The sequence below is a fragment of the Flammeovirga sp. SubArs3 genome (genome assembly GCF_947387565.1).
Lineage (GTDB): Bacteria > Bacteroidota > Bacteroidia > Cytophagales > Flammeovirgaceae > Flammeovirga > Flammeovirga agarivorans.
Map to the genome: position 1 here is coordinate 576,717 of NZ_CANDOA010000001.1, position 115,343 is coordinate 692,059.

Sequence of the window (115,343 nt, forward strand, 5' to 3'; positions counted from 1 at the left end):
AGAAGCCTATTGGTGGTTTAGATATCCATAGTAAATTGCACCAATGTGAGTTTACTACACATACTATCGAAATTACTCCTGATATCTTAAACTTCTATATTTTATCGGACGGTATCCAAGATCAGTTTGGAGGACCGAATGATAAGAAATTCTCAAGAAAAAGATTACAAGAACTACTTAATAAGAGTGCCACGCTTAAAATGTTCCAGCAAAAGGATGTTTTAGACAGAACAATCAATACATGGAAAAAAGACTATCCTCAGATAGACGACATGCTATTGATTGGTTTTAGGCCATAAACTTAATTTTTTAACCGATTATTACATAATGACCAAATTCGCTGACTTTCATATTCACCTTTCCTTAAAACATTTGATCAATAAGGGAGAGGAGGGGAGAAAAGACATATGGGATAGTATACGCTATAATCCCAGTAAACATAAACCTAAACGAGCATCTTCAGATAAATACGATCAATCAGATCTATCACTTCTAGTAGATGAAAATGTGAAAATGGCAGTAATTGCCCTTCACCCCGTAGAAGTGATTGTTAGAAAATCGTGGGTCAACCGATTGATTGGTAAGTTTATCTTTGGTTTTGAATTGGATCGATTAAAGAAATGGGCACAGGATAGTGTGAAGTCATTTTCCATTTTAAATCGAGAATTGGAAGTAGTATTTTCACTTCCAGATCAGGACGATTACCGTAAAAATTTCCCAAGTCATTTAGCAAAAGGGAACCGAAGAGCTATTTTCCCAACCAATGCTGATGAACTAAATGATGAGGAAACTACAAAACTATTCCTTAGTGTAGAAGGGGCACATGCGTTAAGTAACTTACCGTTTGAGGCACAAGGTGAGGAATTAGAAAAGGAGGTCTTAAAGAATCTTCATCATTTACAGTACGAGAGAAATATTCCTATTTTCTCACTTACCTTATGTCATTTTGCGAACAACTACTTATTTAAGCAGAGTTGGGCATTACCATTACCAAAAGTAGTGGACTTCCTGAAGATACCTGGAAAAGATCTATTGGAAAGCCAAGAAGAACCGATCAATAAACACGGTCTAAAAGTGATAGATCAGTGCTTAGATCCAAGTAAAGGAAAGAGGATCTTAATTGATACAAAACATCTTCATATAGATGCGAGGTATGTCTACTATCAATTACTATTAGATAAAGGACCTAACCCTTTGGATACCTCTGAAAATCCTTCAGAATATTACGCTCCAATCATCGCTTCTCATTCTGGAGTAAGTGGAATGAGAAACAAGGAAGAAGCGTTACAAGTGGGCAGGGCAAAAAGAGAAGGACACAAAAATAAATACCAGCGTTTCAATCCTTGGGAAATCAATATTTGTGATGAAGAATTACCAATCATCATGAAGTCAAAAGGTATGATTGGGATTTCTCTTGACCAACGTATCTTAGGAACAGAAAATAATGATTATGTAAAAGCGGTATGTAATCATCTAAAGGACAAATATGGTAAAGTAACTTGGAGAAAGATGGGTAAAGCAAAGAGAACAGAAATGATCCATGCAGCCCTATTCTTAGATAACTTACTTTACATTGTACATAAAATGGGGAGTGAAAAAGCTTGGGACTGTATTTGTATTGGCTCCGACTTTGATGGTGTTATTGACCCAATCGATTGTTGCCCTACGGTTTCCTATTTTTCATCCTTTGAAAAGTTATTGGTTGATGACTTTGATAAGCTGAGATACAAAGCGGAGGAAGAAATTTATATCCCAAATGGTAAGTCTTTACAGGCATTATTTAGAGGGGTATTTTATGATAACCTTGAAAAATTTATAAAAGACAACTTCTGTTGTTTACCTAGCAGTGTTCCATTAGAGTCCATTAGCTAAATACCATCAAGCCTGAGTTAGAAACTATAGCTAGCTCAGGCTTTTTTGTTATCAAACATTGTTCATCAAAATACTATTCTTTTGCTTACCATGATCACAGTAAAAGGAAGGATTTTACTGAAATTATTTTTATTGTCATTTATGTGTGCATTTTAATCAAAACCGCTTATAACAAGCTAAAACAGCCTATATTTCATTGTTTTTTAGGTGTGCATCCCTCTGATTTTTAGTCCTGAAATTTACGTTAGATTTACATTTATTAATCCAAAAATCAAGACGAGCCGCATTTCATTCTAGTATAATTGTCTTGTTATTCAACGACAAAACAAACCAATTTTTACTACTGAAATGAGGAACTTATACTTAATCATTTTACTACTATACATATCTGCAGCAGCCTTTGCTCAGGAGAAAAAACAAAGACCGAATATCATCTATATTATGTCAGATGATCATGCACTACAAGCAATAAGTGCTTATGGTCATGAGATCTCTCAATTGGCACCAACACCAAATATAGATCGTATCGCTACCGAGGGAGTTCAGTTTAATCAGAGCTTTGTAACCAACTCTTTATGTGGCCCCTCAAGAGCTACTATGTTAACTGGAAAGTACAGCCATAAGAATGGTTTTAGACATAATGCCGACACCTTTGATGGGTCACAAAATACATGGATCAAAGAATTAGGTAATGCCGGTTATACAACTGCGGTTATTGGTAAATGGCACTTAAAAAGTAAGCCAGAAGGTTTTGATCATTGGAACATCTTAAATGATCAAGGAGAGTACTACAATCCTGATTTTATCACTGAAGGAGACACTACTTTAGTAGAAGGATATACAACAGATCTAATTACAGATTATTCTATCGAATGGTTAGAAGAGCAAAAGCAAAAAGACGAACCGTTTGCACTTTTAATTCATCACAAAGCACCACATAGAAACTGGATGCCTCCATTAAGATATGCCAATGAGTTTGACAATGTGGAGTTCCCTGTTCCTGATAATTACTTTGATGATTATGAAGGTAGAGTAGCCGCTGCTGCTCAAGAAATGAATGTATATAGAGATATGCAAGAAGGGCATGATCTGAAAATGTCAGTAGCAGAAGGAAGCGATGAATGGAGAAAAGATATCTGGCCACACTTGTTTGCTCGCCTTACTCCTGAACAGAAAGAAGCTTGGCATACTGCCTACAGAGAGAAAAATGACAAGATGAATTATGCTAATTTCGATGAAAAAGAAATGGCATTATGGAAGTTCCAAAGATATTTACAAGACTACTGTGGTACTGTAAAAGCAGTAGATGACAATGTAGGTAGAGTATTGGATTACTTGGATGAAAACGGATTAGCTGAAAATACTATTATCGTTTATACTTCAGATCAAGGATTCTATTTAGGTGAGCATGGATGGTTTGATAAGCGATTTATGTACGAAGAATCGTTCAAAACACCATTGGTTATGCGTTATCCAAAGGAAATCAAGTCAGGTCAAACTACAGAAGCATTTGTACAAAACATTGATTATGGCCCTACATTCTTAGATTTTGCAGGTGTTGAAGTACCTGAGGAGATGCAAGGTGAATCTTTAAAACCAATAGTGAAAGAAGGCAATATTCCTGCTGATTGGAGATCTTCTGTATACTACCACTACTATGAATACCCAGGTTTCCATAAAGTAAAAAGACAATACGGTGTAAGAACAAAAGATTATAAGTTAATTCATTTCTATTTCGATAATGATAACTATGAGTTCTATGATCTAAACAATGATCCTCAAGAAATGAAAAATGAGATCGATAATCCTGCTTACGCTAGTCAAATTGAAGAATTGAAGACAGAGTTAGCTCGTTTGATGAAAGAAGCAGACGAACCTGACTTTGAAGAATGGAAAGATACAGATTATCGAAAAGAAGCGCGTATGAAAAAGCGTAAGGAAATGATGAGACAAAAGAGACTTCAAGAAAAGAACAACACGAAATAAACAGATGATCTCAATATTTATATGAAAACTAAGCCTATTTTATCAGCATTGACGTGTGCACTACTTTTTCTATTAATGGGTTATACTTATAGTATAACCCGATTAGAACAAGAAGAAGAGCGCTTTCAAAAAGACATAGAAATTTTTGAAAAAACACACAGAGCCTCATTCGACTATTTTTGGGATCTAGGTCACCCAGTTTCTGGGCTTACTCCTAGAAGATCTCTTAAGAACAAGAAGTACGAAATTGGTATTGGTGCTTCGGGTTTTGGTATCCAAGCTATTATTGTGGGTGCCCATAGAGGTTGGGTAACAAGAGAAGAGGTGCTAGATCGTTTATTGAAAATGACAGATTTCCTTGAAAATAAGGCGGTTCGTTTTCATGGTGTATTTCCTCACTTAATCCATGGTAAGACGGGGCAACTGATTCATTTTGGTGGTCAAGATGGAGCAGACATCCAAGAAACATCTAATTTAATGATGGGTTTATTGATGGCCAGAGCTTACTTTGATCAAGATACGCCAAAAGAAGTTCAGCTAAGAGAAGAAATCACAAAGCTTTGGGATGCGGTAGATTATACTGTTCACGAGTACCAAAATGCTTTATGGTGGAATCACTCGTACGAACAAAAAGAGAATAACGGACTTAAACTTTTAATGAAAGGTTACACTGAGTCGATGACAAGTTATGTCTTGGCATTAGGTCATCCATCAAAAGGAATTAAAAAGAGTTCGTATAGAGGTTATGTGGAAGGTAGAAACTTTGTAAATGGTAATAACTATTATGGTTATACACTTGATGTTGGTAAGCCAAAAGGTGGTCCATTGTACTTGGCACAAACACCATTTTTAGCCTTGGATCCAAGAACCATGGAGGACAAATATACTTACTATTGGACGAGGAGCATCAACCACTCTCTAATTAATTGGACGTATTGTATGAAGCATGCACCTAAAGAATTCCAATACTCGAAAAGTGATTGGGGATTAACAGCTTCACAGACACCAAGAGAAGATGGAGGTTATAATAATATGGCAGGGCCGGGACCAAAAGATAAAGGTGTCATTGCTCCATCAGCGGCATTAGGAGTATTCCCGTATGTGCCTTATCAGTCGATGATGGCATTAAGAAATTTCTATGAAAACCATAAAGAAGGCTTATGGGGAGAGTATGGTTTCAAGGATGCTTATAGTATCAAAAGAGATTGGTATTCTGACCGTTACCTTGGTCTTGATCAAGGACGTACCGTTATTATGATGGAGAACTACAGAAGTGGTTTATTCTGGGAGTTATCTAAAAAAGTACCTGAACTACAGGTGGCTATGGATAATATGGGAATCACTTCACCAAAGCATAAAAATGGTTTCCCATTAGCAGTAATTGAAAAAACATCCAAATCAGTACAGTTGTACAGACACCCTGATCTGGAAGCCTATCATATAGATTTTTATACCGAAAAAGACGCAGAAATCTCATTTGCATTGAAGTCGAATAAAGGAGAAGGAAAAAGAGAACTAAAACCAAAACAATCCTACAAAGCAGGACTTCACCAATTAATATTTGAGAAGAATGAAATCCTTTCAGGAACGAAAGGAACCTTGATTATGAAATCGGGGAAAAAAGAAATTGAACTACCAATCCAGTTATTCTAAAATCAATTAAACAGTAGTTATGAAGAAATTAGTATTAATTCTTACAGCATTAGTTGTGAGCAGCTCTCTTATTGCTCAAACTGTAGAAGAGAAGGTGGAAAGCCTACTTCAAAAAATGACCCTTGAGGAGAAAATTGGTCAGATGACACAGTTTACTTCTTCAGGGGATGTAACAGGTCCTACTTTAAGAGGAAATGTAGAAAAAGAAGTAAAAGCAGGTAATGTTGGTTCGTTGTTTAATGCTTTTAAAGCGGATTATACGCGTAAGCTTCAAAAAATGGCTGTAGAGGAAACTCGTTTAGGTATTCCATTATTATTTGGATATGACGTAATCCATGGCCATAGAACAATTTTCCCTATTCCATTAGGAGAAGCAAGCTCATTTGATTTGGATGCTATGGAAGAAGCGGCAAGAATCGCAGCGATTGAAGCTTCAGCGGAAGGGATTCACTGGACTTTTGCTCCAATGGTAGACGTAAGTAGAGATCCTCGTTGGGGTAGAGTAATGGAAGGTGCTGGTGAAGACACTTATTACAACAACCTAGTTGCTAAAGCAAGAGTAAGAGGTTTCCAAGGAGATGATTTATCTAAAGAAAATACGATCCTTGCTTGTGCGAAACACTTCTTGGCGTATGGTGCTCCGATTGCAGGTAGAGACTACAATACAGTAGATATGTCGTTACAAACACTTCATGAAGTGTACTTGCCTCCTTTTAAGGCTACAGTAGATGCAGGTGTTGAAACATTTATGACATCATTTAATGAGATTAACGGTACACCATCGACAGCCAATCCTTACTTATTTAAAGATATCTTGAGAGACCAATGGGGTTTTGAAGGCATGGTAGTTACAGATTATACAGCCATCAATGAATTGGTACCTCATGGTACAGCGAAAGATCTTGCACAAGCAGGTGTACAAGCTCTTAAAGCAGGTATCGATATGGATATGGAAGGTGCTGTTTTCTTGGAAACATTAAAAGAATCGGTAGAAAAAGGTGATGTTACTGAGGAAGAGATCAACGTTGCTGTAAGAAGAATCCTGACATTAAAGCATAAGTTAGGCTTGTTTGAAGATCCATATAGATACTCTGATACAGAAAGAGAAGAGCGTTTGGTATTGTGTGATGAGCACAAGGAAAAAGCGAGAGATTTTGCTCGTAAGTCTATCGTATTATTAAAAAATGAAAATCAAGTTTTACCATTAAAGCTTGAGAATAAGCCAAAAATTGCTGCTATCGGTCCTCTTGTGAAAAGTAAAAAAGATGTGTTAGGTGCTTGGAAAGCAAAAGGTTCTCCTAAAGATGCAAAATCATTATTTGAAGGCTTAAAAGGAGCGACTAGAGGAAAAGCAGAATTATTATATGCACAAGGATGTAAGCTGGATGGTGATGATACCAGCGGTTTTGCGGAAGCTATTGAGGTAGCGAACCAATCGGATGTAATCATTTTGGCTATTGGAGAAGCAAGAACGATTTCAGGAGAAGCAAAAAGTAGATCTGATATCACTATTCCTGGCGTACAAACAGAATTGTTAGCAGAATTAAAGAAAACAGGTAAACCTGTTGTAGTAGTATTGATGAATGGTAGACCTTTGGCACTTGAAAAAGAAGATGAGTTAGCAGATGCGTTATTGGAAACTTGGCATTTGGGTACAATGGCAGGTCCAGCAATTGCTGATGTTATCTTTGGTAAATACAATCCGGCAGGAAAGCTCCCTATGACTTTCCCAAGGAATGTTGGTCAGGTGCCAATCTACTACAATGCGAAGAATACAGGTCGTCCATTTGATCCAGAGAATCCATCAGGATACAAGTCCAATTATTTAGATGTTCCTAATAGCCCATTGTATGCTTTCGGGTATGGTTTAAGCTATACAACATTTGAATATGGAGAGATCACATTATCATCAAATACTACAGACGGAGCACCAATTACAGCTTCTATAGAAGTAACGAATACAGGTGATTATGATGGTGAAGAAGTGGTACAGATGTATATCCAAGACATTATTGGTAAATCAACAAGACCACTGAAAGAATTAAAAGGTTTCGAAAAAATCTTCTTGAAAAAAGGAGAAACAAAAACGGTAACCTTCACTATCGAGAAAGAAGCTTTAACCTATTTCAGATGGGATATGTCGGAAGGTGTTGAAGCTGGCGAATTCAATGTATTTATTGGAACAAGTTCTGACCAAGTAAAAGCTGCTTCATTTACTTTAACTAAAGACTATGAAGTAGGTAAAAAAAACTATAACCCGATTCAATCTAAATAATTGCTATTGGGAAAAGATAACCGGTGGCTACTTCACCGGTTATCAATTCTCTTTCAAATTCATATGAACTAAAACCTTGTTAATGAAATGATCAAACATCTTACTTTATTATTATTATCAATACTGCTTCTTGGTGCCTGTCAAAAGGAGGAAAACTCCTTCTACGTAGGTGTACCAAAAGACTTAAGGTACGTTGGTATCGGTGAGTATTATTGTGGAGAAGCATTTACTACAGATCAGCCTTCAGTTTTTACTGGCGGTGAAGAAGTGATTTTTACCCTATTGGATGTAAAATCTGATGATTACGAGGGAGAGGATTTGATGGAGAATTTTAGAATCCAGAGCAGAACGGGAATTATTACAATCAGAGATTTTAATGACTTGTCAGTAGGAAGATATACCATTGATGTAGAAGTAAAAAACAGCATGGGAGCGACTTCTTTTACAGATATCTTAGACTTTACGGCAGATCAAATTGCTCCTCAAGATATTATTTACATGCCTAATATCTATTCATTTTATGGCGATGATACAGAAATTGAAACCAATAGACCTCATGTTAAAGGAGGAGGCCCGTATTCTTTTAGATTAACAGAGCATACCGATATTTTCTCTATTGATGAAGAATTGGGCAGGGTTAAATTAACCAACAATTTTCCTATTGAAGACGATCAGATTGAAGTTTTTGAGATAGGTATTGAAGTCGCAAATACATTAGGCGAATTAGTAAAAGATGCTGCTGTAACGATCGAAATTATTGGCAAAAATGTAGGTCAATTATTTTATAATGCTATTTCCTTTTTAGGAACTCCTACATCTTATGGTTTACAGAATGCAGTGCATCATACAACATATGGCGTAGTAGAAAAAGAAATTGATGGTGAGGCTTATATTACTGAATTAAATGATGAAGACAACGGCCCAGCATATACTGGAGGTTTGTGGAGAAGAGCTTGGGCCGGTGTTGCCTTCAATTTCGAAAATGAGGATGGGTTTGTAAATGAAAAGATCGTTAAAGGTTACTGGTCTTGGAACCAAGAATCAAGAGGTGACCTTATCTCTGATGTGATTGATTTATCGTATGCAGACGAAGAAGGATACTTAGATATCACAGGTTTTTGGAGATATACTGGCGGTGCACAAAACTTAAACCAACATCTAGGGGTGATGATCTGTAAGCAAAGTGAATACAATGAAGATGCTCCGGAAACATCCAACTGGACTGTATTGGCTAACGATATTTCTGAAGATTTGATGCCTTTCCCAAGTGGAACCACAACAATTAATGAACGACTACTTAGAGAGGAAGGAAATGTACAAGTTTCCATTCCATCCAACTTCCTAAAGGAAGAAGTAAGGGTTGCATTAAGGGCCGATTTCTTTAACCCCGAATTAGGAGGGCTTGCAAGAAGATTTTACATCTATCAAATGCAAGTAAGAGGAAAATAAGTATCGTGACTAACTCTCAATTGAAATGAATAAAATAAACAAATTGATAACACTGATCCTTGGAGGCTTATTAATGTTATCCATGGATGCGTACGCTCAAAAAGAATTTATCAAAGTAAAAGGTATAGTCATTGGTGAAGACGATGAGACTATCCCAGGTGTGAGTATCCGTATAAAAGGTACAAATAATGGTACTGCCACAGACTTTGATGGTAACTACTCCTTAAGAGTAAAACAGAACGCTGTTCTGATGGTGTCTTATGTTGGTTATACGCAACAAGAAATACCTGTAAATGGTCGATCGATTATTGATATTCAGCTGATTCCAGAAGTAGAGGAATTAGACGAGTTGGTAGTTGTAGGTTATGGTAAGCAAGATGCCAAAGAAGTATCGGGTTCCATTCAATCGATGGTAATGGATGATGAGGTTAACTCTATGCCTGCAGCTTCTTTTGATCAAATGTTACAGGGTAGAATGGCAGGTGTTCAGGTATCTGCCGGCGAAGGTGGACCTGGCGAAGCCATGAACTTTGAAATTCGTGGTGCCAATACAATTACGGGTTCTTCTGCTCCTTTATACGTAGTAGATGGATTCCCCTTAGAAGATCCTTCACTATTTACTTTAGATCCTGCCGATATCGAAAGAATTGATGTTTTAAAAGATGCATCGGCAACGGCAATTTATGGTTCTAGAGGTTCCAATGGTGTAATCTTAGTCACAACAAAACAAGGTTTGGCTGGAAAGCCTGTGATTACCTTCAATACAAAAGTTGGTGTTTCTCAAATTCCTCACAACCGAAGAATGGAAACACTAAATGCCCACGAATATGTGCAATTACAGCATGATTTAGGAGGTGGTGATCCATGGGGTGATGTAGGTAATTACACAGATGCCGATATGACCAATTGGCAAGATGAAATCTTTAAGGTAGCGCCTTTCCAAAATTATAATGTATCCATGAGAGGTGGTTCTGACCAAACTAAATATTTTGGTTCAATGGGTTATGTCAACCAAGCAGGTACATTAATGAATACAGGTTTTGAGCGTATCAATGGTCGTTTTAAACTGGATCAGAACCTTGGAAAGAGAGTGAATATGAGTATGAACATCAATTACTCTCATACAGAACACAAAGGACAGAAAACATCAACAGCGAGTGTATCTGCGATCAAATCGGCCATCATGTTTAGACCTATGACACCAAAAAATGGCGATTTAGATGATGATGATGAATTAAGTGCAGGTTTCTATCCTCCGACACAAACATTAGAGAATACAGACCGTTCTGAGATATCAGATGTGATGCAAGCCAATGTTAACTTCGATGTAGACCTTGCAAAAGGATTGAAGTTCCGTACACAGCTGGGATACCAAATAAACTACTCTCAAACGAAAACGTTTTTTAGAGAAGGTACCAATCAGGCAGACCGAGGAAGTGATGGTATCAACGGTCATATTTCTCAGTTAAGAGCACAGAACTTTATCAATGAGAATACACTATCGTACGATTGGTCAAAGAACGGTCATAAGATCGATGCCTTAGCGGGTATTACTTTCCAAAGTACGAACCGTTATAGATTTCAAGCGGCTGCAATTCAGTTCCCGTTAGATGATTTAGGATGGAATAATATCGGCTTAGGTAATGTAGCGAAGATGCCAACTTCAGCAGCTACAGGACAAAATCTAATGTCTGGTTTGAGTAGAGTTAACTATGCTTATAAGGGTAAATATATTCTTACAGCATCTCTTAGAGCAGACGGTTCCTCTCGTTTTAAACAAGGAAATAGGTTTGGTATCTTCCCTTCAGTTTCTGCAGCTTGGAGAGCAGGAGACGAAGACTTTATTCAGAATTTAAATGTGTTCTCGGACCTGAAATTTAAGACAGGTATTGGTACAACGGGTAACAATAGAGTAGGAGATTTTGATTTTATTCCTACGATGGCTGTGGGACCAGGATATTATTTAGGAGGGCAGTATCAATCTGCTTTTTATCAAGATAAATTAGCGAATACTAATCTAAAATGGGAGACAACTCAGCAATTTAATATTGGTGCAGAAATGGGCTTCCTAAATAACAGGTTATTGGTAGATGTTGAATACTACTACAATTTAACAGACAACCTTCTTTTTGATGCCAAAGTAGCTCCTTCAACAGGTTATACTCAGGTAAAACAGAATATTGGAGCGGTTGCCAACAGAGGTTTAGAATTTAGTGTGAATACGGTAAATGTTCAGACGAAAAACTTCAAATGGACATCCAATTTCAATATCTCCTTCAATGATAACGAGATCAAAAATCTATCTTATGGAGAAGATTTCAGATTATATGACCCGAATGTTGGAGGAATGTTCGCTGGAGAATTATACTATGGTTTATTCGTAGGTATGCCAATGACGCAGATGTATGGTTACCGTTACGATGGAGTATATCAAAAAGATGATTTTGTAAGAAACTCAAATGGTGAACTGGTCTTAAGAGAAGGCGTTCCGGGATTCAATTCTCAGACAGGACAAGTAAGACCGGGTATGCCAAAATATAGGGATGTAAACGGTGATGGTGTTATTGATGAAAATGATAAGGAAATCATTGGTAATCCTAACCCAAGGCACTTTGGTGGTTTTACCAACAACTTTACCTATAAAAACTGGGATTTAAGTATTCTACTGACTTGGTCGGTAGGACAAGAAGTATTTAATGGTAATATGGCTGATTTTGGTGTTGTCGGTAACCAAAGAGGTAGAAACTACCTGAAAGATGTGGGTAATAGATGGGCACTGAATAACCCCGTTGATGGTGGTGTTTGGGGAGCTCCTGGCCCAGGACAGGATTATACCTATCAGCAAGTATATGGTGGTCATCAGATGAGTGATTACTTTATCGAAGATGCTTCTTTCCTAAGAATTAAGAATGTTACGGTAGGATATACTTTTGAGCCATCAAAATTAAAAAAGCTAAGAATTGAACGCATGAGGGTATATGGATCAGTAGATAACCTTTGGGTATTTACTAATTACTCTGGCTATGATCCAGAAGTATCTGTAAGAAACCAAGCCATGTACAAAGGCATTGATTATTCTTCTTACCCTGCTTCTCAATCATTTATTGTAGGTTTCCAAGTTTCTTTCTAATCACAACAGCTATGAAAAAGAATTTATTAATACTTATTGCCCTAGTTATTTCTATTTCTTCATGTACATTTTTGGATTTAGATCCTAAAGATGAAATAGGAAGGGATGATTACTATCAAAATGATAAACAGGCATATCTCGCTTTATCAGGAGTATATGCTTCATTAAGAGATATATATGATCAAGATTTCTCGATCTGGTTTAATGTGGGAACCGATGAGATGTTGTACCGAAGATCTTTGTTTAATCATGAATTAACGAAGATGTCTTACAATGATTCTGATGTGGATTTGAACCGTATCTGGACAAGAACCTATAGAGGGATCAATAGAATTAATGATCTGATTGACAACCTAAGTGAAAGAGATACTATCGATTACTTATCAAAAGCAGATCATGAACTGATGATTGGAGAAGGACTTACTTTAAGAGCTTTGTTCTACTTCAACTTAGTTAGGGTTTGGGAACATGTGCCCTTAAGATTGGATCACTTTACTGATATCGATGGTAATCTGGATATGCTGAATTTACCAAATACTCCAGCACCTAAAGTATACAATCAGATTATTGCAGACCTTGACAAAGCAATCACTTTACTTAATGACCGTCCGAAAGAATATGGTAGAGTAAGTAAACAGATTGCACATGGTTTAGCCGCAAGGGTGTACCTGACAATGGCAGGAGCAAGAATTCAAGGAGGCGATTTGGGTAGAGATTACTGTTTACAAAAAGTCATCGAACATACCAATGCAGTAACAGAATTTGGTTATCACTCTCTATTGCCAGAATACAAAGATGTTTTCCTAAACCAGATTCAAGGAATAAGAAGAGATGTAGAGGTCATGTGGGAAGTAGATTTTACCGTTACTGAAGGTAGAGATTTGGGAGGTAGAATTGGAAACTTTAATGGTGTCCAAATACAGTTAACCACAGGTACTATGCCTTTTAGTATTGGACATGCTTACATCACCCCTTCCATGCATAAAAGCACCTACAGTGCAGACGATACCCGTTTTGAGTGGAATTGTGCCAACTTTAGTTTCAATTACAGAGACGACAATTTTGTGGCTGTAAATATTGGAAATGAGTTAAGATGGTTCCCTGGAAAATGGAGACGTTTAGACAGAGGAAGAGACCATAATGGTGAATTAGACGGAACAGTAGAGACCCTAGAAAATGGGGTGATTATCAAGGATAGAACATCGATCAATTTCCCAATTTTACGATTTAGTGATATTCTTTTGATGCGCGCTGAGGCTAGTTATTTATTGTATGGTGAAAGCGGTCAGGCAAAGACAGACATCGAAATGGTAAGACAAAGAGCCAATGCGGGTTCGTTAAGCCAGGGATTGAGTGATGCCAACAACGATTTTATGAAGTTGATTCAAGATGAACGTAAGAGGGAATTATGTTTTGAAGGACACAGACGTTTCGATTTAGTGCGTTGGGGAATTCTAGAAAAGACTATGAAAGAAGTAAGTCAGAATGTGAGATCAAATAAAGACTTCCGTCCTGATAATGAAGAGCACTTGGCATTCCCAGGTGAAAGATGTGAAGAAAAGCATGTGGTTTTCCCTATTCCTACGGAAGAATTACAATTGAATTACAACATCAAACAACATCCTCTTTGGTAATCTAAAACTCTAAAATCATGAAAAAATTAATATATATATTCTTTACGTTTTTACTGGTAGGTTGCTTGACCAATAACGAGGTGGACTTTAATGTACCGGATGTGCCTCCAGAAAACTTATTGTACCATAGAAATGATCTTACGGTGGCACATAATAGAGCAGTGCAAGGCGATGCTCCAGAGGTGATCTCAAAAGGAACGACCACTTTCGATATTGCTGAGGTTGTATTAATAGAGGATAGTATTCGTACAGATGTACCTGAAGAATACAATCCGTTTACGATTGATATTGAAACGGGACAACTCTCTTTGGAACCAACGGATGGAACCACTTTGGGTAGGTATCATGTAAGTGTAATGGCTTCTAATGAGGCAGGCACTTCTAATTTTGATGATGCTTTCAGAGTTATGTTAGTAGATAAACGCCCTGAGTTATCATTGGAAACAAAAAAGGATTCGATCATTCTATATATGGATGAAGAAGGTACCCCGTTATCTTCTCAAGTAGAAAGTGTAAGTGTGGTTGCCGAAGGTGTATTCTTATCGGATGTTCAGATTGAAGCATCGCCAGAATTACCTGCTTCTACAACGATTTCATTAGATGCCAATGGCCGTTTTCATGTCAGAGGAACTTTAGAGAATGAAGATTATATCATTTCTATAAGTGCTGAAAATGAGTATGGTGTATCGGAGAATAACCCTTCTTTTACCCTCTATACGAAAATGCTAAAAATTGAGGAAAGAGAATTATTTACCATGCACATTGATCAAGGTTTAAAACCAGACAACGAAGATGAATTTGTTTTTGCTGAAATAGATTTCATGAAGATTGATGGTCCTGCATTACCGAATGGACAGACTTGGTGGAATATCGCAGTAGATAGAAATAACCACCCTAATGTAGACCGTAGAGAGAACTTTATTACAAGAAACTATGCCAGAAATTATGATAACGTTTCTACTGCAAAGCATGTGATGGTTACTCCAGAAATGTCTTCGGAAAACATGGAAGTGATGACGATCGATATCGGTGCGGTGTTCAATAATATCACAGGAGTTGGAGGCGAACAACGTATTGAAGCCAGAGTAGTCAAAGCAGAAGATTATCAGGAGGCTTTAGACGCTGGAAGCATCAATGAAGCGTATGAGCATTGGACTTTGGCATTTAATTCAGCCGATTACCAAGTAGACGAAAAGAAATTATTTATTCACCAATCAATAGAGATCAACAATCCTTTTGAAGGAGAAGATTTCCGTGTTGTAGTAGTCTACGTACATGGTCTTACTTCCGCAGTGAATAGAGGATATATGGGTATTGACGAATTAGGAATTAGAGGTAGATTTTTAGTAATTAATTAATAAAAGTTAGAAGGTTGATAGGACCCAGCTTTTGTTGGGTTCTATTTTTATAAATACTCCCTAATATTAAAATCTAAATAATTTGAAATACCGTATAAAATATAATTACTACAGTACAACTGAAACTTCAACTACTGATATGATAAGATCGGTACAAAATGTTATCTTAACTCTACTATTTTTATTATCACTACAGCCTTTATCTTATGCACAGAATTTAAACTCAAATGATTTAGTTATTCATTTAGATGATGCCTCAAATGAGCAGTTACTTAACCTTGAAAAAATTCCTTTTTACAAGGACAATTCAAGAGTAATGACGTATGCAGATATCGTTGGAGATTCATTAGAGTTCAAGAGTGCTAAAAAGTATTCTAAGGAAAACTTTGATACGAAAGCGACGTATTGGATGAAGTTTTATATCGATATCCAAAAATTCAATAATAAATCATGGACATTTGAACTATATGATCAAGCCATTGATGATGTTGTTGTATTTTTTGTAGAAACCGACGGTGAAGTAAAAAAAGAGGTCATGGGTGATATGTATAATTTCGACCAGAGACCCTTTGCACACAAAAACTTTATCATCCCCCTAAATAATAATATTGATTACAGCCAGCCAATTTATATTAAGGTGCAATCGAACCACAAGGTAGATTTACATATCAATTTTAGAAGTACTGAGCGTTTAGTATATCATGCTACTTTAGAGTATTTATGGTTTGGTATCTATTACGGAGCGATTTTAATCATGGCCATTTATAATTTCATGCTGTGGTTAAGTATCAGAGAATCAAAATATTTAGTATATATTCTGCATATTTTTACAGTGGGTTTATTTAATGCTTCTGCAGACGGAACAGGCTTTCAGTTTGTGTGGTATGATAACCCGATCATCAATAGTTACGCTGTTAATCTATTAAGTATTTTCTGTGCATTGTCTGTGACTTTCTTAATTAAAGAAGTCTTGATCAAGGAAGCCAAGAATGCAAAATATGTACGTTATATCAATTACCTTTTAATAGGGCAAACACTGATTTTGGCCGTAGATTTATTGATTATTAATAGTCAGGCCAATAGTATTATTCTCTTGCTATGTATCCTTATTTTATTGTACTATACCGTTAATGTTTATAGAGAGAAGCTAATCTCTATCTACTTTGTATTCGGTTTATTGATGTTGTTGGCAGGTACGATTTTATCTATCCTAAAGGCACATGGCATGATACCGTTTAATATGCTTACACAGTATAGTTTAAGAGGGTCACTTTTAATGGAAATGCTTTTGTTCTCTTATGCCTTATATGATTCATTACGAGTGTTAAAAGAGAACGAGAAGCGATCGCAATTACAGCTTATTGAGCATCAAAAGAAAACAGAAATGATGCAAAAGCAAGTGATCGAGGAGCAAGAGAAGACCATGCGTCTAAAAAACAAGGTGAATGAAGAGCTTGAAACTAAGGTACAGGAAAGGACAGCCTCTTTAATGGAAAGTGAAAGAAAATTGAAGGAGCTGAACCAGAAGTTACAAGAGAAAACAGATCACCTTAATTTGATTAATCAGACCTTGGACGTCAATAATTATAAGCTGAAGAAAAGTATCATTAAGGAGAGAGAAAATAGGTTTGTGCATAAGATCATAAGCTTAGAAGAATTTAAAGAACTCTTTCCAGACCATTTATCTTGTAAACGCTATTTGGACAAGCAAAAGTGGGAACAAGGGTACGAATGTAAGCAGTGTAAAAACACAAATTATTCTAAAGGCAACCAGTCATTTTCTAGACGTTGTTCTAAGTGTGGTTATGTAGAGTCTGTGACGAGTAATACCGTATTTCATAGCGTAAAATTTGACCTTACAAAGGCATTTTATCTTTCATATATCACAAGGTATCATGAAAAGGATTTCACAAATGTTGAGTTAGGAACGCAATTGGAAATGTCGAGAAATACTGTAGCCAAGTTTAAAACGAAAATCCTTAGTGCCAAGGAGAAGAAGTTATTATTACCGACATTCTCGCCAGAAATTTTCAACAAAAATTAATCGATCAATATTCACTAACATCATTCATATTCTTAATTAAGAATATACTATCAACTAAAACCAAATGAAATATTACAAAGCATGGGCCATAGGTGTGCTACTATTTTGTAGTACCCAAGTATGGGCTCAATCACCTAATTTTATTGTCATTGTAGCCGATGATCTTGGTTATTCTGATGTAGGATACCATCAGTACAGAACAGATATTCCTACACCAAACATTGATGCACTTGCCACTAAAGGAGTACATTTTACAGAAGGATATGTTACTGCTCCGGTTTGTGCTCCTTCTAGATCAGGGTTACTGACGGGGACTTACCAACAACGTTTTGGTTTTAAAGATAACCCAGGACCTTTCCGTCCTTCTCCAGAGATTGTTCCGGGGATCAGTCATGATTACCCTACGTTAGCCCAAGAGTTAAAAGAAGCGGGGTACAAAACAGCTGCGATAGGAAAATGGCATCTTGGAGGACAGGAAGACAATGCGTACATCCCTTATAATAAAGGCTTTGATTACTATTATGGTTTCTTAGGAGGTGCATCATCGTATTATTTTGAAGATCATGCGACACAGTTTTTCTTAGAAAATGATACCCCTATACAGACGCCCAATAAGTATTTAACGACACTATTTGGGGACAAGGCAGTTGAATATATTCAGCAACAAGACCAAGAACAACCGTTTTTTATGTATTGGGCACCTAATGCTGTTCACTCTCCACTAGAAGCTCCTAAGGAAGTTTTAGCACAGTTTTCTCATATCGAAGATCCCATGCGTAAGAAGCTTGTAGCCATGCAATATGTAATGGATCAGAATATTGGTAGGATTGTACAGGCTTTGAAAGAGCAAAGCTTACTAGAGAATACGATGATCGTTTTTATTAGCGATAATGGAGGGAAACCGAATGACAACGCTTCCTACAACTTACCACTCAATGGACAAAAAGGAACTTTATATGAAGGAGGAATAAGAGTTCCCTACTTTATGTATTACCCAAGTAAGATTGCTGCCAATCAGAAATATGAAAAGATGGTTACAAGCTTAGATATTATGCCAACGATCTTATCTCTAGCTGGAAAAACTCCTACGAATGCATTAGATGGGGTGGACTTATTACCCTACTTAAATGAAGTTGATAATAAGGCTCCACATCAAGATTTATATTGGAAAAATGCCAATAAATGGGGAGTAAGAGACTTGGAATGGAAGTTATTTTATGATCAGAAGAACGATAAAGTCAGGTTATACCATATTGCAAATGACCCTTACGAAGAGCATGATGTATATGATCAATACCCTAATGAAGTAGAAAGATTAACCCAAATGTATACTGCTTGGGATAGTAAGAATGCGACCTATTCTTGGGGATGGAATCCTGCTGCCATCGGGAAGTATAAAGTAGATAATCAGTTTACGTTTGAAGAATTGATATCAGAGAAATTTTCGAGTGTAGATTTTGAAGATGTAATGGTGGTTCCTAATACCAAAAAGGAAGGTTTAAATACTTCAAACCAAGTGATGCACCTTAAAATGGGAGAGAAGAAAGGTACGTTAAAAGTATTCGCAAGATATTCTCCAATGATGAAAAAAGGACACCGATTTGGGCATTTAAAAGTGAGAAGCAAACAACCGTTTACGGTGACAATGAAGCTAAATGGAGATACAAAAGCGATTACATCACAAAAGGCTCACAAAGAGTACAACGGAAATGATGAATGGCAAGATCTAGTCTTTGATTTTTCAGAATGGAAAGGCAAAAAATCAAAAGGCATCACACTTGAATTTTCTGGAGTGGAGCACAACGAAGACATTTTTGTCGATGACATCTGGTGGAATAATCAAGGAAAAGAAATAATTGATAATGTGAGTACTAAAGTAGAAAATGTTGCACTTTATCCAAGTATCTATAATGAAGATAAACAAGTAGTTGTTTGGAAAAATATCCCCAATGTGGAACAATACATTATCAAATACAAAGGAGAAGTGATAGGAACAACAGACAAGAATTATCATTTGCTACCGAAAGAATACGAGAAAAAAGAACTGAACATAAAAGGAGCTAAAATCAACTAAACCATGAAAAGAAGGTACAGAATTTTAATAGGCATTTTGTTATGCATTGCTGCAAGAGTTGCTCAAGGGCAAACACCTAATATTTTACTTATCACCGCAGACGATATGGACTACTATTCATTGGGAGTGAATGGTAGTAAAGTAGAAGATATTACACCTAACTTAGATAAGTTGGCAGGTGAGGGAATACGTTTTACAAATGCCCATGTTACTGTAGCGGTTTGCCAACCTTCTAGAGGAGTGATTGGTACAGGGCGTTACCCTAACAATAGTGGTATTTTAGGTTTTTACAGTGCCTATAATTCAGTGCCTACTTTAGCCGAAGAATTAAAAAAGGGAAAAGGATATGAAGTGGGAGTACTTGGTAAAGTAAAACACTCTACACCTAAAGACGATTACATCTGGGATTACGATCAAGATGCAAAAGATCTAGGAAGTGGGAGGAGCCCAAGGTTATATAAAGAGCATTTTCAGAAGTTTGTGCAACAAGCAAAAGGTAAAGATGCGCCTTTCTTTATGATGGCGAACACCCATGATCCACACCGTCCTTTTTTCAAGGATACTCCCAATTATGAAAGAGGAGGGAAGCAAAGGCCTTCAAGAATTTATACTCCAGATGAGGTAGAGGTACCGGGCTTTTTAGAAGATTTGCCAGGTGTTAGAAAAGAATTGGCAGGGTATTACTCTTCAGTAAGAAGATGTGATGATGTTATTGGCGGACTTTTAAACGTTTTAGACGAAGAAGGATTGGCTGAGAACACTATCGTTGTGTACTTATCTGACAATGGAATGGCTTTCCCTTTTGCAAAGTCTAATGTCTATGTACAGTCGACCAGAACTCCTTTTATCATTAAATGGCCTAAAGGAATTAAAGCTGGTCAAGTAGATGAGGAGCATTTAATTTCAATGGTTGATTTAATGCCTACGTTACTAGAAGCTACAAAAATTAAGTTGCCTAAAAAGCTGGATGGTAGAAGTTTTTTGCCAATATTAAAAGGTAAAAAGCAGCAAGAAAGGGAGTTTGTATATACTCACTATAATGAAAACTCAGGGAGCAAAGCCTTTACTATGAGAGCGGTGCAATCTAAAGATATCTTATATATTTTCAACCCTTGGGCAGTTGGTGGCCGTCAATACAAAACGTCTTCAATTAATGGTTCATCGTTTGAGGCGATGACTGAAGCGGCACACAACGATAAAGAACTAAGGGAAAGACTAGATTTCTGTTTATTCAGAACAGTCACTGAGATGTATGATTTAAGCAAGGACCCACATGCCTTAAATAATATCATTGATGACAACGAATATGCTACTACACAAGAGGTCATGGAACAAGAAATGATTAGAAGTATGCAAGTCACTAAAGACCCTATGTTACAGTTGTTCTTACAAAGGGATAATGAGCAATATCTGATAAAGGAAACGAATAAAATTCAGAAAGACGCGAATATCCGTAAGAAGGAAAGAAGGGTACAAAAAGCTAAATAAAGACATTACTTTCGTAATAGTGATTCGGTGTATAAATAAGGATTAGGTGAAAGCTTAATCCTTTATTTTTTTAGTCTTTCCTATAAAAAGGATATTCCAATTAAAACATGTTGATCGTTTTCAGGCTATTGTAATATTATAATTGAGTGAAATTTTAAAAATATTGTCTTTTTTATATAAATTAAATCGTATTACAATAACTGGTGAAGAAAGAAAATTAATAATGGGACATTTTAGTGGATATCCATTGACTAGATGGAAAGGAAAAAGGTTGATGATTTTGGAGGAAGATTTTTCTTATACAGATGATGATGGAAAAATTTGGTTAGCACCTTCAAATACCGAACTAAAAACAGAACTCAATGGGGCTACAATTCCAAGAACACTTTGGTCTTTAATAGGGTCTCCGTATGTAGGTTTATACAGAAGAGCATCCGTTGTTCATGACTTTTTTGTAGGTGAAGGAAACAATCCAGATGTTTCTTTTTTGGATAGAAGGAAGGCTGATAAAATGTTTTTTGAAGCTTGTAAAACTGACGGTTGTAGTTGGAGGTTTGCCGCCATCCTTTATTTAGGAGTGAGTGTTGGGTCATGGGCATCAAAATTCAGCTTTATGAACAACATTGACTATGAAGATGATACATTAAGTGTAGAAGAAGAGAAATATATAGTTAATAAATTTTTCAGTCTTAGAGATAAAGCAGACTTAATCATTAATGATAACGAAAATTTTGAAGATCTGGAAAGGTTGGTGGATACTGAAATAAATAGAGATTAATCTTAGGAAAAAAGAAACTCCATAAATATTATGGAGTTTCTTTAGGGATTAGATGTAAATGATTTTAGTTGATCAAAACTTTTTCTATTAAGTCATTTTTATTTGAAGAGATTCTTATGAAATATAAACCTGTATCTAGATGTGCTACATTAATATTAATTTGTGGTGTGTTTAAATCACTTTTTTCATAAATGATTCTCCCATAGATATCTATCAAAGCCAATGTGTCGATCTCCATATTTCTTCTCAATTTGATATTCAAATTTTGATTAGCTGGATTGGGATAGACATCTATTAAGGATGAATCAAATTTCGTTTCATCTGTATTACTGATCACACTGTTATTTGTAGAACATGAAACGGTATTCAACGAAGCATTGTAAGTTAGATTAGTGTAATCTACACCTTCTACACACACTTCAAATGATTGGTCTGATGTTGTAGATGAAGTGGTAAGTGTAACCTTCCCATCTTCTCCCGTAACACCAGAAAAGTCTTCATTAAAACTACCTCCGAAGGTTCCTTCTACGGTAGCACCATTCACTGGTTGGTTTAGATTATCATAAATTGTAATGGTTGCTTGCCCATATACTTCATTATTTTCACTTTCTGTAGTTGTCGTTTCTATAGCGTAAACAAACACTTCTTCCGCAACTGATTCAGTATAAGATAGGGTGATGTCATCGACCCAGATCACTCCTGATCCTGATGATGTGTTGCCAAAGTTGACAAAAATTTCCATCCCAGAGATCATGGTACGATCTACTAATGTACCCGGATCTGGATAGCCTGATTTCCACTTTCCATTAAAGTCCCAAGTATAGGTATACCATTCTCCATCTTTTGTTACTTCCGGTTCAAATGGGATTTCATTTGTAGCATAACCATGAAAGTCAACTAAGTCTATTCTGAAGTTAGCGTTAGGATTGTCGTTTTCTAGTTTTACTTTAACAGAGAGTTTAGCATGGTTAGAAAGGTCTAATATAGCATCAAAGTCTTTTGTAATTCTTGGATAATACTCAGGTCTATTGACAGTATAATCAATACGTAAAGCTTCCTCTTCTAGGCTTAAAGTAAAGTTATTGTCTCCTGTAGGAGGGTTGTACTCTTCAAGTTGATCTGTAGAAAAGTCATCTATAATATAATCAACTTCTGTTTCAAGGTTGTTCCTTACTAGCACTTCTATCACATCACTTGTCGTTCCACAAGACGTTTCCATATCTACGCTTACTTCACCCGATTCATCACTTACTTGCACTTCTATTGTATTAGTGCCATCTCCAGATAAGATTGTATATCCTTCAGGTACATGCCAGTTGTAGCTGTCTTTACCCTCTGAAGCAGTAAATGTTACCGTTGCATTTTTTTCTAATAGACTTTCACCAATAAAATGGTCTTTCACCTCATATACCCTTACATAGTCCACCAACATTTTCACACCTTCTTCACGGTCAAAAATGGTAACGTCTACACCTAGGTCATTATCTACTTTAACAGCACCACCCCAGTCGCCACCAACAGCAACATTTAAAAGAACGGCAAATGGTTGAGTAAAAGGCCAAGCTTCCCATCCTGTACCATCGTTATATGTTGTGAAGAATAAAGCATCATCAACATAAAACTCCATTCTATTGGGTGTCCATTCTACTACATAATTATGAAATTCAGTAGTCACAGTAGGTACAGTAATCTTATTTGTTTTTTGTGTGCCTTGTCCCCAATTGTATTTATAAGTATGCGTAGTGGCATGTACTACCCCTTCTTCATACCCCACATGTTCCATGATGTCAATTTCACCAGTATTTGGCCAACCGCCACCACCATAGTTGGAGTTTTGCCAGTTTTCAGGCATCATCCATATAGCAGGCCATGTGCCTCTACCAGAAGGTAATTTTGCTCTTACTTCTATTCTACCATGTAGTGTTCGATGACCAGGAGTATTGGAGAATAATCGGGCAGATGCATATTCATTTTCTGTTTCCGATTCTGTCGCTTCAATAATTAATAGACCATCCTCAACTCTAGAGTTTTTTCTATCATTTACATAAGCCTGTAGCTCGTTGTTATTGGCACCAACACCCATTATTTCATGTACCCATATGGAAGGGTCGGGTGCACCTGTATAATCAAATTCATCACTCCATAACAGTTCTCTACAAGATAGATTCTGAGCATTTGCATTCTTTGTAAAAAGTAAGAGTGAAGATAATATTAGTAGTGTTTTAATCACTAAAGAGTAATAGATTTTCATAATTGAAACATAGATTAAAAAGTTCATTTCATATGGGAATCAATCCCGATGTTTCAAAGGTAGAGGGTGAAAAATCTTTCACATAAAAACACTACCGCGCAATACTACACAACCCTTTTTTACCCACTACTCAAAACTACTCAAAATTCATAATCAACTATTATTCAATGATTTAAAAATCAATAATTGAAGAGGAAATCGTTGAGGTTTTCATTTTTATCAATGCTTAGTTTTTTTCTTAATCTGTATCTATACGCTTCAATACTTCTAATTGTACTGTTCTGAATCGTTGCTATTTCCTTAGTAGATAGACCCGTTTTAATAAAGGCACATAATCTTAACTCAGTAGCGTTCAATTCAGGGTATTCATTCTTCAATTTTTTGAAAAAGTTATTATTAATTTCATCAAAATGGACTTCAAATTGTTGCCAATTGGTGATTTCCGAATTGGATAGCTTTAGCTTATTAATAAGAGATTGAATTTCTTTTTGAGCCATAGGGTTCACATCAGAACGTAGATCAGCCAAGGTATCATAGATCTGTTCTATTGTATCTTTCTTGTTGGCTAATTGTGCAGAAAAGGCACTTAACTTTGTTGATTTTTCTGCAAGTTCTGTAGTGTTTTTATGCAGTTTGGCTTCTAAGATTTCATTTTTGAGTGCGATGATCTCCTTGTCTTTTTTTAGCTTTTCTCTTCGGTTTTTACTTTCTATAGACCTTTTGGTATATAACCTTATGAAGTACATAAATAGAAGGAAACAAATGAAGTAAAGTAAATAGGCCCAATGTGTTTGGTACCATGGCGGTAAGACTCTAAAATTAAAGAATACGACAGGAGTTTGTTTATCATAGATGTTTTTTGCTTTTAAACGGAACGTATATTCTCCTGCAGGCAAGTTGGTGTAGTCTTTAAAATTGATATCCGTAAAGCGACTCCATTCTTTGTCAAAACCTTCCAGTTTATAACTATAACTAACCATATCCTGATCAGAATAAATAGGAACAGAATAATTGATTTTTATTGAATTGTCATTGTAAGGAAGTGCAAAATTTTGATGAGCCGAACCCGACCTAAATAAAGTAGAATCAGGATTTCCTATTAAAGTAACCTTATCAAAAATAGGATATACATCTGGCGTAAGGTTAGGATTTACTTTCTTCTCCTTTACAAAAAGATTAAATCCATTTTTACTACCTAATAGCACACTATCTTTCGAAAGCGGATACATTAGTTCAAAACCAGAAATTGTAGTATGATATAGTTTTCTAAACATATCCGTTTCTCTGGTGTATGAACCATCTATTTTCTTTTGAAGTACTCCCACTTCTAAATTGTTTAGTACATACCAGAAGTTTCCAAACTGATCTTCAGTTATCTTATTAATTTCAGTGGTATGACTTAATAAATTTTCTAACTGCGTATATAGACGAAAAGAGTCTGCCTGATAATCATACGTATAGATTCCTTTATGTTCTGATGTGAAAATAATATCCTCATTGATTCTCGAAACATTGATACCTAAGTCGGAAGGAAAACCATTTTCTGAGTTGTAAAATGCTACTTTTTCAGCCTCTTTTAAATCGTCACTTAATTTTATTTTAAATACTCCTTTATTGCCATGAGAGATCCATAGTATACCATTTTCATCTTCTTCAATTAATCTCGATGAATCTGAAAACCCCTTTATTTTATGTGAAAAACGAGGAATACCATCTTCAATATTGTATACCAACAATCCAGAGTAAGTACCTTGAATCGCATATCCTTTCCAATGGTTTAATGGTTTCATCAACCAACCTCCCTGAATATCATTTATCATTTTCAGTTGGTTGTTTTGGTACACAAATGTTCCCTTATTATGTCCCACAATTAGGTGATCATTGATAACATCCATGTTCCAAACATTTCCTTCGGAGTTGGCAATCAATTGAAAATCAACAGGGTGATGTGTACTAAATCGGTTATATTTTACACTGTAAAGACCTTGAGATGTACCTAAAAAGAGTTTATTTTTATATTTTTTCGCTGTGTAACCAATTCCAAATACGTTGTAGTTATCACTAATAGGTGTTACCTGGTGATAAAGATTCAAGTAAGAAACACCGTTATCAGTACCTAACCATAAATTTTCTTTGTTATCGATAAAGGCAGTCATCACTTTACTTTTAATGCTCCCTAAACCATTTTTGATTTCTCTTTTTATTTTTCCCTTTTTATCCATGACAATAACAGTATTATCAGCCGTTGTGATGATATATAAATCGTTGAATAAAACGACCTTAACTGTCCTAAATCTATTCATTGAACGGGTGAGGGGAACGTCCACAACCTTACCCTTCTTGAGTAGAAAACATTGAAAATGATTGTCTATTATTAGCAGTTGGTGCTCACCATAGGGTAGTATCGAATTGATCTTATTTGGGGTGAATTTTCGAAGATGTGCAACACTTTCAAACTGCTCGTTTTTTAAAATATGTAGTCCTCCAGAAACGTCTACACTATAGAGCGTATCATTCACAATGGAAACATGTTGAAAGGCCTTTTGAGGTGATATTATTGTGAACTTTTCTTCTTGATAGATAAGGAGATGCTCTGTAGATATAAAGGCAATGCCTTGTGGTAGCTCATAAATTTTAAGGATCACACCTAATGATCTCTTGATGGTCTCTGGCAATTTAGATTTTATAGACTGATATATTAAGTTTCCATCTTTGTCATTTTCTAAGTACCCTAACTCATCTATTGCACCAACCCATACTCTTTGTTGAGCATCACAATACACAGATTGGACAATCGTATTGTTAGGCATTTTGATCAATTGAAGTTGTCCTCCATTATATTCTACAACCCCAAAGCTATTACCAAAATACATGATATCATTAGCATTTTGAGTAATACTATAGGTTTGATTTGCCAGTTGCCATTCTTCTAATTTCTCTTGGGAAGGTCTCCCAGGTGTTGTAGAAAAACACATCGATGGCAATACTATTACGCTTAAAAGAAGAAAAAATAATTGAAATAGTAGTTTATTCATTTCACTGATAAATAGTAAAAAAAAATTCGTTAGTGACGTTAATATATCAATTAATAGTCCAAATGAAAGTGGATGTTTAGTTTTTTATAATGTTATAAGTGAACCCAATGGATAGTCATTAATGTAAAGTTGTGAGGGAGTTAATTTAGGTAGAAACCCCTCTACTGTTTTAACATTAAAAATAGTAGAGAGGTATTGATGTAATTATCTACTTTCATTATTTATAAATGCTATCACATGATCTAATACTTTTTGTGATAACCTTTCTTGTGCTTCTATAGTCCAACCTGCAACTACTTCAGTTGATAGTATATTTTCAGATTTGTCATACTCTTCTTTGTGTTTGCCGATTCCATCCCCATCAAAAATTGCGTAATTAGTAGGGTTTGAGATCCAATGATCAAACGCTGATTTGTCGAATGTAAATCCAAGAGATGTATTTATCAGAATCTTACCATTCCCCAATTTTGTAAATTCTTCTTCGCTTAATATAGTCGTGTTTTTAGGTAAATGTAATGAGATAATTTCTGAGGAAGTTATCAGCTCATCCAATGTTAAGTAGTTTACCCCATTCTCTTCAACTTGAGGTCTTCTACTTCTGTTATAATAGCTGACATTTGCACCAAATGCTTGTAATCGATCTGCCAACATTTGTCCTGTTGTTCCCATACCAATAATCCCAACTTTCCTTCCTGTTAGTTCAACAGGGTTCTCCTTCCATTGTGGTTTTCCGATTCCTTTTAGTAGTCTTATTAACTCGGAGAGAATATATTCTATAAGTCCTTCATCACCATAATCTCTTACTCCTTTAACCGTTATTCCATTTTTATCAGCATAATCAATATCTACATTGGCAGATTTTTTATCGTATAAACTACAACACATTCCTACATATTTAAGTGCTTTTGCGTTGCTCATTACCTTGGCGGTTAATTGAGTATTCCAAGAAACAAAAACACAGTCGGCATCTTCTATTCTTTTTGCGGCGGCTTCTTCTGAGGAAGGTATGTCATCATATACCTTTATCGGATTTTCTGAATACTTTCCTAACTTTTCTATTGCCCATTCTTGAAGGCCTGTTTTATCTATTATTGTTATTTGCTTAAACATTTTCATTTATGTTTTTTGATTTGTAATAATTAATGAACGCTACCCCAATAAAAATAAGAAGTAATGCGAGGACTTTTTGGATTGAAACCGTTTCCCTTAAAAACCACCACCCGAGGAGGATGGCAATCGCCGGGTTGATATAAGTGTATGTTCCAACGATTGAAGGGGGTAATACTTTTAAAAGCCATACATATGAAAAATATGCGATTAATGAACCGACTACTATAAGGTAAATCAACCCATATAAGGCTTCTAAGCCCGACTGAGTTGTATGAGGTACAAACTTTTCATCGAGCAAGAAACTAATGACCATCGAGAGCAAGCCAACACATAACATCTGAATGGCTACGATTAAAATAATATTACTTTGAAATGAGCCTTGTTGTGATTTGAGAGAACCAAACGCAAAACATATCACACCGAAAAAAGCGACACTATAGGCGACTAGAGATTTGGGATCGATAGAGTGAATAAATTCATCATCTCCAAAGAGTAGTATGACACCTAAAAAGCCAACTAGTAATCCCATCATTAGTTTTTTATTAGATCTATAATATGACCATCTCTTTTTATCCATTGCTACTAACCATATTGGTAAAGATGCCCAAACAATGGAAGTAAGGCCTGTGCTAAGGTATTGTTCTACCCAAACCACTGATCCTGATCCAAGGAAAAGTAAAAAGAGACCTATAAAACATATCTGCAGTAGTTCTTTTATTTTTGGTAGCGTTTGTCCTTGCAATAAAGACCAAAAAAGAAAGACCAATCCTGCTATAATAAATCGGATGCCACTTAATAAAAAAGGCGGAAAATACTCTAAGGCAACAGCAATTGCCATATATGTAGAACCCCATCCAATATAGAGTGCTGTAAGTGCAAAAACTGTTTTAAAATTTGACCTCTGTAAGTTCATCACATTTAACTTTAAATAATATCACAAAGATATTTGGAGCAAAATGATGAAGAGAGGACAATCAATAGTCGTTTTGGGACAGGTTATTTTTAATTTCTGTAGGTAAGACTTCGTGATGTTTTTCAAGCATCACACGTAATTGTTTTGATGTTTTGTAACCGCATAAATTGGCAATATGTTCTACTTTATAATCAGCATATCGAAGTAAGTTTTTTGCTTTTTCAAGTCTCAATTTTGTGCGGTATTCAGCGATAGTAATACCTGTTTGTTTTTTAAAGGTACGGGTTAAATTTCGAGGACTAACAAACACTAATTCTGCTAAATCTTCGATGGTAGAAGTCTTTTCTAAGTTTTGAATAATCCAATCCTGTACTGCATGGATTTTTTCATCTTTATGGTTTCTATTCTGTACGTATACACTTACTTGTTCTTCAGTGGCTAGTCGTCTTTTGTATACTACTAATTCTTTTGCGACTTCTGTGGCTATCTGCTTCCCTTGTCTTTCTTCGATTAAGTATAAAGCCAAATCAATACCTGTTATTACACCTGCACTAGTATAAATATTGTCAGACTTTGTAAATAATGTATTCTCTGCAATTTTCACATGAGGGAAATCAATTTTCATTCTATCGATCAGGTCCCAATGTATTGTACATTCTTTATTATTTAAGAGACCCGACTCCGCTAAAAGAAAAGCGCCAGTACAAACGCTACAAATTGTTGCTTTGTTAGCATTGGCTTGAAGTAACCAATCGAAAAAGTAAGGATCTTCCTTAATATCAGCTATTTTACGCGTACTGGAACCAAAAATAAAAACGATATCATTTTTTGTTGGAGTAACAGTGCTAAAGTTGATCAACGCTGAAAGCTGAATTCCAGAAGAACTTTTTATCGTTGTATAATTACTAACAAATTGTAGTTGATAGTTAAAACCTAAATTGATAACCTCTTCGAATACTTGTACAACTCCGGTGACATCAAGAATGGTGACTTCTTTGGGTATATAAAAATAGACTATTGATATTTCTTGTTTCATTGCGTGATGTTATCGCTTTTCGTCTTGTGATGATCAGACAATACTTAAAATTGAATAGAACGTTGTTTCTTTTACTATCGTATACTATTATTATTGACAGTATTCAACGGTGTGATCTTCAATCTCTAAAAGAGAACTTATGATCACTTACTTTCAATGATCATTTTTTTGTTCGTATTAAAATCTTTCGTGATTTCCATACGATCATATTCATCTCCAAAAACGGTATATGCTACGTACTTTAATGTATTCCCTTCAATAGTAATCACTTGAAATAATTGAGACTGTTCACCGGATTGGTCTAGTTGATAACCATTGGCTTGAAATGATTTTACCTTCTTCGTATCAAGTTTATTTTGCTCTGATCCACTCACTGAAGTGACATATACAGTCCCTAGTTCTTTATCCTGATTCTTTGGAGCATGACCTCTTGTATAAGTTTGTGTATGACTATTTAATACAAGGTCGACATTATACTTTTGAAGGATAGGTTGCCATTGCTTTTGACCTAGTTGGAAATGTTCCCCTTTAGTGGGAGAAAAAATAGAATGATGGAAAGTAACTATATTCCACTTTGCTTGACTGCTTCTTAATTTTTCTTCTAAAAATTTTGTCTGTTCTTCAATTTGTTGGTTGGAGTTCAGGACAATAATTCGAACCTCTTGGTAATCGAAAGAATAAACGGTTTCATGTAATCTTTTACTTATTCCTGTTTCTCTTGGTAGGGTAAATTGTGGTTTCCAAAGCATCGACAATTGCTTCGGTGAGTTTTTATATAATGACTCAAACTCCTGACTACCTACAACGGGAACTGTAGTCCATCTACTATGAATAAACCCCGCAGCTTTAAACCATTTTGCCCATGCATTATCATTATGTGCATTATTAACGAAGTTTCCTGCATGTATAGCAAAAGAGGCATAAGGAGCTGTTTGGTAGGCCGTTCTGATTACCCTCGACCAATTTTCAAGTACATTGCTTTGTGCATCACCAAAATAGACAAACTGTATGGGTGAATATTCCTTTTTTGCGGTCTTAAATTGGATCCATTCTGACCAATTTTCATTTCCATCTCCAACTCTATATACGTAGTGTTGGTCGGGTTCAAGATCTTCAAAAGTGACACTATGGTAATGAACTATCAATGGTGTATTGCTGGTATGTAATCCCAAATCAAACTGTCTGCTTTTTGCTTCGATCTGTTTCGCCTTTTTTGAAAACGTCAAGTCCATAGTCGCTAATGCAATTTGAGCATAGCCTTTTTCGATCTGTTCGTTGGTGCGCCATGTCACTGCTCTATTTGTGGCAGGGTTTCCATTAAAAGTTAAGACTATTCTGTCTGGATCTTTGCTTGGTAGTTCCCAATGGTGTAGCTCTCTATGCTTATAATGATTGTGTTTATGTTGTCCAAAAACATTCACTACTAAGAACAGAGAAAAGATAAGTGTGCAAAGTTTCATTTTGTTATTTAGTGAAGCAGTTATTTAAAGAAATGGATTAAATACAGTACTTTTTATTTAAAATATACCCAAAGATAATAGGTTTAGATCAGATTTAGAGATCGCAATCACCTATTATCTTCAGTTCAGATTATTCACTTTTTTTGTTGAAGAATTTATTGCCTCCATTGGAGAAAACGGGAAAATTAGGAGGGATTACCATAATATTATTATACCTGCTGTAATAAAATTCCTTGTAAGGATCATCTAGCTGACTCATTAGATGAGAAGCGAGTTCAGGCATCGAGAAAAAGATAAATTCTCCGATACCAAGTATTAACCAATCTTCTATACTTTCCTCATGAATTGGGTTACGAAGTGAAACAGATTTAGACATTTCATCCAAATCACTATATCTAGCGATATTCCACTCATAAAAGGAGAGTAACTCATCTGACCCATAAGGTAGGTAAGGAGCAATTAGCTCTTCCCAATGTTTTAATTTCTTTTCTTGTTTTATGACCTCTTTTAAAAAGAAGGCGACTGTAGCCGTTGGATTTTCAATGACTAAAGCAGGGTGTTCACCACTACCTCCACCTAGTACAAGTTGAGTTTCGTCGCAGGTAAAATCTCCTTCAATTTCTTCTAAAGGATGATAAACAGGTAGATACCCAAGATATCCAACTAACTCATGTTTGAAAGAATCGATATGACTCATTTTTGTGATTTTTAGGTGATGATTATATACAATTTTACGTAGTGGTATTCGTTGAATTTTACACTACTTCTACCAAAGGTCTTAAAATGGATTTTAATTGACCTTTATTTCATTAATAATTTTATCCAGAGCAGTTTTCGCTTCTTTCATTACCGGTAAGAAAGGCCAAATGTGTGGCATATTTTCACCATCAAAGACTTTGAGGTTGACATGGCTCTTCTCCATTTTTAATTGAGCTAATTTTCCATCAGGATACATGATATCGTTTTGGGCTAGAATTAATAAGGTCTTTGGAAACCCTTCGAAACTTCCATACAATGGGGAGATCATCGGGTCTTTTAAATCAATATTTCCAGCACACATTTTTTTAGCACTTAACACACCCGTTTTTGAAAGCATCGGATCTTTTTGCTCATAATGTTCAATATCAGGGTTGAACATGCTGGCATCCATGACAGGAGAAACAAGAATTAATTTATTGGGTAATGCAACTTTCTTTATAAGCAATCGCTGAGTGAGAGCCGTGACTAAAGTACCACCTACGGAGTCTCCAATAATAGTGATTCGATCGGCTTGGTGTTTCTCTAAAGCGGATGAATAGATCGCATCAATGTTTTCTGATATTTTATCGATTTGATTTTCTGGAGCCTTTGGATAATCACACATCCAGATTTTATAGTTCGTTCTTTTTGCAATTTCTATGATGGTATCCCAATGGTGTTGAGCAGGACCAGAAATAAAGGCTCCCCCATGGATAAATATCAAAAGGTTTTCGGCGTTTTTGTCTACTCCTATTTCCGAGATATTGGAATCTGAAATTTTAAACGTTTGTAATAGGTATTTTTTGATGAAACGATCCGAAGGATGGTGAACATCTTCCTTTCGAATTTTTGAAACATCAATCGGATCTTGACTAAAGTTTTTTTTAATCCCTTTAAGTCTGATCACTAAAAGGGTTAAGTAATAGGTAATGCTTTGTTTCATTGTATTTAGTGGGGTGATTATTGATTAGTTGTCTCTAACTTATTTAAGAAAGTAATTAAGTGATGGTATGTCTGTTTTTGCTGATCATTTAAAGAAATTGTCGGAGAGCTATCCATCAGAAGTTGACCAAGATAACCAAATTGAGAATGATTACCACCTTCTATTAAAATCAACTTAGAGTTCTCCGGTAGCTTTGGCTTATTTGCTTCTACTTCTTCAACACTTGCTAATCCATCCTGACTTGCATATAATTTTATGCATGGAATATTTAGATGTGATAAACTAATGTCCCTGGGGTGGGAAGTTCCCATCAGAAATAAACCTTTAAAAGTAGATGGGTTTTCATAGACTAGCTGTGCCGCCATTTTTCCACCTTGTGAATGTCCTCCAATAACATAATTCCCTTTTTTGACATCAATGATCTGAAGTGTTTTTTGATAATCATATTGAGGGAGCCTCCAATTCATTTTTATCAAATGACAGCTAAAGCCTGCTTCGGCAATTTTTCTGCAAAGTGGAGCATATGCTTTAGGATCGGTTAAACCACCTTGAAAGAAGATAACTTGCAGTGCTTTGGTTGAAGTGTTTGTTCTGAAAGATATTTCATCGTCAGTTTCTGTAATAGTCACTTCTTCAGAGTTGGAAAATGTATCTTGAGGTAGGTCTCGTGATTGAAAGGTACTCCAATTCCAAATAAATAATAGTGCAACGATACTGAACCAAACAGCCCTAAAAATCTTTCGTTTTTTCCATTTTTTACCCATATTATTAGTTCTGTTTATTGTATTTATTGAGAGAGAAATAGTAGTAATGGAAATTTTCAACAGTGTTGTAATCAACTTCCGTTAGCTTTAGCTAAAGTAGATAAAAAACATCACTTTATAAATAGAAAAAAGGCCACACTTAAGAATAAGTATGGCCTTTCTTTGCACCTTTATGAAGGGTATTTCTTTATTGATTTTTCACCACCCTAAATCCAAAATGGTCATTTCCTGCATAAAGAAAAGCAGCGTGATTATGTATAATTCTTAATGAAAGAGGATTGAAGTTAAACGAACTACCCAGAATACATTTTAGATAATCAACTTATATTTATGTATTAGTGATGGTATCATCACTTCAGTCAACATTGCTACTATTTATAGTTCCCATTGGCCCACTTGATGACTGGGTCTAACCAATCGTTTAATGCTTTGAAGAGGAAACCATGACTTAAACCCGTAGTTAATTCAATTTCTTTAAAATGATGAACAGTACAGTTTGAGGTTTTTACTCTTGCAATAGCAGACTCACCATAAGGATCAGTTTTTTCATATATCGTTAGTATGTTCCCACAATAGTTGATATCAGGCAATGTTTCTAAATCTTCATGGGTGAAACATGCGACAAAAACAAAATTTAGTTGTGGGTTTTGTGCGTAGGTAGAGACATACTGTGCAATATATCCGCCTTTTGAAGTACCAACAATGGTAATATTTTTTGCCGGTATTCCTTCTCCGATAAGCTTATCAATCTGTGCAACTACCTTTCGAGCATAATCGTACGGGTTTGTATTATTAGGTCGCTTCTCACTGATGACTGTAAAACCACTTTCTTTAAACTTAGCGATGATCTCTTTGTACTCTGGTTTTCCATATTCCGGGTGTTCCTCATGTAAGCCATGGTCTTCAAGAAAACGTTGATGTAAGAAAAATAGAACGCGTTGATTTGGCATATCATTACACCAAGCTAAAGTAAAGTTTAAACAGAGTACTAGGCTTAGAATAAATTTCATAGAGTGGGATTTATTTCGTTATTAATCCTAACGTAGAAGTATACCTACGTTAGGATTTTTGACTTGAAGGTGCTGTGAGGAGTGTTTTATTCAGTGATTAAGTTTTGTCTATCAACAAGGAAGTCAAATGATAATTCAAATAGCCCTTTTCCATTAACGGTTGCATTCCAAGCACCATGCCCAAACCCTTCTAATGTGTAGAGTTGATTGTAAATCCCTAAAGAATCATATATGCCTTGTAATTCAAGGGCTTCTTCATAAGGTGTAACAGGATCGGGTTGGTCTCCATGTGCCATAAATAACTCAGGGTCATTAGCGTCGTAACGGTTCAGTTGGTAAACCCCTTCAAATACATCCAGTTTAATATTTGACCCCCAAAAGTATATCATACTCTTTATATCATAGGTTTGATCTAAATTTGTTGAGGAGAGTGTAGGGTCATCATCAAGACTTATTTCGTTTCTAAAATCTTCCGGATTTGAGATGCCTAATGCAATCGTAGTAATTGCTCCCGCAGAAGCACCTCCAACAGTTATCAGATCTTTATCGATGTTATAGTTGTTTGCATTGGCGATGAGCCAACGAAGAGCTGCTTTTGAATCCCTTTGAGCGGTATACATGGCAATAGACTGTTGTACTTGTTCTTGTGTTTCAGCCCCTTCAAAAGTGTTCTCGATCCATTCCTGAGGAGCTATTCCTTTGTAGTACGTAAATAAGTCATCTTGAGAAAGACCTTGTAGACTACCTAGTTCCTCTGTTGTTCTATAATCTATAGAGGCAAAAACCCATCCTCTAGAAGCATAGTACTCAGCCATTTCAACAATCTCAGGTTTCGTTTTTGTTCCTCCTTTAAATCCTCCTCCATGTATAAACATAAAAACAGGTCGGTCAGTGTAATTGTTATCTGGAAAATAGATGTCCAACTTTAAAGGGACCGTAACAAGAGAGGAGTTTGAAGGGTTACGTCCAAGGCCCTCTGCGTAGGTAATATCTTCTTGCGTGACTACTGAAAATGTTGATGCTGATCTAATTGTCCCTTCTCCATTATTTTGAACTTCGGGAGTATTGTCATTGCAACCCACTAAGAATAGAACGGCCAATGAAGTTAAATAAGTAATTAGTTTATTCATGTTATATTTTTGTGTTGTAAGGTGTTTGTCTAGAATATCTATTGTCACATTTTTTTAATGTAGTATTATTTTTTTCAATACTGCAAATATTCCAGCTAAATTATTTTTAAGGTGAGTGATAAGAATATTGAAGATAAGCTGTAGTTGATACATGCTTTATTTTAAACAATAGATGAGCTACGGCTCAGCATCAGCATCCACCTCAACGACTAGTTTTACTTCAAAATGGATCGTGTTATTGGTGATCTCCAATTGGTATTTGTTGAAGTAGCTCGCTTCTAGTCTTTCTTTTACGTTTTGTATCCCTAGCCCACTGTAGGCAGGGTCTGAGTTATGAGAGGGGTTGGGTTTGACGCCATTTTTACAGTGAAACCAAATGCTATTTTCTTGCTGTCTGATATCAATAGAAGCGGATTGAGACCCATCAAAATAACCATGTTTAAAGAGGTTTTCTACAAAGGGCATCAATAGCATAGGCTCAATTTGAGCTGTTGGATTTTCTATTGTCACATGGAATGTAGCAGTCAGGTCACTATCTTTTATCTCTTGGGAATAGAGGTAATTTTTAATGTAATCCATTTCCTTAACTAGAGGCACTCTGGAGTGCTTACAGTCGTAAGTAACATAACGCATCATATTGGCGAGGGTAGTAATATATTGTTCAGATTTATCTGGTGATAACCGAATAACCGCATTTAAATTGTTTAAGGCATTCAGAAAAAAATGCGGGTTCATCTGTGAACGTAAAAACTTATTTTCTGCCAACAAACGCTCTTTTTCTATTTGTACTCTTCGTGTTTCATTTCTTGTGAAATCTAAAATTAGTCGAAGGATTGTACTGCCAAAAACAAAGAATATCGTAGGAATAAGTACTCGCAAAAAGCGGTGTTTCCCTAAGCTTCTAATGGGTAAATTCTTTTGTCCTAATGAATAGAAATGTATTGTTTTGCTTATCCACAATAAAAAAAATGGAGTGAGGGTAATGATCAGTAAAACAACAAACAGGTAAGTCAGGTATCTTTTTTTAGTAAAGAGTTGTGGGATGAAGAACAGTGTATTCAAATAACTTATACCTGCAAAAGTAACCACCATGACCACTGCTTGAAGGGTAGCGTCTAATTTCGCATTGTTATTTTCCTGAAATAACTTAACAACTAATAGGTAATAGAGTATCCAAAATATAATCTGGACAGCAACACTCCCTTTTTTATTTACTATAAAGTTCATGACTCAATGTTCTTATGGCCAAATGTTTGGAGGCTACAATATTACCGATCTTTACTTTAAAGGATTACCTGTTAACCCAAAAGCAATTTGGTTTTTAAGGTAGTACCCACCAATAATTCGAGAGGGAGTAAGGTCTAGAGGATGTTTAAAAGATATACTTTCCGTTTTTGTCGCTATAGACGCTTCCCCAAAAGTGAGTGTCACTTTGTTAGGGAATTGCTCCGCCAATTGTATTATACTCGTTGCATTGCCTCCCGTTTTACCAATCTCAATTACCTTTCCATTTCTGATCTGTATCGATCTTAGTAAAGATAAGTCGATCATTTCTTGTTTGTCATCATTCGTCACCGAAAAATTCTGCGTATTGACTGTCATATCCATCGTTCCTCCTAAAATATTTTCAGCACTTCCGGTGTAATTTGGAGAGGTGTTGGCAAAACTAATATCGCCTAAAGATTTAGGAAGCCCTAGTCCTAAAATGCCCGCCCACATCGAATGTTCGTCCGTTACAGGCATATAAATACAGTGGAAAAACTCTTGGCCTTGGTATTCTACAAGGATCGAAATCGCATTTTCTTTATAAGGGATAGCTCCATGGTCTAGCTTGTAAAAATCGTTGAAGAAAGAGAAAACCACCATTCTGCTAGGCATATTAAATTCCTCTGGAATAAAACTTTGATAGAGTGCTACGTCATCTGTTTCGTAATACATAAATATTCCATCGTTTTCTAAATAACGGTAGGGGATATGTTCAAATAACGTATCAATGGTAATTGTCTTACTATTTATATCTGAAGAGTGTGCGTTGGAAGCTTCCAATGTTACGGTATAAGTTCCATTATTGGTAAAAGTGATGGAAGGGTGTTCTTCCGTATTTTGTGATAGAATAGAATCGGAAGTCCATTGGTATTCTGTAGCATGTTGTGATAGATTATTTAAACGGACGACCGCAGTATTATCCATGATCTCTATGGTATAGTCAAAATCAGCAACGGCAATATTCTCCAGGGCCTCCTCTTTACTGCATGAGAAAAGTAGGACGGTGAATAGAAGTAGGATGTGGTTTTTCATGATCGTTTATTTCTTACCTAGACGAAAAGGAATTTTATTCAACATATAGTAGCCCCCAAGTATTTTGCTGGGTGTGAGGTTCAGAGGATAATTGCCCTCTACACTAGAGGTATCAACATTAATCTCGCTTTTTCCACTAATGATAGTGACTTTATTGGGGTACTTTTGAGCCAATCCGAAAATATCGCCATTTCTCCCTCCCCCCATTTCAATTACTTCTCCATTGAGTATGTTCATTTTTGGAATCACTGACAATTGATTGATTAGTGCCACTTCGTCTTTACTGACCGAATACTTTTTGGTAGCGATCCTTAATGTCATGGTACATTGGTTTTCGTCTGTGACAGTCCCTTTATAGTCGTTTTTCTCCTTGACAAATTCGATAGCACCCATCGTTTTAGGAAGACCCAAACGGTGTATGCCTGCTAACATAGATTCTCTGCTGGTTACAGGCATATAGATACAATGCCATACTTCTTTGCCTTTGTATTGGCCTAACAAAAATACCGAAGCTTCTTTGTAGGGCTGAGTTGCTGTATCCATCTTATAGAAGTCACAAATAAAAGTATAGACGAGCAAGCGTTCTGGCATATCAAACACTGTAGGTAATAGCTGACGATACAATTCTTTTTCTTGAGTTTCGTAGTAGATAAACACCCCTTCACTTTCTAAATATGTATAGCGACTAGTGGTTTGATTCGTCCCTTTTAATTCCTCCAAATCTAGAAATCCATCTTTATTGGTATCCAGATAAGTAAAATTATTGGCGAGGCGCTGGGCATGTTTCGCTTCTTCTTGACTTATTTTATTGTCATGATTATGATCCAGAAACTGCATCACTCGCTGAGGATCATACGTTGTACTCTTGTTTTGTGCAGTACAATAGTTTGATAAACTGATCCAACTGATAAATACTAGAAGTGTAGTTAATGTTCTCATTACCGGTGTTTTTACTTATTGTTTTGATCAAAACTACGGTCTATTTTACTACCTTAAAAGTATTACTACGAACTTTCAGTGAATGGAAAGTGATACTCATTGAATGGACAAAATAGTGAGCTCACTGTCTAAAAATTTATCTCTTTTAGCCGTTCTAAAACTTTGGAGCGGTAGGTTTTCCCAATAGGAATTTGTGATTGGTCATGGAGGAAAAGTGTATAATTCTTTCGCTCTTTGATTTCTGATAAAGCGACGATATGGCTCCGATGGACTTGAATAAACAGTGAAGGTAGTTCTTCAGCGATTTTCTTTAAGCTTCCCAACACAAGGTAACTTTTGTCTTTTGTGATGTACTTAATGTATTCTCCCTCCGCCTGTAAATGCAACAGCTCGTTAAAGTAAATTTTTACGGTGGAAGCTCCTGTTTTTATTTTGATTGCATCATTAGGAATGATTTCCAGTAGTTCAAAGGCTTTTGCTTTATCTTCGGTATCGAGTTGTTTCTTCAATTTTTGGATCATCTGCCCGAAGCGATCTTCAGTGATAGGTTTTAGTAGATAGTCTGCCACATCGAAATGGTAACTCTCTACAGCATATTCCGCATAAGCAGTCGTAAAAACAATTTTCGGCTGAACACTGTGCTTCTTTAAAAACTCAATTCCCGTCTCTTCCGGCATCTGTATATCCAAGAAAATAACATCCACCACATCCTCAGATGCTAATACCTCTTTTGCCAATAAAGTATTTTTGTATTTTCCGACCACCTCAAATTCAGGAAATGACTTTAAATAATCAGCAATTAACTCTCTGGCAAACTGCTCATCATCAATAATTAGACATTTGTATGTTGGGGTGGTTTTCATTTATGTGGATGTGGTTGTGTTGATTTTTATTAACAGTTTGGCTTTGAAGCGTACTTTTTTTGTTGTGCCTATGGCAAAAAACATTACGTACTAGTCATTATTGGCTACTCAGTACTTGTTACACTTTGTTAATAAAATCGCTATTCAACATTTCATTTATTAATTCTGTTTTCCAAAAAAAATCATTAAAAAATAATTTTGTTTTAACTAAATCTCTTTGTAGCTCATCCAATGCATAATTACCTCCAAATTGCTCTTTTAGTGCTTTACTTTGTAGAAAGTATTGCACTGATTTTTTGATTATTCTTTGATTGATTTTTAAGTTTCTAAAATGCTCTGCAATGACACTTGTACTAAAAGAATCTTTGATAGAATACTCCACCACAGGTATGATTCCTGTATACGAAATATTACATTTCAAATAACTTTCCATTGGTAATTTATCGAAAATAGAGTGGATGTAATTTACTCCATTAATGCCAGCAATTTTATCTCCTTTAATTTGATTGCATTTTCCGCAGATTGGAATTAGATTCTTGTGTAAAATTGAAAATTCAGGAAAAAATTTCTGAGGTAGAAAATGATCAATTTGATCAATCTCTCCGACACCACAATACAAACAAGTTTCTGAATGATTTGGATTAAGATTATCTAAGACTTGCTGAGTTATTTCTTTTGCTGTTACTGTTTTTGAACTATACAGTGACTGCAACGCAATTATGTCATCAGAACTAAATGATATATTTGCACAACGTTTTAGTTCTTTAATCTCAATATACTTATTATACCTTGAAACAATTAAAGATTGAAGTTTTTTAAGAGTTTCTTTTTTAACTCCATTATTCTTCTCTATGATAATATTATTTATATCATCAATTTCATTGCGTTCAGAACACTTGAGGTTAATCATTTTCAAAATTTGTTAGATTATACTTAACACCTGCAGTTTCAAATTGTAGAAGTCTATTATATTCATCACCGAGTGCATCTTTTGATTCAACTAGTGATTTTATCTTTTCAATATAAAAGAGGTTATTCTCTGTAAAGCCAAAGATTTCTTCAGTTAATTTTGAAAAATGTTGACCAAATGATTCAATTTTCAAATTCCTAACACTTCTTACTCCATTTACAGAATTAATTTTGAATACATTTTTTTGAGGTATGTTTTGAATAAAGATTGGGGAATGTGTTGATATTATCGAGAATGAATCGAACACATTTAGTATGTAATCCAAAGCTTTAAATAATGTATTTTGTCCATTAGGATGCAGGTGATTCTCTGGTTCATCAAATAACAATAATGAATTTGTATTTATAGAATCTATTATTTGAGTAAACGATAAAGTCATTATTTTTTGTCCTGAGCTTAATTTTCTGAAACTATCTATAATTGGTTCCTCTACTGGAAAATAATTATCTAATTGATTTAAATACAGTATACTCATACAATGTCCCCAAAGCTCTTCCCTTTCTTTTTCAAGAATGCTTGCATAACTTTTCTTAAAAAGGTTATTAATTTCTCTTTGATTTAAAAGCTCTTCCTTTCCTCTAATACCACAGTAAGTATAGCTAAATGTCCTTTCATTTTTATCAGGGCGATAAAAGTCATCAAATGTACTGTAAGAAACTGCTATTACTTTACTAAAAGGAGGTCTAGGAGACAGTTTTGTTGAACGTTTTTTTATCCCGCTCAATGACAAAGCTAAATTTGCAAGTAACGTAGTTTTTCCAACTCCATTTCTTCCAATTATACCAATTGTTCGGAACATACCTTGAAGCTCTCTTGAAAACTTAAATGAAAATGTTCCAAAAGGCGTACTACTTCTTTTACTCTCACTGTAAGAAAATGAAAAACTACTTAAATCAGAACTATTTGTTATCTGTTTTATCCCTTCGATATATGCACGCTCTGCATCACTAAATCTTCGTAAGGAAGATGTTAAACCATTGTGAGTTTTAAACAGAGAACGAAAAACTGTATTGTAGTTTATATCATTTAAAACTTCAAAAATTTCCTTACCATTATTTAGTTTATTTATTCTTTCATAATCTTCAAGCTCTTGCCACAAAGAACAGTAATTATCATTCAATTCAGTAAACTCTTCTGGTAATTTCGTCGATTCACTATCTCTAAATAGGATTTTCACATTTCCTTGATGAACTAATTCACCATCTTTATCAAAGACTGAGGCTTTAAAAGTTGTTCTGTAACCGTAATCATCCCAATTATCCTTATTTAATAGAATACATGGAAAAACTATTCCATCCCTACGAATTGGAAATCTCCTTCTCCATATTAATTTATTATCGCAATAAACTTTCATTTGAATAACTTTTTTTTAACCGTCTATGATTTTTATTGTAGCCAACATAATTGCTAAACTACGACCAGAGGGTGCGTCACCTAATGGCTAGAGATTAGCTAATGTTATGAGCTTTTAGTTAAATGGTGATTTACCAATTTGAGGTTTTTCAACTTGTGGCTTATCATAGATTGCGAGAAGTAATTCACTTAATTTTGATTCAAATTGAGAATCTTCTACCATATCGATTGCAATAAACTGTTGAATAAAATTTGGAATACTTTCAGAAAATGAACCTCTTCTTAGAATAGGAATAAACTTTTTGTTATCAGCTATTGAATTATAAAGTTCACTATTCATAATTGAATATTCAAACCCCACTCCACCAGATCTACTTTCAGCTTTTAGTTTAAAATTTGGAGTGAATATAGTTAATACTTTATCAGCTTTTGGAACAGCTTGCTCCATAAAATGGATCATATTCTTACCAGGTTTTAACTCATACCTATCTAAAATGACTTCAACTCCATTTTCAAATAATCTCTTTGAAAGATCTAAAACCCATTGCTTATGATCTTCATCATCCCAAGAATATGAAATAAAAACTTTAGGGTTATCTATAGTTTCATATGTTATTCCTAGATCTTCAGAGCTTTTTGTTTCTTCTATCTGTTCAGATTTTTGTGAATTCCAAAACAATAGTCCTTCTTCATGCTTTTGCTTTGGTGTTCCCTTCATATCTTTAATTTCTTCATAAAACCTATTAAAGATTTTCTTCCTAGTCTCTTCGCTGAAATTCATTAAGATATCATAGAAATAATCTTTTCTACTAGTACTTAAACCTTTACTTTGTCTATACTCTATATATTGATAATAGTCAGGGTGAAAATTATCAAATTCACGAATTAAAGAAATAAACTTACCACCAGAAAAGTATGATTCCTTTTCATTCATTAATGACATTAGTTTATTAAATTCTCTTACCCAATTCAGTTCCATATGAAGTTGTTTATTATTTTTAGTCCATAACGATTTGGCTATGCGTAGTGTTTTTTTGTGTTGCACCTGCGGCGAAAAACATTACATATGAGCTATTGTTGTGGAGTCGTTATTCTATAAATTCCCTAGTAATGTTAGCATTGACAAAATCAAGTTTCGCCTTATAAAACTTAACTGATTTATTCGTTTTTAGGATAGTCTTAACTGCTGATTCTATTTCACTTTTGTCAAACTTCACACCAAATGTCACCTCCTTTATTACATTCCCCTCGGGATATGGCAATCTATAGCCTTTCCCATTATCTGCAAAGATATCAAAGCCAATATCATGAAACGGATTAGAGGATTTCAATTGTTTTAAAGCTAAGCCAGCTAATATAATTCTTTGCTCATTCTCTAAACCCCAAATGCGCTCATCTTTAAATAAAAGTATTTGTTCAAAAAAAGCATCGATATGTTTATCATCTCTGTAAGGCCCAAAGATTCCTTCAATTCGCTTTGTATGGTTTTCTCCAACTAAAAAATCATAATTATCAATATCAGCAGCTTTTTCGATATAGTTTATTTCTGACAATGAAGCATTACATTGTAGCTTTTCAGAGTAATAATCTTTTAATTTAGCTAAATCATAGCCAATAGAAATTCCTTTATGACAATTAGCATAATGAGACCAAAAATGCAAGTTATTATACCCTTTATCTCCCATTTCTCCTTCTGCTCTTGGAGATGTAAAACAGAGAATTCCAAATTCATCGGTATTTTCCTTTATAAACTCAAAGAATGTCCTTCCGTTTTCATCTTGCTTTTCAAAAACTGCTTTAGTGCGTGGGGAAGCCATCAAAATACCCATATTACTATCAAATGGGTCATTAAAATTAGTTGGTTTTGAGAACCAAAAATAACGTTTGTTTATTGCTTCTTTTGAGTAGCTATTCCAGTCTGAATATTTATATACTAGTTCTTGTTCATTCATATTTGTTACAGTTTGTTTAATGCGTAATTATTATACATTATTAAACCATGGTATTTCTACATTATTAAATAGTCTTCAACCTTCAAAAAATCAGTTTGCTTTATTGATTTTAGTTTCTGTTTGTTAGATAGTTGAAGTACACACTGTTAATTTATATATTAATGTAATACAAAACAAGAGACCTTATTTTTAAGCTTGAAGTTTATTGTTATTAACGTTTAATATATAAAACGTAGCACCCCACATTGTACTACAATTTCAAGTGCAGTGTTAGATGTTTTTTACTCTTCAATAAATTCAAAAGAATCAAAGAAACTATTCATCGATTTATTATCATCATTATTTGGAATGGTCATCACCTGTAGTGCTATTTGAGAATTGCCTTTAAGAAAGACTTTTTGTTTGATCACTATTTGTCCATCTCTAAAGCTTTCCTTCATTTCAATTCCAGAAATTCCGTTTTCAGATACTTTATTTTTACTAATTAAAGTTGTTTGTCTTCCGTTTAAGGCCCTTTGAATAACATTTGAGTAATAATCATCTAAATCAAAATTATCAGTAAGAGTGATATCTTCTGGATATTTAATTATCGTGACCATATAAATCAAATTATCATCGTTGACCAATTTCGGTTGACAAAATTCCACAACTACTTTTGTATTCCCATATTCAGTAGGAGTTTCCATCTTTCTGATTTCCGTTTCCTTAGGGAATTTGATTTTAAATATTTTGTCTACACCCTCAGATGAAGTTTGAATATTAGGATTAGGAGTTGTATCAATTAGTTTAAATGAATCAAAGAACTTATTAATACTTAAATTAAAGTTCTTTTCACCTTCTGTATTTACAATAAGGATATACATCCTATTGTTGACCATAAAGAATCTAACTCTTGAAAACTTATTTGTTTTAATATCCTGCCATCTATATTCTCTACCTATATATCCTAAAATATTGTGATTAAATATCCCTATAAGTTGAATATTATCTGAATTCACATTGGTCATTTGAGAACCATAAAATAAGGCATAAACACTTTCAGTACTTAGAGTGTCTGTAAACGCTTGAGGGTAATCAAGGTAATATACATCATATGAAAGATTGTCGTCATCTTCTGGTTCAGCTTTAAATGAATATGTCGTTATTTCTCCATATTCAGTAACACCAGACTTTTCCGAGACTTCTGGTTCGATCGGAAAACAAATCTTGAATTTACCTTTCTCATCCTTGAAATCAACTTTACTATTTTGAGCTTGACTGAGTGAGGTAAAAAATACTAGCCAAGCTGTAAATAGTAAGTATGTGTTTGTTGTCATTTTTATTTTTTGTGACAGTGAGTGAAAGACTTCGTAAAAAATATGGACTTCAATTCTATCAAATTACCACTTAAAGAATACTGCTTGAAAACCTTTTGAATTATCAACATTGTTAGCATTTTGTGATTTTAAACTAACTTTTTATTTAATAAGTCTGCTAATTCATAATATGCTCTGAACGAATTATTTCCATTCTTTGGTTTAGGTTTATTTTTAAGCTCGATAATATTATCTGATAAAATGAAAACCTGTTTTTCATCTTTAGGTAATTCTATCCATATTTTTTTTTCTAATAAATAATCAACATACCCATTTACTCTATTTCGATAATTCTCACTGTAATTTTCATCTTTCAAGAATGTTTCAAAATCGTCATGAAAGTTTAAAATAATAATGTCTTCTACTTTAAATAACTTATCCATTTCACCGCCACCACTTTTTCTGAAAGTAATGTAAAGTGGTTTGTGCTTTATTAAATACTTCCCACTATTAGGGCATTCGTAAACCTTCAATTTATTTATTGCTTGTTCTGACCATTTTGCTGTTGGAATAGAAAAAACTTCTTTTTCGTAGAATTTCATTGTCCCATTAATATTAGTTAGAAAATTAAAGTAATCATCCAGTAATGTATTTTGATTAGGTATAACTCTATAAAATGCACCAATAATGTCTTCCCATGTTATTGAAATTAAACTAGCATGTTTCGTATAACTAGGAAGTTTTGTTAGTGTTACACCATAACTTTCTTTGCCAAATACTTTCAGCTCTTCAAAAACTTCATTTTCAATATAATTCTCAATTTGTTTATTTGTCTCATATACAGATGTTCCTTTGTTGATACTTTTAGCCTCAATCAAAATAGCTTTAAATGGTTTTCCATTTTTGTAAAATCGTAATACAATATCCGCTCGATATTTATTATGAGAATTAGATATTAGTTCACAATTTACAATTACTCGACTAATGCTTTTCAAATTAATTTCTCCAATTTTTGATTTGATCGAATTAATGTCAAGAAAGGCTTCTAATGCAGTTTGTGATTTGGATAATAGAAGTCCAAGTCCCTTTGTTTGCTGAGTTTCTTTGTTACCCGAAATCAAATCAAAATAGCTCGAATTCATCGAACTATAAAGTCTAAAACTTTTTCTCATTCTGGTCTTATTATAATGAATGCTAAGGTTATTTAAAATAACTATGGGATAATAACATTATTCAATCATGGTATTGTTACACATAAAAATAGTCTTCAACCTCCAAATAATCAGTTTGCTTTGTTGATTTTAGTTTCTGATTGTTAGATGGTTGAGGTGTTATTATTAATGTTAAACGAAATAAGAATCACCATTTCAGAAATAAAAATTGTTTAAGGTAGTGATATCTATTATGCTTTATAATTGACTAATTTTTTTTCTATTTTCATCTTCCATATGAAGTATTCCAATATCTGCTCTAAGGCTGCCACGAAATTTCCGCCTTAAATTCCAAATTTTTTCTACTTGTTCAGGAGCATATTCATTACCATTAGCAGTTTGCTTGGTGGTTGCTTTATGTAATTCTAACAGATATGAATGAGATTCGTTAGAGATGATTAATCTTGTTATACCAGTTTTCCATTCCAAAAGGTCTTTACGTACTTCATTAATCTCAACAGGGTCAAGTTGATTTCCTTTAATTTTTATGATCCTATCAGATATTTCAAAAGCTCTAGGGTAATGCTTCAGTCTAAGATCAACTAGTTGCTCGGTGGTTTTTCTTAATTGCGAAGTTTTGAATTCTTGTTTTAATCTTTTTTTAGTAATTAGGAATCTTATGAGTGTAAATATTGAAACTAATACTGATACTAATGCTGTAGCTAATGCTTTATCCATTTGATATATTTTGCTTAGTTTATTGTCCCTCTCCTTGACTCAATGTTTCTTCTTTGATCGACTCTTTTTACAATTCTATTTGCAATTTCACTCCGAAAAGAAGAATAATCCATGTCAGTACTATTTGAATCATTAATAATATCTGACAATTGAAGCCAAGCTTCATATTCTTCTCCTTCTTCAAGATTCGATAAATATCCTTCTAAACTAACATAAATGTCATCAGCAAATGATTGAGCATAATTGTCTTTCCAACTTCTTTTACCCTGCAATACTTCTGGTTTAGTATAAGCTATTATAATTATTAGTAGAGTATAGGCAATGAAGAATCCAATTATTGTATAAATTAGTAAATTTCTATGTGTTTCTAATTGTAGAACTAATGTTCCCAATAATGTTTCGACCATTAATAAAATTAGAACTAAAAAATTTATTGGTTTTTCAATGGCCTGAATAATTTGAGTTCTTTCTTCAGCCATGAGTTTCAATTTTTGGTGTTTCCTCTCCTAAACTTTTTATAAGTTTCAATAACTTTTTCAGTTCATCCTTTTGTACATAGAAATTTGTTGCCTGAGGTGCTCTAAAAATTAGCATTTCGGTGAGACTTGAATCGGTTTTGATATTTGAACTAGAGATAGGTTTTTTAAATTTCACTCTATATTCTACGTCAATTCCGTAAGTTTCCCAATTTTCTTTGATATATGGTTTAGATTTAATTGTACCCCAACCATAAATTCCTTGAAATCGTTTTCCTCCTCCCATCCAAAAGAAGACAAGATCACCAGGGTTCATTTTATTTCTATACCTAGTTGCATACCAAGTATCTTTATTTCCTGGAATTAATTTATCTCTTAAATCAAACCTTTCAGGCATTGATTGAAAAATAAATGTATTCATTTTTTTAGGTTTAATTGTGTAGATTTAAATAAAAATATTTATAATTTTTTAAAATGGTTATTGACAATATATAATCAGTCCCAAATAGAAAAATTTGAAACTGATTATAATATAAATGCTGCTATAAAGTGATATACTTTGTATACATTTTAATATTAAATTAAAATACAGTTTTTATACCTTATTGTTATTAAGTTTATTCACCTTGTCTTGATTGCATTGGATCAGTTATTGGTTTAGAATTTTTCCAAATCCAGAATCCTCCTTTTGTTAATTTATAGACAGGGATTGCATAAGATAAGGTTAGAAATGCCGGTAATTGATCTTCTGATCTAGTTCCAAGTTCATACCCAATTCCCATTTGAAAGTTTAAAACACTAAAGTTTAAAGTTGGAGCAAAAACATTTTTAGTGTCATCCCCAGTTCCTGCAGAGAATAAAAAGCCCAAATGAATTCCAAAAGTGTTAATAAATTCTTGATTAAGTAGATTACCTTGTTGATCTCTTGTTTCACTTAACTCACCTTTACTAATCCCAAAACCTGCTCCAATTGAATTAAATAATAAAAGATCCCCAGTTTTTTGGTCATTATCTTTTGTGAAATTAAATCTAGCTAAAGGAATTGAAAAATTAGTATTCCAAATAGTTGCTTTATATTTAACGGTTTTTCCTGCTGCTGAGAAGTTTCTTAAACTATTGTTTGATATCTTTCCGTCACTGAAGTTCTGAAGAATGGTATTAGATTCCTCTATTTTCATTAGTATTCTTTGTGAGACAACTTCATCATCTGAATTAACTGCCCATACTACAATATTGTCACCTACTGGTAAAAGAGTTGGGAAAGTAAATTTAAAGTTTCCTTTTTCATCAACTACAACTTCATGTTCTGATGTATCATCTAAATTTGTACTAATTTTGATTGTTGTCCCAATTACTCCAGTTCCTTGAATTAAATTTTGAGAAGCAAAAGTTACGTTAGGATCCTTCTGTCCAAAGACAGATATGCTTATAAATAAAAGAAAAATTTGTAAGTTTGGTTTCATAAATATAGTTCTGTTTAGTTTGGAAATTCATCTTTTTAAAAAAGTATCAACCATTTTTTAGCTTAAATTGCTTTACAATTTTGAGTAAAATATAACTAAATAGGTTGTTGTCAAATCTAGAGTAATACTTAGGTACTTTTAATAATATAGATTCAAAAGATTGCTTGCTAAGAAAATTATGATTTGACGTTTCCAAAATTATTCTTCTATTTTAAGAACAATTTTGGAGAGAGTTTTTAACTGAGATTAGTATTTCAATACATTTTGTTGTACACAAATGAGACACATTAATTTTATAGAATTATAAGGTGTTTTCACTTCCAACTACCCCAACACCCAGTTTGCTCAATTGATTTTAGTTTGCTGTTAATTAGATTGTTGAAAGTTATTAACAATTATAGATATTAATGTATTACAAAACAAGAAATGTCCTTTAATTTCTTAAAAAAATCCTTTTCAACTTTTTATGACTGAGGTTATTAAAACAAAAATCAGCATTATTTCACCTTTCTTAAAACCGAAATTGATATGGGGAGAAATCCATTGATGTAGATGTTGTTTTAGTTACTGAGGGGGTATTCCTTTGTAGAGGAATACTATTGTTGACTACTGAAAATTATTAATAGCCTCAACTATACATTGGCTTTTTCATGAGAGAAAGTCAATAGAAATTTACAGCATTAGGTACGCCCTAATGCTGTTTTTCTTTTCTTAAAATTCTAACAGGAGTTTTGTAATTATCTATATCTTTGCCGTACAATCTAAATCTAATTTTATTTTTTTAGCTAAATCTAAATCATGAAGCAATATCTAATTGTACTGATCTCAGTAGTATTTTCATCTTGTTACACCTCAAAAAATTCGACGCATCAGGAAGCCGACTTTGGTGGTGAAATTGTCAAAATCACAGAAAAAAAATATGACGCGAAAGACAAGGCAGGAGAGTATACCGTTATTTATAGAGATAATCTTCACTCTAGGGTATTTTACTACAACGATCAAAAGTCGTTGACAAAACAAGAGTTTATTAATCCGGAAGGAGAGGTATACTGGGTGATTGAAAATACTTACGACGAGGATAATGTAAAAACAGGTACTGAAATCTCTTATGGAGGGAGATTGGAAAGTCGACAGATAAATAAGGTGATCGATGGAAAAGCAGTAGAAGGTACTCGCTACGATGGGGAAGGAAACATTAAGGAAGTATATTCTTATAAGTACACGGGAGAGTGGAAGAGTGAAATCACCACCAAAAATCCGAAGGGAGAATTGATTTCGGTAAGATCTATTCATAGAGAAGAGGGGGAAATTGTTTCTGTCGTAGAAAAAGATGCAACAGGACAAATCACATATAATAATGTTCTAGAAAACAACGAGCAGGGTGATGTGGTGAAATCAGAAACAGAAAGACCCATTAAGGAATATCACGAAATTGTTTACTATGCCTACGACTATGATGCACAAGGTAATTGGGTAAGAAAATATCATTTCGATAACCAAAGGGAGATAACGTTTATTACTGTCAGAAATTTGGTTTATAAAGGGGATGAAAAGAAGGTGCTTACCAAAGAGGCATTGATGGGAGAATGGTTTGTATTTGGCAGACATGTAGACAGAATGGAATTCAAAGCGGATCAATCATTTATTATCAGAGATAAAGATAAAGAAGGTATTGTTGGCCGTTGGGAATTAGATACAGAGGAACATCAGATATTATTAAAGCCAGAAACAAAAGAGGTAAAGATCGCTTTTGACTATACAATGGAGGGACAAATGATTCGCCTTTTTGCAGAGGAAATCAATGAAGAAATGACGCTGGAAAAAAGGGTGAGTACTAAGAAAACACCTCAACAAGTTACCGAAAGTGCATTTCTAAAAAAATGGGCTGTAAAAGGGAAAGCAGGTGATTTTATTGAGTTTAAAGAGGAGCAGGTTTTTGTCAATGAAAGACCGGACAAAGCACCTAGAATTGGGGAATGGAAATTAGACGTAAAGAATAAAGTAATACATATCAAAGAAGAAGGGAAGTCGAATTCGGCTGAGCTGATTTATTACTTTAGAGAAAACACTCTTCTATTGTATAGTATGGATGGAGAATTACAATTGACTTTAGACCCTGTAGATACAGGTCTTGTAAAATAACACCTTAGTAAAAGGCAAGAAAAAAGGAGCAACTAATATAGCTGCTCCTTTCTTTTATACTAAAGTAACATAAATTAGAAACTCATTTTTAAACCTACTGAATAAGTTCTTCCGAGTCCCATATAATAATCACCCGGAAGCATAGCTCCAGTATCATCTATTCCTCCTTGTAAGCCCTGAACAGCATAGGCTGTATTCAAGACGTTGTTGACTCTAAAATTGACAAGTCCATTAAAACCTGCCATTTGGAAAGCGTAAGAAGCACCTAAGTCAAGTAGATTGTACGAAGGCATTTCGTAAGCACCTGTACCTTTGTACTCTTCGCTATCTCTTCTTGTTGGGTCGTAGTCTGCGAACAATCTACCGTAGTAGTTCCAGTCAGCATTTAAACGAAGACCGTTAACTACTTCGTAAGAAACACCTAAAGCTGCAGTGGTTTGAGCAGAGTTACCTACTTCAGCACCCGCCATATATACGTTGACAGTATCGATTGCATTTTGCTGATCATCAAAAATCTGAACGTTTTCTAAGTCATTTAACCATCTCCAGTCACCTAATGAAACCATACCTGTTAAAGTAAGTCTACGGTTCACTTGGTACGTCATGTCTACCTCAATACCTTTATGAAGGGCATCTACACCTAAAAGGTTGGCAGTGTAAGGCACACCGTCTCTAAATACCGTTTTTACAAACGATTTGTCTTGCCAGTGTGTGTAGTAAGCGTTTACATTCGCTCTGAAACCTTGGTTTCTATAACCGTAACCAATTTCACCACTAAGGATTTTTTCGTTGACAGCATTCTCGTTGATATCGTTTTGGTAGTTTAAGAAAACAGCACCAAAGAACGGCTGACGAGAGATATATCCAGCATTGGCAAATACATTGTGATGCTCATCGATATTGTAGTTAGCACCTGCCTTTGCAGAACCACCCCAGAAGCTTTGCCAGTCTGTTTCATCTGTACCATGCTCATAGCTCATGTAGTCAATTCTTTTGAACGCTTGGTGAGATACTGCACCTGTGAAGAATGCCGATAATTGATCTTTAGAGTATTCTAATTGACCAAAGAAACCTTGCCATTGTACGATACCATCGTTGTCGTAACCCATTCTATCACCTACACCTACTACTCTGTTTGGTTGTGATTTCATAGAGTTGTCTACATAGAAATCGCCACCCATTAGGTCTTCTACCGTTTGGTAGTGCTGCCCTAAGTAGTAACGTAAATCAAGACCACCTACTAACGTCCAGTTGTCGTTCAATTGGTGAGTTAAAGTAGATAAAGCACCCGTCCATAAGTGGTTGTTGTTTGAGGCTCTGTAAATACCTTTTGCACCACCTTCTTCATCAACGTTGTTGGCTACATATGCATCCCAGTCGATTAGACCGTCGTATGTTCTGTAAGAGTCATCTACCCAGTGGCTACCGGCCATACCTGTACCGCCACCTTTACCTACAGAGAAGTAAACGGAAGTCGATAGGTCTGTCTTTTCAGAGATAGTCCAGTAGTGGTTCAATGACATTTGTGGTTTATGGTAAGAGTTTTGGTTCATGTTAAACTCTTGTCCGTTTTTATAACCCCAGTCTTTGTTGTAACGGTCGCCATGTTTTTCATACTCTTCTTCAGTAAGGTATGTTCTTCTTTGACCGTGAGTTTGTGGAGCACCAAATGTGGTAAATGATAATGTATGACGGTCGTTGAACTGCTTAGAGATATTCAGGAAGTAAGAATATCCTTCGAAAGAAGTACCATCTACATAACCATTACCTGTAGTTTTAGATAATGCTGTAGTGATCGCCCAGCCATTGTCCATAAGACCTGTAGAAAGCGTAAGTCCTGTCTTGAAGTAACCGTCGTTACCCATTCCCATAAATACATTACCGCCTTTTTCAGCATCAGTAGTTTTAGTAAGAATATTGATCGTACCACCAACAGAAGGTACGGCAAGCTTAGAAGCACCTAAACCTCTTTGTACCTGCATGGTCTTCGTTACATCACCTAAACCAGCCCAGTTCGACCAATATACTTTACCGTTTTCCATGTCGTTTACTGGAACACCGTTGATCATTACGGCTACGTTTTCTGAATCAAAACCTCTAAGCGAGATTCTTGAATCACCAAAACCACCACCAGCACCAGAAACGTATACACCTGGAGAAGATTTTAATACTTGTGGGAACTCTTGGTTACCCATTTTAGTTTCGATTTGTTCAGCGTCGATTGAAGCCACAGCTACAGGAGTTTTACGGTCAATCGCGATAGAAGCAAGAACTTCTACTTCTGCAAGACCAACAGCATCTGAAGCCATTTGCACTTCACCAAGGTCGATCGGAGTACCGTTTAATTCCACCTCTTTTTTGATGGACTTCATTCCTACAAATGAGATATTCAATGTTTGTTTACCTGTTCTCTTTGATTCGAAAGCAAACTGCCCGTTAAAATCTGAGATAGCACCAGTTGTTGTTCCTTCAACAGAGATATTGGCACCAATAATAGGTTCATTAGTAGTATCCTCTAATAATACACCTGAAATAAGTGTTTGAGCAAAGGCTGTACTAGATAGCATGCACAACATTGCCACAATCAGAGACATTGGTTTCGTAGACATTTCTAATGTAATAAGGTTAATTAGTTATAGTTTTTAAAACGGTGCAAAAGAAGTGATCTAATGTGAACGAATTGTTACTCTTTAATTTTGTTTGAGAGTGGTTATTTTTTTTTAACAGACAACAAGGTGTACAATTAGAATTTAGAAGCCCGTATTAGCAAATGCTTTGTAATGTGTCTGATTATAGGTGTTTTATGTGTTTTTTATACAATAAAAAAGTACCCTAAGTTTTCACCTAGAGTACTCCAATTTTTATCTTTTTCTTGAAATTGATGCTATCGAATAAACTTCTTTCCTGTAATTGAGTAGGCAATTCCTACGGTTATGGTTGTAAATGTGTCCGTCGTAATTTTTTGACTAGAGCCTGTTAAGTCAATTTGTTCCGAACTGGATAAGTTACTTTGGATTTCCATATTAAATTTCAGCTTTCTACTGATGTTACGTCTAAACCCGATACCAAGAATTAAAGTACCTCCTGTATCTACACCGTCTTCTACCGTAAGGTAGTTGACCGATGCCGATCGAAACACACTCGTACCCATTAGAAGGTAAAAGGTGGTCGGAGATTTCTTTTGGAACCTACCTGCACCAATATCATAAATAAGGATTGGAGCAATTTGGAATAAGCTGGACGTAAAAATATCATTTTCACTAGAGATACTTTCGTGGCTTTCACCGCCCACAGCCGAAAGTCCCATATAACCTACCTGAATTCTAAAATGAAGTGATCTAGAAAATCTTTTCTGATAATAACCACTGATGGCAAGATTCATATTTTTGGGATTGTACGAGCCATTTCCAATACTGGCATAGGATCCGGTATAGGTAGAAAAACCTGTATTAAGCCCAAATAATGTATAATTGGTATTTTCAGCAGAACGTAAATAGGTTCTTCTCCACTGATAATGTTCTTGTCCATATATGAGGTTACTCAACAAAAGCATGAAGAGCAGGGTAAAAAGTCTAGATTTCATCGGTAGTAATCGTATTAAAAAGTAAGGTTAAAAAATGAATATGATACTTAATTACTTACCTATACAACGAAAGAATGCTGCGGTCACTTTTTCATAATTCAGCTATTTTCTTTCAAAATCTATTCTTCTGAATATAAATCACTTAGCTTTTCTTTACTTCTTTTCGAGTCTGCGGATCGGTGATCCCTTCAATATGTCCACCCGCCACTGCCCATAAATAAAGGCTGGCCACAGAAGCATAGGGAGTATATCTTTTCCAGAATCGTTGGAACTTTTCCTTGTCAATTTTTCTATGGCGGTAGATCATTCTTAATCCTCTATGAATCGCCAAATCGCCGTAGCTAAGAATATTAGGCCTCTGCATGGAGAAGATCATCATCATTTCTGCTGTCCAAGGGCCAATACCATTTAATGCAGATAACGTAGTAGATACTTCTTCGTCATTCATGGAATGTAAGGCATCGATATCAAATTCCTTATTGACTACCTTCTCCGCAAAATCTTTGATATAACCTACTTTTCTAAACGACATACCGAGCGATTGAAGTTCCTCTGTAGAAAGTGCATCAATGGCTTTTGGTTCGATTGTACCGATTTTATCGCTTAGCCTTCTTAATATCGTGACTTGTGCTTTTGTAGAGATTTGCTGTCCCACAATCGACTTAATGATGGCTTCGAAAAGATCAGGGTAGGTTTCTCTTTTGATTAATCCTATCTGATCAATCACTTCGCCTAACTTTTTGTCCTTTTGCTTTAAATGATCGATGGCTTCCTGATCGTATTCGAAAAAGTATTTCTTGTCCATGATCCCTATTTTATTCTCCTACTTGATTTACATCCAAAGGGCCAATAATTCTATGGTAATGGTTGACAATGCTGCCACCACCAGAACAGAAATAGTTGAGTTGAGTATTATTTTCCACTTCATCTGCCATGATATAAACGTTTTTACCATCGAAGACGAAATAAGTGACTGTTTCATTTAAAGTCGCTTTGTATTTGCCATTGGAAACTTTATTGATTTCAGCATCCAAGAAACAAGTTTGCTCTTTTTTATCTGCTCTAGAACGAATTTCCACACCCAAATGATCATGTCCTAAGTCTGTGATGACCACACCAACCCAATCGTAGCCTTCATGTCTTCTTTCGTAGAAGTCAGTTGCATAATAGCCTACAATCTCATCGGTAGTTAAGTTTTTGATACCGGAACTGGCTTTCTTATCGTTTTCCAGCCACATAAATTCATTGCCCTTTACCCAGAAAGCATTTTTTTGCTCATCGGCATATTTTACCCCGCTTGCTACTTGAACTCTAGTCAGTTCATAAGCAACCTTTTTAGGTGTAATCACAATCACCTTTTCTTCGCTAAGCTTGTTCAGCTTAAATAATTTACCGTTTTCAGTATGGTAAGTTATACTTTCAATAATTTCTTCCTTTTTTTCTTCCTTCTCTTCCTGAGTTGAAGTAGATGAAGAACAGGCACTAAAAATAACCAAAGTGGCAAGGAAAAGTAATGGATGGATGATGCGTTTCATGGTCAACCTCGAAGTAAGTGTGTATTTGAAAAGTGATTTATCTGAAAATTTAACCAATTGATTTTTCTAATCAAATAACATCGTGTCTTCATTAATCACAAAAATAATGAAACAGGAGAGGTGTAGCCATTTAATTATAAAATAACACTCCACTCTAAATATTTAATTTTGTGATGATTATCCTTTTTTAATCCCTTTGCAAAAGGAAACATTCATTTTTTACATTGAACATTAATAATAAAAATAATAAATTGCATCTTGTAATACTTATTAATGAATGATAAAGAGAATGCCGAAAGTGAAAGAAAATAAAAAAGTAGGCAAAGTTTCAATTAAGAAACAGATCAGAAAAAATCAAATACTACAGTTATTACTACAAGAAGGAACCATGTCGCCCTCTGAAGTAACAACCAAAACTGAACTAACTTTGCCAATGTCTTCTGCACTAATGAAAGAACTAGCAGAAGAAGGATATGTAACACTAAAAGAACTACAAACAGAAAAAAACGTTGGTAGACCACCCACTACCTATGTCATTAATCCTGAAGGAGGCTTTTTCTTTGGAGTTAAAGTCGGCTTAAGAAAAACGAGAATTATACTACTGGACTTACAGAATAACGAAAGATATTTCCATTCAGAAGATACCATAGATATTAAGAACTCCGAAGAGTTTTTGGGACGATTGATCAAGACCATTAAGAAGATTATCAAGACACAAAAGATTCCTTTTGAGAGAATTATAGGTGTCGGAATTGCCGTTCCGGGCTTGGTGAATAGTAAAGATGGTAGGTCGATTTCTTATTTCAATGATTTAAAAATGTCGTTGAAAGAGTATATGGAAGAAGCCTTACAACTGAATGTAGAAATCGAAAATGATGTAAATGCCATCAGTTTAGGAGAACTGCATTTTGGTGATGCACAAGATGCCAAAGATGTGTTGTGTATCAACCTGGATAAAGGTATCGGTATGGGTGTGATTATCAATGGGGAGTTGTTTACCGGAGCCAATGGTTTGGCAGGGGAGCTTGGCCATATCCGTATCGATGATCGAGGAAAAATGTGTTATTGTGGTAAGAAAGGATGTCTCGAAACGTTTGCTTCTGGTGAAGCATTGGTAGAAGAGATGCGTGATTTTATCCATGAGAACAATGCCAGTAGAACAGAAAGTATCCTAAAGGAATTAGGAAAAGAGGATATAGATCTGGATGCCTTTATAGAAGTTGTACTCTCGGGCGATCAAGTTGGTATTGAACTGACGGAAAAAGCGGGAGAGTCTATCGGTAAAGCCATTGGTATCTTGATCAACTTATTTAATCCGCAAAAAATTATACTTGGTGGAAAACTAAGCCAATTAAAAGAATATATACTGTTTCCTGTTAAATCCTCTGTGATAAAACATTCATTACCAGAGGCCTTTGCACAAGCGAATATCAATTATTCGAATATACGCCGTAAGGCAGGCTGTTTAGGGGCTACTACTTTAGTCTCGGATAAGGTGTTCCAACCTTCCAAAGCAGCCATGCAATTTGTGTAAATAGTAAATTTATCAACCTGTATCAATCTTAATTTTTCGACTCACTGCTTATATAAATAAAATTTAAAATTAATTAGAGGTAACATCTTGGTGTTGCCTCTTTTTTTATACTATCAATTTTGGAACGATCTTAATCTCTTAATTATCAATCCTTTTTGAGTGTTTTAATTACGCTTTTTGAATATATGGCAATATTGAGCCTATTTTTTATAACAATTTAAATAATCCATACAGCTTACTGAGAGAATGAAAATTGAAGTCTTAATGTTGTTAATAATTGTTTATTTAAAAATTTATATAATCAAACATATTGTATTAAATAATAAAAATTAATAATTATGTAATGTAGATAAAAACATAAGCAAACACTGACGTGAACAACTGATGAGATCTACAAAAGCAACCATAACAACCAATTGAAACATTTATCAATTAACATACACTTATGAAAAGACTAATATTCACTCTTACCATTATTCTATCCTCTTTACAACTACTACTCGCACAAGACAATGTGTTAACTGGTGTTGTAAATGATGGAGGTGCCAATTCAACATTACCGGGTGTATCTGTATTAATTAAAGGAACGACCAAGGGAGCTATCACCGATTTCGATGGTAAGTTTTCGATTCCTAAACCTAATCAGGGAGATGTTATCGTTTTTACGTATGTAGGGATGAAATCTCAGGAAATAACTTATAATGGTCAGAAAGACATTGACATTACACTACAACCCGATGTGAAAGAACTAGATGACATCGTCATTGTAGCTTATGGCGCTCAGAAAAAGACTTCAGTAACTGGGGCTGTAGCCAAATTAGATTCTGAGGAATTGGTAGATGTAACGACACCCAATGTATCAGGAATGCTTCAAAGTAAGGCAGCAGGGGTACAAGTAGCAAGTACTTCTGGTCAGCCGGGAGCAACAACAGAAATTCGTATTCGTGGTAAAGCTTCGATGAACGCTTCTATTGATCCATTATGGGTAGTAGATGGAGTAATTATGCATGGTGTACCGGAAATTAACCCGGCAGACATTGAAAATATCTCTATCTTAAAAGATGCCTCAGCGACTTCACTTTATGGTTCTAGAGGAGCCAACGGTGTTGTGATGGTGACAACAAAGAGAGCTAAAGACGGAACTTCTCAATTTAACTTCTCTGCCAAGTCAGGTATCACACAACTGAACCAAGGTAACTTCGAATTGATGGACGGTCAGGAAATGGTCAACTACTACAAGAAGTTTCCTAACCAAGGAGATATTCCTGCCATGATTACCGACAATTACAGTCAATTAGCCAAACAAAATTACGACTGGGTCGACAATGGTACACAAAATGGTATCGCTCAGGATTATAACTTAAGTTATACTGGAGGTACAGACAAAATCAGAACGTTTATTTCTGGTGGATACTATAACGAATCGGGTGCTGTTCAAGGGTTCGACTATGAGCGTTATACTACGCGTATGAACTTGGATTACTCAGTAAATGACAAGCTGACTTTCAAGCCTAAAATAGCCTTAACGTATAAGGAAACGGAAGATAGACAACACGATTTGTACGAAATGTACAGAAACATGCCTTGGGATAATCCTTACGGAGCCGATGGCAAACCTGTTAATCCAAGAGATCCTAATGTAGTTTGGTACGGTAGAGATATGAATAACTACTTGTATGATTTACAGTGGAACTATGGTGAAACAAGTAGCCTAGACATGATCGCTAACTTTGATATTGAGTACGATATCTCTAAGCATTTCAAGTTTGTATCGACGAACTCTATTACTACGATGAACGGTAATACCTATTACTACACAGACCCTCAGTCGATTGCAGGTGAGGCGATGATTGGTAATATCAACCAAAGTAAATCGAACGGAGTGAACCGTTTTACTAACCAAATGTTACGTTACTTCAATACTTTTGGAAAGCATGATATCAATGCGTTAGTCGCTTATGAATACAACGATTATGCATTCAATAATATCAGTGCACAAGGTAATGGTATCATTCCAGGAACAAAGATTTTAGACGGTACGGCGATTCCTCAAACGGTACAAGGTACTAAGTATGACTATGCTTTACAGTCGTTCTTATTCAATGCGAATTACTCTTATGATGAGAAATATATGGCCCAGTTCTCATTCAGAACAGATGGTGCTTCTAACGTAGGAATTAATAATAGATACGGCAGCTTCTTCTCGATTAGTGGTGGTTGGAACATCAACAACGAAGACTTTATCAATTCTAACAATATTACGATGTTTAAGCTAAGAGGTAGTTATGGTTCGTTGGGTAACAGACCTGAGTCGATGTACCCTTACCAGAATTTATACTACTTAGACTACAGCTATAATGGTATTCCTGCAGCAATTCCAGGACAATATCCTAACTATGATTTAAGCTGGGAGAAGTCTTACCAAGGCAATATCGCCATCGATTTTGGATTATGGGATAAGCTAAACTTTACGGTGGAATACTATAATATCAATACTTCAGATTTATTGTATTACGTAAAACTTCCTTCTGTTAGTGGATTCGATGGATATTGGGAGAATGTTGGTGGCGTAACCAATAAAGGTTTTGAATTCTTTATGTCTTATGACGCAGTTCAAAGAAAAGACTTCAGCTTAGGTTTTGATTTCAACATTGGTATCAACAGAAACCAAGTAACTGAAGTATACGAAGACCAAGATGTAATCAGAGGTAATAAAATCACAAAAGTAGGTTCTGATATCGATACTTGGTACTTAAGAAAGTGGGCAGGGGTAGATCCTCAGACGGGTAACCCAACTTGGGAAAGAGTCGATCCTGAAACAGGTGAAGTAACTATTACTGACGATTACGCTCAGGCGACATTGCAAGAGGTGGGTACTTCTACACCGAACTTCCAAGGTGGTGTAACGCTTAGAGCAGAATACAAAGGTATTTTCTTAAACGCCAACTTTGCTTACTCACATGGAGCCATGATTTACAATATGGCTAGAGAAACTTATGATTCTGATGGTGCATATGCTTCTTATAACCAAATGAAGTTACAAGACGGTTGGAGCCGTTGGGAAAAGCCAGGCGATGTAGCTACACACCCAAGAATGGAATACAACAACCAAAGCCAGTCGAACAAACCTTCTTCGAGATACTTGGAGGATGGTAGCTACCTGAGATTACGAAACCTATCGTTTGGATATCGTTTACCAAACAAACTGACGGAGAAGATGAACATTAAAAATGCTAGAATTTACTTCTCAGGAGACAATTTATGGACATTAACTGGATATTCTGGAATGGATCCAGAAGTGGGAGATGGCTCAGATATGAGTGCTTTCTATCCTGTTCCTAAACGTTTTATGTTCGGTCTTAATTTTTCATTCTAACCTAAATTCTTGATAAAAAATGAACTACACTAAATATATATTTCTAGCATTTATAGTTTCCCTTTTCTACTCTTGTGATATTCACAGAGACCCTTATAACTCTATCGATGCAGACGACCTTTTGGGTACTGAGGCGGGACTACAAACAGCAACGAATGGTAATTATGCCAATTTGAAAGGAAAGAAAGATGAGTCGGCTTGGTTTGATGACTGGCACCGAATTACGGAATATCCTACAGATAATGTATCCTTAAGTGGTACAACAACAGACCCATTATTTTATTTCTACAACTTTAGAAATATACCGAATAACTCTCGTTCATCAAGATTCTGGAGTTACTCGTACAGAACGATTGTAGGGTGTAACCAAATTATTGAGAAAGCAGAAAAGGCAGTGTCTCCTTCTATGGATCACCTGATTGGAGAGAACTATTACCTAAGAGGCATGTTGATGTTCTATTTGGTGAATGTATACGGAAGACCTTATACGCAAGGACCCGATAATTTGGGAGTACCGATTAAGTTATCTACGGATGTAACGGACTTACCACCAAGAGCAAAAGTTGGGGAGGTGTACGAACAAATCCTTGAAGACTTAAAGATGGCAGAAGAGCTGATGACATTGAACAAAAGCAATGTGTATGCAAGCAAAGAAGCCGCTCAAGCTTTACTATCAAGAGTATACCTTTATATGGATGACTTAGATAACAGTATTGAGTATTCGAATAAAGTGATCAACTCTGGTAAATACAGCTTATTAAGTACAGAGCAATTGCGTCGTTCGATGGAGTTGCCACCGGAAGGAAATCCTGAAGAAATCTTCTCTTTGAAATTCACAAAGGACGCAGATTACGGTCATGGTTGGTATACTGTAGGTGGTATGTACGCCACAATTCAGAATGTTGGTTGGGGTGAGATGTATGCTTCAAAATCATTTGTTGATTTGATCAATCAAAACCCTGAAGATGCTAGAAAATCTCACTTCGAGGCGCAGTACCTAAAAGATGAGGCAGGGGCACAAATTCCTTCGGTATTCTGGGTAAACGAGAATTACCAATATGTACAGGAAACACTGATCGATGATTCATATATTGTATTTAATGAGAAAGAATATACAATCCATACAGAAGAGATAGAAGGGGAAACTTTACATTACTTTATCGATGATATGTCGAACAAACAATATGTAAAGAAAGACCATTTAATGGAAGATAGAAACGGTTACTTCAAGTACTTTATCTACAAGTGTTCAATGCAAGAAGGTGAGCCTCACTTATGGTCTCCAACAGTATCTAGACTTGGAGAGATCTACTTGAACCTTGCGGAAGCCTATGCGAAAAAAGGAGATGTATCGAATGCTTTAGCGAATGTCAATATCATCCGTCAGAGAGCAGGTATTCCAACCGTTAGCAACATTGGTGATAAAGAATTAATTGATGTTGTATTGGACGAAAGAAGATTAGAATTGGTTTGGGAAGGACATCGTAAGTTTGATGTATTTAGAAATAATAAAACCATGGATAGATTATATCCTGGTACTCACTTAAGTGGTACAGATGCTTACGAGGTGATTCCTCCAACACATAATAGAGTAATAGAATTTATCCCAGAAGATCAAATTCTAGTACAACCAAATTTAGTACAGAACCCTTAATACTATTACTAACATTGAAGCATTGGGAGGATACTATTTTCTCTCAGTGCTTTTTAACTACCCCTTATCATGAGAAAAATTGTATACCTTGTTTCCCTATTTTCTTTATTATTTACTGCCTGCGAGACAAAACAAGCAGGTACTCCCTTTGAATTAAGTATTGCAGAGAATGCTTGGTTGGATGTGGCAAAAGGCCGACTGACAGGTATTGATACTGCAGGAATTAATGAGTGGGATGGACAGGAAAACCTTGATGTGTATTTCTTTGCTGAAAAGAGTGGTACCATTAAGTTGAAAATGAAAGGGAGTGCCCCTCAGGGTACATCACTTGAAGTCGCTTTAGGAGAAACCGAAAAGACAGGACAGTTAAAAGGTAAAAAGTCGGAAGTGCTGTTGGGGACTTACGAAATTCAAAAGGAAGGTTACCAATGCATCACTATCAAAAATACATCTCAGAAGCCTGTCAATATTACTTCTTTAGAGGTAGTTCCATTATCAGAAAATGCATTCTACAGCATCCCGAAAGACAATCCTTACTTTGGTAGAAGGGGACCATCAGTACACCTTAACTATCAATTGCCAGGAGAGGCAAAAGACAAGGACATTCAATGGTATTACAGTGAAATAGAAGTTCCTGAAGGTCAAGATGCGTTGGGTTCTTATTTTATGGCCAATGGTTTTGGAGAGGGATACTTTGGAATACAAGTCAATAGCGAAACAGAGCGTCGAATTTTATTCTCAGTTTGGAGTCCTTACCAAACCGACAATCCTAATGAAATTCCTGAAGATCAAAGAATACAATTAATGAGTAAAGGAAGTGGTGTACATACTGGAAAGTTTGGAGATGAAGGTTCTGGAGGTCAGAGTTACAAAGTGTTTCCATGGAAAGCTGGAGTACCGTATAAGTTTTTACTAAAAGGTGAGCCTGTAGATGCAACTCATACACAATACACAGCCTACTTTTATGCCCCAGAAAAGGGACAATGGGATTTAATTGCCAGTTTTAAAAGACCAAAAACACATACTTACCTTAAACGTTTCCACTCGTTCTTAGAAAACTTTATTCCTGAATATGGTACAGAACAACGCATGGCATTGTACAAAAACCAATGGGTGGGAGATAAAGAAGGAAAGTGGTATCCGATAGAATCTGCTAAATTTTCTGCAGATGCCACAGCAAGAGGTTTACACCGATTTGATTATGAAGGTGGGGTGACCAAAAACGAATTTTACCTAGAAAACTGTGGCTTCTTTAATAATGAAACAGCAGTAGGTACAGAATTTAAAAAAACGAAACCATCAACGTTGGAACTTGATGTAATGAATATAGAAAAAGTAGCAATGAAAGAGAGTAGATCTAATACGAAACAAAGATTGTAATTAGATTAAATATTGAATTGATGACGATTCTCACTTGATAAGAAAAGGCCGTAATAGACTGTTACGGTTTTTTTTATTTTACAGATTGATACCCCAAAACAACGACTCCAAGCCTATAGGTCAGATATTAGACCGATATGATTGAAACACAAACCAATCTTAGTAGAAGAAAATCTATGTTTATACTGTTCAGTTGAACCAAAAAATATTGGGGTGATTGAACAGTATCAAAACTTCTGAAATCAAGATCGGTATGAAATTTTTTAATGCAAATTTAAAAGTAAGCCTAAGCTTTTTAATAATATTCTTATCTCCTTTGGTGGTATATAGTCAGAAACCAAATGTATTGTTTTTAACCTCCGATGATCTAAACTTTGATTCTATTGGAGCGTATGGTTCAAAAATAAAAAACACCACCCCTAACATCGATAACCTATCTAAACAAGGGATGCTTTTTGAGAGGGCCTATGTACAAGCACCAAGCTGTTGTCCGTCGAGAAATGTTTTTCATACAGGTCAATATTCACATAATAGTGGTGTAGAAGGATTTTATAGTGTGGATTTCCCTCAGGCAACATTGCCAGAAGCACTTAGAGGGAATGGCTACTTTACAGGTATCGTTCAGAAAGTAATTGATTCTACCCCCACAAATAATGTTGATCAATATTGGGACTATGTGGCTGATTTTGATAAGCTCAACTCAAGAACGGCATCAAAATATAAGTTGGCTTTTGCAGAGATTGTACAAAAAGCAAAAGACAATGACCAACCTTTTTATGCGTCGGTGAATGTACAAGATCCTCACTTACCATTTTATCGAGGAGAGAAAACAAAAAAAGGATTTGATAAGAATCCTCCTTCGCTAATCTTTGATCAAGACGAAATTCCTATACACCCTGTTTTACCCCAGTATGATCATTTTAAAGAAGAGATGACCGATTACTACAATACTGTAAGAAGAGGGGATGATTGTATCGGGGATATCCTAGCTGTATTAAAAGAAAAAGGAGTGATAGACAATACCATTATCGTTTATGTATCGGATCATGGTATGGCTTTTCCGTTTGTGAAATCAAACTTATACCCTCAAAGTGTGCGTACCCCATGGGTAGTCGTTTGGCCTGGAGAAGTGAAAAAAGGAAAAAGAGACAAAACGCATATGGTATCGGCAATTGATCTGATGCCTACAATATTGGAGGCTACAAATACTGAAACTCCTGGTCCATTAGCAGGACGTTCGTTGCTACCAATAATGAAAGGGAAATCTCAGGAAAATCGCGATTATGTTTATGTAGAACATAATGAGGGACCGACTGCAGATCCAAGACCTATGCGAGCGGTACATTCTAAAGATTTTGTCTATATTTTTAATGCATGGGGCACTGGAGATTACCATGCGATTATGGAATGTCGTTGGTATAGATCGTATGCTACTTACAATAAATTATCACAGGATCATCAAGAAGTAAAAGATCGCTTCGAGTTCCTAAACTACCGTACAGTTGAAGAGTTATACGACACTAAGAATGATCCTTATTCTAAAAATAACCTTATCAATGATCCTAACTATGCAGACGTAGTGAAAGATTTACGTACTCGAATGGAAACTTGGATGAGAGCTACCAATGATTACGCTTTAGAAGGTTTCTTAGTAAAAGACAATGAAGACGAACTTCGAAAGTTTATGGAAAAAAGAGTTAGTATCTCTAAAGAAAGAGCTACCCGTTTAGAGTGGAAAAGAGAAGTGAAACATAAAAACCGCCCTCAAGGAAAATTGACGGAGTTAGGGAGTGCGAATATTGTGCAATAGATCATTTTCTCTGTATACAAAAAAAGAGATATCGAAGTATCGTTATCTCTTTTTTGTATTCATTTATTTTTTTGAAAAGCTAACTCTTACCTTTCATTCTCTTCCCTCAATGATTTCTGAACATCAGTCATAAACGATTCCGTCAGTTTATATCTAGTCAAGAATATCACAGAAAGAATTGCACCAATGGCAGGGATGATACTTAACATCATCTTTAGTCCATTGATCGTTTCTTGTGATGCTGTTGTATTGGCTTCAAATCCAAAATAAGATAATAGCCAACCAGATAAAGCACCGCCTAGCGTCCACCCCATCTTTTGCGACATAGACGAAGAAGAAAAGATAAGTCCCGTTGACCTTCTTCCTGTTTTGTATTCCGAATAATCGGCAATGTCAGCATACATCGACCACATAAGCGGGAATACCATGCCTGCGAATAAACTAATGCCTCCTTGTAGGATATAAATAAGCACCAATTGATCTGATGATAATAAATAGAACATGAAACTTAGGATAGCAGCACTTACCATAGCCATCATAAACGTATTTCTTTTACCCATTTTGTTGGCTACAGATGCTGAGATGACTACTCCAACTAGATTAGATAATTGCCCCACTACCAAAAACAGAGAACTCAATGTTAAGGATAGCCCGAAGAACTCCAAGTTACTTTCTGAAGCAATAAAATATTTAAAATAATAGATCGATACACCGTCTCGAATTGAATTGAAAATCAGACAAGAAATGCCTGCACCCAACATAATAAACCATTCCTTGTTTTTAGAAAGGTTCTTAAGATCCTGTAATGTATTCGTCTTCTGTTTTTTAGGTTTTACTCTCTCTTTAGTTCCCAAAAATGTAAGGAAAAATAGAGCAGTGGTGAAGATAGCAAATACAGTCATAGTACTTTGCCAAGCTACTTGAGGGGTATTCGATTCCTCGAAGAATTTTACCAGTGGTTCTGCAGTGGCTAGCACAAGAATACTTCCCGCAAAAGCAAAAATAAAGCGATAGGAAGCCAATGATGTTCTTTCTTTGGGATTGGAAGTGATGACTCCAAGTAAGGAAGAATAAGGAACATTAATGCCGGTATACACCATCATCATGAGGGAATAAGTGATATATGCATAGATAATTTTATTCGATTCCGATAAGTCAGGTGTGGTAAATGTAAGTATACCAACAAGCCCAAAAGGAATGGCCATAAGCAATAAATAAGGGCGAAACTTTCCAAATCGGGTAGTGGTCTTATCACTTAGTATTCCCATTAAAGGATCATTGATGGCATCCCAAATTCTTGTGACCAAAAACATGGTGCCTACTGCAGCTGCCGAGATGCCAAATACATCAGTATAAAAGAACAGCATATACATTGAAAACATCTTCCAGAAGGTGGAAGAAGCAGCATCTCCCAATCCATAAGCAACTTTTTCTCTTAAGCCTACTTTTTCATGTTGATCAATGCTTTTTACTTCGGTTAGTGTTGCCATTGTCGAATTAGTTTAGTCGGTTAATCACTTCAATACATGCTCTGCTGTTGTGGTAAGGGCATTTCCAGAAACCAGCTTTGTAGGTGTCTTTCACAGAGCCATCAGCTTCTCTTCCCCAAAACCATTCGCCTTTCTCAGTGTCTATGATCTGTTTTTTAATGTATTCCCAAGTCATTAAAGCTTGGTCCATATACACTTGGTCTTGTGAATAATTATAGGCCATGACTAAACCAACCAGGGCTTCCGCCTGAGGCCACCAGTCAAAATCTTTATGAAGTTGTCCTTCTTCTAATTCATTCAATACAGCTCCATTTTTAGCAAAACCTTCCACAAGACAAGTGTCTACCATCTTCATGGCAATTGATTTTGTAGCTTCTTTTTTCTCACCAATAATTTGTGCTGCTTCATCCAAAAGCCAAGCTCCTTCAATATCATGACCATAGGAAATAACGGAAGCTGGCGTTTGCCAATCCATCTCAAAGAAAAGGTCAAGGTGAGTATTTTTTTTGTTGAGAATATTGTTAGAGAAAATATCGATCAATTCGCTGATATCTTCTTTTAATTGGGTATTCTTCCATACTCTATACAGGTTGGTAAAGGGTTCTAAAATATGAAGATGAGTATTCATAGACTTAGGGAAATTGGCATCTTTCTCACTTAATCGCATGTCATCAATAGATTGCCAGTTTCGGTCTAGTGCTTCGATATAGCCCTTATGATCATTATCATAAGTATATTTCTTAACTACTTCATAGCAATCAATCGCATGTTTTAATGCGGTATTATCTGCTGAGGCTCTGTAATATTCTGATAGTCCATAAATAGCAAAACCTTGTGCGTAGGTTTGTTTTCTGTCGGATGTTAGATTCCCCTTAAAATCAACAGCCCAATAAAAACCACCATATTCTGGATCTAAAAAATATTGGATCAAATAGTTATAGGCTCTTTTGGCAAGGGTTAAATATTCTTCCTTTTGGGTTTGAATATATCCTGCCGAAAAAGACCAAAGTAATCTTGCATTTAAGACTAGACTTTTGTCTGCTTTTTTATTGATCTCTAAGCTATTATTGATTTCTCCATAGAAGCCTCCGTATTCTAGATCTACAGTATTTTCACCCCAAAAATCAAGAATGTGATACAGTTCTTCTGTGATTTCTTTCTTTAAAGTAGTCGTCATTTCCTTTCATTTAGTTAAAAAAAGAGCATATAATCTACCAATAGCATTCGCAGTTAAGTACAAGTAAATAACCAATGAATGTTTTGTATATGGGGTTGTAGCTTAACAGATTATTGCGTTGAAAAACCACCATGTTTCAAGTGTTAAGTGTTAGCGTCACTTGGAACTGATCATTGGCGAAGTCTCCCGACTTCGAATATATAGTTCATACTTTCTTCGAAGTCAGGAGACTTCGCCAAAATGTAATCACAAGTGACGCCAATTGGCTTAACACTTGAGATATGAGAGATAGGATAAAATACCCGTTTTCATTTGTCCTGGTACTTATATGCTCAATTAAATCAGATTAGTCTAGTAAGTCTTTGAAAGATGTATTGTTATCAATCAAAGTATTAATCGTATTCACAGAAGCCGCTGAAGTCAGCTGATCTTCAGGAGTATTCTTACAGTAATCAATTAGTTTCTCTACCGTAGTTGTTGCCACATGCATACGCGTATCTGAAGAGGCATAGTAGATATAAATACTTCCGTCGTCATCACAAATCCAACCATTGGAGAAGACCACATTAGATACATCTCCAACTCTTTCTCCTTGCAAAGGAGCTATAAAGTGTCCATGAGGTTTGTGGGTCACTTTAGAAGGGTCATTTTTGTCTGCCATAAATACATAAAGTACATAACGAAGACCTGCCGCAGTATTTCTAACACCATGTGCTAGGTGTAAATAACCTTCTTCCGTTTTTATTGGAGCAGGACCTAAACCGTTCTTCACTTCATAAATGGTATGGTAAGTTTTGGCGTCCATAATCTCTTCGGTTTTCACTTCGGGATGTAGAATATCCTCACAAAGTCCAAAACCAATTCCGCCACCTTTTCCTGTATCAATAAATCCATCTTGAGGTCTAGTGTAGAAAGCGTATTTTCCATCGATAAATTCTTCATGCAGTACTACATTTCTTTGCTGTCCACTGTATGAAATTAAATCAGGGAGTCTTTCCCAAGTAAGGAAATCCTTTGTTCTGACAATTCCGGCTGATGCTACCGCTGTTGAAGTATCTCCCTCAGGAGCAGTTGGGTCTTTTCTTTCAGAACAGAATACACCGTAAATCCAACCGTCTTCATGTTGCGTAATTCGCATATCATATACGTTGGTATCTGGCTTTTCTGTTTGAGGTAAACTGATAGGCTTGTCCCAGAATTTAAATTGATCGATACCGTTTGGACTTTCTGCTACAGCAAAAAACGACTTACGGTCATTTCCTTCTACGCGGACAACAATTAAGTATTTACCTTTCCATTTAATAGCACCAGAATTGAAAGTGGCATTAAAACCAATTCTTTCTAAACCTAATGGATTGGTATCAGGATTGAGGTCGAAGCGCCAATGCAATGGAATATGTTCTCTTGTTAGAATAGGGTTTTTATACCTATTGTAGATACCATTTTTGCTAGGCAAAATTTCGTTTTTATCCAGTGTAAGCATTTTGTAATGCTCTAATTCACTCTGGATATGTGAAGGGAGTTGTGTTAAAGTTTCCATTAGTTATACACTTGAATTTCTTTATTTGTAAGAATGAGTTTGTTATTAGAGAACTCGATAAAATCTTCTGAAGATGGATGCCCTTTGAAAGGAACAAAGAAGTGGTTTTTCTTTTCCTTTTTCTTGTTGGCATTTCGCCAGACCATTACATAAGACATCGGTTGAATCTTGTTGGCTTCTTCAAGCACAGGTAGTAGTGTTTTTGAAAACCATTGGTAGTCTCTTACTGTTTCCAATCCTGTTTCTGAAAAAGCATAAAGCATCTTTTTCTTTGCCGCTAAAGTAGCTACAACATTAAGTTTCTGTTGAGCAAGCTGAATTCTACTTTCTTCTTTGAAATCATAGTAATTATCGATGCCTAAAATATCTACATAATCATCACCCGGATAACGTTGTAGGTATTCCTTTTCATTGGTAAAGTTTCGATCAGGAGAGAAGCATATGATAACGTTATCTACCTTTTTTCTGGTTCTTAAATAGTCAACAGTATATCTAAAAAGTGCGATATACTCGTCGTCAGTACAATTACCCATTCCCCACCAGAACCATTCTCCGTTCATTTCATGCCAAGGGCGGAGGATCACAGGTATATGATGACCATTTTTATCTTTTAGGCTTAACAGGAAATTGGCTACTTTATCTAATTTTTTATTGAAGTCATTGTGGTTTTTTCCATTCGGAAGGATTTCTTTAACGGTCTGCTTATCAGAAGTATCCCAAGAGTCTCTCCCTTCTGTTGAGAAAGTATGCCAGCTGATTGTGGAAACTCCTTGGCGTTCATGTGATGAGATAATATACTCTCGAATTTTATTGAAAGGTACATTATCAAGATTCTTAAGTGAATCAATCTGACCGATATCCCAACCGTATAGGGCAGGATAATCGCCGATGACATCTTTTACATCGGAACGCCCATCTTCGCCTATCCAATTTACACCATAAGCTAAATCGTCTTGATGTCCGAAAAGAATTCCCTCATCCTTTAAGGCTTCTAATCTATCAATCAATTGGGATGCAGGAGTAGAAGAAATATTTTGTGGTGGTTTAGGATTACAAGAAACAGAGAGTATGCAAATACATACAATACTGATCCTTGAAATATAGTTTTTAATTGATGTTTTCATTGTCTCTCGATTATTAGCTATTGTACAATTAGAACCGGATGTTTTGGAGCTTTTGTTGTGTTGGATGACCATCATCTAGAGATCATCTTGCTCTTTAATAATGTCGTGATTAGAGGAAGAAATAATCATCCAATTGATCCCAATTTTAAATGCTTAACAGCTGATGTTTATGCAATACTAGAGCATCCTCTAATAAATTAGCGGTGCTTTTTATCTAAATAATGACTTAAATAGAGGGGTATTTGTGTCTATAGGGGAATTTTGTATTTCTTTCAAAAAAGGCAATTTCTAGACTGTGATGAAATTGCCTTTTTTGAAAGTTTTAGATGAATAGATTATTCATAGATGGCATCTGATTTTCCATATAATTTGTATACAAAATTATCGACCATCCAAGCTAATTTAGCGCTGGCATCTTTGTATAAATCAAACCTCATCATGATGTTCAACTTACCTACCTTAACTTGATCTGCATTTAGTGCAGCTTCTACATTATTAAAAGTTCCGGTATTAAAGCCTGATGTAGTGGAGAATGTTGTACCGTTGGTCAATGCCAAGGTTGCCCAACCACTTTCATTAAATTCATCATCAATATTCTGATCATAGTTGTAAGTTAATGATCTCTCAAAGAACTCTACATTGTTATCATTGTAACCGTACATCTCATCAAAGGCGATGGCTACTTGTCTCACATTACTATTAATATCAATAGATTTAACTAAAGCAGTAGAGGCATAATCTTGGTCAGCAGGTATTGCTGTTGGAGTCGCCGTACCTTGTGCTCCTCTATGTGTTTTCTGCACTTTTGCCACCCAATAAGGAACACTACCAAAGGCTTTGTCTCCAAATAATACATTTTGGAAACCATTGATATCACTACTGAATCTAGTACCAGTGGCATAGTCGCTGGTATCTTCAAAGTCTTCCATCACTTCTTCTATTAGTCCTGCTTCTGCAGATGAAATGATAGAGAAGACATTTTCATAGGTCATCACTTCATTGAGATTATGGTCCTTCACAAGGATACTGATATTTACAGGATACGTTCCTTCTGGAATGTTACTATCCTCAGCTACAGTAATCTCACCCGTTGTAGTATTTATAGAAATTCCTTCAAATTGATCGTCTAAGAAAGAGAATTCTAAATCAGTACCAATTTTAGTGATGTCGACATTGATAGAAGCACTCATGCCTGACCATGGAGAAAGCGTTGCTTTAGTAAGATTAGTACCTCCTTGAGTAGCACCAGTGTAAGACAAGGTTGGTCTTTCACCTACAGTGATACTCATTACTTCTTCAAAAATCTTATCACCAAGAGGGGTGTGTACTGTTACTGTTAATACATGCTCTTGTGATGGTGTATTGAAATTGATTTTAGAAATCACACCAGTTTGTTGGTCGATAGTTAGACCTTCAATAGCTTCACCGTTTGTTCCTGTCATGCTGTAGGTAAAATCAGCAATATCAAGGTTTTCTTCTGTAGAGATCGTTGGTGATGATAATTCACCAATGAAGTTGAAATCTACATCTTTAGATGTATAAGAAAGATCAATATCCAATGGAAGGACCTGAGCAGAGTAGATATTTTCAAAACGTTTTACACCATTGTCAGTAGTCATCACTACTTCAAAAGTATATTCTCCTGCAGGAGTATCATTATTCTCTTTGATAATCTGTCCTTTTTCATCGATAGAAATGCCGGCTACTTCAGGGAATAATTCAAAACCCTCTATGGTCAATTCTTCCAAGTCAGTTATAGTAGGCGTGGCCATTACTCCTTGATGTGTATATGAAAAAGTAGTAGGTTGCTCTTCATAGCTGATGCTAAAAGGCAGATTGACAATTTTCATGATAGCAGCACTGTCATGTGTCATTAATCCTCCAGAATAGTATACATTAATCCCAAAATAATAGTCTCCAACTAAATTGATAGGAGTATCATCTGATAAGGTAATGATACCTGTAGTATTATCAATTGAAACTAATTTTGAGAAGGTTTGTAAGTTGAAATCTTCGGCATCTGTTGTAATGGTATCGATTTCAAATTTTACATTCGTTGTTCCTTCCCAAGTAGGTAATTCTGTTTGGATTGTATCCAAAAAGCCCGTTAATGTCTCACTGTATACTAAGTTAACAGGAGGGTTCATTACATTATCTTCAAGGTGTCCTGGCATTTGTTCTTCCTCACATCCAAAAGTAAAGAATGCCAAAACTAAAACTAGCACTTGATTATATATATTTTTTCTCATGTTGTTCGTCTTTAATAATAGATTAAATAGCACCATATCCTTCATTTTGATCGGTAGTAGAGATACCTTGATTACTATTAATTTCCACTGATGGAATTGGTAATCTCATTGCTCTAGCATTGTCTGGGTATTCTTGATCTAACTCAAGGTTTCCTCTTTCACTATTTCTGAAGGCATTGTGAGGGTCAATCACATGAGACTTGAAGAATTGATAACCTCTTCTTCTTGAATCCATCCAATCTTGTCCTTCACCAAGAAGTTCAACTCTTCTTTGGATGTATAATTTCTCTCTCATCTCATCTTTTGACATCAATCCCCAATCGGCAGGTTCTGCAGAGGTGTTATTACTATTTCTTGCTCTTTCAAGTACTTGGTTTACATGAAGTAAAGCATCTCCAGTTAAGTTTCTTTCATTCTGAATTTCTGCCAACATCAAAAGTAAATCTGCATAGCGGAAAACCACCCAGTTTTTATTGCTTGTGATTGTTGTAGATGTCTGATTTTTCTCCATGAATTTCAATAGAGGAGTAAAACCGTTGGTCTTACTTGTTCTATTATTTGCAATCGGATAGCAGTTCGTCGGATTAGGGTTTTCAATGACAATCCCACCTTGATTTTTGTATCCATAATATGAAGTCACAAAAGTTGAAGTTAACCTAGGATCCTCTAATGATTCAGCTTCGATAGTATTATACACTTCAGGATTGGTGAGTACCCTACCTACATTACTAAATGCTTTTGTATAATTCTTTGGAGTATAGAAGTAGGTGAAAGACTTGGCAACAGTAGTGTTATTGAATTGTAACTCAAAAATAGATTCAGATGAATTATTTCCAGTCTGTTCATGCCATAGGTCTTCAAAGTTAGGCACTAAAGAATATTGATCTTTAACGACAATTGCTTCTTCGTAAGCCATCGCCCAATAATCCTCTCCACTATCTGTATATCCAGCAATAACTAAAGCAGTATCGTTAGAAGCTGCAGCAGATGCGATGTACATATATACTTTTGATAGGAGGAAGTTGGCAGCATAACTTTTAGGGTAACCCGGTGTTTGATCTTCGGTTGCTATTAGCTCTTTTGCTGCATTTAAGTCTTCAATAATCTGATCGAAGATGATATTCTTCTCCGTTCTTCCTGTATGAACAGTTTCCTCCGTCGTTGGACTCACTTTTAAAGGAACTTCACCCCAAACTTGTACTAAATTGAAGTATGATAAAGCGCGTACAAAATATGCCTGACCTAAGTAGTTTCTAGTACTTTCTGGCATTAACTCAACATTATTTGTATAGTTTTTATTGATGTTGAAGATAAAATCATTCGCACTATTTATCGTTTGATAAGTACTTTGCCAGATACTAGTTACATAGTCGGTATCAGGTGTAGGGTTTAAAGAAGCAATGGTCGAGTTATCATTGTTTCTCCCCGAATAGAACAAACCAGCATGTAGGTTTAAACCTTGCATTTGAATGGCATAGGCATGATATCCAATCATTGTTCCGTACATGCCATTTAGTGCAGCAAATTGACCTGAAGGAGTGCTATATGTTGATTCAGTATCTAAAAATGGTGGACGGTCATTTTTAGTACAGCTAATGTTTAAAGCTATAAGAATCGATAATGCTATTTTATATATATTCAATTTCTTCATTAGTTCACTGATTAGAATGTCACATTAATACCCATCAAGTAAGATCTAAGGTTAGCATAAGCTCCCCAATCTGTTCCCATAATAGTTCCGTCATAAACAAACGAAGTAACTTCAGGGTCATAACCAGAATAATCTGTAATTGTAATAGGGTTCTTAACTGTACAATAGAAACTAAATGCACCAATGTTTTTCCATTTTTCAGTAGGGATATCTACTGTTAATGTAACGTTTGATAATCTTAAATAACTACCATCTTCAATAAGTCTGTCAGTCATATGATTATGCATTGAATTTGCGTATCCGTAGCCCACTCTTGGAACATCTGTAGTTGTATTTTGAGGTGTCCAGGCATTGTAATAAACATCTGATCTAACATTCCAGTTACCGTTTACAGGAGAAGGATTTCCTGTCCAAACTAAGTCTGCATTCATGATGTCATTACCATAGATGCCATTCCATAACATACTTAAGCGAAGAATTTTATATCTAAACTCTGCATTAAAAGTATACATGAATTCAGGGTTAGGATCACCGATAATGGTTTTATCTTCTGGAGAGATAACACCATCTCCGTTTTGATCAACAAAGATGACATCTCCTGCTTGATTTGGCGTTTCGTTGAAGGATGGACCTTGAGCAGCTTCTTCTGGAGTAGCATAAATTCCATTTGTTTGATAGCCATAGAAAACACCCACAGGCATGCCTTTTATAAAGACATTGGCAGGACCATTTAAATTGGATCCGGATGAAACATCATTGCCTACATACCCTTGTACTTGTTGTGGTTGACCATTAATGTAAATCGTTTGCTCAGGTAAACCCAAGTCGCCTATTTCTGTGATATTCTTAGTGAATGATCCGCCAATATTGATACCCCAATCGTTTTTATCTACCAAAACTGCGTTTAAGTTGAGCTCAATACCTCTGTTGTACATTTCACCACGATTGATGTAATAATTATTAAAACCAGTGGTAGGAGGAGCTTGTATTCTTTGTAGAAGATCGATGGTGTGTTTTGAATAAACATCTACGGTACCAGTTAGTCTAGATTTCATAAATCCAAAGTCTAAACCAATATTGTATTGATCTGTAGTTTCCCAAGTAAGGTTAGGGTTGGCGAGGTTTGCAGGAACTAATCCAACTTGATTACCATTGTTGGCATCCGGATACATATTGTCTGTATAGTTTACTAACGTTTGGTAAGGTTGAATAGCTTGGTTACCTGTACGTCCCCATCCCGCTCTCAACTTAAGATCAGACAAAGTATTGGAAGTTTTTAGGAAGTTTTCTTCAGAAATATACCAAGCGACTGATGTCGAAGGGAAGTAACCCCATTGTTGACCATCACCAAACTTAGAAGATTTATCAGCTCTGAAGTTGGCGGTAACTACATACTTATTATTGAAGGTGTAATTTACTCTACCTAAATAGGAGAAAATAGATTCAGCAAAAGTCAGTGTGCTTTCTGGTGATAGAATATCTTGTCCGTATTGAGGAGCTTCACCTCTAAAACTGTGATCAATAAAGTTACCTACAGCATAAGTAGTACTTGCTTTATTGATGTAATCATAGGTAGCAACTGCCGTAACACCAAATCTATGTTTTTTACTGAATGTTCTATTGAAATTTAATATTCCATCTACATTGTATGAGCTTCTTGTTTGGTCGATTGTATTTAAGTAGCCGTTTTGTTGGTTTCCTTGGAAAGTTCCTGGACCAAACCATATACTTCTATTTTGTGTTCTAATATCAGCACCTGCTCTTACGGTTGCTTTTAATCCTTTAATGATTTTATATTGTAGGTTAGCACCAATAATAGTTCTGAATTGCTTAGTAAGGTCGTCGTTGTTGTTTACAAAATCCCATGGTGTTAATTCGGCGGCGGCATCATCTCCAGAACCATCGATATCCATACCTGTAAGTGGAGATTTACCCACTAGTTGGTTCACTAAAGAACGATTACCTCCGGCTTTTTCACCGGTTTGAGCGTAAGAACCTTCAAGGTAATAAAGGGTAGTCTTTGTCTCAAAACGAAGCTTTTTGGAAATTTGCTGTCCTAAGTTAATTCTTAAGTCACCACTTTGAGAGTAAGAGTTGGGAATAACACCTTGTTTATTATTGTACCCCATTGATACGTAGTAGTCTGTTTTTCCAGTACCACCACTCATTGATGCACCTGTACTGTATGAAACAGCAGTTCTGTAAATTTCATCTTGCCAATTGTGTTGCTGTAATAAACGGCCACTAGCCAAATCGTAAACTTCTCTAGTTTCAGGGTTTAATTGGTAAGAAGGTATTTGGTTATTTGAGATGGCAAAATCATTCATAAACTGAGCATATTCATAACCATCTAATACATCAATTGTTTTTGAAGGTTCAGAGATTGAAGTATTGGCGAAGAAGTTGATTTTAGCTTCCCCTTTCTTTCCTTTTTTAGTCGTTATCAAGACAACTCCATTTGCACCTCTTGAGCCATAAATTGCAGTAGCGGAGGCATCTTTTAATACTTCAATGCTTTCTATATCCTTTGGATTGATACCTGCTAGCCCATTCTGAGCTGTAGGTGCGGAGTTACCGCCTTGAACATTAGCAGGGGTTTCTCCCGCTGAACTGATAATAATGCCATCCACAACATATAGTGGTTCATTGTTTCCTCGAAGTGAATTAACACCTCTAATTTTTACTGACACTGCTCCCCCTTGAGCACCATCGTTTCCGACTACTTGAACGCCGGATACTCTACCTTGGAGCATCTGATCTACATCATTGTACTGTCTTACAATGTTTTCATCTTCATCTACTTGGCTAACGGACCCGGTTAAGTCTCTTCTTTGTACTGTACCATAACCAACGACTACAATATCATCTAAAAGTTCTGCAGCAGTAGTCAATGTAAAAGTATGGTTGTTTTCGCCATTGTATGTCCACTGTACTGTTTCCATACCTAAATAAGTTACTACTAAAGTTTGACCTTTTGTTACTTTAATAGAGAACTCACCATTCATGTCTGTTACTGTACCATTGGTCGTACCTTTAATAATTACTGATGCAATTGGTAAAGGTTCATGGTCTTCGTCACTCATCACAATTCCTTTTAGAATAGTTTCTTCTTGGGCGTAAGATTCTGAGGAGATTGTTTGAAGCAGAAAAAAGAGTATCCCGAAGAGGAGGGATAACGGATAAAAAGTAATTTCTCTCATATTCAAATCATATTAAAAAGTTAGTAGACCATTCTCCTGAAGGGTCATTTACAAATTAAATGTTACCCAAATCTAGGAGGATGATGAGGGTTGAGAAGGGGGGTATTGTTGCAAAAAAGAGGCTAAAACAGGTTTTTTAGTACTAAAATCGCATATACAAGGGTTAAAAGTACCTTTTATATAATTTCCTGATTTTCTCGCTTTTTAATAACCACCCTGAAATAAATATGTGGATTGTATCCTGTTTATCCGGATACAATCCACATCATAATTATTTTGTAGGAGTTTCGTAAACTCTCTTTATTCTAACATCAGTTTTTCGCATCATTTCTTCAGGAGTATCTTCGTTGTATTCCTTTTGTAATGCGGTTAACCTTTCTTTTAACTGAGCAGTGATTTCTTCGTAACCTTCTTTTCCATAAAGGTTTGTCAATTCGTTAGGGTCTTTTTCTAAGTCAAATAATTCCCAATTGTTTTGAAGCTCACCTTTCTTCTTTTCTGGATTGTAGTAGAAGTTGATCAGTTTATATTTTTCAGTTCTGACTCCATAGTGGGGTTGAACATGATGCCACCAAGGGAATTCATAATAGTGATAGTACACAGCATCTCTCCAATCATTTACAGGTTCACCTTCTAGAATTGGTTTGATGGATTTTCCTTGAATATCCTTTGGAATTTCAGCACCAGCATAGGCCAATAGAGTAGGGGCAACATCAATATTCATTGATAACTTTTGTGATACAGAACCAGGTTGAATATGGTTTGGATATCTAACGATGAAGGGCATTCTTAACGACTCTTCGTACATCATCCTTTTATCGAACCATCCATGTTCCCCTAAATAGAAACCTTGGTCTGATGAATAGATCACAATGGTATTTTCTGCAAGACCATTGTCATCCAGATATTTAAGTAATTCACCAATGTAATGATCAACTCCCTTAACACATCTTAGGTAGTCTTTAATATAACGTTGGTATTTCCATTTTTTTAGTTGTTGGCCTTCCATCTTTACTTCATTATTTGGAGCCCATACTACATCGTTATTATTACCTTCTGAATACCATTTCTTTAATTCTGCTTTTGTCAAGTTCTCAGGGTTTTCTGGATGCACCTTCAAATCTTGTCTATTTAGATTACGTTCAATGGTTTGCCAAGTATCTGCGGCAGCTAATCTCCCTTCGTAAGTATCATTGAAAGTGGCAGGTTCAGCAATTTCTATGTCCTTAAATAGATCAGCAAATTCAGGGTCTGGTTCCCAAGGTCTATGTGGTGCCTTAAACTGATACATCAGCATAAAAGGCTTTTTCTTGTCTCTCTTTTGGTCTAACCAAGCATGGGCATCTTCCCAAACTTGTCTTGAAGAGTGAAATCTTTCTTCCTTCAACGTATCTGTTCCATTTTCTAAAAAAACAGTATTAAAATAAGTGCCTTGTCCGCCATGATTGATCATCACTTTAGAATAATCAAATCCGGTAGGAGCTGTACCCAAGTGCCATTTACCCACTACTGCTGTCTGGTAACCTTCCTTCTGCAAAAGCTTTGGAAAGGTTTGTTGACTTCCATCAAAATCACCACCGCTTTCATTCTTATAAAACCCATTAACATGAGAGAACTTTCCGGTAAGAATAGCCGCTCTTGAAGGTCCACAAATAGCATTAGTACAAAAAGTATTGTTCATGATCATTCCCTCTTTGGCCAATCGGTCAATGTTTGGGGTAAGATCAGGGAATTGTTTAGCCAAAACTCCATTCTGATAGGCACTAATCGCTTTTGTAGAATGGTCATCACTGAAAATATATATAATATTAGGACGTTCCTGAGTAGTCTCCTGTTTTGAGGTTATCTTGGAGCAACTACCTAAGAATATCAAGCTTAGTAATAGGAAGTGGTCTGAAATTTTCATCTTAAAAAAATAATAAAACAATATAATAAAAAATTGACTTTTTCTTGATATAAAAACTAACCGATAGTACATTTTATATACAAAAAAATATGTTTGCTGAATAGTTGCATTCCTAATGAAGTAAACGATATCATTGATCTGAATATTATTTACAACAGAAAGCTGAAACTATTTTTTGATGGCTTTTCCATAATGCATTACATCCTGATCGGTTACTTTGTAAAAGTATATGCCTGAAGGTAAAGTACTAGGAATAAATAAAGTAATTTCTTGCTGCTGTAAAGTACAGTCTTTTTGATATACAATCTTTCCGTGGTTATCCAATAATGTAAATTCAACATATGTTGATCGAAGGCCTCTAACAGAAATTCTATTTTCAAATGGATTAGGATATAATTTGATCTCTTGTTTGATGTTAGGAGCAGTAGATGTTACATCATTATCAGTTTTGACTTCTTCTCCAATTTCAATGTAATCGATCTTAATATTGTCACTTTCAGCCAAAAGATTAACAATATTTTCTGTCTTTTTTAATTGAATAGAAATAGGTACTTCTGTCCAAATATTTGTAGGAGATAAAGTAACGGTTTCCATAAAATTCTGATTCGAAAAAATGGAAAGATATTGATTCTCTTCTGAAGTATTCATGTAACTAATGTTAGCATGGAATGTTGCCTCTTTAGGCATCACAATACTATTCCATTCTAATAGGTCATCTGTTTGTAATAATGAGAACAAGCCTTCACTGGCTTCATCATCTACTTCAGTGGGGATATTTAAATCTAATTCAGCCTCATATCTGTTCTCCATCTTATTTGGGTTTTTATAGATGTCAACAAGATCTTCATTAAACACTGTAAGAAGAGAATTATAGAAATTGATAAAGTCATCCGTGTATTTGTCATTATTGATAGGAACCCAATACGACGTTTCAGATCTATTGGCCCAAGTAAGGGCATACGTAATTTGAGAAGCAACCTCATCTTGCATCAAGTTATTGATGATATTCTCTGTATACCATTTTGTGTTGTCGCTGTTGAAAATACCCTCAGAGTAGCCAAATTCTGTAAGTGCAGGAATTTTATAATGGGTATTCGCAAAATTGACGGTTCTTTTTACAGCTTCTAAAAAATTGTCAGGATAATCTGCAGTTTTGCCATACATATCTGTACCAATAATGTCCACATAATCATCCCCAGGGTATCGATTATCGAACTCACCTTTAGATGGAGAGTAGGCAAACAAAAGATGATGAATTCCTTTTGTTTCTTTTAAATAGTCGACAGTTAACTTCCATAATTCTACATATTCTTCGGGAGTACAAGTATCAGCTCCCCACCAGAACCACCCACCATTATTTTCATGCAAAGGTCTGAAAATAATAGGGGCATCAATTATCTTAAAAATGGAAGCCACACTATCTAAATGACTAATATATGTGTTATAAGCAGTGCCTCTGTTTAAAATTTCTTGAACAGGATTACCTGTAAGATCATAAGTTGTTCCCTCTGTAGCCATATTCATTGCATGCCAGCTAACTGTAATGATACCCCCGCGTTGATATGCTAGGTGGGCTGCAGTGATAAAATCATCATATTTTCTGAAATGCCCTCCCAAATCATAACCGTAAACACCAGGGAAATCTCCCACCAAAGCCTTTACATCAGATTTTTCAGAGGAACCGTCATCACTCCATGATGCATCACTCGCTCCTAACATTTCTGTAAAATGATGTCCGAAAATCACTCGTTGGTTTCTGTATTCTAAAAGATTTTGATATAAGTATTTAGTCTCATTAGATGCATTTTCATCAATAGGTTCGTAAGTCGTATTGATAGGCTCAGAAGATTCTTCAAAAGTAAAAGTTAAGCTATTAAGCGTTAGCATTTCTTCTAATTTTGATTGACTACTAATTTCCAGGAGCAGACTTTCATCTTGTGGAAGTATAATAGAAGTACTTCCATTGTTTTGATTGGTTGATAGGGTCAGTTGATAATTGTTATTTCCAAACTTAACATCAAAATCTACAGTTTGATTTATACCGCTTTTTGTGTTGAGTTGTAGTAAATACTTCCCGCTACTTTTAACATTGAGTTTATAGATAAGCTTCACATCTTGATCGGCTTCTAGGTCTAAAGAATGGGAGTTGTTTATTATACCAGTACCATCATAAACAAGGTAAGCAGGAACTTCATCCATCGTTTCTGATGCTCCAATGTATACTTCTTTTCTTATAAACGAGTGAGGTGCTGAGATTATACCTTCAAACCAGAGTTCTAAGTCTTGCATCATTTCCGAAACAAGCTCTGGGTGTTCTGAAGCAATATTTTCTCTTTCCAATAAGTCATTCTTACAATCAATCAATACGACATTATCGATAGCTATTGGGGCGTTATCTTCAGTACTTGGATTAAGCATTAATTTATAATCATCTCTGATTAATGCTAACTTTTGATCTTCAAAGAGATATTCATCCTTCTCGTTTTCTTTATAAGGAGCAAATTGATTTTCTTCCTCCCTAACAGGGTACCATTGTGCCAAAACGATAGGATGACTTTCTAATTCTTCTTCTTTACCATCCAACGCCAATTTAAAACTACGTCCATTGATAGCAGGGTTTTCTATTGGATTTTCGGTATTTGTTAGCTCTAATACAGTAGGAAAAATATCATTGATAGAACACATTTTCTCAATATGTTGAGGAGTATATTTCCCTTTACATTTAACGTACAGCGGAGATTTGATACCATTCTTCCAGTTTTTAGATTTGGAACCAATAAATTGGTGGTTGTTTCTTAAATCCCATTCCGCATCACTTTCACCTTTTCTGATAGGTCCATTGTCAGACATAAAAAAGACGATAGTATTTTCTGAAAAATCCGAATTGTCAATATAATCGAGTAATCGCCCAATTTGCTCATCGGCATATTCCTGCATAGCTAATAACGTAGCAAAATCTTCTGTTTCAACTTGGTTTCTGTATTTAGCGATATATTCTTCAGGTGCTTCCCAATCACCATGTACACTTAAGGAAGAAACATAAGCCAAGAAAGGTTGATCACTCTTCGCTTCCATAAAATCAATAGCCATATCTACAATTTGAGCATCAGACCATTTGTCTTCATAAGATACTTTTTCTCCATTTAGGTAGCCATTGCTTGGGTAGTGATGATACAATTTAGCATAAAATGCTTCATCAAACCCTCTTTGCCAAGGCCAGTACCCTTCAGATTTCCCTGAATGCCACTTTCCCCACATGCCAGTAGCATATCCATTTTGTTGGAGTACTTCCGCAAAAGTTACTTCATCTTTATGAAGATAATCGTTACCTCCATGCATCCCTGTTACTCCTGTTCTCCAAAAGTCTCTACCAGTAAGTAGACTAGCCCTAGTAGGGGAACAGACATTGGGTACATAAAAGTTATCGAATTGAATAGACGATTCTGCCAAACGATCAATGTTTGGTGTTTGCGAAATCGTATTTCCATTAATTGAAAAATCATCAAACCCAATATCATCCATTTGAATGATAACAATATTAGGAGAGTTGACTGTTTCTGTTGGAAGTTCAGATGCTCTGATAATAGTACTAGTTAGTAAAATTAAAAAGCATGATAAAATAGTAATATTCATTTTCTTTTTCATGTGGGTAAAGTTAGATCGAACCGTCCTGACCTTAGGGGGAGTTTTGTAGAAAATAGAAGTGACAATCGCACCATTTGTACTAAAACACAAGATTTTCTAGTATTTGATAGCATTGCTTTAGTGCTTTTCTATTCGAATTGGTGACTTTTTAAGAATTGGTTTTCATCTCATTTTTGATGCGATTGATTGTACTTCTTTCTATAGTATTTTGGCGTCAATCTTCTCTTCATTTAAAGTCAATAAGACTACGTTTTAATGGGTTATTGATGCTTTGATACACATTTCCCCTTGTTTTGAAAAAATCTTCCCCCCAATGTATTGCTATGCTTTTCTAATATTGTGATAAGGATTTTTTAAAGGAAATGAATACTAGGCGAATGATGAAAATTTTTACTTATATCTTCTCGTTGTTTTTAATAGCGAGTTGTACATCGATCAAAAAAGACAATACTGCTCAAGGAACTAAACCCAATGTCATAATGATTTATGTCGATGACATGGAGCTGAATCAGATGAGTGCATTTGGTTGTGATATGCCTACTCCCAATATGGATAGGATTGTGCATACAGGAGCAAAATTGAATTATAATTATGTATCAGCACCTGTATGTACTCCATCTAGATACGGTCAGTTAACAGGACGATATGCGTCAAGATGTAAGAGTTATTTAAAAGAGTTTCCCACTGATGATCCGATATTTATTCGCTGGAATGGAGACCTTGAATTGGAAGGTTCTGAAAAAACAATTGCTCATTTATTAAAAGAGAATGGCTATGCCACTGGTTTTGTAGGGAAGTGGCACAATGGACAGCCGACAACAGAAGAACGTTACGAAGACATGAATTTGCATGCTGATTACAATACCCCTAAGGTCCAACAACATTTGAAAGAGTTGTATGCTAGGCAAGTCGATTATATCAAAAAAGCGGCAGGGTTTGAAGATGTAATGAATGTGTATGGTAATAATCTCCACGCATTGGCCTTACCTAAAAATGTTCAGGAGCATAACCAAGAATGGATTACTCAGGGCGGTTTAGAATTTATCGAAGAACATAAAGATGAACCATTTTTCTTATCGTTCAATACAACAATACCACATGTTCCAAGTCCTTACCATTCTATGGAGGCAGATTCTAGGATTACACCAAATGGCTTATTAAATGCTCCAATCGATGGAAAATACATGCCTTTAAGAAAAGATCTTATTGAAAGAACTTTAGCAGAAGGTTATCCGATTGATTATGCAGTGATTAAGTGGCTAGATGAAGGTGTGGGAGCATTGTATAAAAAATTGGATGAACTTGGTTTAACTGAAAATACGATCATTATTTTTGCTAGCGATCATGGTGTTACAGGAAAAATGACTTGTTATACTTCTGCAGCAAAAGTGCCTGCAGCCATCTCATGGCCTGCAAAAATTAAAGGAGGAAAGGAAGTGAATGAATTAACGTCACAAATTGATTTTGTACCCACGATACTTTCAGCATTAAATATTTCCATTCCTAAAGGATATCATGTAGATGGTATTAATCTTTTGCCTACTTTAGTAGATGGAGATACATTATCTAGAAAATTTATCTATTCTGAAGTAGTGTATCAAAGAGCAATAATTACCAAAGACTACGAATATTTAGCCACTAGATTCCCTAAAGAGATTCAAGCTAAAGTGACAACAAAAAATAGAAATGAATTTACCATTGAAGGTAAGCAGGAAGAGGATAGGTATGGTGCTCAAGCAATGTTCCCTGGATATTATGATGATGATCAGTTGTATGATCTGAATAATGATCCAAAGGAGCAAATAAATTTAGCTTCACAGTCAGAGTATCAATCAAAAATGAAAGAATTAAAGGGATATATGAAACAAGTGATTACAACTTTCCCCCATACTTTCGGTGAATTTGGAAAACAACCTAATTAGTATGAAAACAATGAAATTAACTAAGATTTTTTGTCTACTCGTATTAAGTATAAGTTCTTCTGTTTTGGCTCAAAAACAAGAAAAAAAGAACATTCTATTTATTATCGTAGACGATCTTCGCCCCGAATTAAACTGTTATGGGAATGACTATATGGTTACTCCTAACATTGATAAATTAGCTGAAGGTGGTGTTTTATTTGAAAACGCATACGTCAACCAAGCAGTTTGTTCTGCATCGAGAGCAAGCTTCTTAACAGGAGTAAGACCTGATGTTACAGGTGTAGATTATCCTTACAGCAAGTACTTTGTTGAAGAGTTTCTATCAACTCATAAAACGATCTCTAGCTATTTTTACAGTAAAGGGTATTATACACGAAATATTGGCAAAGTACATCATGGTAAGTATGATCGACCTCTTACTGAAAAGAGATTCAGTAGTAAGTTGAATAAGTATGCTGATCCTGAAAACGCAAGTTTTAAAAAGAATCAAAAGACAAAGAGTAAATTAAAAGGGCCTGCTGTGGAAGCCATTGATGTAGAAGATGAAAACTATCAAGATGGTGAAGCTGTTGTTGAAGCAATGGCTACTTTAGATCGAGCAACGACTTCAGGTAAACCTTTCTGTATTTCTGTAGGGTTCTACAAACCTCATCTACCTTTTAATGCACCGAAGAAGTATTGGGATTTGTACGAAAGAGAAGCTATCCCGTTAGCTCCAAATCGTTCACTTCCAGAAAATACACCAGAGGAATTAAAAGAATTAACGACAACACATTATTCTCTTAGTAAATATGTTGGAGAGAAATATCAAGAAGGTGTGATGTATTCTGATGCTCGATCTAAAGAGTTACGACATGGTTATTTTGCATGTGTAAGTTTTATTGATGCACAGATTGGTAAACTTTACAAGAAGTTGGAGGAACTGGACGTTCTAAATAATACAACTATAGTCTTAATTGGTGATCATGGATGGCATTTGGGAGATCAAGGCATGTGGGGGAAAACAACAAACTTTGAGAATGCAACAAGAATTCCAATGATCATCATGGATCCAAATCTTAAGAAAACAGGTGTAAAAACGAAGGCATTGGTAGAGGCAGTCGATATTTACCCAACGCTAATTGATTTAAGTGGTGTTGAAGAAGAAATTCCAACATATTTAGAAGGAACCTCTATGAAACCAGTGTTAGACAACCCCAAAAAACAATGGAAGAAAGCAGTGTTTAGTCAATTCCCTAGGGGAACTTTAGCAAGCATTGAGGGGTATTCTATTCGAACGGATCAGTTTAGATATACTGAATGGTGGGACAATGAAAATAAAAAATTTATTGGTGCAGAATTGTACGATCATAAGATAAGAGATATTGAAGATCGAAATGTTGTAGCAGATAATAAATACACAAAGAATGTGGAAGAGCTTTCAATAGCTTTAAAAAAGGGATGGAAAGCAGCATTACCAAAAGGAGTAGTAAATACCTCAGATAATCCTTTGGCACCAAGATCTGTACCAGTGGGTAGTGAGTCTAAAGGTAGGTTAAAACAATGGGAGAAATATATCAAAAAGAAAGAAGCGAAGGGTGAGGAGCCAATATATTATCTCAAACCTTCGATTTACGAAAACCAAAAAGCACAATAACAATGAAAAATATTAATATAAATTTCTGGATGTTACTTTTTACATTTCTCTTAGGAGGAATATTAATGGCACATCCAAAAAAGAAAAAGAAGAAAACAGATAAACCTAATATTCTTATCATTCAGATGGATGATATGGGTTTTGATGATCTTTCAGGTAATGGAAATACGGTATCGAAAACACCAAACATAGATCAACTGGCAAAGACTTCTGTAAAGTTCAATAATTTCTATGTGGCCAATGTATGTGCTCCGACAAGAGCAAGTTTATTGACAGGCAGGGATTTTTGGAGAACAGGAGTAACCGGTATGCATGGAGGAAACGATTATTTAAGTCTTAAAGAAACAACTTTTGCAGAACTACTAAGAGATAACGGCTACAAAACAGGTATGTGGGGAAAATGGCATTCTGGAAAAGCGGAAGGATATTGGCCTTGGCAGAGAGGTTTCGATGAGGCTTACTATTCAAAGTTATACAACCATTTCCCTAGCCACGGTTATTTAAATGGTAAAGGAGTGAAATTCGAAAAATGGTCTGATGAACAAATAGTAGATATGGCCATCGAATTTATGGAGGAGAATAAAGAACAACCTTTCCTTGCTTATGTGTCTTCTTTGAGTACACATGGACATTGGGCTGCACCCGATCAGCTTGTTCAGAAATACATGAAAGAGGGTAGGACAAAGAAGTTCGCTACGCTACTTGCCATGCAGGAATTTGCCGACCAACAAATAGGAAGACTATTAAAGTACTTGGAAACTTCTGGTTTGGATAAAGAGACAATTGTGTTTTTTATGTCAGACAATGGACCAATTCGTCATGGTGAATCCGATGAAGAATGGGCACTGAGAAATAATCACGAGTACCTTGGAAACAAAGCTAGGAACTGGAAAAATGGTATAAAATCCCCCCTTTACGTAAAATATAAGGGGGTATATGAACCAGAGAGTGTAGATTTGATGTGTTCAATTACTGATATCTATCCAACTTTATTAGCTTTAACAAACACTGAGTTACCAAAAGATAATCTTCCAATTGATGGTAGAAATATTGAAGGATGTTTTATTGGAGAAGAAAAGAAAGTGGCTCCCAAAGAAGTAGTTTTTGCTAATTGGTATCCTGAGAGAGAGAACAAAAATCAGTTTGCTCCCTATTCAAAAGGAGAAAAGAATAGTTATGTTTTTGAGGACCAAAGGTTGACAATGATTTCTGATGATTTCAAACTAATTATGAATCCAGTGAAGGTGAAAAACTCTCCAGAGCCTGTCAATAATATGGTATTGATTGATCATAAAAATGACCTTTTAGAGAGAACGAATATTATAAGTGATTATCCAGAAATCGCAGCTTCAATGAAGGAAAGTTTAGAAGAATGGTTTAACTCAGTATTGGATGAAAAAGATTCTTTCGAGGAGAAACTTGGGTTTGTTGGGTATCCTAATTCTAAAAAGAAAAAGACAAAGGTTTTTGCCGTTTTAACAACCAAGACAATAGGTTTTGAAAACCAAGCACATGCAGTAAAATTCCCAAAGAATGGTAACGGAGAATTGAGTTATGATGTAATGGTTGATAAAGCAGGTGAATATACACTTACGTTATCTGTGAATAGAAAGAAAGTGGATAAAGCATTTGTTTTTATTCTTACTTTAGATAATAAAGAGTATAAATTTCAATTTGAGGAGAATCAAAAATCCGCCAAAAACAAGCTGATTCTAAAAAAAGGAAAACAGCATTTTAAGATAGTGATGAATGAGGATTCTGAGGATCTTAAGAAAATAGTATTTACAGATATGATGTTTGAACTTAATAAAGCAATATAGATGATGACTAATTTTTTGAAATTTATCTCAACACTTTTAGTAGTTGCAACATTTTTTATAACATTTAATGCAAAAGCTCAGGTTGACAAAAAAGCAACTGCTGAGACAAAGAACCTATACAAAAACTTAAAGGTTTTAAAAGATAATAGATTTATGTTTGGTCATCATTTTACAGAATTGTCAGGTTGTTATCCTGAACAATGGGTGGACCATAAAGATGTTAAGAATAAATCGGATGTGTACTCAGGGTTAGGTACTTACCCCATGTTGTTTAGTTATGATTTTGGAGACAAAAACTTTCATAAGTATGAAGAAAGAATCAAAAAGGCTTATCAAAGAGGGGGAGTGATTACTGTAAGTTGGCATACAAGCAACCCAGTTACAGGAGGTAAATCTTATGACTTGAAGGGAAGTCCTGTTAAAGAAATTATGCCAGGTGGTAAGGCCAACAAGCAGTATAAAAAATGGTTGGATGAAATCGTATTATTTGCTCATAATGTAGCGGTACCTATCATTTTTAGACCTTTACATGAAAATACTGGAGATTGGTTCTGGTGGGGATCAAGTTCATGTACTCCAGAAGAATACAAAGCAGCTTGGAGATATACTGTCGATTATCTTAAGAAGAAAAAAGTACACAACTTCCTATATGCTTATTCTCCATCAAAAGGCGAGTACGATGAACGTTACCCTGGTGATGAGTATGTTGATATTTGTGGTACTGATTTCTATGGGGAGACGAATGAGTTTCCTGATGATTTTATTGCTGCAATTCGTAAAACAGTAGAGTTTGCCAACGAACATAATAAAATTGCTGCTCTTACAGAATTTGGCTTTAGAAAGGGAATTCAGAGATGTGATAACCCGAAATATTATACAGACATGATATTAAAGCCAATCATAAATGATCCTGTGGCTTCACAAATCACATTTGCTCTTACATGGAGAAACAACTCCATCACAAAAGGATATTGGGTTCCCATTAAAGGGGATATCTTTTTTGAAAACTTTGTAGAATTTTACAATCACCCTTCTACTCTATTTATTGATGATAATATCAACCTTTATCAGAAGAAAAAAATACAGTCTAAATAAATACTTAAAGCTGAGGTACCTATTATAAATACCTTGGCTTTTTGTCTAATTTTTCACAGATCGATTATTACTTCAGCAAGAAATTAATAGGTTTCTTTATTACAAAAACACCTTTTTAATTCTTAACTTAGGTAACTAATTGTGATACTACTAGCAATCCAGCGATGAAACAACTTATATTTCTGATTCTAATTACCGTAAGCTTTCAGCTTTTTGCCGTAAAAGAAAATACATACGACCAAATTCAACAAGTAACCAATTCACCTTTTTCCACTATCAATGAAATTGTTCAGGATGAAACAGGTTTTTTGTGGGTGGCTTCATGGAAAGGATTATACCGTTATGATGGGAATAGTCTATTGTCATTTAGACAGTTGAATGATAAATTTTTAGCTTTAAAAATAAATGATCTAAAAGTAGCAAAAAACTTTCTATGGGTTTCAACAAATCATAATGGTATTTATAAGATCAATTTAGAGGATTACAGTTATGAGAACTGGAGTGAAACTAATGGCAATTTTATCACAGATTACTCATTGTCTATCACAATTGATGCACAAAATAATTTTGTTTGGGTAGGTACACAAAATTATGGTTTGGTTCGTATCAACCCCAAAAACAATCAGCAAAAAGTTTTTGACAATAGGTCTGAAAAAGACTTTTCTACTAACACTGTTACTTCGGTATTATGTTCTTCGGAGAAATTTACCTTAATAGGTACTAGAAACGGGGTGTTAATGAAAACTGACAGCTCACAACATTTTCAACGTATTTTAGAAAAGGAAATTACGGATTATGTACTATCAATTTATCAGGATCCAATAGGTCAGATTTGGGTAGGAGATAGAAAAGGAACCTATAAATTAACGAGAGTCAAAAATCGTATTGAAGTAATAAAACTCTTCGACTATTCTACTTTTCAGTTCTCCCTATCAAAAGATGCAAAGACTTTAAATCTCAGTACTGAAAATGGTTTAAAGCAGGTAGATATTTATACTCAAAATATAGCATCGTTTGCTGTTAATGGAGAAAAATTATCCATGCCTGTGACCTGTAGTTTTGAAACCAATGAAAATGCCATTTGGGTAGGTGCAAGGAGAAAAGGATTATTCCTACTTTCTAAAACGACACCATTAATTACGCAAAAGGAAAATCCTCTGAATGATTTTAATGTAGCTGTATCCCATCTTATTTCTTTAGGAGGTGATCGTATTTTTTTCCATGAGTGGTTGAAAGGTGTATTTTATGGAGATAGTGAGAAAATCATTTCCTTAAAAAATGAGATTTTGGATAATGCGTCATTAAATGCATTATACCTCGATAAGTTTAATAATATATGGTTCTCAATACGAGGAAAGAAGGGCGTTTATAGGTTTAATATTGAGCATATTGATCTTACAAACGGAACGATTGATACTATTGAATATATTCCTAACCTTATTAAAAAGAAGAGATATCAGCTGATTACTGCGATCAGTGGAGATGACAAGGGAAATGTTCTTTTTGGTACTTATACTGGTGATATTTTCAAGTATCGCTCACTACAAAAAACCTTTGATACATTGACTTTTAAAGGAGGAAGTTTTTGTAGGAATAAAGCAATCCATTCTATTCTTGTCGACAAAAATGAGATTTGGGTCGCTACTGGTGGTGCTGGTATTTTTAAAGCGGTAAATAGTTCAGGAAATGACATTACAGATCTTAAAAACTATACCGTAAAAGAAGGGATCTCAAGTAACTTCAGTGTCAACCTATATAAAAGTGAGAATAACATTCTTTGGATTGGTGCGGATGATGGGCTATCTGCTTTTGATGGTGAAAATTTTCATCAGTTCTTTAAAAATGACCATTCTTTCTATAGTATAGAATCGATTATAGAAGACAAAAAAGGGTTCTTATGGTTAGGTACTTCTCAAGGGCTTATCAGAATAAATACTTCTATAGAAGATAAAAATTATCAGATCTTCACATCAAATGATGGACTGAAAAATCATGATTATTTTGACAGAGCGGTAACCAAAGATACCCAAGGGAATTTGTATTTTGGAGGTACTCAAGGGATTGATGTATTCTTACCAGAGAAGATTGTAACAAAGCAAAATATTACGGTTCCAACGATAACAGCCGTCTATTTAGGTGGAGAAAAAGTGGCCTATCATCACAACGAATTTATCTCTGGACGTTTAAGTGATCATGCGAATATTGAGCTGCCATATGACAAAAATTCTCTGGCTTTTGATTTTTCCAACTTGGCATTGGAACACTCAGAGAATGTCTTGTATGCGTATCGATTATTGGAACATAATGAGCATTGGTCAATTCTTCCAAAAGGAGTAAACTATTTAGAATTTAATGAATTACCCTCTGGGAGTTATACGATACAAATTAAATCTACGAATGTAGAAGGCGTATGGTCTAGTAAATATTTACAACTAAATGTAATGATTGATGTTCCATTTTGGCGACATCCTATTGCATTTGTCATCTATATCTTGGTGACCATATTAGGTATCTACTTCTTTACTCAAAGGAAGTTGATAAAAGCACACCACTTACATCAATTACAATTGGATCAGTTGGAACTTCAGCAACAATCGCAATTGGATGAATTGAAAATGAAGCTATATGTGAACATATCACATGAGTTTAAAACTCCTCTTACTTTGATCCTTGGCCCACTGGCCAATATTATTCGTCAGAAAAAGGAAAATGATCCATTTTTTGAGCAACATATCTTGATGTATAACAACGCTGATCGTTTATTGAAACTGGTGAATAGAGTGATTAACCTAGGGAAATCTGACCAAACAGAAATAGATATTAATGTAGAAAAAGCCAATTTCAATGCCTTTATTCAACAGATTCAAAATGCCTTTATTTATGAAGCACAACGACGAAATATTGGTTTTGAAGTAGATAACAATATCGGTGATTTTGAATGCTTCTATGACAAAGAAATAGTGGAAGATATTATCTTCAATCTCCTATCTAATGCCTTTAAATATACACCAAGTGGAAAAAAAGTAACGGTTGAGATCGATAAAACGGGTGATCTAATCAGTATTAAAGTGATGGATCAAGGAAAGGGGATACAAGAAGATGTTATCGATAAAATTTTTGAAAGATACTACGGGGACAAAGGAAGATCGTATTCAACAGGAATTGGCTTAAACTATTCGAAAAGATTAGCTCAATTACATAAAGGTGATCTGCTTGTTCAAAACAATTTGGAAGGTGAAGGTGCAACATTTACTTTATTGATTCCTGCATTGGATATCTATCAAGAATCTGAGAAAGCCATTAAGGATTATAGTAGTAGAGATACAATCAGTATTTATGAAGAGGAGAAATTAATCTCATTAATAGAAGACATAAAAGTCAATAACGATGAGATGGATGCTCAGGAAAATATAGCTTTAGTAGTTGATGACAACCCTGATATTAGAACATTTATTAAGTCTGTACTTTCTCCAGAATTTACAGTGATTGAAGCTAACAATGGAGAAGAAGGTTTTGAAAAAGCAATTGAAACTATCCCTAACATTATCATATCAGATGTGATGATGCCTGAGATGGATGGATTCACTTTTTGTGATAAGATCAAGAAAGATGAAAGAACAGATCATATTCCTGTAATTTTAACCACTGTATTATCCGAAAATGAAGACCGATTGAAAGGGCTTAAAGTAGGAGCAGATTCATACATACCAAAACCTATCAATCCGGAACATCTACTTGTGAGAGTAGAGAAACTATTATCAACTAGAAAAAAACTGATCGAAAAATATGCTCAATATGTAGAAGTACCTAAGGGTGCTGATCAGGATGAAGATACAGTGACTGCTACTCCAGAGGTAGTTGAACATCCATTATTAAAAAAGTCTAGAGAAATTATTCTAGAAAATGTGACGAATGAAGATTATGATGTTGATGCATTTGCATCAGATCTGGGTTTTAGTAGAACACAATTGTATAGAAAATTCAAAGGAGTATCCAATTTATCAGTGAATAAGTTTATTCGTAAGATTAAGATGGAGAAAGCCGCAGAATTATTAATCGAAGGAGAGTTGAATATTAAACAAGTTACTTATGAAGTAGGTTTCAATGATCTTAAATATTTTAGAAAGTGTTTCCAAGAACAGTTTGGTGTAACACCGTCCACCTATATTAAAGAACAAAGAGGAGAAGCTCCCTTCAATTAATACTTATATACCAAAGAAATAAAAAAAACCTTCTTTAAGAAAAGAAGGTTTTTTTATGTCAAAAAGATAGTCACACAACTACATTTCTATTTATTCCTAAATTTGAAATGTATCCGTCTATAGTTAAGTGGTCACACACGCACTTAATGCCGTGATTTAAGTTGGTGATAATTTTGCCGTTGCTAGAGATAAAGAATCTTTGTGCTCTACATTTACTTTATTCAATTATTTCTCTTTAATATCTCCTTATGTAATCATTCAGATCTTATTACTTTTTTCGACAATACCATAGGTATCATCCTGTCTAGAGTTCCCTGTATGCAAACTAATAGTGCTTATCTATTAACTACTGGAATATGCGTCGTATAGAATACATTGACCATTATCTTCCAATTATATCTTCTCAAAATCGGGATGATGTATACTTGAAATATTCAACAATAGGAACCTCCAAATTAAACAACTGTGATAGAGGTGATAAATAAGCATATTAATACTACTACTGGGATTTAATCATAGTCGGATAAAAGTTTAATATTAAGATCATTTGATATAACAAAGCTACTGCATTTGACTTGGGAGCAGAGGGGAGGATAGTACAAATAAGGAGGGTGAATTGTAATAGTAATGGATTATTAAGGGAACATAGAGGGGTAATTCTGACTTTTTCGGTATCTCTTTATCTTGGTACAGCATCTATAAATGAACGCATAACATCCATCCAAAAAGATTCCACTTCCTGCGTTTGTTGGAAGTTAACATTCTTCATTAAACGATGGATAAGATCACTAAACTGCTTGGCCCAAAAAGGAGCGGTATCATTTTCTTCTATGGTAGCAATAGTCTTTTCTAATAGTGAAAGGTCTTTTTCTTTGATACTATTGAAAAGCGACAATTGTAATTCCTTTTCAAAGGATTGTTCTGTTTGTTCGTGATTCATTCTTATTATTTCTATTGAGTAGGTAAAGATATAGCATAGTATTTAGAAAGGAAACTTAGTAGAATATAACAATTATCCCAAGTAATGATCATTTATTCCTCCTATCTGAATCATTCTTCAACTTATTTTTTTGCCTAAAACGGTAAATTGAAAAAGAACTAACACCTGTATTGCTATGGAATTTGAAATGACCTTTTTGGCATTGAACCGACATAAGTTGAAATACTTCTTTATGACTTGTTTGACTGTCGGCTTTCTCGTAAGTGAGTTTTTTTATCTATTCTTTGATTTCAAAGATGATGATATCACTACGCTACTTTGGAACACACTTTTCTGCTTTTCAATCGGAGTATTCTTCTCTGTATTTATTTTCTTAGTTGTTTACTTTCAGTGGTACTATATACATCGGCTACGATTTCAACTGTTTAATATCCCTATTGTAAATGATTTGAAATCCATAGGGTTTAATTTCTTTGAGCTAAATAAAGATTCAAGCTTCTCTTTTTCTGAGATCCTGTTGAAAGGAGAATGCAATGGGTACAATATCATAGTGGAGGAAAATACCAAAGGGATTCAATTTATGATATATGCTTCTCACATCTATCCTTTAGATACAAAGGAATTGAATGCCTTCAAAACTGAGTTTAAGCATTTAAACTTAGATCTTGAATTTGCAGGAGTAACGTTTCAAATTAAGCAAATTGATTTGAAAGAATATGATGTCAATAGAATCAAAAAAGAACTTTTAGAAATAACGGATCTGCTTAAGATAAAAGGGTTTCTTCCTGTAGAAGAACTAGAGTTAGCATAAATTTATCTGTTCCTATTAAATCTATTTTCTAAAGTATTTAGGAGATTTATTATACTCTTTTTTGAAGGCTTTGGAAAAGTGATTCGCATTAGCAAAACCTGTTGCGACAGCAATATCGGTCATACTATTTTTGGGATCCAGTAACATTCTTTTGGCAAGTAAAAACCGGTGTTTCATAAGAAACTGATAAGGTGGATACCCAAAGGTAGTCTTAAAATGATTTCTTAAGGTTTGAGCACTCACACCAAATTTTCTACATAACTCTTCTGTACCTACAGGTTCTGAAATATTTTCCATTAGATAATCTCTTATTTGTAACATCAGGTAACTGTCTGAAGGATGCACTTTTTTGTATCGATTACCAGAATGCTTGAGAATTAACTCATTTATAAAATAGGTAAATAAGAGAAACGAGTGTCCATAAGTAAAACCGGCTTTACCCAATTCCTGCTGTTGTGCCTCAAAGATCTTATGAATTTGCTCCTCCATTTCGGGCGTCATCAATTCATAGTACATAATATGCTTTCTCACCAAAAATAGCTGATCAAAAATATCGATCTTCTTTCTAAGAAAAGATCTCAGTGCATCATAATCAATACGTAAGGACAAGATATGGAAGGGAGTATCTTTAGGCACTAATATATGTTGCTTAGAAAAGTTATTGAAGAGCATTAGACCATTGGCTTTATTTTGAGTTACGATCACCACTTTTTTATCGGAGTTAAACGTTAATTGTTGGTGCGTTGCTCTAAAAATAAGATAAGGATCTTCTATTTCTTCTTCCTCTACGATAATGTCAAAAGGAAGGCAAGTTTCATTGATAAGTAAATCAAACTGACCGATGTCTTTATATAAATAGGAATGTAAGTAATATTGACCTTGCTGATAATGAAACTCGGAGCCATTCCAAGAACCACCACCAAGCTTTTGAAGTAATTGCTGATAAGTTGTAGTTGAAATTTCTTTCCCACTCATCTTAAAACGAAATACATCCATAAAATTTGTGCTTTTTGACCTTTTTTATCCCATTTTTTACCTATTAAATATATAAAAAAATATTTTCTTGCAAACAATTAATATAGTTAGATATAAAACAAATAAATCAGAGGTTATGCCAATTGCTATTATAACACAGTCTATTATTTCTGCTATTTCAATACCTACAGAAGCAGATAATATCAATATACATTTACAATCGGGAGAAGTAGTGTCTATCACTAAATCGGAATGGAAGAAAGGAAAGAAGTATGCTACGGAAGACAGCTTTTTCTATATCCGAGACAAGGAGAAGTTTGAAGTGAAGAAGAGTGACATTGAATATGTACGTTACGAATCTTTAGAAACTTACGATAAGACGGCAGACTTTATGAAGGAGTATGCGGAGATTCAAGACATGAAAGAAGAGGACCTTATTTACTACAATACAAAAAGGCATAAAAAATCGAGGACCTCACAGACCTTTGCAGTAGGTGCAGCTACAATTGGTGTTGTTGCCAACCCATGGTTTATTATTGTGACCCCACTACCATGGACTCAGGCAAGAAATACGATGAAGGGAGTAGATTACGAATACTGTGTGAGAGGTAAAGAATGGAAAGAAGTAAAAGCCAATCATAAACAGAAGATCAAAGACCTGAAAGCGAAGGCAAAAGAGGAGAAAGAAATGGAAAATATAGAATTAGTGAAGTCATAATCACATCATGTATCTATGTTCGCAGTAAGTAGAAGATCCACTATTCATTTAGTTGGATCTTCTTTGTTTTTATACTCAATAACTTTTATTAGCGATTTGATAAAAATTCTCTTTCTATTTTTGTAACAGCAATACCGAATAATAAATAAAGAACTTAACTGGATATATTACCGAGCTAAAATAAAACCATATATCCATTTTTATTGAAAAATAGAGATTTTGAACATTACCCATAGGGTCCAATCATGGATGTTCGAAACCTCTTTTTATTTTGTATTTCACCTTAGATCAAAAATATTGAGTTGTTAACGATTGCTCAATAGACACGAATAAACTAAATAAATCTAATCTAACATCAATATGCAAAGCACAAAAAAGCGATTGATTACTATTATCTTAATCTTGTTTTCTAGTAGCCTAGTAGTATCCCAAAATATTGAGGAGGAAAAAGTGAAAAGGAAAGACCTTTTTAATAGAGGAATTGAAAACCGAACATTTGTTCCACAAGGACAATGGTTAGTAGGGTCAACCTTTCAGTATTCTCAGCATGATAATTCCAATTACCAATTTCTTATTATGGAAAACTGGGACAGTCGAGGTTTTAATTTCCAAGCAAGTCCGTTTTTCGCCTATTTCTTAAAAGATAACTTCGCTATTGGTGGCCGTTTCACTTACAAAAGAAGCGGAATGGATATGGACCAAATGGATATCATTTTAGACGATGATCTTTCATTTTCAATTAATGGAGCTCACCAAATTTCCCATACATTTTACTCTACTTTCTTTATTAGAAATTATCTGAGTTTAGGTAAAAGTAACCGTTTCGGATTATTCAACGAAGTGAGAGTTTCTTATGGCTACGGACAGTCTAAAGAAACAGTAGCAGGAAGTACACCACAAGAAACTGTCGGAGTATATTCTACTACCAATGAATTTAATATTGGAGTAGCTCCAGGTATGGTGGCATTTATCAACGATATGGTAGCATTAGAAGTATCGATAGGTGTACTTGGGTTTACCAATAAATGGATACAACAGACAGAAAATCAAGTAGAAGAAGGCTCTAGAAGAACAAGTAAAGCCAATTTTGATATCGACATTTTCTCATTAAATATTGGTTTATCTTTTTATCTATAATCACATGAAAAATTTTAAAAAATTAATGCTTTTGACATGTTTGATTATAGTATCAGCATGTATCAAAAATGATATCCCTTATCCATATATCGTAGGTGAGTTTACTTACTTCACTATTGAAGGGCAAATCGGTGCTTCAGTCATTTCACCAGAAGAAAGAAGAGTACAAATACAAGTGTCTTCTGATATGGATCTCGCTAACTTGAAAGTGGATAGCGTAGCATATACAGAAGATGCAATCGTAACACCAGACCCCTATGAAGTTGTGGATTTTACTGTGCCAGTAAAGTTTACCATTTCAACGTATCAAGATTACGATTGGGAAGTTAACGTAGTAAAGACTGCTGAACCCGTAGTGATTGATTCTGTAGAGATAGAAGGGATGATCTCTTCAACTGTAATTGCAGGAAGCAAAACAGTAAGAGTGATAATGCCAAAGGAAAGTGATTTATCCAATCTTGGTATTACATTGTTTGATTATACACCTAGTACGGCATCGGTAAGCCCAGATCCCTACTCATTACAAGATTTTACAAGTACAGTCACTTTCACTTTTAATGAAGATGATCAGTGGTTTTTGGAGGTGACAAAAGAGAATAATGTGGACCCTGAACCTGGAGAACAAGTAGAGTATTCTGATTTTACTACTTGGTTTTGGGAAGGGAGTGCATCCATTGAAAAAAACCGTTTCTATTTACCGGGAGAGAATATGGGTTCTCCTTGGAGATCTGGTGATAAAGGAGCTGCAGATTTAACTTTCAAGACGTACCCTCAAACGGTATTGCCTTACCCATCAATGGAGCAGGCAGACTACGCAGTGTTGGAGACAAAAACTGCTGTAGGTGTCATTGCTGCAGGTTCGCTATTTGTGGGTGATATTCAAGGAAGTGGACCTATAAATATTACCACTGATTTTGGTATTCCTTTTACAGATAGGCCTATTGGATTTACTACTGATGTACAATACAATCCAGAAACCTATGGAGATAATGTCATCGACCAATGTGATATCTATGTCATCTTACAAGTGAGAGAAGGTGAAGGGGAAAACGAAAAAAGATACCGATTAGCAACGGGCTGGTACAGATCCTCTAGCGATATGCCTGACTTTACTACTTTAGATCTACCGCTATTGTATGGACAGCATCAAGATTTAGAATCGTATATGATGCCATCGAGTAGTAATAAAGAAATGCCAGAACATGGTTTCTATGAAGATATAACAGCCTCTCCAACACATATTATTATGGTGTTTGCTTCAAGTGCAGAAGGAGCAAGTTTTAAAGGTGGAATCGGTAGTACACTTAAAGTGAAAGGAATTACCTTAAACTACTAATCCAGAAGAAGTCGGAACCTGAAACAGTGAATTTTCTACTGTTTCAGGTTTTTTTATAAGAAAAGTACAAAATACACTTTAAATATTGTATTTTTAGATGAATATTACGCCTATGTTAAATAAATGTGAACTATTGCTTGTGTAATTATGTTTGCGGCCATATATTGCAGTCGTGATATTAAGTGTGTATAATACTTTTAATAAACAAAACAAGTAATATAATTAACAATACGACCAATATGAAAGAAGCATTACTGTTTGCATTTACAACTGTGGTAACTTTGAATGTGATAATATACTTAAAAGATAATTTTTTAAACAAACAAGAATCTTAAAAAGACATTTAAGAGGCGAAAGCCTCTTTTTTATGCTAGTTACTTTCTACCAAAAGGGCACTCTACCAAGTGCCCTTTTTTAATTGATTGACTATAATATTTGTTCTGATCTTAGAAAACTTGTGTGTATGTATTATTTATTGGTGTCACAAAGATGCATAGTTTCCCACGTTTTGATTGGTAAAAAACAGAATGAGATTGGTAGATTTTCAACGATTCAAATTCCTAGTATAAAATATTGATTTACATAATTCAACATATAAAAAAAGTCGATCCAAAAGGTCGACTTTTTCTGCTCGTATTAAAAATGCTTTGTTTTAATGTAATTGTTTAAACTGATGATGTGTAATTTCTTTTGTCTGCTTTAATGTTGTTACAATTAGATAAACGCATAACAATTATATCAGGTTTAGTAAAAAATATTTTTTGAGTGGTAAAAAAAAATTCTAAAAAACCGAATTATGAAAGTTTATAACAGTCTGGTAAAAAATGATCAGTAGAAATCGGAGTATACTATAGTGTAGTTCAATTAATAGTGATTAAAACATACCCAAAAACGATTTTTAGTTTCGATAATTTTTTGCCCGTATCGAAAATGCTTTGTTGAGATGATGATAGTTTAAAAAAGATGTATGGAACAGCCTTGGAAGTTTACCAAGGCTGTTTTTTTATAGATAAATCTATAACGTAGCTCTTACTTCATTTAAAAACATAGTCATTGAAATTGCTTTTTCTTCTACCCAAGGATTATACTCAGCAATAGCTTGTAAGCGATTTCTTTCTACAATGTATCCTTCTTTTACCAATTGTTCTAGTTCGGCGACTTCTGACCATATCTTTACTTTTTGCTCAAATTGTGGGTGTTGTCTATTGTAATTTTCATTTGAAGAAATGACTTCAATATTGTTGAACCCCGCATTTTTAAACAGAATAGGTAATTCGGAACCGATGGCATTATTTAACCCTGCTTCGGCTCTCCATTTTAAAAATGATTGATAAAAATGTAACATGGATAAAGGTGGTTGTGGAACCCATTCTAGACGATTATGATTATAATCTAAAATAGATACTTGTCCGCCTGGTTTTAATAACTCTTTTATCTTCAATACCGCATTGAAAGGGTTACTAATCCATTGCAATACTCTAGCACCAACAATTAGATCAAATTTCTCATCAGGATTAAACTCAAGTAAATCACAATGTATAAATTCTAAGTTTTGTACATCGGAATACTTCTGTTGGGCTTCTTCAATCATATGTCCTGTGTTATCAATACCAGTAACTTTTCCAGTAGGACCAACATACTCAGAAATTCCATGTGTTATAGATCCGGTGGCACATCCAATATCCAACACTTTGAGACCACTTTTTAACAAGTTGGGTAAATGTCTGTAATCAGTGGTTAAGGAACGTCTGTCATAGACATAATTTGATTCTTTTTTGCGTTGAACCTTCATTTCTAATAGTAGTTTTTTAGTCTTTAATTAAATATGTTGTACAAAATATATTATCAATATTTTGTTACTGTAAACATACTATAGAAAATTGTTCGATCATGATAAATATTGAAAATAAAGATGATTTCAAATACATGATAATCAGTGTTATATGTAATAAAATACACCTTTAAATAAATCCGTCAATTTTTTCTTATCAATAAATACGATTCCTAATGAAAAATTGATTGAAAAAAGAGCCAAGCTATATGACGATCTTTTTCTCTAACTATTGAAAACGGCAAGTTTTGATGTAGTGGAGAACACAGCCGGAGTTTAATTTTCTACAGGAACCTATTGATTAAATATTACTTTCCAGTCTTTCTCCATATCTACAATTGTATAGTGATGATTTTGAGCATAAGGGAGAACCTTTTCAGTGTGTTGGTCATATTTAAATTCTCTTTGTGCGTCTGTATGGTGTACAAGTAAACTCATATGAGGCTTGGTTTGATGATCCACATATTGAAGCATTTCAAAATCACCATTAGAATTGCCGGCAGCAAAGATGGGTTTCTTCCTGATGACCTGATGAATTAAAGCCGCTTTGTTACCCCAATTGTCCACATAGCGACCTTTTGCTGTTCTATAAAGTTGACCGTCTTTATATTTTAAGATGATGGATGAACCAAAAACATTTTGGGCAGGGATATGATATAATTCCTCAGAAAATAATTTAAGAAAATCTCCTTCATCTGCTGTGAAAATATAGACTTTGAAACCATTGTCTTGCAGGTATTTTACCAATTCATTCATAGGTAAATAAGTCAATTCGTTAATGACTCTATGCTTTACTGGGTTTTTCCAAGTGGAAAAGAATTTTCTATTCCATTGACTATATTCTTTGACACTCATTCCTTCAAATGGAGCTCCCATCAATTCTCCTACAATAGGATTAAATTCTCCTTTTTCTAATTGATCCATAAAGTAGCCTAAGCTTTTAATATCTTTCGTTAGTATAAACTGATGTAAGCTTTTAAAAGGCTCTTTATTCGCAAGATCTGGGTTTTCTGCAATTCTTTCTTCTACTCGAGCAAAGACACCATAGAAATGACTGTATAAAGGTTTTTCACTCCATAACGTACCATCGTTATCAAACACAGCTATACGATCCTCTTGTGGTATAAACTGATCGGATTTAGGATTGGTAACACCTTCTACAAATTGTATAATTTCAGCCCTTGTAGGTGTTGTATTCCAATGTTTTAAAACATTCACTTTTGATGTGTTAGTACAACTAAAGAACAATAATGAAAGCGTTACAGTAACAATAATCTTTTTCATAATAGCATTTCTTGATGATGATATATTATCCTAAACGAATCAATATGTTTAATACTAAACATAAGTAATCTATTTTTTATCAAAAAGTGATTCTTCTTTAATAAAATTTGAGGGAGACACTAAATAGAAAAAGTATAACGGGTTGTTATTAGTTCCAAAGTCATGAAATAGTATAATTTCAGTGTTTTCTCTTTAGGTAGTGTTAAGTGTTTTTAAAAGGTGTTTTCAAGTAAGTTTTAGATGAAAACCGTTAGTAAACTCTTCAAATAATTAGTTATATTAGCAACCGTAAAAAAACAGAACCATCAAAACGACCACGATGAACTTTATACAGACAAAGGGTAAAATAAAATTATTTAAAGAAGGAAACGAACTTCCATATGATTTGTTACTTTTAGCTGATGAGACCATCGACGCCATTAATAAGTATATTCATGATTCTGAAATTTATACTTATGAATTAGAAGGAGAAACTGTTGGAGTTTATGCTTATCAATTAGTAGGAGAAGACTCCATTGAAATTAAAAATATTGCTGTTTCAGAAAAGGTTCAAGGCGAAGGTATCGGTCAGGAGCTATTAGCCCACGCTATTAAGAATGCAAAGAAGAGAGGTTTTCATTACATTTTTATTGGCACTGCAAATGCTGCAATCAAACAACTTTATGTATTGCAGAAAATGGGATTCCGTTTCCACGAAATCAGAAAAAACTATTACATTGAGAAATACGATCAACCAATGTATGAAGATGGTATTCAGCTTAACCACCAATTAGTTTTAAGAAAAGAGCTGAACGAAATTTAGTCAAATTAAAAAATTAAATATGAAGGTCACTGCGGAGCAAATTCGCAGTGACCTTTTTTGTTGATCAACTCCAATAAAAAAAACCAAAGCCTAATCGTAAGCTTTGGTTTTTGCAGGTCTATCTTACATAAAAATTATTGTTACCCTAATTTCTTATGTTGGAAAGACTGTTCTTCATTCGTATAAGTAGTCACAGTTATTGATCTCTACAATTAGAATACAGGACTTACATTGTTCTTTTTGATATTGTATCCTGTTACTCGTACTTTAATAGTCTCACTGATATTCGCTTTGTTTAATTTTACTACTCTCTTTTCGTTAGGCATTAGTGTAAAGTATCCTTCAGAGAAGTAAGCAGGTAAAATCACTTTGTCAGTTGATGCACTCAATGCGTTTAATTTCACATTTAATGCAGGCGTTGAGGATGTGTTGCTAATTTCGAAGTATTTGTAGTTAGCATCTTCTGATACTTCCACTACAGCTACGCTAATTTTTTCTAAGTCATTAATTTTTTGGAAGTTTCCACCTTCTTCTGTCTCCCAGTATTCGTTGACTGAAATCACTTTTCCTTTTTTGTCTTTAAGTGATAGACGAACCATGTGTACTCCCTTAATATCTTTAGAGAAGTTCTTCTCAATAAGTGTTTGCATACTGTTAGAAGCTAGTGATACCTCCTTAGATACAGTACTTACTTGCTTACCCTCTAGATCAAATACTTCAACACTTGCAGTAGCTTTCTCTAAATCGTTTGATGAAGCATTGATGACCTCGATATAACCGCTTTCAATATTTTTTTGAATGTGCAATGGTTCACAAGCTACTTTGCTGGCAAAGTAAGAACCGAATGTTTCGTAGTCATAAGAGTAAACTTGCCATACAGTACTTGGCCATGCTGGGTGTGTCATCCAAAGTAATAAACCAGTGGTGTTGTTCCATAATTTACTATTCCATGACTCAAACATTGCTCTGTGGCTATTGTAATTGACAAACTGTGCTTTTCTACAGAAGTCATCAATTCCTGTTGCTTCACCATATAATTCGTCAATGTGAGCAACATATTTTTCTTGTCCCCAGTGGAAATCATGGTAAGCCCAAACATCGTTGATTGGCCATAAATCTTCTTCTGCCATCATCTTACGCATTGTCTCTGCGGTTGGTGCAGAAGTAGTTCCTAGCTCTGTAGAGAAGCCATACGCTGACTTAACAGTGTAGAACGTTTGGTCTGGTGCATAGTGCCAAGGACCACTGTTTCTTAAGTTTAAGTTTCTTGAGTTGCCTTGATAGAAGCGAGTACCATCATACTTTGTTACTAAAGTAGACAATTCTGTATCTAAATAGTCTGGTGCATATCCTTCGTTTCTTGGACACCAAATAACAATAGATGGGTGATTTCTATAACGTAATACCACATCTTTGGCATTGTCCATAAACAAGTTGTAGTCGTTAGGTACTAAGTTGTAGTTTTGAGTAGATAGCCAGAAGTCATTCCATACTAACATTCCGTACTCATCACATAACTCGTAGAAAATCTCTTCTGTACTTTCACCAGTCCAGTTTCTGATCAGGTTAAAGTTGGCATCTTTGTGTAACTGTAAGTAAGGCTCCAAACGCTCTCTTTCAGCTCTTTTCATACCATCATCCATACCCCAGTTACCACCTTTAATAAAGATTGGAGTACCATTTACCTTAATCACTAGGTAAGGGTTCAAGTGTGTGTCTTCTCCTTGGTCGAAGTCTTTGATATCAAACCCTTCAGCTAATTTAGGAACAAAAACACCTTGTAATTCTTTTCTTGGCTCGCGGTTGTCTAAGAAGTGAGTCTCAGATTTGTCAGCGATTGGATTGTAATCGATACGTACATTTTGTTGGTCTTTTGTATCTACAGTTAAACCAAATGATAACTCACGGATACCAAAACGTACATTTTTCTTATCAGATACTTTTCCATCTTTGCTTACGCTTAACTCTAATGTATATAACTCCTGTGCACCATAACCATTCGGCCACCATAATCGAGGATTCTTAAAGTTTAGTTTTTTGTATTCAGACGGATCAAATGTTACTTCAGTAGATGAGTTCGGAGCAACTCTTACTGTTTTCTTTACAATTACTTTTTCAATTTTAGCTTCTACTTCTGCACTGATCACTTTTGATGTAGTGTTATTTACTGTAGTGCTAATATTGATGTGTGCTTTTGTTAGGTCTGGAAGGTCAAGGTCTGTAACAACAAATGGGTTAGCGATATTTAAACCATTTTCGAAACGTACCCTAACATCTTGCCAAACACCAATGTTACGGTCTCTAATACCAGGAATCCAGTCCCAGCCTTCAGATGAAATGAAAGTAGGTCCATCTAAACATAGTTGTCCACCATTTCTACCTCTATCTTCTAAATGTGCTTCCTGAGGAATACCAGGGTTAGGTGGAGGTAAAATTTGAATAGCAAGTGCATTGTTGTCACCTTTCTTAATAAAATCACTTACTTCAAATTTCCCTCTCACAAAAGCCCCTTTTAATTGGCCAATTTTATGACCATTGAGCCACACATTTGCACTATAGTTAATGCCGTTTAAAACAATATATGTTTTGTCTTCTGTTTTATCAGCAGGTACTTTAAATTCTGTTCTATACCACCAATTCTTTCTACTAAGATCGTCTGGGATTAAAGTGTTATTCACACCGAAGTAGGGATCTGGGTAAACTTTTTCATTGACTAATGTTGTAAGTACAGTTCCTGGTACTGTCGCGTTATACCACGAATTGTCTTCATAACTAGTTTCTGAAATTTGGAAGCCAGTATATTTTAATTCTTCTTCTGCTTGTAACTTCCAACCCTCTTGTAATATGATTTCGTTTTCAACTGTTGTTAAAGGTTGCGTCTTGATAAAAGGTCCGACTCTGTAATCTTTGTCAATTGATTTTGCTTTAGTAACAGGGATAGTCGACACATCTTGAGGCTTTCTTTCGCCAAATTGCCCAGTAGTTAGTTTCTTGGGCTTTTGTGCGAATGACACTGAAGCCATTATCATAAATAGTCCTAATAAAAAATTCTTTTTCATACTCTTTATATAAGTTATATCTCAAAGTGAATGATGGTTTGTTGCTGTCTTTCCATTCACGGTCTGTTCTGACTAGCTACTGCAAGGTGGTAAGAATTGGTCATTAATAGGTTTAATATTGATGCAATAGGGTGTGCAATATGGTCACTGACCTTGTTGAGCGAATTTTCAACACTTGTGGTTTTACCTATTGATCAGGTTAATTATCTGATATTCAACCCTGTTTTATGACTAAATAAGTGGATTATCCTATATTTTTTTATCATCACAGCGTGTGCACTTCCATAACCCAATGATAAACCTTTCTGTTCTTTGAGATTTTAATAATGAATCATTAGTCTATTCTTTATCTTTATAATTATTGACCATAAATACAATCTTGATTACTGATCAACCATGAAATTAGAAAGTAAAAGGCTAGAAATTTGTCCTATCAATTTAAGACATAAAGAAGAGATTTTCGAATACAGAAAGGACAAAGAAGCGAATAAATACCAAAGTTGGATTCCTGAAAATTTAGAAAGTGTCGAAACATTTATCAATAAGGTACACCCGAAAGTTGATGTTCCAGATACTTGGTTTCAAGTCGTTATCATAGAGAAAAATTTAGGGAAAGTGATCGGTGATATAGGTATACATTTTCTGGAAGAAGAGAGCCAGCAAGTTGAAATTGGATATACACTACATCAGTCTTTTCAAGGTAAAGGGTATGCCACAGAAGCTGTGGAAAGGGTGATCGACTACATATTTATGGATTTAAATAAGCATAGAATAACCGCATCTTTAGATCCAGAAAATATAAAATCAATACAACTCCTTGAAAGAATTGGTTTTAGAAAAGAAGCTCATTTTAAGGAAAGTCTTTGGATCGATGGAAAATGGGTCGATGATATTATTTATGGAATGCTTAAAAAAGAATGGAAGAATAGGTAATTTTATACCTATATACTTTATAACTATTACATTTAAACTTTTATCATGATTACTACAAAGCGAACAAACTCATCTGATAAAGATTTTATTGCATTGATTATGCTATTGGATGCAGACTTGGCTGAAAAAAACGGAGACGATAACGATTTTTTTGCTCAATACAATAAAGTAGATAAGATAGACCATGTTGTTTTGGCATACGACAAAGATGAAGTGGTAGGGTGTGGAGCCATAAAACCCTATGACAAGGAACGCATGGAGGTGAAAAGAATGTTTGTAAAAGAAACATACAGAGGTAAAGGTGTAGCTTCTAAAGTACTCAATGATTTAGAAGATTGGGCACAAAGCTTATCGTATACAAAGTGCGTTCTTGAAACAGGAGACAAAATGTTAGCCGCCATTGGATTATACAAAAAAAGCAACTTTATGGTGATCCCAAATTATGGACAGTACAAAGAAGTCGCTTCTAGTATTTGCTTCGAAAAGACCTTATAACGTCTAATTTTAGACCAAGGAATAGGGGTAAAACATTGAATTTTCGCCTTAAATCGGCGTTTTGTCAGATTTTACCCCTATTTGACCAATATAAAAACCATGCTTAAAACTACATCCGCCAACTTTACAATCACAAACAGATGGAATTTATTTGAACCTAAAAGAACATAGGAGATGAAATTGAATTTAAAACTTATCATCGGGGCAGTTCTTTCTTTTTTAGCAGTCACAAATGTGCAAGCAGGGAAGGATCCAAGGCCCAATATATTATTAATTACTGTTGATGACATGAACTGGAATTCAGTCGGTGTCTATGGACAGGAATTGGACAATATCACTCCCAATATTGATAAGTTAGCAGCAGAAGGAAAACGTTTTCAGTATGCTTATGTGCAGTCTCCTAACTGTTCACCATCAAGAGGTGTGATTCAAACAGGTAAGTATCCTCATTCTAGTGGGATGAGAGGTTTTTACTATGTTGATTATAAAGACATGACTTTGCAGAGTGTTTTATCAGATCATGGATATTTTACAGCCGTTCTAAATAAAGCAACAGATACAAGTTTATCACCAAAAATGGAATATGCTTGGGATTTTAAAGGGAAGTTTAAAAAGGATGGTAAAAGAAACCCATTGAACTATAGCTCTACTTTTGAGGAAATTTTAGCGGCAAGTGATGACAGTGGAAAACCTTTTTACTGTGTGGTAAATATTGCCGATCCTCATAAATTATTCTACAACGATCCCGGTACAAAAAAAGAGGGTTATATTGATCCAACACCTTCAAAATTATATAAAAATAGTGAGGTGACCATCCCAGATTTTTTACCCAATCATCCGAAAATTAAACAGGAGGTAACGAACTACTACAACTCTGTAAAAAGAGCAGACGATTGTATGGGTGCAGTGATGTCTGTTTTAGAAGAAAAAGGTAAAAAAGAGAATACAATTGTTATTTTCTTATCAGACCATGGTATGGCTTTGCCATTTGCTAAATCTTCTTGCTATGAGAATGGCGTAAGAACTCCATTTATTGTCTCTTGGCCAGGGAACATTAAGGCAAATTCAGTGGTGAAAGATCAATTGGTATCTGCTGTAGATGTGATGCCAACACTATTAGAGATTTTAGGTATCGATGAGCCAGACTATTTACAAGGAAGATCTTTTAAAACGATCTTGGATGGTAGAAAAGATAAAGGAAGAAGTGAATATGTCTTTACTGAGTTCAATGAGAATGCAGGAGGAATTGCAAGACCAATTAGAGGTGTACTTTCGAGCAAATACAATTATGTATTTAATCCTTGGTCTACAGGTGAAATTGAGTTCGTTAGTGCAGCAATGTACCATACTTCTTACAAAGTAATGGCCAACATTCTTTCTAAAAATGATCCGGCTGTAAAAGAACGAGTGAACTACTTAAAATATAGAAGAGTGGAAGAGTTCTATGATCTAGAAAAAGATCCAGATGCTCTACACAACTTAATTGATGATCCTCAATATCAAGAGGAAATCAATAAAATGAGAAATGCGTTAGAAGGTTGGATGAAAGAGACAGGTGACTATACCTTGTTTGCCTTCCAGAATAGAAATAACAACGATGCTTTGAAGTCCTTCATGAAAGAAGAAGAAGCTCAGGCAAAACTAAGAGCGACTACTTTAAAATGGAAACGTTATAAAAATAGTGAAGGGCCTACAAAGAAGAGAACGAAACTCTATACTATTTCATCAAAATAACGATAGTATTAATGTGTTTTATAGCTTATTAGAAAAAATGGAATAAGCCCTTGTATTGCAAGGGCTTATTTTTTTATCTATTTGTTTCTAAAATACCTTGATAAAAACTATCGATAAATAACGAGTTGTGCGTATCATCAGGATAGAATTTAGTGGTCAATTTAATGTTTTTGTTCCCTTTTAATTCTTTGATAAACGCCTCAATTTTTTCTTTGTGAAATTTCGGTTCAGGTTGATAAGTAAGATGAATACTCACCTTCTTTTTGGTCGGGTTATTCTTAAATTCCTGAATCACTTCTCCGTTACTAAACCAGATCGAGGGGTCATAAATATGGATGACTTCAAAAGGTTGATCCATAGAAAGGATATACCCTCCAAAATAGCCGCCATAAGAATGTCCAATTAATGTTTCAAACCCATTGGTCGCATAGTGTTTGTCTACATCGACCATTAATTCTTTAGTGAGGTAATGGTAGAACTTCATTCCATGTCCAGAATTTTTGTTGTTGTACCATGTAGAATCAACAGCTTCCCCGTCGTATTCTATTCTACTTTGACTGAATGTAAGGTCTTGCCCTCTCTTAAATTCCCAATCAATATGCGGAATTCCCACAACAATAGATTTTTGAATTTTCTCGTTAGCTCCTAAGTCAAAAACCATATTTTTGATGAGATTGAAACGCCATTCCGCATCAAAAACATAAATAACAGGGTACGATAGGGAGTCATTGTAATAAAGCGGTAAGCTGACCCAATAATCTCTCTCCTCATTAAGGTATTTGGACTGAATGGTGTGTCCCGTAGCTTGATCACTACAGATTTCTTCTTGAGCAATAGATAGGTGTGCGATAAAAATAGCAAAGATGAAGAGTAATTTGTTCATGTAGTTAATTTATTTAATGCAATGAATTGGATAAACTAAAGTTTGACTAGCTTATATATTTAAATTTTTCTCTAAGATCAGCATATGTTTACACTGAATCTTGTTCTCAAATATAGGGGCTGAATAATTATCAAGGAAGAAGTTTTTTTCGATGTGTTCAATTTCAAATCCAAGTTGTTGATACAGAGCAAGCTGACCTATACTTGAGTTGCCTGTTCCAATAACCATTTTATGGAAACCTTTCTTTTTACATACTTCTTCAATAAATCGTAGTAATGCTTTGCCTACTCCTTTACCTTGAAATTGATCGGCTACAGCAATATTTTTTATCTCTATACAATGAGCTTCTAATGGTATAAAAACCACAACGCCAATAATGGACCCATTGGAAATCGCAATATAGCTTTCCCCTTTTTCTAAGTACTGATCAATTAATTCCCTCGATGGGTCTGCAGTCTCCAAAAGAGCATAAGGCGGTAGAGTGGTATTGTCTAATGGTGTGATTTGATAAATAAGCTCTTCCATAAGGTTCGATCATTTGAGAAGTTGTAACGTTCAGTGAAGATAATAATAGTCACGAGACTCCTCTATGATTTTAGTAGTGAAAGCGACGAAATGTAACCTGTTCAATCCATTTTGCTTGTTCACTGCAATAAAAATCAAGCTTCAGGTAAAAAATTGAACAAGCAGGAATAGATAATCAACTTCTTTGACTAGAAAACAGAAATAACAAAAGTGTTTCTTTTACACCTTTGTAAGGTTCGAAATCAATTCAAAACATTACGACAAAGTGACCAGCTATCTGTCACTGTAATTCAGGTTTAAATTACTCTTTACTACTTAAATGAACATGAGATGAAATATTTACTATTACTTTTCCTATTACTACAATTCAAGTTATCTGGGTTTTCTCAGGTAGAAAGCAAACAGTCTGGTTTATGGACAGATCCTATCACATGGGAAGGTGGGATTGTTCCGACCCAGACAGACAATGTAGTCATTTCTTCCACCCACCATGTTATTCTCGATACGATGAATACAAATAGTTATACAGTTGTTCAATTGTGTAACGATCTGACAGTGGAAGACAACGCACAGCTAAGTATTGGTCATAATGATGCGACCATCACAAAACGTATCCGAATTTTTGGTCACCTTCTTATCGATGGAGTCCTTTATAAAGGAGAAGACTTTGATGAGAATCCATTTATTTACAATACTAAAATAGAACTGGCTGTACAACAACAACCTACATCATTCTCTGGAAAAGGGGCTTTTAACTGCCTTTCCTTAAAACTATATGCTGTAGGTGGAGAAAGAACTTTAAATATTGATCACCACTATATAAATATTGATGATGCTTTCTTTATCAAATCAGTCGATAAACTGTTCGTCAATATCTCTGAGGATGCTTACCTGAATGTAAAAGGGACATTGGGGGTAAATGGTCAGAGCTATACATATATAGATGATAATACTTCTGCCGAATTGACCAATGAAGGAGTGATCATGACCAATAATTTAGTTCTTGCTACAAAAAATGTAGACCCTGCACAGTATTCAAAACTAATAGTAAAAGGGAAGGGATTTCTCACTACTTCTAAGGTGAACAACGAAGACGGCTCAATCAAAAACACTGCGGCTTCTTTCCGTTTGGTTTTAAAAGATGGAGGTACACTTCGTTTATTGGAAGGAGCGACCAACCCAAGAGATATTATGGATGATAACCTTTGGATAACGGTGATGACAGGGGGTGAAATTAGATCACACTACAAAGCAACGGCTTCAACTGATGATGATATAATAAATACGGTAGAAGAACACCGTCCATCTAATGGTTATGTAGTGGACGACAGCTTTAAAGAAGTATATGGAGCCACTTTTACAGGTGGATTGTATCACTTTACTGATGAGCCTTATTTAATTGAGGGAAAAGAAAAGTACAAAGAGATGGGGTCTACTACAATCAAAACAAAGGTATCTGCTGAACCAGGTAAAATGCAAGATTCATATCCCTTCCATATGACATGGGACGGATCGACAGATATGGTAGACGTAGTGAAAGACCCTTACTATCAACAACTTTTGTCTGATCCTTATTATACTGAACATGTTTTATGGGTAACACCAAAGAAGCAAAAAGTGAAAAATGTTGTTTTCTATAAGTATGGAGCGTATAAATATGATCAATACTTTAAAGAACATGAAGAAGAATACTATGAGTTAGCAAAATATTTATTGGAGACTTACAGTACATCAGGTAAGAAGTTCTTGTTCCAGAACTGGGAAGGAGACTGGATGCTTAGAGGTCAGAGTAAATCATGGGAAAATGACCCTTCGTTAATTCCCGAAAATGTTGACGAACAGATAGAAGGTATGATTCGTTTGTTCCAAGCCCGTCAAAGAGGGGTAGATAGAGCAAGAGCGGAAGTACAGGAAACGAATGCAGAAATTATGCATGGTATTGAAATCAACAAACTTTGGACTAAAGTAGATGAGGAGCGAGTAACGATGATGGATCTTGATGTTCCTTGTTTAACGCATGATATTTTATCTCATGTGCGTACAGACTTTAACTCTTGGTCTTCTTATGATGGGGTTTGGCCAGAAGTAATTGATCAGTTCCCAATTGGTATGTGGAAAGGTGTTGAAGTATTGGAATATTACACGAATGAGTCAGGTAGAATGGGTGATCAATCTCCAATACAATTAGGCGAATTTGGTATCAATGAGAATATGATTCATAATGATATCAAGACGATTGATAAAATAGAAGAAATGTACGACAAGTTAGTAGCTTGTGCCGTTGCTCAAAAATGGAATAATATCTTTGTTTGGTCATTTTACAGTACAGATGTGAAGTCATATAACTTTGTAAAAGGCCAAGAATACTCAGCAGAAATGTTCTATCAATATTCTGATGGTAAGTGGATTATAAATCCGGATGGTAATTTTGGTATTGGAGGGAAATATTTCCAAGAAGTATTGAGGCCAGAAGTAATTACTGCAACCACATCAGGCAATTGGAGTGCTACTTCCACTTGGGACAAAAGAGTACCGACAAGCGAAGACCATGTAGTCATTCCTCAAAATATTGAAGTGGTT

The 115,343-nt window shown here is 35.1% G+C and carries 78 protein-coding genes (2 of these 78 cut by a window edge); 33 read left to right on the plus strand and 45 right to left on the minus strand.

Annotated elements, in window-relative coordinates; translation table 11 throughout:
- The 13 genes from QL232_RS02270 to QL232_RS02330 all read left to right on the plus strand — a co-directional run.
- Positions 1-299: the 3' portion of a 7TM diverse intracellular signaling domain-containing protein gene (locus QL232_RS02270; protein WP_168882359.1), read on the plus strand. It extends 1,753 nt beyond the left edge of the window; only the last 299 of its 2,052 coding nucleotides appear in the window; its start codon lies off the left edge, out of view; its stop codon occupies positions 297-299.
- 28 nt (positions 300-327) lie between these two features.
- Positions 328-1,872, plus strand: coding sequence for a membrane dipeptidase (locus QL232_RS02275; RefSeq protein WP_281612892.1), 1,545 nt, complete (start codon positions 328-330; stop codon positions 1,870-1,872).
- Positions 1,873-2,220: 348 nt separating this feature from the next.
- Positions 2,221-3,858: a sulfatase gene (locus tag QL232_RS02280; RefSeq protein WP_281612893.1), complete on the plus strand. Its 1,638-nt coding sequence runs from the start codon at positions 2,221-2,223 to the stop codon at positions 3,856-3,858.
- Between the two features lie 21 nt (positions 3,859-3,879).
- Complete coding sequence (locus tag QL232_RS02285; protein WP_281612894.1) at positions 3,880-5,511, plus strand: glucoamylase family protein; 1,632 nt, start codon at positions 3,880-3,882, stop codon at positions 5,509-5,511.
- 19 nt (positions 5,512-5,530) lie between these two features.
- Complete coding sequence (locus tag QL232_RS02290; protein ID WP_281612895.1) at positions 5,531-7,786, plus strand: glycoside hydrolase family 3 N-terminal domain-containing protein; 2,256 nt, start codon at positions 5,531-5,533, stop codon at positions 7,784-7,786.
- Between the two features lie 87 nt (positions 7,787-7,873).
- Positions 7,874-9,235, plus strand: coding sequence for a hypothetical protein (locus tag QL232_RS02295; RefSeq protein WP_281612896.1), 1,362 nt, complete (start codon positions 7,874-7,876; stop codon positions 9,233-9,235).
- Positions 9,236-9,260: 25 nt separating this feature from the next.
- Positions 9,261-12,365 carry a TonB-dependent receptor gene (locus QL232_RS02300; protein WP_168882365.1) on the plus strand — a complete coding sequence of 1,035 codons (3,105 nt, stop codon included), beginning with the start codon at positions 9,261-9,263 and terminating at the stop codon, positions 12,363-12,365.
- A gap of 11 nt (positions 12,366-12,376) precedes the next feature.
- Positions 12,377-13,999: a RagB/SusD family nutrient uptake outer membrane protein gene (locus QL232_RS02305; RefSeq protein WP_281612897.1), complete on the plus strand. Its 1,623-nt coding sequence runs from the start codon at positions 12,377-12,379 to the stop codon at positions 13,997-13,999.
- 17 nt (positions 14,000-14,016) lie between these two features.
- On the plus strand, positions 14,017-15,357 hold the full coding sequence (locus tag QL232_RS02310; protein WP_281612898.1) for a hypothetical protein: 1,341 nt from the start codon (positions 14,017-14,019) through the stop codon (positions 15,355-15,357).
- Positions 15,358-15,496: 139 nt separating this feature from the next.
- Complete coding sequence (locus tag QL232_RS02315) at positions 15,497-17,401, plus strand: 7TM diverse intracellular signaling domain-containing protein (protein WP_168882368.1); 1,905 nt, start codon at positions 15,497-15,499, stop codon at positions 17,399-17,401.
- 64 nt (positions 17,402-17,465) lie between these two features.
- Positions 17,466-19,475, plus strand: a complete 2,010-nt coding sequence (locus QL232_RS02320; RefSeq protein ID WP_281612899.1) for a sulfatase-like hydrolase/transferase — start codon at positions 17,466-17,468, stop codon at positions 19,473-19,475.
- A gap of 3 nt (positions 19,476-19,478) precedes the next feature.
- Positions 19,479-20,963, plus strand: coding sequence for a sulfatase (locus tag QL232_RS02325; protein ID WP_281612900.1), 1,485 nt, complete (start codon positions 19,479-19,481; stop codon positions 20,961-20,963).
- A gap of 223 nt (positions 20,964-21,186) precedes the next feature.
- Entirely contained in the window at positions 21,187-21,741 is a 555-nt protein-coding gene (locus QL232_RS02330; RefSeq protein ID WP_168882371.1) for a DUF1353 domain-containing protein, read from the plus strand.
- Between the two features lie 64 nt (positions 21,742-21,805).
- Here QL232_RS02330 and QL232_RS02335 read toward each other — a convergent pair whose 3' ends face one another.
- The 25 genes from QL232_RS02335 to QL232_RS02455 form a co-directional block, all read right to left on the minus strand.
- Positions 21,806-23,992: a family 16 glycosylhydrolase gene (locus tag QL232_RS02335; protein ID WP_281612901.1), complete on the minus strand. Its 2,187-nt coding sequence runs from the start codon at positions 23,990-23,992 to the stop codon at positions 21,806-21,808.
- Positions 23,993-24,171: 179 nt separating this feature from the next.
- Positions 24,172-27,027: a triple tyrosine motif-containing protein gene (locus QL232_RS02340; protein ID WP_281612902.1), complete on the minus strand. Its 2,856-nt coding sequence runs from the start codon at positions 27,025-27,027 to the stop codon at positions 24,172-24,174.
- Positions 27,028-27,231: 204 nt separating this feature from the next.
- Positions 27,232-28,137: an NAD(P)-dependent oxidoreductase gene (locus QL232_RS02345; RefSeq protein ID WP_281612903.1), complete on the minus strand. Its 906-nt coding sequence runs from the start codon at positions 28,135-28,137 to the stop codon at positions 27,232-27,234.
- Positions 28,130-29,050, minus strand: a complete 921-nt coding sequence (locus QL232_RS02350; RefSeq protein WP_281612904.1) for an EamA family transporter — start codon at positions 29,048-29,050, stop codon at positions 28,130-28,132. The genes QL232_RS02345 and QL232_RS02350 overlap by 8 nt, the downstream gene beginning before the upstream one ends.
- 61 nt (positions 29,051-29,111) lie before the next feature.
- Positions 29,112-30,086, minus strand: a complete 975-nt coding sequence (locus QL232_RS02355; RefSeq protein ID WP_281612905.1) for a helix-turn-helix domain-containing protein — start codon at positions 30,084-30,086, stop codon at positions 29,112-29,114.
- A 143-nt stretch (positions 30,087-30,229) separates the two neighbouring features.
- Positions 30,230-31,546, minus strand: coding sequence for a fibronectin type III domain-containing protein (locus tag QL232_RS02360; RefSeq protein ID WP_281612906.1), 1,317 nt, complete (start codon positions 31,544-31,546; stop codon positions 30,230-30,232).
- A 130-nt stretch (positions 31,547-31,676) separates the two neighbouring features.
- Positions 31,677-32,243, minus strand: a complete 567-nt coding sequence (locus tag QL232_RS02365; RefSeq protein WP_281612907.1) for a hypothetical protein — start codon at positions 32,241-32,243, stop codon at positions 31,677-31,679.
- 93 nt (positions 32,244-32,336) lie between these two features.
- Positions 32,337-33,227 (minus strand): alpha/beta hydrolase, encoded by an 891-nt coding sequence (locus tag QL232_RS02370; RefSeq protein ID WP_281612908.1) that lies wholly within the window; start codon positions 33,225-33,227, stop codon positions 32,337-32,339.
- A gap of 17 nt (positions 33,228-33,244) precedes the next feature.
- Positions 33,245-33,991: an alpha/beta family hydrolase gene (locus QL232_RS02375; RefSeq protein ID WP_281612909.1), complete on the minus strand. Its 747-nt coding sequence runs from the start codon at positions 33,989-33,991 to the stop codon at positions 33,245-33,247.
- A 371-nt stretch (positions 33,992-34,362) separates the two neighbouring features.
- Positions 34,363-35,001 carry a YqiA/YcfP family alpha/beta fold hydrolase gene (locus QL232_RS02380; RefSeq protein ID WP_281612910.1) on the minus strand — a complete coding sequence of 213 codons (639 nt, stop codon included), beginning with the start codon at positions 34,999-35,001 and terminating at the stop codon, positions 34,363-34,365.
- Between the two features lie 86 nt (positions 35,002-35,087).
- Positions 35,088-36,131, minus strand: coding sequence for a prolyl oligopeptidase family serine peptidase (locus QL232_RS02385; RefSeq protein WP_281612911.1), 1,044 nt, complete (start codon positions 36,129-36,131; stop codon positions 35,088-35,090).
- A gap of 177 nt (positions 36,132-36,308) precedes the next feature.
- Positions 36,309-37,358 carry a histidine kinase gene (locus QL232_RS02390; RefSeq protein ID WP_281612912.1) on the minus strand — a complete coding sequence of 350 codons (1,050 nt, stop codon included), beginning with the start codon at positions 37,356-37,358 and terminating at the stop codon, positions 36,309-36,311.
- A gap of 51 nt (positions 37,359-37,409) precedes the next feature.
- Positions 37,410-38,429: an acetoacetate decarboxylase family protein gene (locus QL232_RS02395; protein WP_281612913.1), complete on the minus strand. Its 1,020-nt coding sequence runs from the start codon at positions 38,427-38,429 to the stop codon at positions 37,410-37,412.
- Positions 38,430-38,435: 6 nt separating this feature from the next.
- The gene (locus tag QL232_RS02400) at positions 38,436-39,368 is read right to left on the minus strand and encodes an acetoacetate decarboxylase family protein (protein WP_281612914.1); all 933 of its coding nucleotides are present in this window, start codon (positions 39,366-39,368) and stop codon (positions 38,436-38,438) included.
- A 128-nt stretch (positions 39,369-39,496) separates the two neighbouring features.
- Positions 39,497-40,231, minus strand: a complete 735-nt coding sequence (locus QL232_RS02405) for a LytTR family DNA-binding domain-containing protein (protein ID WP_281612915.1) — start codon at positions 40,229-40,231, stop codon at positions 39,497-39,499.
- A 118-nt stretch (positions 40,232-40,349) separates the two neighbouring features.
- Positions 40,350-41,141 carry a hypothetical protein gene (locus QL232_RS02410; protein ID WP_281612916.1) on the minus strand — a complete coding sequence of 264 codons (792 nt, stop codon included), beginning with the start codon at positions 41,139-41,141 and terminating at the stop codon, positions 40,350-40,352.
- Positions 41,134-42,555 carry an AAA family ATPase gene (locus tag QL232_RS02415; RefSeq protein ID WP_281612917.1) on the minus strand — a complete coding sequence of 474 codons (1,422 nt, stop codon included), beginning with the start codon at positions 42,553-42,555 and terminating at the stop codon, positions 41,134-41,136. The genes QL232_RS02410 and QL232_RS02415 overlap by 8 nt, the downstream gene beginning before the upstream one ends.
- A gap of 114 nt (positions 42,556-42,669) precedes the next feature.
- Complete coding sequence (locus QL232_RS02420) at positions 42,670-43,533, minus strand: toll/interleukin-1 receptor domain-containing protein (protein WP_281612918.1); 864 nt, start codon at positions 43,531-43,533, stop codon at positions 42,670-42,672.
- A 109-nt stretch (positions 43,534-43,642) separates the two neighbouring features.
- Entirely contained in the window at positions 43,643-44,506 is an 864-nt protein-coding gene (locus tag QL232_RS02425; RefSeq protein ID WP_281612919.1) for a DUF2971 domain-containing protein, read from the minus strand.
- Positions 44,507-44,787: 281 nt separating this feature from the next.
- A complete protein-coding gene (locus tag QL232_RS02430; protein ID WP_281612920.1) occupies positions 44,788-45,822 on the minus strand; it encodes a hypothetical protein in 1,035 nt (344 codons plus the stop codon).
- Between the two features lie 128 nt (positions 45,823-45,950).
- Positions 45,951-46,973: a hypothetical protein gene (locus QL232_RS02435; RefSeq protein ID WP_281612921.1), complete on the minus strand. Its 1,023-nt coding sequence runs from the start codon at positions 46,971-46,973 to the stop codon at positions 45,951-45,953.
- Positions 46,974-47,210: 237 nt separating this feature from the next.
- A complete protein-coding gene (locus tag QL232_RS02440) occupies positions 47,211-47,690 on the minus strand; it encodes a hypothetical protein (RefSeq protein WP_281612922.1) in 480 nt (159 codons plus the stop codon).
- A 14-nt stretch (positions 47,691-47,704) separates the two neighbouring features.
- The gene (locus QL232_RS02445; protein WP_281612923.1) at positions 47,705-48,169 is read right to left on the minus strand and encodes a hypothetical protein; all 465 of its coding nucleotides are present in this window, start codon (positions 48,167-48,169) and stop codon (positions 47,705-47,707) included.
- A complete protein-coding gene (locus QL232_RS02450) occupies positions 48,162-48,587 on the minus strand; it encodes an EVE domain-containing protein (RefSeq protein ID WP_281612924.1) in 426 nt (141 codons plus the stop codon). The genes QL232_RS02445 and QL232_RS02450 overlap by 8 nt, the downstream gene beginning before the upstream one ends.
- A gap of 196 nt (positions 48,588-48,783) precedes the next feature.
- Complete coding sequence (locus QL232_RS02455) at positions 48,784-49,629, minus strand: hypothetical protein (protein WP_281612925.1); 846 nt, start codon at positions 49,627-49,629, stop codon at positions 48,784-48,786.
- 798 nt (positions 49,630-50,427) lie between these two features.
- On the opposite strand from QL232_RS02455, the gene QL232_RS02460 reads away from it, so the two are divergent.
- The gene (locus QL232_RS02460; RefSeq protein WP_281612926.1) at positions 50,428-51,771 is read left to right on the plus strand and encodes a hypothetical protein; all 1,344 of its coding nucleotides are present in this window, start codon (positions 50,428-50,430) and stop codon (positions 51,769-51,771) included.
- A 74-nt stretch (positions 51,772-51,845) separates the two neighbouring features.
- Here QL232_RS02460 and QL232_RS02465 read toward each other — a convergent pair whose 3' ends face one another.
- The 4 genes from QL232_RS02465 to QL232_RS02480 all read right to left on the minus strand — a co-directional run bounded on the left by QL232_RS02465 (position 51,846) and on the right by QL232_RS02480 (position 56,889).
- The gene (locus QL232_RS02465) at positions 51,846-54,380 is read right to left on the minus strand and encodes a TonB-dependent receptor (protein ID WP_211093264.1); all 2,535 of its coding nucleotides are present in this window, start codon (positions 54,378-54,380) and stop codon (positions 51,846-51,848) included.
- Between the two features lie 275 nt (positions 54,381-54,655).
- Positions 54,656-55,354 carry a hypothetical protein gene (locus QL232_RS02470; RefSeq protein ID WP_281612927.1) on the minus strand — a complete coding sequence of 233 codons (699 nt, stop codon included), beginning with the start codon at positions 55,352-55,354 and terminating at the stop codon, positions 54,656-54,658.
- A gap of 142 nt (positions 55,355-55,496) precedes the next feature.
- On the minus strand, positions 55,497-56,159 hold the full coding sequence (locus QL232_RS02475; RefSeq protein WP_281612928.1) for a DNA-3-methyladenine glycosylase: 663 nt from the start codon (positions 56,157-56,159) through the stop codon (positions 55,497-55,499).
- Between the two features lie 10 nt (positions 56,160-56,169).
- On the minus strand, positions 56,170-56,889 hold the full coding sequence (locus QL232_RS02480) for an MliC family protein (RefSeq protein ID WP_281612929.1): 720 nt from the start codon (positions 56,887-56,889) through the stop codon (positions 56,170-56,172).
- 277 nt (positions 56,890-57,166) lie between these two features.
- On the opposite strand from QL232_RS02480, the gene QL232_RS02485 reads away from it, so the two are divergent.
- From QL232_RS02485 to QL232_RS02505, 5 genes are all read left to right on the plus strand, one after another.
- Positions 57,167-58,423, plus strand: coding sequence for an ROK family protein (locus tag QL232_RS02485; RefSeq protein ID WP_281612930.1), 1,257 nt, complete (start codon positions 57,167-57,169; stop codon positions 58,421-58,423).
- A 445-nt stretch (positions 58,424-58,868) separates the two neighbouring features.
- Entirely contained in the window at positions 58,869-61,799 is a 2,931-nt protein-coding gene (locus tag QL232_RS02490; protein ID WP_168882406.1) for a TonB-dependent receptor, read from the plus strand.
- 19 nt (positions 61,800-61,818) lie between these two features.
- On the plus strand, positions 61,819-63,453 hold the full coding sequence (locus QL232_RS02495; RefSeq protein WP_281612931.1) for a RagB/SusD family nutrient uptake outer membrane protein: 1,635 nt from the start codon (positions 61,819-61,821) through the stop codon (positions 63,451-63,453).
- Between the two features lie 69 nt (positions 63,454-63,522).
- On the plus strand, positions 63,523-64,833 hold the full coding sequence (locus QL232_RS02500) for a DUF3472 domain-containing protein (RefSeq protein WP_281612932.1): 1,311 nt from the start codon (positions 63,523-63,525) through the stop codon (positions 64,831-64,833).
- A gap of 253 nt (positions 64,834-65,086) precedes the next feature.
- The gene (locus QL232_RS02505; protein WP_281612933.1) at positions 65,087-66,643 is read left to right on the plus strand and encodes a sulfatase; all 1,557 of its coding nucleotides are present in this window, start codon (positions 65,087-65,089) and stop codon (positions 66,641-66,643) included.
- 86 nt (positions 66,644-66,729) lie between these two features.
- Here the strand turns inward: QL232_RS02505 and QL232_RS02510 are convergent, their stop codons facing one another.
- From QL232_RS02510 to QL232_RS02550, 9 genes are all read right to left on the minus strand, one after another.
- Positions 66,730-68,133, minus strand: a complete 1,404-nt coding sequence (locus tag QL232_RS02510) for an MFS transporter (RefSeq protein ID WP_281612934.1) — start codon at positions 68,131-68,133, stop codon at positions 66,730-66,732.
- A gap of 7 nt (positions 68,134-68,140) precedes the next feature.
- A complete protein-coding gene (locus QL232_RS02515) occupies positions 68,141-69,310 on the minus strand; it encodes an AGE family epimerase/isomerase (protein WP_281612935.1) in 1,170 nt (389 codons plus the stop codon).
- Between the two features lie 346 nt (positions 69,311-69,656).
- Positions 69,657-70,850: a glycosidase gene (locus QL232_RS02520; protein WP_281612936.1), complete on the minus strand. Its 1,194-nt coding sequence runs from the start codon at positions 70,848-70,850 to the stop codon at positions 69,657-69,659.
- Positions 70,850-71,974, minus strand: coding sequence for a glycosyl hydrolase (locus QL232_RS02525; RefSeq protein WP_281612937.1), 1,125 nt, complete (start codon positions 71,972-71,974; stop codon positions 70,850-70,852). The genes QL232_RS02520 and QL232_RS02525 overlap by 1 nt, the downstream gene beginning before the upstream one ends.
- 335 nt (positions 71,975-72,309) lie before the next feature.
- Positions 72,310-74,223, minus strand: a complete 1,914-nt coding sequence (locus QL232_RS02530; RefSeq protein WP_281612938.1) for a hypothetical protein — start codon at positions 74,221-74,223, stop codon at positions 72,310-72,312.
- A gap of 22 nt (positions 74,224-74,245) precedes the next feature.
- Positions 74,246-75,874, minus strand: coding sequence for a RagB/SusD family nutrient uptake outer membrane protein (locus tag QL232_RS02535; RefSeq protein WP_281612939.1), 1,629 nt, complete (start codon positions 75,872-75,874; stop codon positions 74,246-74,248).
- A gap of 11 nt (positions 75,875-75,885) precedes the next feature.
- Positions 75,886-79,074 (minus strand): TonB-dependent receptor, encoded by a 3,189-nt coding sequence (locus tag QL232_RS02540; RefSeq protein ID WP_281612940.1) that lies wholly within the window; start codon positions 79,072-79,074, stop codon positions 75,886-75,888.
- 271 nt (positions 79,075-79,345) lie between these two features.
- Complete coding sequence (locus tag QL232_RS02545; protein ID WP_281612941.1) at positions 79,346-80,980, minus strand: sulfatase; 1,635 nt, start codon at positions 80,978-80,980, stop codon at positions 79,346-79,348.
- Positions 80,981-81,148: 168 nt separating this feature from the next.
- Complete coding sequence (locus QL232_RS02550) at positions 81,149-84,625, minus strand: sulfatase-like hydrolase/transferase (protein WP_281612942.1); 3,477 nt, start codon at positions 84,623-84,625, stop codon at positions 81,149-81,151.
- Positions 84,626-85,002: 377 nt separating this feature from the next.
- Here QL232_RS02550 and QL232_RS02555 point away from each other — a divergent pair, with 377 nt between their 5' ends.
- From QL232_RS02555 to QL232_RS02575, 5 genes are all read left to right on the plus strand, one after another.
- A complete protein-coding gene (locus QL232_RS02555) occupies positions 85,003-86,547 on the plus strand; it encodes a sulfatase-like hydrolase/transferase (protein WP_281612943.1) in 1,545 nt (514 codons plus the stop codon).
- A gap of 1 nt (position 86,548) precedes the next feature.
- Positions 86,549-88,183 carry a sulfatase gene (locus QL232_RS02560; RefSeq protein WP_281612944.1) on the plus strand — a complete coding sequence of 545 codons (1,635 nt, stop codon included), beginning with the start codon at positions 86,549-86,551 and terminating at the stop codon, positions 88,181-88,183.
- Between the two features lie 2 nt (positions 88,184-88,185).
- The gene (locus QL232_RS02565) at positions 88,186-90,003 is read left to right on the plus strand and encodes a sulfatase-like hydrolase/transferase (RefSeq protein ID WP_281612945.1); all 1,818 of its coding nucleotides are present in this window, start codon (positions 88,186-88,188) and stop codon (positions 90,001-90,003) included.
- Positions 90,004-91,098, plus strand: a complete 1,095-nt coding sequence (locus tag QL232_RS02570; protein WP_281612946.1) for a glycosyl hydrolase — start codon at positions 90,004-90,006, stop codon at positions 91,096-91,098.
- Positions 91,099-91,262: 164 nt separating this feature from the next.
- Positions 91,263-95,300 (plus strand): hybrid sensor histidine kinase/response regulator transcription factor, encoded by a 4,038-nt coding sequence (locus QL232_RS02575; protein WP_281612947.1) that lies wholly within the window; start codon positions 91,263-91,265, stop codon positions 95,298-95,300.
- 679 nt (positions 95,301-95,979) lie between these two features.
- Here QL232_RS02575 and QL232_RS02580 read toward each other — a convergent pair.
- Positions 95,980-96,240, minus strand: a complete 261-nt coding sequence (locus QL232_RS02580; RefSeq protein WP_168882424.1) for a hypothetical protein — start codon at positions 96,238-96,240, stop codon at positions 95,980-95,982.
- A 175-nt stretch (positions 96,241-96,415) separates the two neighbouring features.
- On the opposite strand from QL232_RS02580, the gene QL232_RS02585 reads away from it, so the two are divergent.
- Positions 96,416-97,051 carry a hypothetical protein gene (locus QL232_RS02585; protein WP_281612948.1) on the plus strand — a complete coding sequence of 212 codons (636 nt, stop codon included), beginning with the start codon at positions 96,416-96,418 and terminating at the stop codon, positions 97,049-97,051.
- Between the two features lie 21 nt (positions 97,052-97,072).
- On the opposite strand, the gene QL232_RS02590 is transcribed toward QL232_RS02585, so the two are convergent.
- On the minus strand, positions 97,073-98,026 hold the full coding sequence (locus tag QL232_RS02590) for an AraC family transcriptional regulator (protein ID WP_281612949.1): 954 nt from the start codon (positions 98,024-98,026) through the stop codon (positions 97,073-97,075).
- Positions 98,027-98,162: 136 nt separating this feature from the next.
- Between QL232_RS02590 and QL232_RS02595 the strand changes: the two genes are divergently transcribed.
- The 3 genes from QL232_RS02595 (at position 98,163) to QL232_RS02605 (ending at position 101,217) form a co-directional block, all read left to right on the plus strand.
- Positions 98,163-98,744, plus strand: a complete 582-nt coding sequence (locus tag QL232_RS02595; RefSeq protein WP_281612950.1) for a hypothetical protein — start codon at positions 98,163-98,165, stop codon at positions 98,742-98,744.
- A 360-nt stretch (positions 98,745-99,104) separates the two neighbouring features.
- A complete protein-coding gene (locus QL232_RS02600) occupies positions 99,105-99,881 on the plus strand; it encodes a hypothetical protein (RefSeq protein ID WP_168882428.1) in 777 nt (258 codons plus the stop codon).
- 4 nt (positions 99,882-99,885) lie between these two features.
- The gene (locus tag QL232_RS02605) at positions 99,886-101,217 is read left to right on the plus strand and encodes a PCMD domain-containing protein (RefSeq protein WP_281612951.1); all 1,332 of its coding nucleotides are present in this window, start codon (positions 99,886-99,888) and stop codon (positions 101,215-101,217) included.
- A gap of 1,015 nt (positions 101,218-102,232) precedes the next feature.
- On the opposite strand, the gene QL232_RS02610 is transcribed toward QL232_RS02605, so the two are convergent.
- Together QL232_RS02610 and QL232_RS02615 are read right to left on the minus strand one after the other, a co-directional pair.
- Positions 102,233-103,009 (minus strand): methyltransferase domain-containing protein, encoded by a 777-nt coding sequence (locus QL232_RS02610; protein ID WP_281612952.1) that lies wholly within the window; start codon positions 103,007-103,009, stop codon positions 102,233-102,235.
- 333 nt (positions 103,010-103,342) lie between these two features.
- On the minus strand, positions 103,343-104,332 hold the full coding sequence (locus QL232_RS02615; RefSeq protein ID WP_281612953.1) for a haloacid dehalogenase-like hydrolase: 990 nt from the start codon (positions 104,330-104,332) through the stop codon (positions 103,343-103,345).
- Between the two features lie 319 nt (positions 104,333-104,651).
- Here QL232_RS02615 and QL232_RS02620 point away from each other — a divergent pair, with 319 nt between their 5' ends.
- On the plus strand, positions 104,652-105,134 hold the full coding sequence (locus QL232_RS02620; RefSeq protein WP_168882432.1) for a GNAT family N-acetyltransferase: 483 nt from the start codon (positions 104,652-104,654) through the stop codon (positions 105,132-105,134).
- A gap of 212 nt (positions 105,135-105,346) precedes the next feature.
- On the opposite strand, the gene QL232_RS02625 is transcribed toward QL232_RS02620, so the two are convergent.
- A complete protein-coding gene (locus QL232_RS02625; protein ID WP_281612954.1) occupies positions 105,347-108,193 on the minus strand; it encodes a glycoside hydrolase family 2 TIM barrel-domain containing protein in 2,847 nt (948 codons plus the stop codon).
- A gap of 396 nt (positions 108,194-108,589) precedes the next feature.
- Here QL232_RS02625 and QL232_RS02630 point away from each other — a divergent pair, with 396 nt between their 5' ends.
- The 3 genes from QL232_RS02630 to QL232_RS02640 all read left to right on the plus strand — a co-directional run bounded on the left by QL232_RS02630 (position 108,590) and on the right by QL232_RS02640 (position 111,355).
- A complete protein-coding gene (locus QL232_RS02630; protein ID WP_281612955.1) occupies positions 108,590-109,126 on the plus strand; it encodes a GNAT family protein in 537 nt (178 codons plus the stop codon).
- Between the two features lie 45 nt (positions 109,127-109,171).
- Positions 109,172-109,621 carry a GNAT family N-acetyltransferase gene (locus QL232_RS02635; protein WP_168882435.1) on the plus strand — a complete coding sequence of 150 codons (450 nt, stop codon included), beginning with the start codon at positions 109,172-109,174 and terminating at the stop codon, positions 109,619-109,621.
- 174 nt (positions 109,622-109,795) lie between these two features.
- Positions 109,796-111,355, plus strand: coding sequence for a sulfatase (locus QL232_RS02640; protein WP_281612956.1), 1,560 nt, complete (start codon positions 109,796-109,798; stop codon positions 111,353-111,355).
- 73 nt (positions 111,356-111,428) lie between these two features.
- On the opposite strand, the gene QL232_RS02645 is transcribed toward QL232_RS02640, so the two are convergent.
- Together QL232_RS02645 and QL232_RS02650 are read right to left on the minus strand one after the other, a co-directional pair.
- Positions 111,429-112,238: an alpha/beta hydrolase-fold protein gene (locus QL232_RS02645; protein WP_168882437.1), complete on the minus strand. Its 810-nt coding sequence runs from the start codon at positions 112,236-112,238 to the stop codon at positions 111,429-111,431.
- A gap of 51 nt (positions 112,239-112,289) precedes the next feature.
- Positions 112,290-112,763, minus strand: a complete 474-nt coding sequence (locus QL232_RS02650; RefSeq protein WP_281612957.1) for a GNAT family N-acetyltransferase — start codon at positions 112,761-112,763, stop codon at positions 112,290-112,292.
- Between the two features lie 330 nt (positions 112,764-113,093).
- Between QL232_RS02650 and QL232_RS02655 the strand changes: the two genes are divergently transcribed.
- A protein-coding gene (locus QL232_RS02655) for a T9SS type A sorting domain-containing protein (RefSeq protein ID WP_281612958.1) crosses the window boundary here: on the plus strand, positions 113,094-115,343 show its 5' portion. The gene runs 969 nt beyond the window's last position; only the first 2,250 of its 3,219 coding nucleotides appear in the window; the start codon lies at positions 113,094-113,096; its stop codon lies beyond the right edge, outside the window.

Coding starts and splice junctions, on each gene's coding strand:
- QL232_RS02275 (WP_281612892.1), top strand. CDS start 328: ATGACCAAATTCGCTGACTTTCATATTCACCTTTCCTTAAAACATTTG.
- QL232_RS02280 (WP_281612893.1), top strand. CDS start 2,221: ATGAGGAACTTATACTTAATCATTTTACTACTATACATATCTGCAGCA.
- QL232_RS02285 (WP_281612894.1), top strand. CDS start 3,880: ATGAAAACTAAGCCTATTTTATCAGCATTGACGTGTGCACTACTTTTT.
- QL232_RS02290 (WP_281612895.1), top strand. CDS start 5,531: ATGAAGAAATTAGTATTAATTCTTACAGCATTAGTTGTGAGCAGCTCT.
- QL232_RS02295 (WP_281612896.1), top strand. CDS start 7,874: ATGATCAAACATCTTACTTTATTATTATTATCAATACTGCTTCTTGGT.
- QL232_RS02300 (WP_168882365.1), top strand. CDS start 9,261: ATGAATAAAATAAACAAATTGATAACACTGATCCTTGGAGGCTTATTA.
- QL232_RS02305 (WP_281612897.1), top strand. CDS start 12,377: ATGAAAAAGAATTTATTAATACTTATTGCCCTAGTTATTTCTATTTCT.
- QL232_RS02310 (WP_281612898.1), top strand. CDS start 14,017: ATGAAAAAATTAATATATATATTCTTTACGTTTTTACTGGTAGGTTGC.
- QL232_RS02315 (WP_168882368.1), top strand. CDS start 15,497: ATGATAAGATCGGTACAAAATGTTATCTTAACTCTACTATTTTTATTA.
- QL232_RS02320 (WP_281612899.1), top strand. CDS start 17,466: ATGAAATATTACAAAGCATGGGCCATAGGTGTGCTACTATTTTGTAGT.
- QL232_RS02325 (WP_281612900.1), top strand. CDS start 19,479: ATGAAAAGAAGGTACAGAATTTTAATAGGCATTTTGTTATGCATTGCT.
- QL232_RS02330 (WP_168882371.1), top strand. CDS start 21,187: ATGGGACATTTTAGTGGATATCCATTGACTAGATGGAAAGGAAAAAGG.
- QL232_RS02335 (WP_281612901.1), bottom strand. CDS start 23,992: ATGAAAATCTATTACTCTTTAGTGATTAAAACACTACTAATATTATCT.
- QL232_RS02340 (WP_281612902.1), bottom strand. CDS start 27,027: ATGAATAAACTACTATTTCAATTATTTTTTCTTCTTTTAAGCGTAATA.
- QL232_RS02345 (WP_281612903.1), bottom strand. CDS start 28,137: ATGTTTAAGCAAATAACAATAATAGATAAAACAGGCCTTCAAGAATGG.
- QL232_RS02350 (WP_281612904.1), bottom strand. CDS start 29,050: ATGAACTTACAGAGGTCAAATTTTAAAACAGTTTTTGCACTTACAGCA.
- QL232_RS02355 (WP_281612905.1), bottom strand. CDS start 30,086: ATGAAACAAGAAATATCAATAGTCTATTTTTATATACCCAAAGAAGTC.
- QL232_RS02360 (WP_281612906.1), bottom strand. CDS start 31,546: ATGAAACTTTGCACACTTATCTTTTCTCTGTTCTTAGTAGTGAATGTT.
- QL232_RS02365 (WP_281612907.1), bottom strand. CDS start 32,243: ATGAGTCATATCGATTCTTTCAAACATGAGTTAGTTGGATATCTTGGG.
- QL232_RS02370 (WP_281612908.1), bottom strand. CDS start 33,227: ATGAAACAAAGCATTACCTATTACTTAACCCTTTTAGTGATCAGACTT.
- QL232_RS02375 (WP_281612909.1), bottom strand. CDS start 33,991: ATGGGTAAAAAATGGAAAAAACGAAAGATTTTTAGGGCTGTTTGGTTC.
- QL232_RS02380 (WP_281612910.1), bottom strand. CDS start 35,001: ATGAAATTTATTCTAAGCCTAGTACTCTGTTTAAACTTTACTTTAGCT.
- QL232_RS02385 (WP_281612911.1), bottom strand. CDS start 36,131: ATGAATAAACTAATTACTTATTTAACTTCATTGGCCGTTCTATTCTTA.
- QL232_RS02390 (WP_281612912.1), bottom strand. CDS start 37,358: ATGAACTTTATAGTAAATAAAAAAGGGAGTGTTGCTGTCCAGATTATA.
- QL232_RS02395 (WP_281612913.1), bottom strand. CDS start 38,429: ATGAAAAACCACATCCTACTTCTATTCACCGTCCTACTTTTCTCATGC.
- QL232_RS02400 (WP_281612914.1), bottom strand. CDS start 39,368: ATGAGAACATTAACTACACTTCTAGTATTTATCAGTTGGATCAGTTTA.
- QL232_RS02405 (WP_281612915.1), bottom strand. CDS start 40,231: ATGAAAACCACCCCAACATACAAATGTCTAATTATTGATGATGAGCAG.
- QL232_RS02410 (WP_281612916.1), bottom strand. CDS start 41,141: ATGATTAACCTCAAGTGTTCTGAACGCAATGAAATTGATGATATAAAT.
- QL232_RS02415 (WP_281612917.1), bottom strand. CDS start 42,555: ATGAAAGTTTATTGCGATAATAAATTAATATGGAGAAGGAGATTTCCA.
- QL232_RS02420 (WP_281612918.1), bottom strand. CDS start 43,533: ATGGAACTGAATTGGGTAAGAGAATTTAATAAACTAATGTCATTAATG.
- QL232_RS02425 (WP_281612919.1), bottom strand. CDS start 44,506: ATGAATGAACAAGAACTAGTATATAAATATTCAGACTGGAATAGCTAC.
- QL232_RS02430 (WP_281612920.1), bottom strand. CDS start 45,822: ATGACAACAAACACATACTTACTATTTACAGCTTGGCTAGTATTTTTT.
- QL232_RS02435 (WP_281612921.1), bottom strand. CDS start 46,973: ATGAGAAAAAGTTTTAGACTTTATAGTTCGATGAATTCGAGCTATTTT.
- QL232_RS02440 (WP_281612922.1), bottom strand. CDS start 47,690: ATGGATAAAGCATTAGCTACAGCATTAGTATCAGTATTAGTTTCAATA.
- QL232_RS02445 (WP_281612923.1), bottom strand. CDS start 48,169: ATGGCTGAAGAAAGAACTCAAATTATTCAGGCCATTGAAAAACCAATA.
- QL232_RS02450 (WP_281612924.1), bottom strand. CDS start 48,587: ATGAATACATTTATTTTTCAATCAATGCCTGAAAGGTTTGATTTAAGA.
- QL232_RS02455 (WP_281612925.1), bottom strand. CDS start 49,629: ATGAAACCAAACTTACAAATTTTTCTTTTATTTATAAGCATATCTGTC.
- QL232_RS02460 (WP_281612926.1), top strand. CDS start 50,428: ATGAAGCAATATCTAATTGTACTGATCTCAGTAGTATTTTCATCTTGT.
- QL232_RS02465 (WP_211093264.1), bottom strand. CDS start 54,380: ATGTCTACGAAACCAATGTCTCTGATTGTGGCAATGTTGTGCATGCTA.
- QL232_RS02470 (WP_281612927.1), bottom strand. CDS start 55,354: ATGAAATCTAGACTTTTTACCCTGCTCTTCATGCTTTTGTTGAGTAAC.
- QL232_RS02475 (WP_281612928.1), bottom strand. CDS start 56,159: ATGGACAAGAAATACTTTTTCGAATACGATCAGGAAGCCATCGATCAT.
- QL232_RS02480 (WP_281612929.1), bottom strand. CDS start 56,889: ATGAAACGCATCATCCATCCATTACTTTTCCTTGCCACTTTGGTTATT.
- QL232_RS02485 (WP_281612930.1), top strand. CDS start 57,167: ATGATAAAGAGAATGCCGAAAGTGAAAGAAAATAAAAAAGTAGGCAAA.
- QL232_RS02490 (WP_168882406.1), top strand. CDS start 58,869: ATGAAAAGACTAATATTCACTCTTACCATTATTCTATCCTCTTTACAA.
- QL232_RS02495 (WP_281612931.1), top strand. CDS start 61,819: ATGAACTACACTAAATATATATTTCTAGCATTTATAGTTTCCCTTTTC.
- QL232_RS02500 (WP_281612932.1), top strand. CDS start 63,523: ATGAGAAAAATTGTATACCTTGTTTCCCTATTTTCTTTATTATTTACT.
- QL232_RS02505 (WP_281612933.1), top strand. CDS start 65,087: ATGAAATTTTTTAATGCAAATTTAAAAGTAAGCCTAAGCTTTTTAATA.
- QL232_RS02510 (WP_281612934.1), bottom strand. CDS start 68,133: ATGGCAACACTAACCGAAGTAAAAAGCATTGATCAACATGAAAAAGTA.
- QL232_RS02515 (WP_281612935.1), bottom strand. CDS start 69,310: ATGACGACTACTTTAAAGAAAGAAATCACAGAAGAACTGTATCACATT.
- QL232_RS02520 (WP_281612936.1), bottom strand. CDS start 70,850: ATGGAAACTTTAACACAACTCCCTTCACATATCCAGAGTGAATTAGAG.
- QL232_RS02525 (WP_281612937.1), bottom strand. CDS start 71,974: ATGAAAACATCAATTAAAAACTATATTTCAAGGATCAGTATTGTATGT.
- QL232_RS02530 (WP_281612938.1), bottom strand. CDS start 74,223: ATGAGAAAAAATATATATAATCAAGTGCTAGTTTTAGTTTTGGCATTC.
- QL232_RS02535 (WP_281612939.1), bottom strand. CDS start 75,874: ATGAAGAAATTGAATATATATAAAATAGCATTATCGATTCTTATAGCT.
- QL232_RS02540 (WP_281612940.1), bottom strand. CDS start 79,074: ATGAGAGAAATTACTTTTTATCCGTTATCCCTCCTCTTCGGGATACTC.
- QL232_RS02545 (WP_281612941.1), bottom strand. CDS start 80,980: ATGAAAATTTCAGACCACTTCCTATTACTAAGCTTGATATTCTTAGGT.
- QL232_RS02550 (WP_281612942.1), bottom strand. CDS start 84,625: ATGAAAAAGAAAATGAATATTACTATTTTATCATGCTTTTTAATTTTA.
- QL232_RS02555 (WP_281612943.1), top strand. CDS start 85,003: ATGATGAAAATTTTTACTTATATCTTCTCGTTGTTTTTAATAGCGAGT.
- QL232_RS02560 (WP_281612944.1), top strand. CDS start 86,549: ATGAAAACAATGAAATTAACTAAGATTTTTTGTCTACTCGTATTAAGT.
- QL232_RS02565 (WP_281612945.1), top strand. CDS start 88,186: ATGAAAAATATTAATATAAATTTCTGGATGTTACTTTTTACATTTCTC.
- QL232_RS02570 (WP_281612946.1), top strand. CDS start 90,004: ATGATGACTAATTTTTTGAAATTTATCTCAACACTTTTAGTAGTTGCA.
- QL232_RS02575 (WP_281612947.1), top strand. CDS start 91,263: ATGAAACAACTTATATTTCTGATTCTAATTACCGTAAGCTTTCAGCTT.
- QL232_RS02580 (WP_168882424.1), bottom strand. CDS start 96,240: ATGAATCACGAACAAACAGAACAATCCTTTGAAAAGGAATTACAATTG.
- QL232_RS02585 (WP_281612948.1), top strand. CDS start 96,416: ATGGAATTTGAAATGACCTTTTTGGCATTGAACCGACATAAGTTGAAA.
- QL232_RS02590 (WP_281612949.1), bottom strand. CDS start 98,026: ATGAGTGGGAAAGAAATTTCAACTACAACTTATCAGCAATTACTTCAA.
- QL232_RS02595 (WP_281612950.1), top strand. CDS start 98,163: ATGCCAATTGCTATTATAACACAGTCTATTATTTCTGCTATTTCAATA.
- QL232_RS02600 (WP_168882428.1), top strand. CDS start 99,105: ATGCAAAGCACAAAAAAGCGATTGATTACTATTATCTTAATCTTGTTT.
- QL232_RS02605 (WP_281612951.1), top strand. CDS start 99,886: ATGAAAAATTTTAAAAAATTAATGCTTTTGACATGTTTGATTATAGTA.
- QL232_RS02610 (WP_281612952.1), bottom strand. CDS start 103,009: ATGAAGGTTCAACGCAAAAAAGAATCAAATTATGTCTATGACAGACGT.
- QL232_RS02615 (WP_281612953.1), bottom strand. CDS start 104,332: ATGAAAAAGATTATTGTTACTGTAACGCTTTCATTATTGTTCTTTAGT.
- QL232_RS02620 (WP_168882432.1), top strand. CDS start 104,652: ATGAACTTTATACAGACAAAGGGTAAAATAAAATTATTTAAAGAAGGA.
- QL232_RS02625 (WP_281612954.1), bottom strand. CDS start 108,193: ATGAAAAAGAATTTTTTATTAGGACTATTTATGATAATGGCTTCAGTG.
- QL232_RS02630 (WP_281612955.1), top strand. CDS start 108,590: ATGAAATTAGAAAGTAAAAGGCTAGAAATTTGTCCTATCAATTTAAGA.
- QL232_RS02635 (WP_168882435.1), top strand. CDS start 109,172: ATGATTACTACAAAGCGAACAAACTCATCTGATAAAGATTTTATTGCA.
- QL232_RS02640 (WP_281612956.1), top strand. CDS start 109,796: ATGAAATTGAATTTAAAACTTATCATCGGGGCAGTTCTTTCTTTTTTA.
- QL232_RS02645 (WP_168882437.1), bottom strand. CDS start 112,238: ATGAACAAATTACTCTTCATCTTTGCTATTTTTATCGCACACCTATCT.
- QL232_RS02650 (WP_281612957.1), bottom strand. CDS start 112,763: ATGGAAGAGCTTATTTATCAAATCACACCATTAGACAATACCACTCTA.